We start from the raw sequence: 112759 nt of genomic DNA on the forward strand, positions 1-112759 counted from the left end.
TGGTGCGGCGGGACCACGAGCTTGCGGACATCGCCGACGCGCATGCCGACGACGCCCTTGTCCCAGCCCTCGATGACGTGCCCTTCGCCGAGCGGGAACACCAGCGGCTCGCCGCGATCCCGCGACGAATCGAACTTGCTCCCGTCGGCCAGCGTGCCGACGTAGTGGACGTGCACGGTGTCGCCCGGCTTCGCCTCGGCGCCGTCGCCCGCGGTGACTTCCTCGATCTGCAGCTCGGCCATGCGGTACCTCCTCTGGTGCAGTCGGCACATCCGATCACACCTCGGCAGGGGCGGCGCGCCCACGGCACGGGTCGGCATCGGCGACAACGGTGCCGGCGGGTTCCAGCTCGGCGTGGCACTGGTCGTCTCGGTGCTGGGTGTGGAGCGCGAGCACGCGCAGCGGCTCGTCGAGAAGGCCGATTCGGTGTGCCCGTATTCCAATGCGGTGCGCGGCAACGTCGACATCCGGCTCGAGGTCGCCTGACGGTCCGGTTCGTCCGCTTCGGGTGTGGCAGCAGGGGAACCTTCCTGTCACCGGTGAGAGGAAAGTTCCCCTGCTGCCACCCCGCGGACGTCAGGCATGACAGGAAGGTTCCCCTGCTGTCACACCCGGTGGTTGCATGGCTATGCGCGGTGAGCAATAGTCATGTCCGGAGTCGGTGAGGGGGAGGACGCCCGTGGCGGTCGTCGAGTTCGCGCAGTGGCAGGCGTCGGCGTCGCCGACCGCGCGCCGGTTGCGCGAGGGTGCTGGGCTGCTGTCCGCGATGCTGCCCAGCGGCACGCCGGTCGCGGTGCCGGTGATGGAAGCCACCGGGGTCACCGGCGAGGGGGTGCACCACGTCGACGTGCTGGCCGCGAACCTCGCCGCCGCGCGGGTGGCGGTCGCCCAGGCGGGCGGCGGTCCGCTGATCACCGTCGGTGGCGACTGCGGCGTGGACCTCGCGCCGGTGGAGGCGGCGCACCGCCGCTACGGCGCGGGCTTGGCGGTGGTGTGGTTCGACGCGCACGCCGATCTGAACACGCCGCGGTCCTCGCCGTCGGGGGCGTTCAACGGCATGGTGCTGCGCACGCTGCTGGGCGAGGGCCCGTCCGGGTTGCTGCCGGAGAACCCGCTGGCCCCGTCGCAGGTCGTGCTGGCCGGGACCCGGGACCTCGACCGGGGCGAGATCGACTGCATCGACGCGCGCGGGATCGCGGTGGTGCCGCCGGAGCAGGTGGCGCGCCCGGACGCGGTGGGCGACGCGGTGCGGGCGGGGACCACGGCGGTGCACCTGCACGTGGACCTCGACGTGCTGGATCCGGACATCGTCGGCTCGGTGGGCACGCCGGTGCCCGGCGGGTTGACGGCCGACGAGCTGCTGTCGTCCGTCGCGGCGCTGGCCGCCCGGTTCGCGGTCGCCGGGCTGACGATCGCCGAGTACCAGCCGACGGATTCGCGCGACCAGGACCTGCTGACCGGGCTGGTGCCGAAGCTGGTGTGCTCGGCCGGGCTGGCGTAGCGGCGGGTCAGGACAGCGCGACGTAGACCAGGCCGCAGAGCGCGACCAGGCAGGCCAGCGCGGTCAGCGCCGCGGGCAGCCTGCCGTCGGGCAGCGGCTGGTCGGCGCGCACGCTGCGGTCGACGCGGAGGTGCCTGCGCCAGGCGAAGCCGGCCACGCCGACGGCCAGCGGCAGGGTCGCTGCCGCGCAGAGGGCGGCGGCGAGGGCGCTGACGTGCACGATGAACCGCAGGAACACCAGCATCCCGACGGTGAAGGCCAGCGCGGTGCGCAGCCAGGCGAGCGTGGTGCGCTCCACCTGGAGCCCGGGGTCCCAGGGTCCGAGCACGTCAGAACCCGGTGACCAGCAGCAGCACGCAGGCGGCCAGCCCGATGACGCCGAGCCCGTAGCCCAGCACCGGGGCGAGCCGGGGCGCGGGCAGCGGGCCGCCCCGGCGCAGCGCGCGTTCGGTGTTCATCCAGCGGGTGAACGCGGTGGCGGCGCACAGCACCCCGCCGAGCAGCAGCAGCACGGCCAGGGCGGTGCGCAGCGGTTCGGGCGCGGGGCTGACCGCGTTGAGCGCTTCGACGCCGACCCCGGCGGCCATGAGCGCGAGCGCGGTGCGGATCCACGCCAGGAAGGTGCGCTCGTTGGCCAGGGTGAAGCGGGCGTCGGGTTCCTCGCCGGACTCGTAGAGCCGCCGTGGCCAGCGGGAACCGGATGGTGCGTCGGACATGCCCCCACGCTAGCCGTACCGGTGCCGGGCCTCGGCCCGGCACCGGAACCGGTCAGAAGGCGAAGACCTCGCCGGTGCTCGACGTCGCGACGCAGTCGTTGGAGAAGGTCTGCTCGAACGAGACCGGCTTGCCGCGCCAGGTGCCCTGGGCGGTGACCGTCACCGGCTGGTAGATCAGCGGGCACATCTGTGCGGGGCGGGACTCGGCCAGCGCGGTGAGGTCGCCCCGCACCCCGGCCAGGTCGGTGCAGGCCGCCTCGGCGTTGGGGTGGGTGCCGCCCGCCGGGTCGCAGGTGAGCAGGGCGGTCCGGGATGCCGCGCCGGGCTCCGCGGTGCTGCCGACCGCCTCGCCGTGCACGGCGAGGCGCAGCGCGCTGATCGGTTCGGGGGACGCCGCCGCCGGTGCGGCGACGGCGCCGGCGAGCGCCGCCGTGGCGAGCAGCGTGCGGCCGATCAGCCGTGGTGCAGGCATGTCGTGGTTCCTCCAGGTCGATGTGAGCGGATTCGCCTCTCCCTATCGCCCCGGCCGCCCACCTCGTCGCAGGAATGTCGCGAGAACACCATTTCGTGTGACGCCCGATCCGGTTTTGGTTACCGGGCGTGCGTGAAATCGGCGGGCCTTCGCTCGAAAGAACCGCTCTCCGGCGAGCGGGCATCGAGTACCTTCCCGGGAGCCGGATGTGATCATCGGCACGGGAGGGAGGACCGATGGCGACGACGCCGTTGGCCCCGGACCGCACCGCCGTGCGGAAGGCGGCGTTCGCCAGCGCCGTCGGCAACACGATCGAGCTCTACGACTTCCTGATCTACGGCACCGCCGCCGCGGTGGTGTTCAACCACCTGTTCTTCCCCGCCGGCGATCCGTGGGTCGGTGCGCTGCTGGCCTTCGCCACCTTCGGCGCCGGGTTCTTCGCCCGCCCGCTCGGGGCCGCGGTCATCGGCCACTTCGGCGACCTCGTCGGCCGCAAGCGGATGCTGGTGATCACGCTCAGCGTCACCGGGGCGTGCACCGCGGCGATCGGCGTGCTGCCGACCTACCAGGAGGTCGGGGTGTGGGCACCGCTGATGCTGGTGGCGTTGCGCCTGGTGCAGGGCTTCTTCCTCGGCGGTGAGCAGGGCGGTGCGGTGCTGATGGCCGTGGAGCACGCGCCGCCGCACCGGCACGGCTGGTACGGCGGGTGGACGTTCCTCGGGTCACCGGCCGGGATGTTCCTGGCCACCGGCGTGTTCGCGGCGGCGGGCGCGGTCTCCGGCGACCAGTTCCTGGTGTGGGGCTGGCGGATCCCGTTCCTGCTCAGCCTGGTCCTCGTCGGGGTCGGTCTCTACGTGCGGCTGCGGCTGGCCGAGAGCCCGGAGTTCGCCCGCATCCGGGAACGCGGCGAGCGCGCCCGCACCCCGGTGGCCGAGGTGTTCACCGGGGCCTGGCGGCAGGTCCTGCTCGCCGCCGGGGTCAACCTCGGCTTCAACACGTTCATCTTCATCCTCACCACGTTCCTGCTGACCTACGGCACCGAGGCGCTCGGCGCCCCGCGCGACCTGATGTTGCTGGCCAGCCTGTGCGGGTCGGCCGCGCAGATCGCCGGGATCCTGCTGTTCGCGCACCTGTCGGACCGGCTCGGCCGGACCCGGGTGATGCTCGGCGGCGGGATCTTCCTCGCGCTCTACGCGCTGCCGATGTTCCTCCTGCTCGACACCGCCGAACCGGCGCTGATCGTGCTGGCGATGTGCCTGGGCTACGCTGGATCGGCCGCGGTGTTCGGCCCGATGGCGGCGTTCTGCGCGGAGCTGTTCCCGACCCGGGTCCGCTACACCGGGGTGTCGCTGGGGTACCAGAGCGGGTCGGTGCTCGGCGGTGGGCTCTCGCCGTTCGTGGCGACGGCGCTGCTCGGCGTCGCGGGCGGGGCGTCCTGGCCGATCGCCGCCTACCTCGTCGGCGGGGCGCTGGTCACCGTGGTGTGCCTGGTCATCACGGGCGATCCGCGGCGCTGGGCCCGGGAGTGACCGGCCACCGACCCGGTGCGGTCAGACGTGGTCCCGGATGACCCCGTTCACGGCCTGCTGGAAACCGTTGACCAGCACCTGGATGGTCAGCGGCCGGAGCTGGTCGGTGACCTCGCGGACCCGCTCGCGCTCCTGCTCGGGACGGCCGGCCTCGACGTAGGGGCGCAGCACGTTGGCGACGAACAGCTCGCGCAGCTCGGTGGCGATCTGGGTGGTGTGGGAGTCGACGATCTCCTTGGCGCGCACCAGCATGTCCAGCGGCAGCCCGAGGTCCAGGATCTGCAGGCCGAAGCCGAGCATCGCCGGGTTGGGCAGCCGCAGCCGCTCGTCGTCGGGGAGGCGGGCCAGCACGCCGAGTTCCACGAGCTGGTCGATCCGGTCGTCGTCGAGGTGCCTGCCGCAGCGGCGGTCGAGCTCGTGGCGGTCGAGGTCCTCGCTGTGCTCGTCGGTCCACGGCGCGATCAGCGCGCGGTGCAGCGCCAGCTCGTCGGGACCGGCGTCGGCGGGGATGCGCTCCAGGTGCCGCTCGATCGCCGACAGCGTGAACCCCAGCGCCTGCAGGTCCCGGACGAGGTCGAGCCGGGCCAGGTGATCGGCGCCGTAGACGCCGAGCCTGCCGCGCAGCCGGGGCGGGGGCAGCAGCCCGCGCGAGGCGTAGAACCGCACCGTGCGCACGGTGATCCCGGCGCGCTGGGCCAGTTCGTCGATGGTCAGCTCGGCGTCGGCGGTACGGAGCATGGCCGCCACGCTACTCCTTGACCGCTGTGACACCAACGGTGTAACACTGATCGCGTCGCATCGGTGCGGACCGGAGGTGGGCGATGGGCGGCGGACCGCTGGCCGGGATCAAGGTCGTGGAGCTGGCCGGGATCGGTCCCGCCCCGTTCTGCGCGATGCTGCTCGCCGACCTGGGCGCCGACGTCGTCCGCGTCGACCGGCCCGGCGCGGGCAGCGACCGCCACGACCTGCTCAACCGGGGCAAGCGCTCGGTGGTCGTGGACCTCAAGCAGGAGCGCGGTGCCGCCGCCGTGCGGGCCCTCGCCGCCCGCGCCGACGTCCTGCTCGAAGGGCTGCGGCCCGGGGTGGCCGAACGCCTCGGCGTCGGCCCGCGGGACTGCACCCGGGACAACCCGGCGCTGGTCTACGGGCGGATGACCGGGTGGGGGCAGGACGGCCCGCTGGCCAGCACCGCCGGGCACGACGTGGACTACATCGCGCTGACCGGGATGCTGCACGCGATCGGCCGCGAAGGCGGGCCGCCGCAGGTCCCGGCGAACCTGCTCGGCGACTTCGGCGGCGGCGCGCTGTACCTGGCCGTCGGGGTGCTCGCCGCGCTGCTGGAAGCCCGCGGCAGCGGTCGCGGGCAGGTCGTCGACGCCGCGATCGTCGACGGCGCCGCGCACCTCGGGTCGATGCTGTTCGGCTTCCTGGCCGCGGGCGGCTGGAGCACCCGGCGCGGCACCAACCTGCTCGACACCGGGGCGCCCCACTACGACGTCTACGAGACCGCCGACGGCGAGCACGTCGCGGTCGGCGCGCTGGAACCGCAGTTCTACGCCGCGCTGCTCGACGGGCTCGGGCTCACCGGCGAGGTGCCCGACCGCGACGACCCGGCGAACTGGCCCGCGCTGCGCGAGCGGTTCGCCGCCGAGTTCAGGCGGCGCACCCGGGACGAATGGGCCCAGGTCTTCGCGGGCACCGACGCGTGCGTCGCGCCGGTGCTGTCCATGACCGAAGCCGCCGACCACCCGCACGTGGCGGCCCGCGGCACCCTCACCGAGCGCGACGGGGTCCGCCAGCCCGCCGCCGCACCCCGGTTCAGCCGGACCCCGAACGCGCCACCGGGCCCGGTCGCCGCGCCCGGCGCCCACGCCGCCGAGGTGGCGCGGGACTGGGACGTGCCCGCCGACCTGCTCGATCCGACCCCGGGAGCGTGACCGCATGCGCAGGGAGATCTTCGAACCCGAGCACGACGCCTTCCGCGAGGCGGTGCGGACCTTCATCGGCAAGGAACTCGCCCCGCACGTCGAGCAGTGGGAGCGCGACGGCGTGGTCAGCCGGGAGGCGTGGCGGGCCGCGGGCGCGCAAGGGCTGCTCGGCTTCGCCGTCGAGGAGCGCTACGGCGGGGGCGGCATCGACGACTTCCGGTTCAACACCGTCTTCGACGAGGAGCTCGCCCACGCCGGGATCTCCGGCTTCGGCTCCCCGCTGCACAACGACATCGTGGCGCCCTACCTGACGTCGCTGGCCACCGAGGAGCAGAAGCAGCGCTGGCTGCCCGGGTTCTGCTCCGGCGAGCTGATCACGGCCATCGCGATGACCGAACCCGGCGCGGGCAGCGACCTCCAGGGCATCCGCACCAGCGCGGTCCGCGACGGCGACGACTTCGTGCTCAACGGGCAGAAGACCTTCATCACCAACGGCATCCTCGCCGACCTGGTGATCGTGGTGGCCCGCACCGACCCGGACGCCGGGCACGAGGGGATCAGCCTGCTGGTCGTCGAACGCGGCATGCCCGGCTTCGAACGCGGCCGCAACCTCGACAAGATCGGGATGAAGGCGCAGGACACCGCCGAGCTGTTCTTCACCGACGTGCGCGTCCCGGCCGCCAACCTGCTCGGCGAGCAGGGCCAGGGCTTCATCCACCTGATGCGCAACCTCCCGCAGGAACGGCTGTCCATCGCCGTCGCCGCGGCCGCCGCCGCGGCCACCGTGCTGGAGCTGACCACCGAGCACTGCCGCACCCGCACCGCGTTCGGCCGCCCCATCGGCAAGTTCCAGAACACCCGCTTCGCGCTCGCCGAGATGGCCACCGAGGTGCAGGTGGCCCGCGAGTTCACCGACCGCTGCATCCGCGAGCACGTGCGCGGCGAGCTCGGCGTGGAGCACGCCGCGATGGCCAAGTGGTGGGTCAGCGAGATGAACCAGCGCGTCGTGGACCGCTGCCTGCAACTGCACGGCGGCTACGGCTACATGTCCGAGTACCCGATCGCCAAGGCGTTCCTGGACGCCCGGGTGCAGACCATCTACGGCGGCACCACCGAGATCATGAAGGAGATCATCGGCCGCACCATGGGCTTGTAGCCGCCGCGAGCTGCTCGTCAGCGCCGCGCACCGCCGGTACGCTGCCAGGCACGCCCCGGAGGGGAGACGGCTTTGGACTGGATCGTCGCACCGGACCGCGACGGGCGGGGCCTGCCCGACGTCGTGCCCTCGCTGCTGGGCGCGCTGGGCGTCGACGGGTGCACCGACACCATCGGGTTCCCGGAATGCCGCAGCGCGGCCGTGCTGCTGGTCGACGGGATGGGCTGGGAACTGCTGCGGGAGCACGCCGCCGACGCGCCGTACCTGGCCTCGCTGCTCGGCGCCCCGCCGCTGACCGCCGGATTCCCGACCACCACCGCCACCAGCATCACCTCGCTGGGCACCGGGCGCTGCGCCGGGGAGCACGGCGTCGTCGGCTACACCTTCGCCGAACCCGGCGGCGGCCTGCTGCACCCGCTGAGCTGGTCCACCCACGGCACCGCCGAGGACGCCGCCGGACACCGCCGCAGCCTGCTGCGCCGCTGGCCACCGGAACGCGCCCAACCCGAGCCGACCGCGATGGACCGGGCCGCCGCGGCCGGGATCGACGTCCGCATCGCCGTGCCCGCCGACTTCCACGACACCGGCCTGACCCGGGCCGCCCTGCGCGGCGCCCGGTTCCGCGGCACCCACGCGCTCGGCGACCTGGCCGCCGAGCTGCTCACCGCCCTCCACGCGGACGGGCCCGCGCTCTGCTACGGCTACCACGGCCACCTCGACATGCTCGGCCACCAGCACGGCCCCGGCTCGCTGCCGTGGCGGCTGCAACTCGCACAGGTCGACCGGCTCGTCGCCGCAGTCGCCGAGCGGCTGCCCGCCTCAACCGTGCTGGCCGTGGTCGCCGATCACGGGATGGTCGGCATCGACCGCGAGCAGGTGCTCGACGCCGACCGCGAACCCGCGCTGCGCGAGGGAGTCCGGCTGCTCGGCGGCGAGGTCCGGGCCCGCCACGTCTACGCCGAACCCGGCGCGCGCGAGGACGTCCTCGCCGCCTGGCGCGAGACCATCGGCGACCGGGGCGCGGTGCTCACCGGCGATCAGTCCATCGACGAGGGCTGGTTCGGCCCGGTGGTCACCGACGACGTCCGGCCGCGCATCGGCGACGTGCTCGCGGTGATGCGCGAGTCCGGCGTGATCCGGTCCGCCGTCGAACCCGGTGAGTCCTCGCTGCGCGGGCAGCACGGCTCGCTGACCGCCGCCGAACAGCTCGTGCCGGTGCTCATCGCCGGAGGCCGCGGATGACCGACGCGGGCGTCTTCGGACCGGACACCGTCACCTGGCAGCTGCACGCCGACCCGGCCATGTGGGTCGCCGGGATCGCCAGCCTGCACCTGCAGGCGCTGCACCCGCGCGCGGTCGCCGGGGTGGTGCAGAACTCCCGCTTCCAGGCCGACCCGCTCGGCAGGCTGCTGCGCACCAGCGGTTTCGTCGGCGTCAGCACCTACGGCACCCGCGAGGAGGTCGAGCGGGCCGCGGCGCGGGTGCGCCGCGTGCACCGGGTGCTCACCGCCGTCGACCGGCGCGACGGCAGCACCATCCGGCTCGACGAACCCGACCTGCTGCGCTGGGTGCACTGCGCCGAGGTCGCCATGTTCGCCGCCGTCGTCCGGCGCGCCGGATTCCCGCTCACCGACCGGCTCTGCGACCGCTACTTCGACGAGCAGCGCCGCAGCGCCGCACTCGTCGGGCTCGACCCGGCAGACGTGCCCGGATCCCGCCGGGAGATGGCCGCCTACTTCGCCGAGGTGCGACCGCAGCTGCGGCGCACCGCGGACGCCGACCTCGTGCGCCGCTTCCTGCACCACCCGTTCACCGGGGCCCGCGCGTGGCCGGTGAACCTCGGCTACCGCCCCGTCGGGCACCTGGCGTACTCGGCGCTGCCCGGCTGGGCCCGGCGGCTGCACGGTGAGCGCGCCTACCCGGGGGCGGCCACCACCGCCGGTCTGGTCGCGCTCCGCTCGGCCGGGCTCGCCATCCCCGCCGAGCTCCGGCGCCGCAAGCCGCACGGCCAGCTCCACCGGGCCGTGCGCCGGCTCGGTCCTCACGCCGTGCCCTCCGCCCGTCGGTTGTCCCGGCTGGGCGGATGACAGGAAGGTTCCCCTGCTGTCATGGGTGAGAGGAAGGTTCCCCTGTTGTCACCGGTGAGAGGAAGGTTCCCCTGCTGTCATGGGTGAGAGGAAGGTTCCCCTGCTGTCACCGGTGAGAGGAAGATTCCCCTGCTGTCATCCTCACTGCCGGAGCAGCAGGGAAGAGCCGTCGGTGAAGTCGACCCGCGCGAACGGGGCGCCGCTGAACGTGCGCCCGAGCAGTTCGTCGCGCACGCCGCGCACCACCGACGGCGGCGCTTCCCACCAGGTCACCAGCGATGTCTCCAGCCCGCGCACCGGGGCCGGTGGCGGCAGCCGGTCCGGCGGCACGTCGGTGTACCGGGCCGGGATGACGACGGCGATCCGCTGCGCGGTGGCCACCAGCCAGGCGTAGCCGTTCCCGGCGGTGAGCAGGTCCGCGACCCGCGCGGCGGCGTCTTCGGCGCGGCTCGCCGTGGCCCAGCCGCGCACGCCGTGGTCGTGCACCCACTCGTCGCCCAGGTAGCCGTGCTCGGTGACCAGTTCGGACGGGCGGAGGTAGCTGTCGGAGACCTCCTGGGTGCAGCGCGGCACCGGACCCGGCGGCTCGTGCGGGACGGAGGTCCGCCCGGCCACGGTGGACACCAGGAAGCCGGGCCGCCGTTCGAAGATCCGCTCGAAGGTCTCGCCCGGCCGCAGCCAGGTGTGCTCGGCGACCTGCGCCAGGTCGGCGGGGCGGGCTACCACCGGGCCTCCTCTCCGCGCACGAGGCGCAGGACCCGGTCCGGGTCGGCGCCACCGGGCACGTCCAGTTCGAGCGCGGAGCCGTCGTCGAAACCGATCCGCAGGTACTTCCCGCGGCGGTTCTCGGCGTCGTAGCCGAGCCCGCGGAACGTCCGGTCCACCACGTCGAACCCGGAGATCCGGTCGGTGGCCACGCAACCCCGCTCGACGACCTCCGGGGTCCGAGTCCGCCCCTGGTGGTCGAAGTACCGCCCGCGCGTGTTGTGCGTGGAGCCCAGGGTCCCGGCGAAGTCCTCGGCGAGGTTGTACACCGCGCCCGCGTACGTGCGCACGGCGTCGAAAGCACCGGCGCCGGCGGGGTTCTCGGCAACCTCCAGCACGGCGAGCCGACCCGGTGTCGCGACCACGATGCCCGGATCGCGTCCGGTGATGCCGGTGCCGTCCGTCCCGGTCAGCCGCACCGCGAGCGAATCGACGACGCGGGCCGTGACGATGGCGGACGGTACGGCGCGCTGGTCGGCGTTCTCCTCGGCGTTGAACGAGGACCACGCGCTGAGCCGAGCGGGCATGGCTCCCACCTGGAACGCGGCGCGGGTGAGCAGGTTGCGCTGCTTCTTCCCGTGCTCGGTCAGGCCGCGCACCTCGAACAGCGGTACCCGGAACGGGTCCAGGAACGACCACAGGATCGGCTCGCCCGGTTCGCACCACCACGACCGGGCGCTGAGCACGAGGTGTTCCAGGGACGGGATCATTGCCGGATCAGCAGCGAGGAGCCGTCGGCGAACTCGAGTCGGGCGAACGGAGACCCGGTGAGGGTGCGCCCGTGCCGTTCATCCCTGATGCCGCGCAACACCCCGATCGGCGCTTCCCACCAGGTCGTGAGGTTCGCTTCGGGTATGCGGAGCTTCTCCTTCATCGGTGGCTCCGGCTGGGTCTCGGGACGGGTGTACTCCGGCGCGATGGCGACCGCGATGCGCTGATCGGTGAGCACCAACCAGGCATAGCCGTTGCCCGCTGTGATCATGTCCGCGACAGCCACGGCGGTCTGATCGGGTTGAGCGGCGCTGATCCAGCCGCGGAGCCCGAGGTCGTGCACCCATTCATCACCGAGATGATCGCCGCCCACCACGACGTCCGACGGGTGCCCGAAGGACTCCTTCCTCGGGTGCGGCAGTGCGGGCACCGACGGCGCGGGGGTATGGGGCAGCGCGGTGCGCCCCGCGATGGTCGAAGCGAAGACCCCTTCGTAGTGCGGGAAGACCCGCTGGCAGGTCTCGCCCGGACGCAGCCAGCCCTGAGCGGCGAACGGGGGCTGGCGCAGGCTCGACGGCCCTGCGCTCGGGCTTCCGGAACCGTCGCGCACCATGCGCAGCACCCGCTCGGAATCCGGATTGTCCGCGAGGTGGAGGTCCAGGCAGGAGTCGTCGACGAAGGTGATCCGCAGGTACGTGCCCGCGCGGTTCTCCTCCTCGTAGCCGAGCCGGCGGAACTTGCGCCGAACTACGTCGTAGCCCGCGATCTGGTCGTGCCCGACCCTGGTCTTCTCCACGACCTCGAAGGTCTGGGTCGTGCCGCCGTGGTCGACGGTCCGGCCTCGGAAGTTCGCCGTGCTGTTCATCGTCCCCGCGAAGTCCTCGCCGAGGCGGTACAGCGGCCCGGTGTATTTGGCGACGGCATCCCCGATCTGGTCGAGGACGTCCCGCTTCGCCGGATTTTCGGCTTCGAGCAGCGCGATCCCGTCCCGGGTCGCGATCAGCACGCCGGGGTCGTGTCCCGGTGACCGGTCGCCGTGCTCCGGACACAGCCGCATCGCGAGGCTGTCGGCGCTGCGCGCGGTGATGACGGCGGACGGGCGCATTCGGAAGTCGGCCTGCTCCGCCCACGAGAACGCGGCGCTGATGCGCACCGGCAGGGCTGCGGCCTGGAAGGCGGCACGGGTGAAGAGGCTGCGCTGGTGCGTTCCGTGTTCGCTCAGCCCGCGCACCTCGAACAGCGGCACCCGGTACGGGTCGGTGTAGGCCCACAGGAAGGGCTCATCGCTGCGGTACCGCCACGACCGAGCGCTGAGTACCAGGTAGTCCACGTCGATGTGCATGTGCGAGACCTGATTCGGGGAGCGGGGGCGGGACTTCATCGTATGGCACGACACTAGCGGGTGACTGCCGCGGATCAGGATAGAAACTGTTCTGTTCGCGGGCGCGCTCTTACCGGTCCCGCTCGTCGGATGGGGCGTCCATACCTGTCCATGGGTATGTCGGGTTCGTCTACTGCCGGATCAGTAGCGAGGATCCGTCGCTGAAGTCGAGCTGGGCGAATGGAGATCCGGTGAGGGTCCGCCCGTGCCGTTCATCCCTGATGCCGCGCAACACCCCGACCGGTGCTTCCCACAGGGTGTCGAGGTTCGGTTCGGGATGGCGGATGCCGCGCTCGCGCAAGGGTTTCGGCACGGGACCGGGCGTGGTGTAGTCGGGTGCGATGACGACCGCGATGCGCCGGTTGGTGACGACGAGCCAGCCGTAGCCGTTGGTTGCCGTGATGTTGTCGGTGACCGCGACGGCGCACTGGTCGGACGTCGTGGCATCGAGCCAGCCGCGCAGACTGTGATCGTGGACCCATTCATCGCCGCGATACCGTCCTGCGACGACGAGATCTGACGGATGACCGAAGTCTTCGTCCCGGGGAGCGCAGGACGGCACCGGTGTCAGCGGCTGGTGCGGCAGCACGGTGCGACCGGCAATGGTGGCCCCGAACAGTCCTGGGCGATAAGGGAAGATCCGTTGGAAGTGCTCCCCGGGAGCGAGCCAGCTGTGTTCGGTGACCAGCGGATGTCCGAATCCCGGTGGTCCGGGGCAGGGGCTTCCCGAGCCGTCGCGCGTCATCTGCAGCGCTCGATCCGCGTCGGGGTTGCCCGCCAAGTGCAGGTCCAGGTGGGAATGATCGGTGAAGGTGATGCGCAGGTAGGTTCCTTCGCGATCGTGCTTCTCATGCCCGAGCCAGCGGAACTCGCGCCGAACTACGTCGTAGCCAGCGATCTGTTCGATCGGAATGCTTGCTTTCTCCGCGACCGCGGGTGTGCGGGTCTGCCCGCCGTGGTCGAAATCCCGGCCCTTGTAGTTGACCGTCGAATGCATCGTGCTGGCGAAGTCATTGGCAAGGCGGTAGACGGGTCCGGTGTACTTCTTGATCTGGTCCAGCCAGCCGGAGTCCGCATCGGGGTTCTCGGCGACTTCCAGCAAGGCCAGCCGTTTCGGCGTGGCGACCAGCACGCCGGGGTCTTCCCCGGGCGGGCGGTCCTGGTCCGTGGCGCACAGGCCGACGGCGATGCTGTCGGCACTGCGTGCCGTCACCACCGCCGTCGGCCTGTTGCGCTGGTCGGCTGGTTCGTCGCCCCAGGTGAGCGCGGCATTGATCCGGAGCGGTAGCGCACCGGCCTTGAACGCTGCGCGGGTGAAGAGGCTGCGCTTGTGCCTGCCGTGCTCGTCGAGGCCGTCGACCTCGAACAACGGAGTGTGGAACGGGTCGCTCGAAGCCCATGCGATGGGTTCCTGCTCGCCGCACCACCCAGAGCGCGCGCTCAGGATCAAGTGCTGGGTGCCGTAACTCAAGAGAATGCCCTCGACTGCCTCGCTGGGCTTACCTGGGCGTGCGCTCGGTCGCTAGTGTGGCGCCCAACATCACGAGAATCCCTTTTCCTGCGTAGCGCGCCGTTCCTCCGGTGTGATCTCGCCGTTGATCCGCTGGTCGGCTTCGTTGTACATCGCCTTGGGGATCTGCTTGACGGCCTGTCCTTCGGCGGTCTCGACCACTCCGGCGAGGCCGGCCTTCCACAACTTGTCAGAGCCGCCGAGCACCTCGCCGAACACCTTTCCGCCGATGTTCGCGGCCAATGCCTCCTCGCCGGTCTTGCCCATCCCGCGGCTGCTCATGAACACGTTGCTTGTCTTCGACGTGAAGGTGTTGTTGCCGAGATCCTTGTGACCGGACAGGCGGCTGGTGAGAACCTGGGCCATCTTGCCGCGTTGGCGGATCTGGTTCAGGATCTCTTCGAGCTTCTTCAGCAGCTTGTAGAGCTTGGCCTGGACCTTGGCGACCTGGGTGGCGATGCGGCCGCCGGTGATGCCGACCGAGGCGGTGGTGGTGGCGCCCGCGGCGCCGACGGAGGCGCCCGCGGTGATCCAGGACGCGGCGAGCGCGGCGAGCCACTGGATGATCAGGCTGATGATCAGCTCGGTGATGATGTTGATGAACAGCTCGACGAACATGTCGAAGAGGTCCGCGGCGTTGTCGAGGGCGTCCTTGAGCCCGCGCACGTCCTCGGCCAGCGCCTTGGAGCCGTCACCGAACTCCGTCATCTGCTTGCGGAAGGCGTCGCCGTCGGCGCCGACCCAGCTGGACGCGGTGGCCTCGGCGCGCTGCTTCTCCTGGTCGCCGACCTCGTCGAGCCACTGCGCGACCTGCTCCCAGCCCTTGCCGGTGGCGCGCATCTGCTCGGGGTCGCCGACGGCCTGCTCGGCGATCTCGATCAGCGGGCTCAGCACGATGGAGACCAGGAAGCCCAGGCCGTTGTCGAGGAACGCCTGACCCGGGTTCTGCATCAGTTCGAGCTGCTGCTGGCGGGCCGAGATGACCGCGGATGTCCACTCGGGTGCCGCCGAGCCGTCGGCGAGGTTGCCCGCGTTGGTGTTGAGCGCCGCGTCGCGCACCCCGTAGACGGCATTGGCGCCGCTGGAGCCGCGGGTCAAGATCTGCTCGGCATCGTTCTTGGTGGTCGGCCGGTCCGCGTTGAGGTCCGCGAAGGTGCCGGGTCCGCTCGGGGTCGTCATCCGCCCAGCTCCTGTCCGATCTGGTTCAGCGACTCGCTGATCCGCTGCTCGTTGTCCGCGTAGTCCTTGACGGTGTCGTCCAGGGCCTGCTTGGTGCCGGTCAGGAATTCCTTGGCCTTGCCCGACATCTCCTGGCAGCTCTGGAGCGTCTCGAAGTACTTGTCGCTGAACCCGATGGCGTTGCCGATGGGGCCGAAGCACTGGTCGTCCGTGCGCGCCTGTTCGAGGAGCTGTTCGAGCTGCCCGAACTTGTCCGCCAGGCTCTCGCTGCCCGCGCCGTGCGCGGTCAGCGTCTCCGGGTTCATCTGCAGGTTGCCGCCCACATCGGCCTCCGATCAGCGCGGGAACGAACGGGTCTCATCTTCTCCCGACGCAGCTCCCGGCGCGGCGGTTCCGAGCAATTCGCGGGCTCGGTCGTCGTTGTGTCGTGCGGCACACTGAGGTGGTCGACGCGGGAACCTTGTCGACCTCTTGTATCTATGTTGTCGACGACCTAGTGTTCCCGTGAGCCGGAACAGTGCTTCCGAAGAACGGAAACCGGAGGCTGACGATGCAGACGCTCGATCCCCTCCGCCCCCTCGACCTCGTGGTGCGGCGGTTCCGCGACGTCCTCCCACCCGAGGCCGTGATCACCGACCCGCAGCGGCTGCGCACCTACGAGTGCGACGGGCTGGCCAGCTACCGGGTGGTGCCCGCCGCGGTCGTGCTGCCCGAGACCGCCGAGCAGGTCCGCGGCATCGTCGCGACCTGCGCCGAGCACCAGGTGCCGTTCGTCGCGCGCGGTTCCGGCACCGGCCTGTCCGGCGGCGCCCTCCCGCACGCCGAGGGGGTGCTGGTGGTGACCTCCCGGATGCGCGCCATCCGGGAGATCGACCTGGCCAACGAACGCGCCGTGGTCGAACCCGGCGTGATCAACCTCGACGTCACCGGGGCCGTCGCCGCCGACGGCTACTACTTCGCGCCCGACCCCTCCAGCCAGCAGGTGTGCTCGGTCGGCGGCAACGTCGCGGAGAACTCCGGGGGCGCGCACTGCCTCAAGTACGGGTTCACCACCAACCACGTCCTCGGCCTCGAGGTGGTCACCCCCGACGGCGAGCTGGTGCGGCTCGGCGGCGACGCCCGCGACGCCCCCGGCTACGACTTGCTCGGCGCGTTCATCGGCAGCGAGGGCACCCTCGGCATCGTCACCGGCATCACCGTGCGGCTGATGCGCTCGCCGGAGTCGGTGCGGACGCTGCTCGCCGGGTTCGACTCCACCGACGGGGCCGGGGCCGCGGTCTCGGCGATCATCTCCGCCGGGGTCACCCCCGCCGCCGTCGAGATGATGGACGCGCTGGCCATCGAGGCCGCCGAGCAGGCCGTGGCCTGCGGCTACCCCGAAGGCGCGGGCGCGGTGCTGGTCGTCGAGCTCGACGGTCCGGCCGACGAGGTGGAGCACACCTTCGCCGAGGTCGAGCGGCACTGCCGGGAGCACGGCGCCTTCGAAGTCCGGGTCGCCGCCGACGACGCCGAGCGCGCGATGATCTGGAAGGGGCGCAAATCCGCCTTCGCCGCCGTCGGCCGGATCAGCCCCGACTACATCGTGCAGGACGGGGTGATCCCGCGGACCGCGCTGTCCGAGGTCCTGGGGCGGATCGCCCGGCTCTCCGCCGAATCCGGGGTGCGTGTGGCCAACGTCTTCCACGCCGGGGACGGCAACCTGCACCCGCTGGTGCTCTTCGACGGTGCCGAACCGGGTGCCGCCGAACGCGCCGAAGAGGTCTCCGGCGCCATCCTCGACCTGTGCATCGAGCACGGCGGCTCGATCACCGGCGAGCACGGCGTCGGCGCCGACAAGGTCAAGTACATGGGGCGGATGTTCACCCCCGACGACCTCGACACCATGCAGCGGGTGCGCTGCGCCTTCGACCCGGCCGGGATCTGCAACCCCGGCAAGGTCTTCCCGACCCCCAGGCTGTGCGGCGAGGTCCCCGGACCGCGCCGCGGCGTGCACCCCCTCACCGAAGCCGGATTGGCGGACCAGTTCTGATGAGCACCACACGGGACGCCCTGGTCGCCGCGCTCGGCACCGACCGGGTGCGCGACGCGGGCCCGGACGACGAGGTGGCCGGGGCGCGGCCGCGGTGGGTCGCCTCGGTGGACTCCACCGCGAGCACCGCGCAGGCGATGACCGTCGCCGCCGAGCACGGTTTGCGGGTGGTCGCGCGCGGCTCCGGCAGCGCGCTCGACCGCGGCGGACCACCGACCGGCCTCGACCTGCTGCTGGACCTGTCCGCGGCCACCGGCGTCGTCGAGCACGCCGCCGGCGACCTCGTGGTCCGCGTCGCCGCGGGCACCCCGCTGGCCGAGGTGCAGCGCGTGGTCGGCGCCGCCGGACAGCAGCTCGCCCTCGACGCCCCCGCGCCGACCAGCACCATCGGCGGCATCATCGCCACCGGCGCCGCCGGCCCGGGCGCGCACCTCTACGGCGGCGTCCGCGACCTGCTCATCGGCATCACCGCCGTGCGCGCCGACGGCACCCCGACCACCTCCGGCGGCAAGGTCGTCAAGAACGTCGCGGGCTACGACCTCGGCAAGCTCTACACCGGGTCGTTCGGCACCCTCGGGGTGATCACCGAAGCCGTGTTCCGGCTGCACCCGCTGGCCGCCGAGCACCGCTGGATCCGCGCCCGCACCACCGACCCGGGCGGCGCCACCGCGCTGCTGCGGCGCTCCCAGGCCGTGCCCACCGCCATCGAACTCGACCGGCCCGACCCGCACGGCCCCACCGAGGTCTGCGCGCACCTCGAAGGCGGCTCCGGCGCCACCGACGCCCGGGCCCGCGCGCTGGCCGCCGAACTCGGCCCCGACGCCGAAGTGCTCGACCGCGCCCCCGACTGGTGGGGCGCGCCGCTCACCGGCACCGCCCTGCGGCTCGGCGCCGCACCCGCCCGGCTGGGCGCCCTGCTCGACGACCTCGCCGCGCTCGCCCCGGAGGCCGCCGTGCGCGGCTCCGCCGGACGCGGCGTGCTGCACGCCGGACTGCCCGGCACCACCGACCTCGCCGCGCGGGTCGGCGCGCTCCGGGACCGCTGCGACTACGTCGTCGTCGAACGCGGCCCGCACGCCGACGTCGACCCGTGGGGCCCGATCGCACCCGGCGCGCTCGCCCTGATGCGCCGCACCAAGGACCAGTTCGACCCGGAGCACCGGCTGGCCCCCGGCCGGTTCGTCGGAGGGATCTGACATGACCGACGCCTTCCACGCCGCCAGCAAGGGCGAGCTCATCGACGACTGCGTGCACTGCGGGTTCTGCCTGCCGTCCTGCCCCACCTACGAGCTGTGGGGCGAGGAGATGGACTCGCCGCGCGGGCGGATCCACCTCATGAAGCAAGGGCTCGAAGGCGAACCGCTGACCGACAACGTCGTCGAGCACTACGACGCCTGCCTCGGCTGCATGGCCTGCGTGACCGCCTGCCCCTCCGGCGTCCAGTACGGCGCGCTGATCACCGACACCCGCGCCGAGGTCGAACGCCACCACCGGCGGTCGCGCTGGGAACGGGTGCTGCGCGGCGGCATCTTCGCGCTGTTCCCGCACCCGAAGCGGCTGCGCGCGCTGCGCGGTCCGCTCGCCCTCTACCAGCGGCTCGGGATCGGCCGGCTGCTGCACCGCTCCGGCCTGCTGCGGCGGCTGCCCGCCCAGTTGCAGGTGATGGAATCGCTGGCACCGCCGGTCGGCCGCACCCCCCGCCTCGGCCACCGGGTGCCCGCGCGCGGGCCGAAGCGCGCGGTCGTCGGCATGATCACCGGCTGCGTGCAGAGCGCGTTCTTCCCCGACGTCAACGCCGCCACCGCGCGCGTCCTCGCCGCCGAGGGCTGCGACGTCGTCATCCCGCCCGCCCAGGGCTGCTGCGGTGCGCTCAGCGAGCACTCCGGCCGGGAGGAGGAGGCGATCCGGTTCGCCCGCGCCCTGCTCGACACCTTCGACCGCGCCGACGTCGACCACGTCGTGATCAACTCCGCCGGCTGCGGCTCCACCCTCAAGGAGTACCCGCGGCTGCTGCGCGACGATCCCGCCTACCGGGAGAAGGCCGAGCGGTTCTCCGCCAAGGTGCGCGACATCGCCGAGCTGCTCGTCGAACTCGGCCCCGTCGCGCAGCGCCACCCGCTGCCCGTCGAGATCGCCTACCACGACGCCTGCCACCTCGCCCACGGCCAAGGCATCCGGTCCCAGCCGCGGGAGCTGCTGCGCGGCATCCCCGGGCTCGAACTCCGCGAGATCAACCGCGCCGAGCTGTGCTGCGGCTCGGCCGGGGTCTACAACCTGCTGCAACCCGGGCCCGCCCGCGAACTCGGCGACCGCAAGGCCGACAACGTGCTGCGCACCGGCGCCCAGCTGCTCGTCACGGCCAACCCCGGGTGCTCGATGCAGATCCGCACCGCTCTGGAGCGGCGGGAGGAGCAGCTCGCCATGGCCCACACCGTCGAGGTCCTCGACGCCTCCCTCCGCGGCCTTGGCGTGTCTGGGTTGCTCGGGCGGGGATGACAGCAGGGGAACTTTCCTCCCACCGGTGACAGCAGGGGAACCTTCCTGTCACCAGGGCGCGGGGGCGCGGGTGCCGGCGCGGGGTGGTGGCAGCAGGGGAACTTTCCTCCCACCCGTGACAGGAAGGTTCCCCTGCTGCCACCCGACACACCCACCAGGCCATTGACTGTGACAGCGTTGGTGTCACATCCTCGGTGCACACCTGCCGCAACGAGGAGGCACGCCAGCCATGTCCGAGGCGTTCGTCTACGACGCGATCCGCACCCCGCGCGGGCGCGGCAAGAAAACCGGGTCCTTGCACGGGACCAAACCGATCAGCCTGGTCGTCGGCCTCATCGACGAGCTCCGGCGCCGCCATCCCGAACTCGACCCGGAGCTGATCGACGACGTGGTGCTCGGCGTGGTCTCCCCGGTGGGCGACCAGGGCGGCGACATCGCCAAGACCGCGGCGCTGGCCGCCGGGCTCCCGGAGACGGTCAGCGGCGTGCAGCTCAACCGGTTCTGCGCTTCGGGCCTGGAGGCGGTGAACACCGCCGCGCAGAAGGTCCGCTCCGGCTGGGAGGACGCGGTGCTGGCCGGGGGCGTGGAGTCCATGTCGCGGGTGCAGATCGGGTCCGACGGCGGGGCGTGGGCGATGGATCCGGAGACGAACCTGGCGACCTCCTTCGTGCCGCAGGGCATCGGTGCCGACCTGATCGCGACGCTGGAGGGCTTCGACCGCGGCACCGTCGACGCCTACGCCGCCGAGTCCCAGTCCCGGGCGGACAAGGCGTGGGCCGATGAGCGCTTCGCCCGGTCGGTCGTCCCGGTGCGCGACCGCACCGGGCGCACCGTGCTGGACCGCGACGAGCACATCCGCGCGGGCACCAGCGCCGAGTCCCTCGGCGGGTTGAAGCCGTCGTTCGCGGAGATGGGCGAGGCGGGCGGCTTCGACGCGGTGGCGCTGCAGAAGTACCACTGGGTCGAGCGGATCGACCACGTGCACACGGCGGGCAACTCCTCCGGCATCGTCGACGGCGCCGCGCTCGCCCTGATCGGCAGCGCCGAGCTGGAGACGCGCACCGGGCTGCGCCCGCGGGCGCGGATCGTCTCCGCCGCGCTCAGCGGCGCCGACCCGACGATCATGCTCACCGGCCCGGGACCCGCGGTGCGCAAGGCGCTGGACAAGGCGAGCATGACGATCGGCCAGATCGACCTGGTCGAGATCAACGAGGCGTTCGCGGCGGTCCCGCTGAAGTTCATGAAGGACTTCGACGTCCCGCACGACCGGGTCAACGTCAACGGCGGCGCGATCGCGATGGGGCACCCGCTGGGCGCCACCGGGGCGATGATCCTCGGCACCCTCATCGACGAATTGGACCGGCGGAACCAGCGCTACGGCCTGGCGACCTTGTGCATCGGCGGCGGCATGGGCATCGCGACCGTCGTCGAACGGATCGGCTGAAGGACGGGACGGACATGAGCGAGCAGAACACCATCCGCTGGGACTCCGACGCCGACGGCATCGTCGTGCTGACCCTGGACGACCCGCAGCAGCAGGCCAACACGATGAACGAGCGCTACCTGCGCTCGATGGACGCGGTGCTGGAGCGGCTGCGCGCCGAGCGGGAGCGGGTCACCGGCGTCGTCCTCACCTCGGCCAAGAAGACCTTCTTCGCCGGTGGTGACCTCCGCGAGCTGGTCCGGGCCCGCCCGGAGGGCGCCGAGCAGGTCGCCGGCAGCGTCGGTACCGCCAAGCGCCAGCTCCGCGAGCTGGAGACCCTCGGCGTCCCGGTGGTCGCCGCGCTCGGCGGCACGGCGCTGGGCGGCGGGCTGGAGATCGCGCTGGCCTGCCACCACCGCATCGCCGCCGACCTGCCGGGCACCCGCTTCGGCTTCCCCGAGGTCTCCCTCGGCCTGCTGCCCGGCGGTGGCGGGGTCGTGCGCAGCGTCCGGCTGCTCGGCATCGCCGAGGCGCTGCTGAACCTGCTGCTGCAGGGCCAGCAGGTGCGCCCGGGCAAGGCGCGCGAGCTGGGCATCGTCGATGCCCTGGTGGACGGTCCGGAGGAGCTGCTGCCCGCCGCGAAGGAGTGGATCAAGGCCAATCCGGACGCGGCCCAGCCGTGGGACCGCCCGAAGCACCGCATCCCCGGCGGCACTCCCGCCGACCCGAAGTTCGCGGCGAACCTCCCGGCGTTCCCGGCCAACCTCCGCAAGCAGCTCAAGGGCGCTCCGCTGCCCGCTCCCCAGCACATCCTGTGCGCGGCGGTCGAAGGGGCCCAGGTGGACTTCGACACCGCGCTGGAGATCGAGGGCCGCTACTTCCTGGACCTGGTGTGCGGGCAGACGTCGAAGAACATGAGCAAGGCGTTCTTCTTCGACCTGCAGCACGTCAACTCCGGTGGCAGCAGGCCCGACGGCGAGCCGGAGAACCCGGCGCGCAAGGTCGCGGTGCTCGGCGGCGGGATGATGGGCGCGGGCATCGCCTACGTGTGCGCCAAGGCGGGCATGGAGGTCGTGCTCAAGGACGTCTCGCTCGCCGCGGCCGAGCAGGGCAAGGCGTACTCGGCGGGCCTGCAGGACAAGGCCATCGCCAAGGGCAGGTCCACCGAGGACAAGCGGGACGCGCTGCTGGCCCGGATCACCCCGACCGACCAGGTGGAGCCGGTGCGCGGGTGCGACCTGGTGATCGAGGCGGTGCCCGAGGACCCGGCGGTCAAGCACCGGGTCTACGCGGAGGTGCAGGACCTGCTCGCCGACGGTGCGCTGATCGCCTCCAACACCTCGACGCTGCCGATCACCGAACTCGCCGAGGGCGTCGCCCGACCGGCGGAGTTCATCGGACTGCACTTCTTCTCCCCGGTGGACAAGATGCCGCTGGTCGAGATCATCCGCGGCGAGCGGACCGGCGACCGGGCGCTGGCCACGGCGTTCGACGTGGTGCGCCAGATCGGCAAGACGCCGATCGTGGTCAACGACAGCCGGGGCTTCTTCACCAGCCGGGTGATCGGCACCTTCCTCAACGAAGGGGTGGCGATGCTCGCCGAGGGCGTCCACCCGGCCTCGATCGAGCAGGCCTCGGCCCAGGCGGGCTACCCGGCGCCGGTGCTGCAGCTGTTCGACGAGCTGACCCTGACCCTGCCGCGCAAGATCCGCGACGAGACCCGGCGCGCGGTGGAGGCCGCGGGCGGCACCTTCGCCCCGCACCCCGCCGACGCCGTGCTGGACCGGATGGTCGAGGAGTTCGGCCGCGCGGGGCGCTCCAGCGGTGCCGGTTTCTACGAGTACGGCGAGGACGGCGGGCGCACCCGGTTGTGGCCCGACTTGGCGGAGCACTTCAGCACCGGCGATCCGTCCGCTGTGGACATCACCGAGCTGGCCGAGCGGATGCTGTTCGTCGAGGCGCTGGAAACGGTGAAGTGCTTCGACGAAGGCGTGCTGACCTCGGTGCCGGACGCCAACGTGGGCTCGATCCTCGGGATCGGTTTCCCGCCGTGGACCGGGGGAGTCGTGCAGTACGTCAACGGCTATCCCGGCGGGCTCGCGGGATTCGTGGCGCGCGCCAGGGAACTCGCCGCCCGGCACGGCGAGCGCTTCGAGCCGCCTGCCTCGCTGGTGGCGACCGCGGCGGCGGGCGGGACGCTCGACGCCGGTGAACCCGACGCCGAGATCGTCGCGGCCACCGCCGCACCGGCGCGGGACGCGGCGACCACCGCGGCCTGACGAGCGGAGGCGCCGGAACCCCCTGGGCTCCGGCGCCTCCGCCTGCCGACCAGCTCAGTCGACGTGCGCGTGGTCCACGATCGGCGAGTTGTTGCAGTCGGGGACCTGCGCGGAAGCGACCGGCACGATGACGCCGATGAGGGCGGCGATGTTGTTGCCGCAGGCGTTGATCGGCACCGCGTTGATGTTGTTGTCGTTCACGGCGTTGATGCCGTCGTTGCCGATGCTGTCGGCGAAAGCGGGGGACGCAACCGCCAGCAGGCTGGCCGCACCCGCGGCGACGCCGGCAATCCGTGCAGTGGTACGCACTGTGTTCTCCTTCGTGGAAGCGATCTTGCGCGCCAGAGTCTGGCCGACGCGCGTTGATCGCGTCGAATTCTTCCGGGCGTTTTCCGGGGATTTCCCACGATGGTGTGAAGTGTCCGTTGTGGACTCCATCGCCCCCGTCGGGACCATCCGGCGTCCACGGTCCGGAGCTCGTCGAGCGCGGTGCGACCGCGCCTCCGGACGTCTCCGCCGGGCGTGTCCTTCGCGCTTCCATCGGGAGCTGCCGGGGAGGCCTTGAGGAGGTTCCCGCCGAAGTCGCCCGGAGGGGTGACGGCCGCCGATTTCTCGCCGAACTTCAGGCGCCGGTGCCGAGGCTCGGCAGCAGCAGCGACATGAGGTGCTCGGTGGCCTGCCGCGCGGTGACCTCGGGGCGCCGCTCGCGCCACAGGGCCAGCCGCTCGCAGGCGCCGATGATCGACTCGGCGTAGGCCTCCAGCCGCACCTCGTCGAGGTCCGGGCGGGCGCCGCGCAGCAGTTCCGCGGTGAACCCGATCTGCTGCAGCCGGATGGACTCCAGCTCCGAGCTCACCGAGGAGACCGGCACGGCGGCCTCGTTGCGCAGCAGCGCCCACGCCTGGGCGTGGTCGTCGCTGAACCGGAAGAAGGCGAGCAGGCAGTCGTGCAGCAGGCCTTCCGGGCCGTTCGCGCCCGCCGCCGCGGTCGTGGTCGTGTCGAACAGTTCCTGCTTGGCGCGGTGCAGGCACGCCATCAGCAGGCCGTCCTTGGAGCCGAAGTACTCGTAGAGCATCGGTTTGGACAGCCCGACGCGGTGGGCGATGTCGTCCATCGAGGCGGCTTGGTAGCCCTCGTCGGCGAAGACCTGCTCGGCCACCGCGAGGATCTGCCGCTCGCGCTCGGCGCGGGACCGGCGCTTGCGGGGCGGGGCGGTGGGGGCGGGGCGAGCGGTCACGACAACACCCTACCGCAGGTAACTTACTCGTAGTAGGCTACTGCGCGGTAGTGCTGATCGCGCCCCCGGCGGAGGAGGTCCGAATGGTGCAGGAGCAGGCTCGGGAGCAGCGGGGCGAACGCGCCTCGGTGGTCATCGTGGGCACCGGGTTCTCCGGGCTGGGGATGGCGATCCGGCTCAAGCAGGCCGGGATCCACGACTTCCTGGTGCTGGAGAAGTCCGGCGGCCTCGGCGGGACCTGGCGGGACAACACCTACCCGGGGTGCGCCTGCGACGTCCCCTCGCTGATGTACTCCTTCTCCTTCGAGCAGAACCCGGCCTGGTCGCGGCTGTTCGCCGAGCAGCACGAGATCTCCGACTACCTGCGGCACTGCGCCGACAAGTACCGGATCCACGAGCACATCCGCTACGGCACCGAATTCACCGGCGCCGAGTTCGACGAGGACAGCGCCACCTGGCGGATCAGCACCGCCGACGGCACCGAGTACGTGGCCCGCGCCCTGGTCTCCGGCCTCGGCGCGCTGCACATCCCGAGCTACCCCGAGATCACCGGGCTCGACTCGTTCCAGGGCGAGGTCTTCCACTCCGCGCAGTGGAACCACGACTACGACCTCACCGGCAAGCGGGTCGCCGTGATCGGCACCGGGGCCAGCGCCATCCAGTTCGTGCCGCGGATCGCCGAGCAGGTCGAGCGGCTGCACCTGTTCCAGCGCACGCCCCCGTGGATCCAGCCCAAGCCCGACCGCGCCGTGCCCGAGCGGGTCCGCCGGTGGTTCCGCCGCGTCCCCGGCCTGCAGCGGTTGGCCCGCGCCGGGGTCTACTGGCTGCTCGAAGCGCGGTTCCTCGCGGTGTTCAGCCAGCGGCTGCGCCCGTGGTCCGAGCGGCTGTCCAAGCAGTACCTGCGCTCGGTGGTCAAGGACCCGGAGCTGCGCGCGGCCCTCACCCCCGACTACGCCATCGGGTGCAAGCGCATCCTGCTGTCCAGCGACTACTACCCGGCGCTGAACCGGGACAACGTCGACCTCATCACCAGCGGCGTCCACGAGGTCCGGGAACGTTCGGTGGTCACCGGTGACGGCGCGGAGCACCCGGTCGACGCGATCGTCTTCGGCACCGGCTTCCACGTCACCGACGCCTTCGACCACCTCGACATCGTCGGGCGCGAGGGGCGCAAGCTGCAGGACGCCTGGCGCGACGGGATGGAGGCCTACCTCGGCATCACCGTGTCCGGCTTCCCCAACCTGTTCTTCCTGCTCGGGCCCAACACCGGGCTCGGCCACAACTCCGTGGTGTTCATGATCGAATCGCAGATCAACTACGTGCTGAGCTGCCTGCGCCCGATCTGCCGCGACGCCATCGACCACCTCGACGTCCGCCAGCAGGTGCAGGACGACTTCAACCGCGAGATCCAGGGCAAGCTCACCGGGGAGGTGTGGAGCCAGGGCGGTTGCCGGAGCTGGTACCTCGACGAGAACGGGATCAACCGCACCGTCTGGCCCGGCGGCACCTGGCGGTACTGGCTGCGCACCCGCAAGGCCGACCCCGCCGACTACGAGATCGTCGCCCGCGGACGCCGTTGAGCCGTCGCACGGGCGTTCGATAGGGTGGCGCGGTCACTGTCGAGCAATCCGGCGCGACGCCGCCGGTCTCCCTGAGCAGGTGCCGATGTCCAAGGCCCGCGCCCTGTCCTCCGAGGAACTGGGCGACCTCCGCGAGCAGCTGGCCTCCGGTGCGACGCCCGTGGTGTGGTTCACCGCCTCGGCCGTGGGCGTGCCCGAAGGCCGTTCCGGAAAGGTGATCGCCCTCGGTGAACCGGCCGAGGGCGATTTCATCCAGGTCCGGCCCGCCGGCTCCAAGGACGTGCTGTCCTTCTCCGCCGCCGAGGTCACCCTGGTCAAGCCCGCCCGCAAACCCGCCAAACCGCGCGGCCAGACGCCCGCGGCCACCCCGGTCGACGAGCCGCGCTACGAACCCGCGCCGCCACCGGAACCGGTCGAGGCCGCCCCGCCCGCCGCCGAGCAGCCCCGCCCGGCGGCCCGCCGCAGCAAACCCCGCCCGCCCGCCGGCGCGTCCGTGGTGCTCACCGCCGATCAGGAAGGGCAGTGGAGCGTCGAGGTCACCACCGGCAAGAAGCGGGTCGTGCGGCCGACCTCCGTGCCCGCCTCCGCCGTCGCGCAAGCCGCCAAGGCGCTGCACGACGACGTCTCCGCCGCCGTCGAGCCGATGATCGAAGCCGCCCGCGAGCAGCAGCGCGCCCGCGTCGAGCAGCTCCGCGAAGAGCTCGACGCCGCACAGGCGGCCTTGGCCGAGCTCACGGAGTGACAGCAGGGGAACCTTCCTGTCACGGATGGCAGCAGGGGAACCTTCCTCTCACCGATGACAGGAAGGTTCCCCTGCTCGCACCTCACTCGATGTCGGTCGCGGTGCGCAGGACCTGGTCGCCGCGCTGGGTGGGCGGGATCTGGTCGTAGCGGGCCGGGTCGAGGTGGTTCACCTGGCCGCTGGCGACGGACGACAGGATGCCGTCGAGCCCGATGTAGACGGCGCGGGTCAGCATCTCCCGGTGCTGCTCACCGAGGGTCTGGGTCTGGCCGCGCACCTCGAACAGCACCGCGCCGCTGCCGTTGAGCTGGAACGAGCCGAGCCCGGTCCCGGGCAGGTTCACGTCCTGCGGGTACAGCGTGATGTTGCCGAAGTCGGGGTTGCGGTTGGCGGCCGACTGCAGCGCGTTGTACGCGGCGACGTTGAGCTGCTTGGAGTACTCGGGCCGGTAGGTGTCGGCGAACTCGGCGAACGCCGCGCCCTGGGGCGTCGAGGGGTCGGCCACGAACTTGCCGGACAGGCTCAGGGTGACGAACCGGTCGGTGCCGGGCACGGTGTAGCAGGCGCCCTGGTGGTGCAGGTCGACGTAGGTGTCGACGGTGCCGAACTCCGCGCGCAGCGCGCGGTACACGTCGCGCACGGTGCGGGTCTCGGGGCTCAGGTACCAGCCGGGCCGGTCGCTGGCACCGGGGAAGTCGGCGCGCTGCGGCCGGTAGTCGAGGTCGGGGTGGTAGTCGCGGTTGATGTCGAAACCGGGCCGCTGCGAGTAGTCGTCGCCCTGCCGGGAGCCGGTGTAGTAGTTCCAGGGCTCCGGGGCGCCCCGGAGCTGCGGGAATTCCTGCTGGACCTGCTCCCAGGTCAGGTCGTTGCCGCGTCGGTCCAGCTCCCCGGCATCGGGGTTGATCTTCGGCATCGCGACGACGGTGAGCTCCGAGCGGATCTGCCGCGCCTTGGCGCTCTCGGAGGTGCCGAGGAATTCGAGGACGTCCATCGCGGCGTCCGGGCCGGTCTTCTCGTTGCCGTGGATCTCGGCGGTGATCAGCACCACCTTGGGTCCGGTGCCCACGCGCGCGGACATGATCTCGCGCCCGCGGTGGGACCGGCCGACCTCGCGGACCGACACCCGGCCGTCGCTGATCCGCTCGATCCGGTCGAGCTCGACGAGCATCTCGTCGTGGCTGGTGAATTCGGTGACCGAGTTCTCCCGCGGTTCCTCGCTGCACGGCGGGGGTGCGGCGGGAGCCGGTGAGCTGGTGGCCGCGGCGGGGGTGACCGCGCAGCCGAGGACGGCGGTTGCCAGGGCCCAGGCTTGCCAGCGTCGCATCTGCAACTCCTCGTTGTCCGATTCGTGCGCCCCAGCCAAACCGATCTTCCGGAGCCCCACAATCGGCCAGCGGGTGAACCTTGGTCAGGCTGTATGAAGGACGGGTGGGTTCCGAAACTGCTCCGCCGCTGTGGCGCCACCGGTCTTTCCTGCTGCTGCTGATCGCGACGTTCGGCGGCTTCGCCGGTTACGTGCTGCTGCTGCCGGTGGTGCCGCTGTGGGCGGTCCTCGGGGGCGCGGGCGAGATCGCGGCCGGGGCGATGAACGCGGTGTTCATGCTGGTCACCGTGCTGGTGCAGCTCGGGATGCCGTGGCTGCTGTCGCGGATCGACCACCGCGTCGCGCTCGGCCTCGGCACCGCGCTGATCGGTGCCCCGACCCCGCTGTACGCGCTGTCCGGCGAGCTGTGGCTGCTGCTGGGCGTGTCCGGGCTGCGCGGCATCGGTTTCGGCCTGCTCACCGTGGCGGGCAGCGCGATGGTCGCGGAGCTGTTCCCGCCGCAGCGGCGCGGTCGGGCGGCCGGTGCCTACGGGCTCGCCGTCGGGCTGCCGAACTTCGTGCTGCTGCCGGTCGGGGTGTGGTTCGCCCAGACGATCGGGTTCGCGCCGCTGTTCTGGATCGCCGGGGTGGCGCCGCTGCTGGCCACCGCCGCCGTGCTCGGCATCGCCCCGGTGCGGGCCCGCCGGACGTCGGGGCGCCGCGCGTTCCCGGTGGTGCTGCTGCCGTCGTGGCTGGTGATGACCGCCTCGTCGATCGCAGCGGGCGGTCTGCTGGCGTTCCTGCCGCTGGCGGTCGGCGCGGTGTCCCCGCTGGCGCTCATGGCCTTCGGCGGCTGCTCGCTGCTCGGCCGGTTCGCCGCGGGGCAGTGGGCGGACCGGCGAGGTGCGGCCGCCGCGCTGACCCCGGCGCTGTGCTGCACCGGAGCCGGGGCGCTGCTGCTGAGCGTCGCGTCGTGGGGACCGGAGGCGCTGGCGGTGCTGGGGGCCGCCGCCTTCGGGCTGGGCTTCGGCGCGGTGCAGAACTCCACGCTGGTGATGATGTTCGAGCGGGCCGCGTCCGGACCGGCCAGCACCGCGTGGAACATCGCCTTCGACGCGGGCAACGGGCTGGGCTCGGTCGGGTTCGGCCTGGTCATCACCTGGTCCGGCTATCCGGGGGCGTTCGCCGCGGCCGCCGTCCTGGTGCTGCTGTGCACGCCGTTGGCGCTGGGGTCCGCGCGCCGACCGGTACCGGACGGATCGGACGCACCCGAGCGGACCCGGGAGGGCACCACCTAGACTCGGGAACGTGAAACGCAGTCTGCTGACCCCGCGCTGGCTGCTCCTGCACGCGCTGTTCGTCGTGGCCTTCATCGCGACGTGCTTCCTCGCGGTGTGGCAGTGGGAGCGCGCGCACGACGCGGGCGGCAGCTTCCAGAACCTCGGCTACGCGCTGCAGTGGCCGCTGTTCGGGGTGTTCACCCTCTTCCTGTGGGTCCGCATGGCGCGGATGACGCTGCACGACGAGGCCGAGGCCGCCGCGGGGCAGGCCGAGGACACCGCCGGGCAGGAACCGGCCGAGGAGCCGGAAAGGGCGGCCCGGGCCGGGCGCCCGCGGCCGCTGGTGCCGCCGCAGGCCCCGCCGGTCGATCCCGACGAGGATCCGGAGCTCGCCGCCTACAACCGCTACCTCGCCGAGCTCAACGAGGCCGAAGGCCGTTAGTGGAAGGTGATCCCGCCGGAGACGTCGCGGGCGTTGATCACCTTCTCGGCGTTGCCGTTGAGCACGTTGACCACCGAGCTGTCCCCGGCCGTGATCGTGTCGCCCTCGCGGATCACCCGCACGAGCTCGGCGCCCTCGGTGTTGAGCTGCTCGGCGAACTCCGCGTCGGCTCCGGCCGCGCGGTCCAGCCGCTCGGCCAACGCGGTGATCTGCGGCTGTTCCGCCTCGGGCTCCTCGGCGGCCTCCAGCGCGGCCAGCATCTCGGGGTCGTCGTCGGACTTGCGCCGCACCAGGGTCCGCACCTTCTTCAACGCGGCGGCTCCCGCCGTGCCGAGAGCGGTCGCGACCTGGCCGGCGAGTGCGGCGGCCAGCGCATCGAAGAACGGGTCGGTCATCTCTCCTCCGCAGTGATCGGTGGCCACCAAGTGTAGTGATCCCGCTGCCCGCGGTCGGCGTTCTCGGCCCGGTTGGGCCGATCGGCTCACGATCGCCGGGGACGGGCGGTGTGATATCAACGAAGTGGACAGCGATGCGCCCCCGCAGGCGTGATCGGTCGGCGGACGGGGTGGTCGCCGCGAGCCGCGGGGTTGAGGTCGGATCACGTGAATCGTTGACGATTGGGGCAGGCGTGCGCAGCGGCGTGCTGTTGAAGATGTTCGGGCTGTGCGTCTTGGCCGGCGTGCTCGTGGCGTGCTTGATGCTGCCCGCGGCGACCGGGGCCGGCGCGATGGTCAACCAGACCACCGATGCCATGTCCAGGATGTCCAGCTCCCTGGCCAAGCGGGAGATGCCGCAGGTCTCCACGGTGACCGACCGGGCGGGCGAACCGATCGCCTACTTCTTCGACCACTACCGCGTCGAGACCCCGCCGGGGCAGATCTCCGAGACCATGAAGGCGGCGATCACCGCCGTCGAGGACAAGCGGTTCTGGGACCACGGCGGGGTCGACTGGCACGGCACCATGCGCGCGCTGGCCACCAACATCACCACGGGTGAGACCGCCCAGGGCGCGTCCACGCTCACCCAGCAGTACGTGAAGAACTACCTCGTCCACGTGGCGAACCGGAACGACCCGGTCGAAGCGGAGAAGGCGCAGGAGACGACCATCGCGCGCAAGCTGCGCGAGGCCAAGATCGCCGTCGAGCTCGAACGGACCATGACCAAGGAGGAGATCCTCACCGGATACCTCAACGTGGTGCCGTTCGGCAACCAGACCTTCGGCGTCGGCGCCGCCGCCCAGACCTACTTCGGCACCACGCCGGACAAGCTCACCGTCGCCCAGTCGGCGCTGCTCGCCGCCATCGTCAACGCCCCCGGCTCGCTGAACCCCAACAGCAACCCCGAGGACGCGATCCAGCGGCGCAACCTGGTGATCGACCTGATGACCGATCCCACCAACGCCCTCAACATCACCGAGGAGGCCGCCGAAGCCGCCAAGCAGGAGCCGCTCGGCGTGCTCACCCCGCTCGGCCGGCCGCCGAACGGCTGCGTCGGACTCGGCGACGGCATGACCGACGGCTTCTTCTGCCGCTACGTCTCCGACTACCTGGAGCGCGTCGGCATCGACGAGGAAGAACTGCGCACCGGCGGCTACACCATCCGCACCACCCTCGACCGCAAGGCCTCGGACGCCGCCAAGCAGGCCGCCCAGCAGCAGGTGCCGACCCAGACCGACGGCATCGCCAACGTGATGGCCGCCGTCGAGCCGGGTCAGGACAAGCACAAGGTGCGCGCCCTGGTCGCCAACCGGGACTTCGGCAACGACGCCTCGAAGGGCCAACGCGCCTACGACATCGTCAGCGGCGTGCAGAAGTTCGGCGCGGGCTCGGTGTTCAAGACCTTCACCGCGGCCGCCGCGATCGAACAGGGGATGAGCATCCACGACATCGTCCAGGTGCCTCCCACCTACACCTCGCAGGTGTACAAGAACGGCGGCGCGCCCTACACCGTCGGCAACGCCGAAGGCTCCCAACCCGGGCCCCGGACGCTCCAGGAAGCCCTCGCCACCTCGCCCAACACCGCCTTCGTCGCACTGCAGGAACGCGTCGGCCTGGACAACGTGGTGAACATGGCCAGCAAGCTCGGGCTGCGGCAGACGCTCAACGGGGTCGACCGCAGAGGGGATCCGATCGACCAGGACGATCCGGAATCCGTCTCGCTCGGCGACTACGTCAAGAACAACCAGATCGGCGCCTTCACCCTCGGCTACTCGCCGGTGAGCGTGCTCGAACTGTCCAACGTCGCGGCCACCATCATGAGCCAGGGCATGTACTGCCCGCCCACGCCGCTGGAGGAGATCCGGGACCGCCACGGCAACCCCGTCGACGTCAACGAGGCGCCCTGCGAGCAGGTCGTCGCCCCGCACGTCGCCAACGCGCTGGCCGTCGGCCTCAGCCGCGACCACGAGCCCGGTGGCACCGCCCACGCCGCGGCCGCCGCCGCCGGCTGGAACCGCCCCATGCTGGGCAAGACCGGGACCACCCAGGCCCACCAGTCCGCGGCGTTCCTCGCCGCCACGCCGCAGCTCGCGGGCGCGGTGCTCACCTACGCCGACGGCAACCGGCCGGAGGGCATCTGCGACGGCGGTGGCGAGGCACCGCCGTACCTGTGCGGGTCCAACGGCAACATCTACGGCGGCAAGGTGCCCGCGCGCACCTGGTTCGACGCGATGAAGGTGATCCACGAGGGATGGCCGACCGTCCCGCTGCCCCCGGCGTGAGCCTCCTGCGGGCGGGGTGACAGCAGGGGAACTTTCCTCTCACCGAACGGGCCGGTGCTCCGCGGAGCACCGGCCCGTTCTCGTGTCCGCCCGCGCTGTGGGTGGCAGCAGGGGAACCTTCCTGTCACCGGTGGCAGCAGGGGAACTTTCCTGTCACGACTGGCCGGTGAGCGGCAGGGCTGGGTGTACCGGCGGTAGAGCGCGGCAGCAGGGGAACCTTTCTGTCACGGGTGACAGCAGGGGAACCTTCCTCTCACCCGCGACAGGCATCCCGCCTAACGTCGACTGCGCCGACGCACCCCCTGCGAAATGCCCGATTCATCCGTGTCCAGCCGGACCGGGAGCTTGTTGACCATCGTCAGCACGAGGATGAGCAGGCCCAGCACGATCCACCCGCTCCAGCCGAGCAACCCCTCGGAGATCCCGGTGATCGGGTGGCCCGCGGCGCCGAAGACGATCGGCAGGGCCGCCGAGGCGTTGACGAATCCGTGCGCGATGGCCGCGGGCCACACGCTCTCGGAAGCCAACCGGAGCCAGCCGAGCAGCACCCCGAGCAACGTGCAGTAGCCGACCATCATCAGCACCGCCGCCACGACCGGCGCGGTCGGGTAGTTGTACCCGAGCACGAGCAGCGGCGCGTGCCACAGCCCCCACAGCACCCCGGTGGTCACGAACATGCCCGGCTGGCCGAGCGGCAACAAAGCGCGCGACAGGTATCCGCGCCAGCCCCACTCCGCGCCAAACGCGGGGATGACGTTGAGCCACCCGAACAGGAACAGCTTGCCGATCTCGGCCATCGCCAACGAGGCCGGGGACGTGGTCTCGGCTTCACCGACGACCACCTGCTGCTGCTGGGCGAGGCCGGAGAAGCCGGTCCAGTCGGCCTGGTACACGCCGAGCAGGCTGCCGACCAGCAGCGCCAGCACCATCGCCACCGGAGCGCCCAGCCACGCCAGCAAGCCGTAGCGCCACCACCGCCGGACCCCACCGTCGTTGGTCACACCCCCGTACCGCAGCGGTCGAGGGCGGGGACTGATCCACTTGTCCACCACGTAGGCGGCGACCGCGGGCATGAACATCATGAGCACCAGCACCACCGGTGACCACACCCACGTGAGGCCCTGACCGGTCAACCACAACGGCAAGGTCAGCAGCCAGGCGGGGGCGTAGGCGATGGCGACGAAGCTCACGACGCCGCGGACGTCGACCCTGTCCTGATCTGTGCGCACGGCGGCATTTTGCCAACCGATGCTGAGCGTGCGCTGAGCGTCACCGTGAAAGCATGAGGCCATGTCGACAAGCCTGTTGCCCTCCACGCAGCGCGCCTTGCTCCGCCGGTTGGCCGTGGAGCAGAGCGAGAACCGGATCCCGTCGCTGATCGCCGGTTTGGTCCGCGACGGCGAGACGCTTTGGGTGGACAGCCGCGGTGCGGTCGGCGGGATGCGACCCACCACCGACACCCAGTACCGGATCGGCTCGATCACCAAGAGCTTCGTGGGGGCGCTGGTGATGCGGCTGCGCGACGAGGGCCGCCTCGACCTCGCGGACCGGCTCGACGAGCACGTTCCCGGCACCGCGGTCGGCAACCGCAGCATCGGGGAGCTCCTGGCGCATTCCAGTGGCCTGAGCGCGGAGCCCGCGGGCCCGTGGTGGGAGCGCGCGCCGGGACGCCCGGCTGAGGAGTTCCTCGCCCGGATCGACCAGGACGCGGTCCGGCCCGCCCCCCGGCACACGTTCCACTACTCCAACACGGGCTTCGGCGTCCTCGGCGAGCTCGTCGCCCGGCATCGCGGTCGCCCCTGGTACGAGGTGCTGCAGACCGAGGTCCTCGACCCGCTGGACCTCAACCGGACCACCACCGGACCGGTCGCTCCGCACGCCGACGGCTACGCCGTGCACCCGTGGGCCGACGTGGTGCTGCCCGAACCCGCCGAGGACGCGGTCGCGATGGCACCCGCCGGCCAGCTCTGGTCGACCTTCGACGACCTCGTGCGCTGGACGAAGTTCGTCGGCGGAGACACGGGGGAGGTGCTGCACCCCGACACCGTCGCCGAGATGCGCGCCCCGGGCGCTGTCGACGACGGCGCGGTGTGGCGGGCCGGTTACGGGCTGGGTTTCCAGCTCGTGCGGCACGGCGGGCGGCGGCTGGCCGGGCACACCGGGTCGATGCCCGGGTTCCTCGCGACGGTGTGGTCCGACCCGGCGGAGCAGTCCGGCGTGATCTTCATGGCCAACACCACCGCGGGCGTCGGGCCCTTGGCCACCGACCTGCTCGACCTGCTCGAGGAGCACGAGCCGCGGATCCCGGCGGAGTGGGCGCCGAGCCCGGACGTCGATCTCGCGCTGCTCGACCTCACCGGCCAGTGGTATTGGGGTCCGAGCGCCTACGTGCTGCGGGTGCAGCCCGATGGCCTGCTCGACCTCCGGCCCATGCAGGGGCGCGGGCGCGCGTCGCGGTTCCGCGCCAACCCGGATGGCACCTGGACCGGGCTGGACGGCTACTACTCCGGTGAGACGTTGCGCGTCGGGCGCGATGCCGCGGGCGTCGCCACGCACCTGGACCTCAACACGTTCATCTTCACCCGCACGCCCTACGACCCCCAGGCGCCCGTCCCGGGCGGCGTGAGCCCCTGGCGCCCGGCATCGTGAGGTGCGAGCAGGGGAACCTTCCTGTCACCTGTGACAGGAAGGTTCCCCTGCTGCCACCCGCCACCGAACCCCGGAGGAGGCCGGAGGCATGGTCGACGACCTGCGCGTGAACCACCGCTGGACGGTCCCCGGCAACGAACTCTCCGAACGCTTCTCGCGTTCGTCGGGGCCGGGCGGCCAAGGTGTCAACACCACCGACTCCCGCGTCGAACTGTCCTTCGACCTCGCCCGCACCGAGTCGCTCCCGGAATCGCTCCGGCAACGCGCCCTGCAGCGGCTCCACCACCGGCTCATCGACGGCGTCCTCACCCTCGCCGCCTCGCAACAACGGGCCCAGCTCGCGAACCGCCAGGAGGCACGGGACCGCATGGCGGCGCTGCTCCGCGACGCCGTCGCGGCCCCACCGCCGAAGCGACGGCGCACCAAACCCACCAGGGGATCCCAGCAGCGCCGACTCGACGCGAAGAAGCGGCGCTCCGAGATCAAACGCCGCCGCCGCGACCCGGGTGACGGCTGAGCACGCGAAATCCCGCAGCGGGATTAGCCTCGGAAGAGGTGTCGAACAGGAAGGACCACGGCATGCGGACGGCGTGGGTGTTGCCCGGTGGATCGACGTTCGGCGCGATCCAGGCAGGCCTCGTGGGGGCGTTGTTCGAAGCGGGGATCGAACCGGACGTGCTGGTCGGAACGTCGGTCGGGTCGCTCAACGCGGCGTGGTTGGCGGGTGACCCGTCCCACGACGGTGCCGCGTCGCTGCGCTCGGTCTGGCTGTCGATGCGGCGCAACCACGTCTTCCCGATCCAGCCGTCCCGGATCCTGGCGGGCAAGCTCGGCCTGTCCAACCACGTGATGAGCAACCACGGCCTGGCGAAGTGGCTGCACGGGAAGCTGCCGTTCCGGCGGCTCGACGAAGCCCGGGTCCCGCTGACCGTCGCCACCACCGACCTGGACACCGGGGACCCGGTGTACTTCGACAGCGGCCCGGCCCTGCCGCCGCTGGTCGCGTCCTGCTCGATCCCGGGCATGTTCCCACCGGTGCGCATCGGGCAGCGCTGGCTCGTCGACGGCGGTCCCGCGGCGTTCATGCCGGTCAGCCGCGCCGTGGAGCAGGGGGCCGAGCGGGTGTTCGTGCTGCCGTGCGGAGGCACCGAACCGTTCGAGGCGCCGAAGCCGCGGCGGGGCATCGGCGCCATCGCCACCTGGCCGACACCGGCGACTCCGCCGCGCTCGGTCGGCGGGGTCAACGGGGCGGCGCTCGGTGCCGCGATGGCGGCCACCGCACGGCTCGACCTGCAGCTCAACGCCCAGCGCTGCGAGCTCTACGTCCTCCCGGCGCCCTCGGTGATCGGCCTCTCGCCTTACACCTTCGAGCACGCCGCCGCGCTGATCGACGCCTCGTCCGAGATTGCCCGGGCGTGGTTGCCGGGGGCTCGCCCAGTGCCGACCGGGCCCGTTGACATCGGTGGCCGCCCCGACCCGAGCGGCGAATTCGGGGTGGAGGCCGCCGCGCGCTGAGCGCTCACCCACGCCCCGGGGCGGCCACCTCTTCGACGGCGAGCCGCTCCGGCGGGGTGTCCGCCGGGCGCCAGAGGCTCACAGCGACGTTGACGGCGATGTTCACCACGAGGCCGAGCAGCCCCGCGTTGATCCCGTACCACGGATCGTTGCCGGTCAGCACCAGCGCCGCGACGACAACCACACCGCTGGCCAGCCCGGCTGCTGCCGCCGAGGTCGACATCCGCTTCCACAGCAGGCTCAGCAGCACGACCGGGAGCAACTGGGCCAAGCCCTGGTAGGACAGCACCGAGAGCTGCACCAGCGTGCTCGGCGAGATGAAGGTGAACAGCAGCGCCACCAAGCCCACCAAGAAGGTCACGAGCTGCGACAACCGCTTCTGCCGAGGAGCGGTGCGCGGGTGCGCCCCCAGGATCGACCGTCCCCACATCGTGCCGATGACCAGCATGAACACCGCCATCGGCACGATCGACGAAAGCGCTCCCGCCACGCCGACCAGACCGACCAGCCAGGCGGGCATGGAGTCGACCACCAGCTCGAACATCGCGAGGTTCGAATTCGTCAGGCCCGGCACCACGAAGATCGCCGCGAGTCCGAGCAGGATCGGGACGAACAGCAACACCTGGTAGAACGGCATGATCAAGGCGTTGCGGCGCAGCACACCCGGGCTCCGGGCACCGAGATAGCCCGCCACCGTCGTCGGGAAGATCGTGTAGACCACCCCGTTGAGCAGCCCGGTGGTGGCAAACCACATCAGACCCAGCGACTCGTCGCCCTGGCCGGGCAGCACGAGCCATTCGGGGCGCTCGGTGACGAGCCGGTCCAGCATCGGCCCCAGACCGCCGAAGTAGTGCACCGGGACGTAGACGAAGACGATCAGCAGCGTGATGATGACCAAGCTGTCCTTCAGGATCGAGACCCACGCGCTGCCGCGCAGGCCCGACAGGATGATGAAGGCCTCCGTCACCACGAACGCGATGAGGTAGCCCACGCCCAGGCTGATCGTGCCGTAGCTGATCGTGGAGACCACGACGCCCATCCCGGTGATCTGCAACTGGATGTACGGCAGCAGGAACACCGTGGTCAGCACGGCCACCACCGCGCCGAGCAGCGGGGAATCGAAGCGGTGCGAAGTGATGTCGGTGATGTTGTGCAGGTGGTTGCGGTGGGCGTAGTGCCACAGGATCGGCCCGACCAGGTAGCCGACCGCGAACCCGATCGCGAGGTAGGCGATCAGGTAGAACACCGGCATCCCGTAGTCGTACGACCAGCCGGCGGCGCCGAGGTAGCTGAAGCTCGTGTACGTCTCCCCGGCCATCAGCACGAAGATCAGCACGATGCCCAAGCTCCGGCCGCCGACCGACCACTCGGCGAGGTTCGCCCGGTCCCGGCCGCGCAGCGACAGCAGTCCCAGCGCCACCGCGGCGAGCAGGAAGACGGCGAGGATGCCGACCGAGATCGCTGCGTCGGTGTTCATTCCGCGTCACCCTTCGCGCGTTCGCGGTCGGCGATCCACAGGGGATCCTTGCGCGCGGCCAGCCAGATGAACCCGGGCGTGAGCAGCGTCGCGAGCAGCGTCCAGAACATGAAGAACGGCAGCCCGAGGATGACCGGCTCGATGCGGTTGTACAGCGGCAGCGCCACGACGTAGAGCACCACCGGGCCCAGCAGCCACCACAACGACCTGCGATTTCGGAACACGTCACCCCTCCCGCTCCGGGCTGGCAGCAGGGGAACCTTCCTCTCACCGCTGACAGGAAGGTTCCCCTGCTGCCAAACGCCTCAGTCTCCTGCACCCCCGCCGATCGCTCAGACCCGGTCGCCCTTCGACCACACCAGGCGGCCACCGACCCACGTCTGCCGGACCTCGATGTCGGCCAGCCGGTGACCATCGACGGCCAGCGGATCGTCGTCGAGCACGACGAAATCGGCGAGGCAACCCGGCGAGAGCCGTCCCTTGACGTCGGCTTCGCCGGAAGCCTGCGCCGATCCGGTGGTGTAGAGCCCGAGAGCTTCGACCGCCGTGATCCGCTGCGCGGCACCGAGGACCTGCCCGGTCGTCCGGCCCGAGGTCGACTCCCTCGTCACGGTGCTCCTGAGCGCGGTCAGCGGCTCGAACGGTCCGCACGGGTAGTCGCTGGACCCAGCCACCGCGATGCCGGCGTCGAGCAAGCTGCGGTGCGCGAACATGCGGCCCAGTCGCTGCTCGCCGTAGTAGTCGAGCAGCTTGTCCCCGTGGAAGGCGACGTAGCTGCCGAAGGGCACCGCGATGGCGCCCAACGCCCGCATCCGGCGGAGGATCTCGTCGTCGATCATGCTGCAGTGCTCGATCCGGTGCGCCGTGCGGTGCTCCGGATGTGCTTCGCGCGCCTTCTCCAGCGCGTCCAGCACGAGCTTGATCGCGCGATCGCCGTTGGCGTGGATCGCCAGGCGACTGCCTGCCGCGTGCACCGCGCGCGCCAGGTCGTCGAGCTCCGCGCTGGTCAGCGTCTGGATCCCGTGGTCCTGCGTTCCTTCGAACGGTTCCTCGACGAGGCAGGTCCCGCCGGCGACGGCACCGTCCGCGAACGCCTTGATGCCACCGATGCGCAGCCAGTGATCGCCGTACCCGGTGCGCAGCCCGATCGCGTGGAAGGCATCCACGTGCGGATAGGTCAGCAGCGCGTTGACCCGCACCGTCAGCTCACCGCGGTCGCGGGCCGACTGCAGCAGTGCGAGCTCCGAAGGCCCGACCATGGCATCGCCGACGCTGGTGATGCCGACGGCGTTGAGCGTGCGCATGACGGCGCCGAGGTGCTCACGCCCCGTGCCGATGTCCAGAGGGGGTACGACCGGTTCCGCGCGGGACAGCGACGGGTATGCCATGTCGAACAACGCCTGCTCATGCACCACACCGGTCAAGCGGCCCGCGGCATCGCGCGTGAGTTCGCCACCAGGTGGGGACTCACTGCTGTCGGACAGTCCTGCGGCCGCCAAGCCGGCCGAATTGAGCACACCCCAGTGCGCACCGATGTTGATGACCAGGATCGGTGCGGTGCCGCTCACCTCGTCGAGGTCCGCTCGGCTCAACGGAACCCCGCCGGTGGACCTGCCGTGGTCGTAACGGGTGCCGATGACCCAGCCCCCAGCGTCGACCTCGGCGGCACGCTCGCGCAGCGCCGACAAGAGCTCAGCCCGGGAGCGCGCACCGGAGAGGTCCGCACCGCGCCGGTTCGCCGCGGTCATCGTCGGGTGCTGGTGGGCGTCGTTGAACCCCGGCACGATCGTCGCGGCACCGAAATCGACCAGCTCCGCTTCCGGGAACCGTTCGCGCGCGTCCGCGAGTTCGCCGGCCGCGACGACGCGATCGCCGACGATCGTCAAGGCGGGTTCGGCCGCTGCCAGGCGCACACCGCCTCGTTCCATCGTCACGATCGTGCTCGCGGTGACCAGGATCGGTCGTGGTGCGCTCGTCACAGCACCTCCCAGCGTTGGCCGTTCTGGGCATCGTGCCTCGCTGACGCAGCGAAGACCAGACCTCCGGCTCAGCCGGCCCGCGCTCGGTCGCCCGTGGAGCCGGGTCCGTAGGCCACCACGTCCGGGCGTGCTCGTGCGGCTGCGGAACCGTGCGCTCGGCGAATCTCCTCGAGCACCGCTTCCGGTTCCGCGCGAAGTCGTCTCGGCAGCACCTGCACCGCCGACACCCCGTGCGTGCTGTACCGGTTGTTGCGCCGCAACGTCATCGCGTAGTCGCTCTTGGAGAAGTGGAATTGCACTGAATCGATCTCCACGGCCAAACCCACATCGTCGAACCACGCGTCCGGGCAGGCGATGAACTCACCGGTACCGCTGAACAGGCGGATGTTCCATTGCGGTTCGGGAAGGCCGGAACGCTGCAGCAGTTCGTGCGCACGGAATTCCGGTAGCGACCGGATGTCCGCGGTGATGGAGCGCAGCACCTTGCGAGGCATTCGAGTCCCGCGGCGGCACCCGCGCTCCATCTCCTCGGTGAGCCGATCCGGGTGGCAGCTCCGGGTGTGTTGGACCGCTTCCACGATGAGTTCCTCGGTCACCGCCCGCGGCTGCCAGGTCCGTGCCGCGTCCATCACGGCGCGTGTCAACGGGGCGACCGGGATCGTTTCGACGATCACTGGATCGGGGAGCCGTTTGGTGCGTTCGAACCGGAATCCCGGGTAGTTCTGCAACTTCTTGCCGTGCGGGACCAGCACGTGCACGTCGGCGTCATCCGGCGGCATCTTCAAGCCGTGGAGCTTCGCCGCGCGAAATCCCGTGATCAGGGCCCGGGGCCCGGCACGCAGCAGTGCTGCCTGTATCAGGTCGTCGGCCGTCGGTGGTCCTGACTCGACGAGCACGATCCCGGGCAGTAAGCGCGTCCAGGGCCCACCCGGCTGTGCCCGGCGGTACGACGTGCTTTGCGAGACCCCGAGCTGCTCGAGTTCGGTGACGCGGAAGACCCGGCGACTGGCGACGGCGGCGATCAACGCCGTGCGGTGCGTATCCATGCCAAAAATCTGGCACGCGATGCTCCGGGAGGGCGTTCCAACATTCGTCGGCGAGTCCGACAGCGTGTCGGTCCTTCGCGTGGACAGACGGTGCGAGCAGGGGAATCTCGCTCCCACCGGTGGGAGGAAAGTTCCCATGCTGACGCGACATTCCACCGAGACGTGTTCTCGCCGGTGAAGTGACAGCAGGGCCACTTTCCTCTCACCGCTGACAGGAAGGTTCCCCTGCTGCCACTACGCCGTACGCCGGACCCACCACTGCATGGCGTACTCGACCAGCTTGATCAGCGTTTCCTTCGTCGAATCCCGGTCGCGGGCATCGCACGTCACGATCGGTACGTCCGGGGAGATGGCGACGGCCTCCCGGATCTCCTCCACGCGGTGCAGCAGGGTGTTGTCGAAACAATTCACCCCGACGATGTACGGCAGTTTGCGGTCCTCGAAGAAGTCGATGGCCGAGAAGCAGTCCGCGAGCCTGCGGGTGTCGACGAGCACCACGGCACCGATCGCCCCGCGCACGAGGTCGTCCCACATGAACCAGAAGCGCTGCTGGCCGGGGGTGCCGAAGAGGTAGAGGATCAGGTCGGAGTCCAAGGACAGCCGACCGAAGTCCATCGCAACGGTGGTGGTGTTCTTGTACGGCGTGGCGTTGAGGTCGTCGATGCCGTGGCTGGCCTCGGTCATCACGGCTTCCGTGGTCAGCGGCACGATCTCCGAAACCGAACCGACGAACGTGGTCTTGCCGACGCCGAACCCACCCGCGACGACGATCTTCGCCGACGCCGTGGTCGCGGGAACGGCGGGCAGGTCCGTCCGGGATCGCGTGTCAGGTGTCATATCCGTGCACCTTCAGTGGTCGAGTCGAAGTGGTGGCAACGTTGCGGTTCACAGGCGGCGGAGGCCGCTGAGCACCCGCTCCATCAGCAGCAGGTGGGAGGTGGAGTCGGATTCGCTGACGGTGTCGTGCACCGTGATCAAGCCGAGTTCCGCCAGATCGCCGACCAGCACCCGCGCCACGCCCAGCGGTACGCCGAGCATCGCCGACACCTCCGCGAGGGATTTCGGGTGCGTGCACAGCTCAGCGATCGCATGGTGCTCGGTCCGCTGCAGTCGGGACTGCTGGCCGAGTTCGCTGGTGGAGACCAGGGTCTCCAGCTCCAGGCGCTGGTTGGACCGGGTGCGGCCACCGGTCCAGGCGTAGGGCCTGATCGAGTTGGACTTGATCTCCTCTTGCCCGCTGTCGGTACGGGGAGACGGCTCGTCCTCCGGCCACGAGGCCTCCGGTTCGGAGGGCTGCTGGCTGGTTTCCTCGTCAGGAGGGGAACCATCCTTGCGCTTGCGTCGGCGTCGACGGCCGCTGTCGAGCGTGAAGCGATTGAAGACCTCCGCCACGGCGTCGGCTTCGGACGATTCGCGGGCGTCCTGGTGCCCTGCTGGGTCCGGACCTGTGCTCATGACGTCCTCACACCGACTGGCTGGTCATCACTCGATTCGATCCCCGGAGCTGGGAGCGCAGTTCGGGGGTCAAAATCTGGCCCACGCGCTCGACGAGCAGGGCCATCTCGTAGGCGATCAGTCCCATGTCGCACTGCGGCGCGGCCAGCACGGTCAGGCAGGAACCGTCGCTGATGGCCATTTGCAGCATCAGACCGCGCTCCATCTCCACGACCGTCTCGACCACGGTGCCCGCTTCGAAGCATCGCGCGGCTCCCTGGGTCAGGCTGAGCAGCCCGGACGCGACCGCCGCCAACTGATCGGCCCGGTCGGTCGGGAGCTTCGCCGAAGCCGTCAGCAGCAGCCCGTCCGCCGATACCACGACGGCGTGGGCGACACCCGGCACGCGTTCGGTGAAATCCGTGACCAGCCAGCCGAACTGGCCGGGTTGGGATTGGTGTGAGTTCATACGGGCACGTTCTCCTCACTGGTTCGGTTGCTCGCCATTCGGCCGCAGGCTGTGCTTTCCTTCCCGAGCACCGCGCTGGAAACTGTTCAACCGCCCGCGCAGCAGGTCGGCATCGCGCCGCGAGTGGTCGGGAGCATCGGTGCTGCTGCTCGCGGCGGACCGGGACTGCGGGGTGCGCCGGGGGAGGCCGGATTCGGTGTGCTCGGTGAGCGGATGGTCGGCCTCCGGCTGGTCGCCGCCCCCCTCGTTCGAGGTGTGTTCGCCGCCCTGACGATGGCGGCCCCGGCGCAGTCCTTCTTGGAAGCTGGCGAACCGGTCGCGGGCCACGGCGGGATCCCTCGGCTGCTGCGGCGGTGGCTCCGGGCGTGCGTTGTGGACGCTGCCCGCCACCAGATGCGCCTGCGGAATGCGGACCGGGAGGCCCGCAGGGGTGTAGTCCGCCGGCTCGGCGTTGGCCACCTGCTCCGCTCGGCGCTGCTCCAGGTCCGCGGTGAAGTGCCAGCTCTCGCCTTTGGGAGGTGGCGAGGAGGGGAACCTTCCTGTCACATCTGAGAGGAAAGTTCCCTTGCTGTCACAGCCGTCCCCACCCGAAGGCCACCGAGGCTGAGGTGGCTGGTTCGGGAGGCTGCGGAACCACGCCGACGACAGCGCGTCGATGACGACCGTGTCGTCGTCGTGTTCCGGGCGTTGCAGCGGGATCGAAGCGGGCGCGTCGCCTGCGGGCGCGTCGGGTTCCGGTCGGAAGAGGTGGAAGCCGTTGCGCATTCCGGGCTCGGCATCGCGCTCGGCTGCGGCCCAGTCGAACTCGTGCACCAGCGTGGGCTCGGCGGGGTCGGGTGCGCCGGGCAGCGCGGGCAGTCCGTTGGTCATCGCGGCCAGCGGTGGCAGGGAGACGAGCAGGTCGGCGGGCAGCTGGACGGTGGCGTGGACGCCGGTGTCGTCGGCGCCCGCCTGCAGGTGCACGCCGATGCGGTGGCGCGTCGCGAGCCTGCCGACCACGAACAGCCCCATCCGCCGCGAGGTGGACGGGTCGATCTCGCCGTCGCTGGCCAGCCGCTGGTTGGCGGCGGTCAGTTCCGCGATGCTCATCCCGATGCCCTGGTCGACGATCTCGATGACGATCGCGCCGTCGTCGAGCTCGAAGCCGGAGACGACCACCTGGGTGGTCGGGGCGGAGTACTGCGCCGCGTTGTCGATCAGCTCGGCCAGCAAGCGCACCACGTCGCTGGCCGCGTAGCCGACCACGCCGACGGCGGGCACCCGGTGGACGACCACCCGCGGGTATTCCTCGATCTCGGACACGGCGGCGCGGATGAGGTCGGCGGGCGAGGTGGGGTGGACGAAGCGGCGAGCCGGATCGGTCCCGGACAGGACCATGAGGTTCTCGTTGTTGCGGCGCATCCGGGTGGCGAGGTGGTCGAGCTGGAACAGCGTCTCGAGCTGGTCCGGGTCCTCTTCGTCGCGCTCGAGCTGCTCGAACAGCCGCAGCTGGCGTTCCAGCAGGCTCTGGCTGCGCCGCGAGACGTTGACGAACGAGTCGCTGTAGGCGCGGCGCAGTTCGGCCTGCTCGGAAGCGAGGTTGACGGCCTGCGTCTGCACCGCGTCGAACGCCTGCGCGACGTCGCCGATCTCGTCGGTGGTCTCCACCGGCACCCGGCGGATCATCGTGGGGCGGCGGCGTCCGGCGCGGATGTCGGTCACCGCGCGGGGGAGCTGGTGGGTGGCCGCGTCCAGGGCGCTGCGCCGCAGCAGGTCCAGCGACGCGACGAGCTGCCGCGTCACCAGGATCACGACGGCACTGGCGATGAGCAGCGCGGACAGCAGGATGACCGAGTCAACGCCGGCCAGGTCGCTGGCGGCGTCCTGCAAGGTGAAGGCGGTGTGCAGGATCCGCTGGTCCACCGCCGCCTGCAAGGCGCCGATCGCGGCGAGCGCCGTCCGCGATTGCTCCTTCCACCCGGACGGGGAGAACAGCGGTGAGGACGTCCCGGACGATTCCTCGCCGCGCTCGGCCATCGCGAGCTGGACCGCGGATTCGCGGGCGGGCACGTCCGGCTCGGCGTAGAGCCGGTCGTAGCGGTTGCGCAGGTCGGCGCTGGCCGAGGCGCGGAACTCCTTGACCGCCGCGGTCCGGCGGGCCTCGCTGGCGGACAGCTTCGCGAGCGTGTCGCTGCTGAAGTGCCGGTTGTTGAGCCCGGTGAGCACCAGCGCCTGCTGGAGCTGGATCTCCTCGCTGATCTTGGCCAGCTCGTGCGCGGTGGTGGCCCTGGCGACCAGTTCGGCGGAGGAGATCTGGCTGATCAGCGTCCGGTCGAGCGCCATCAGCCCGCCGATGACGTCGGTGTAGGAGCTGGTGACCACGTCGGGGTCGACCTCGGTGCCGAGCACGTCGCGGCGCAGGCCGGCGAGCTCGTCCAGCAGTCGTTCGGCGTCGTTCCGGGCGAACCGCACCGCCTCGCTGTCGGGGACCGCGTCGAGCGCGCTGCGGGCGGTGCGGACCGCCCGTTCGGAAGCGCGGTGGTACCCGTCGGGCTCGTCGGTCAGGAAGCGCGGCGCGGTCAGGTATTCGGCGGCCTGGCTGCGTTCCCGCTGGAGTTCCACGATGCTCGTGCGCACCGCCCCGGCGGCGGCCACGATGTGCTCGATCTCGCGGTACTCGTCGGCCCGCAGGATCTGGTCGCGGATCTGGACCACGCCCAGCGCCAAGGCGAAGACCACCGGCACGAGGACCACCGCGGTCAACTTGACCGGCAGTTTCCAGTTGCGCCACTTGGTGATCCGTTCGCGCCACGTCGGTGCGGCGTGTTCCTGGGCGTCTTCCCGGATCGCGCTCGCAGGGGAGTTGTCGAGTCCGCTGCTCACGACGCAGTCCTTTCCCGCGCGGCTGGATTTTCGGCGGCAGCGCGTTCGTGTTGTGGGCAGTACGGGCCCGTCCGTGGTGCGCGGCGGCTCTCACCCGAGGGTCGCAGCGCGGTGCACGGGTGAGGGTTGCGTTCGGTTCCCGGGAACGGGCTGGTCTTCCCGTGATCCGCGGTCGTGCCGGATGCCAATTCTTGGCCGGTTGTCGGTTGCCGAACTTTACCCGATTGCCCGAATGCTCCTCGCTCTTCGCTCGCAATGCGCTGACCAGCGATGATGGGTGTCCGGTGGGTGGTCGGCGCGGAAGGTGTCGCGGTCGTGGAACCGAGCTGCGCACGGCGCGTGGTCGAAGTGCGAGGAAACGGGTTCCCGAATATCACCCGATGGTTGAAGCGGCGATGTCGTGATTTCGTTCCGAGGTGGAGCCCGCTTTGGCTTCTGCGCCGAACAGGCCTCCGGGTGGTGGTGGAAAAAGCGCACGCGGACCGAGGTCCAGCGGGTCGTGATGAATTCTTTTCAGCTTGGTGCGGCGGTTGTCTGGCGACCGGCGATGCTGACGAAGCGTGACCGCCCAATTCATCAATGTGTGTGCAGCGTCGTCGCAGGTCTCGGGAAAACGAGCATTGCTGGCTAGAATTCCGCCCTGGTCGCGGTTCGGTTCCTCCGCCCGGATGTACGTCGAGTCGGCGGTCGTGCGTCCGGGGGACGGTCGGTGCTCGGAAATGCCGTCGCGAAAGGACAGAGGAAAGGACGCATGCCCCAGCCCACCCGCACCTCGCCCCGCCAGCCCGCCGACCCACCGGCGACGTTCGGCGAGATCGGCCGGGCGCCGGCCCGGGACCCCGGTGCCCCGCCCGACTTCGCCGCGATCGCCGCGAGCCCCGAGTTCCAGGACCTGCGCAGGCGGCAGCGTCGGTTCATCTTCCCGATGACCTCGCTGTTCCTGCTCTGGTACATCGGCTTCGTCGTGCTGGCGGCGTACCTGCCGGAGCTCATGGCCGTTCGCGTGGTCGGCGTCATCAACGTCGGCCTGCTCCTCGGCCTCGCCCAGTTCCTCAGCACGCTGCTGATCACCGCGCTCTACGTGCGCTTCGCGACCCGCGTGATCGACCCGCGGGTGCGCGAGATCCACCTCGAGGCCACCGGGGAGGAACCGCGGTGATCGACGCCAATCCGGTGCTCAACGCCGGGATCTTCGGCCTCTTCGTGCTGATCACGCTGTACATCGTCTACCGGGTCAGCAGCCGAGGCACCGCCAGCGACTACTTCGCCGCCGGTGGTCGGTTCACCGGTGCGCAGAACGGCATCGCGCTCTCCGGCGACTTCCTGTCCGCCGCCTCGTTCCTCGGCATCGCCGGGGCGATCGCGGTGCACGGCTACGACGGCTTCCTGTACTCCATCGGCTTCCTGGTGGCCTGGCTGGTCAACCTGCTGCTCATCGCCGAGCCGCTGCGCAACACCGGCCGCTTCACGATGGGCGACGTGCTCAGCTTCCGGATGCGCCAGCGCCCGGTGCGGGCCGCCGCGGCGGTGTCCACGATGATCATCTCGGTCGTCTACATGGTCGCGCAGATGGCCGGCGCGGGCGGGCTCGTCGCCTTGCTGCTCAACGTGCACAGCGCTCAGGGCCAGGCGGTCGTGATCGTCGTGGTGGGCGTGGTGATGGTCGCCTACGTGCTCATCGGCGGGATGAAGGGCACCACCTGGGTGCAGATCATCAAGACCAGCCTGCTGCTGCTGTGCGTCGTGCTGATCACCCTGTTCCTGCTCGGCAAGTTCGGGTTCAACATCAGCTCGCTGTTCCAGCAGGCGGCCGCGAACAACCCGCTCGGCGAGCGGATCCTCGAACCCGGCGCGCAGTACGGGCAGACCCCGCTGAGCCGGATCGACTTCCTCTCCCTGTCGCTGGCCCTGGTGCTCGGCGTCGCGGGGTTGCCGCACGTGCTGATGCGCTTCTACACCGTGCCCAACGCCCGGCAGGCGCGGCGCTCGGTGGTCTGGGCGACCAGCGGGATGGCGCTGTTCTACCTGTGCACGCTGGTGATCGGCTACGGCGCCGGTGCGCTGGTCGGCAGCGAAGCCGTTCTCGGTGCGCCGGGCGGGGAGAACTCCGCCGCGCCGCTGCTGGCCTACCGGATCGGCGGGACCGTGCTGCTCGGAATCGTCGCCGCGGTGGCGTTCGCGACGATCCTCGCCGTGGTCGCGGGGCTGACGCTGACCGCCTCGGCCTCCTTTGCCCACGACGTCTACGCCAACGTGATCAAGCGGGGCAACGCCGAACAAGACGCCGAAGTCCGCGTCGCCCGGTGGACGGCGCTGGTCATCGGCGCGGGCTCCATCCTCGGCGGCATCCTCGTCAACGGGCAGAACATCGCCTTCCTCGTCGGCCTGGCGTTCGCCTTCGCCGCCTCGGCGAACTTCTCCACGCTGCTGTTCAGCCTGTTCTGGCGGCGGTTCAACACCACCGGCACGCTGTGGGGCATCTACGGCGGATTGGCGTCCTGCCTGGTGCTCGTCGCGTTCTCGCCGGTGGTGTCCGGCGCGCCCGACGCGGTCCTGCCCGACGTGGACTTCGCCTGGTTCCCGTTGAGCAATCCCGGCATCGTGTCGATCCCGGTCTCGCTGCTGTGCGGCTACGTCGGCACGTTCGTCGGCGAGGGCGTCAGCAGGCGGCGCAGTGCTGAGATGGAGGTGCGCGCCCTCACCGGCATCGGCGCTTCGTGAGTGGCAGCAGGGGAACTTTCCTCCCATGCGTGACAGGAAGGTTCCCCTGCTGCCACCGGCGACAGGAAGGCTCCCCTGCTGTCACCAGCGACAGAAAGGTTCCCCTGCTGTCACTCGAACAACGACCAGAGTCCGGTGAGCAAGGCGCGTATCTCGCTGGTGCGGGGAGCCGGGGGCAGGCCATGGGTGGTGACGGGCTCCTCCACCGGTTGCTGGAGCACCAGCGTTGCCGGGCCTGGCGGGAGCACGGTGATGTCACCGCAGGGAGGCCCGGCCGGGATCATCCGGTGCGCGGCCGCACGGGGGCTGGGGTGTCCTTTCTGGTCACCTCCGGATCCGCTCGGCGGCTGTGGCCGGCCGTCGGAGTCGGTCGTCGAGCGGGAACCGACAAGTTCGTGGGGTCCCGATCGGCACAGGTGGACCTCCGCCCGTGGTTCCCCGGTTGCGTGGGCCACTTGCGGTGAAAGCGAGCAGGCGAGCGACAGGAGGCCTGCGGCAGCAGCGCGTCGACGCCGGTTCACGTCGGGTCTCCTCGATGGCGGGCGAGTCGGCGAGAGGTGCGTGGACCATTCCGCCGAGCGGGACTGTGTTGATCATGTCAACGGAGTGGTCTTGAAGTCCACTGCTCCGTGTTCAGGACCGACGGCCTTCCTGCCGCGATCGTCGCAGGTCATGGCGGGTACGCCGATCGTCGGCGGAGGTGTTATGGGTAGCCGACGGTGGGGATAACCGGTCCTTAACCGGTCACCGGCCGATGGCCTACCGCCGCGACCGGTGGGCTTCCGCGCGATGCGGTCCTGTGGGGTTCGCCGCGACCGTAGGCTGGCGTTCCCAACCGTCCGATCCGAGGAGTGATGTGGGTTCGGCGAGTCAGAGCCCGTGGGAGCCGGTCCGGAAGATCCGCGCCTACGAGCAGGTGATGGCACAGATCGAGCAACGCATGCTGGACGGCCTGCTGGCGCCCGGCGATCGGTTGCCCAGTGAGCGCGAACTCTCGCAGCTCCTGGGGGTGAGCCGACCGTCGTTGCGCGAAGCACTGCGCGTGCTCGAAGCGCTCGGGATCGTCGAGGTGCGCGTCGGGCGGGGATCGGATGGCGGCACCGTCTTCGTCGGAACCCCGGGGTCCGGATTCGCGAACCTGCTGCGGATGCAGCTCGCGCTCGGGCATTTCGGCGACGGCGATGTCCTGCGCACCCGTTCGATGCTCGAAGAGTGGGCGATCGTGGAAGCCTCTGCCCACGCGGGGGAGCAGGACTTCCGCGAGCTCGAAGCCTTGCTCGGCGAGATGGATGCGCCGGAGCTGACCGCGCGCGGCTTCAACCGCCTCGACACCGAGTTCCACGTCCGCCTCACCGAAGCGACCGGCAATGCGCTGGCGTCGTACTTGATGAGCTCGTTGCGCATGGCCATTCAGCGCAACATGATCGAGGCGTACGAGAAGCTGCCGGACTGGCGCCGGACGGCCAGGTCGGTGCAGGAGGAGCACCGGGCGATCCTGCACGCCGTCCGCACTGGTGACACGCAGCGCGGTGTGGAGCTCGTGCGTCATCACATCATCGACTTCTACGCCGTTGGGCGGCCGTGAACCCGGTGGGAGGAAGGTTCCCCTGCTGTCACTCCACTCCGTTCGCGCGCACCGTTGGTGAGCGTTCCGCGGCTGTGCGGTTCGCCGGGGTGGCGGTCAGTGCCAACGTCATGAAGGTGCTGTTCGGGCTCGGCGCGTAGTCGGCGAACGGAGGGCATGCGGTGAACCCCGCGCTGGTGTACAAGGTCCGTGCCGGCGCGAAAGCGGACATGGATCCCGTTTCCAAGCTGACCCTGGCCAGCCCGCGTTCGCGAGCGATTCCGAGTAGGTGGGTGACCATGGCCCGTCCGACCCCCCTGCCCGCGTGCTGCTCGCGCGGTGTGCATCGACTTGATCTCCGCGTGGTGGTCATCGAGCTCCTTCAACGCACCGACGGCGAGGAGTTGGCCGCCGGTGCGGTAGCTCCAGAACGTGACCGCGGGATCCAGCAGGCCGTGGAGGTCCAGTGCGTGGACGTCCTCGGGTGGACTGTGCGTGCGGGTGAACTCCCAGTGGTGTTCCAGCAGCGCGCGCACGTCGGCCGCGCGAGGGTCGTCCAGCGCGATCACGGTCTCGGGCACGCCTGGAGGTTACGAAGCCCGCGTTTCGTGCGGATCACCGATTCGAGAAGCCGGGATGCACGTTCCTGTGGTGTCGGACACGCTGCGTAGGCGAGTGTCGGTCGGCGCCAGAAAACGAGAACGCCCCTGCTGGCATCATGCCTGATCAGGGGCGTTCACATGTCTTCGCTGGGCGCCCTCGGCAGGACTCGAACCTGCGACACCTGCCTCCGGAGGGCAGTGCTCTATCCGCTGAGCTACGAGGGCCCGTCGTTTTCGACGTTGACTAGCTTAGCGCACGCCTGCGGCCAGTTGTGCCGGGGGTGGGCCCTGTTGTTCGCGTGCTGCTCATCGGCGGTTTTCGTTCCTGAGGTGGCAGCAGGGGAACCTTCCTGTCACGGATGAGAGGAAGGTTCCCCTGCTCGCGTCACCCAGGTTGCACTCATGCGCACTTGACTATATATCTTGGGGTGTCGACGAGAGGAAGTGATCATGGGGCACGGACACGGGCACGGCTCGGCTGCTGATGCGGCCAGCGCGTCGGGGCGGTACGTCACACGACTGGCATGGTCGTTCGGAATACTGCTCGTCTTCTTCGTGCTCGAAGCCGTGGTCGGCTTCATGACCTCTTCGTTGGCGCTGCTCTCCGACGCCGGTCACATGCTGACCGATGTGCTCGGGGTCGGCATGGCGTTGGCGGCCATCACCGCCGCCCGCAGTTCCGTCGGGGACAAGCGGACCTTCGGCCTGTACCGGATGGAAGTGCTGGCCGCGCTGGCCAACGCCGTGCTGCTGTTCGGCGTCGCCGGCTACATCCTCTACGAGGCGATCGGTCGCTTCCGGGAACCTCCGGAGGTGGCTGGCCTGCCGATCATGTTGACGGCTGCGGTCGGCTTGCTCGCCAACCTCGTGGTGTTCGCGCTGCTGCGCAGCGGCTCCAAGGAGAGCCTCAACGTGCGCGGGGCCTACCTGGAGGTGCTAGCCGACACCATCGGGTCCGTCGGGGTGCTGATCGGCGGCTTCGTGACCTGGGCATTCGGCTGGTACCTGGCCGACCCGATCATCGGTGTGGCGGTCGGGCTGTTCGTGCTGCCCCGGACCTGGCGGCTGGCGCGGCAGGCGCTGCGGATCCTGGTCCAGCAGGCCCCCGAAGGCATCGACGTGACGGAGCTCCGCGCGGAGCTCGCGGCACTGCCTTCGGTCGCTGAGGTGCATGACGTGCACGTGTGGACCCTCACGTCCGGCATGGAGGTGGCTTCCGCGCACCTGACCATCCGGACCGGCGCAGACCACGGCGGCGTGCTGACGGCAGCGCAACGGTTGCTTTCGGAGCGGTACGAGATCGAACACGCCACCTTGCAGGTCGAACCGGCCGAGTGCGCTCGCCGTTGCCAGGAGCTGACGTGGTGACAGCAGGGGAACCTTCCTCCCACCTGTGACAGGAAGGTTCCCCTGCTGCCACCCGCCGCAAGCAGGCGAAAGGGCCGGCGCTCGGGTGGAGCACCGGCCCTTTCGGGTGGGTAGGGGCGGGTCAGCCCGTGGCGAGGGGTGTGGCGTCGCGGTCGCCGAGCATGCGGCGCATGAGGTCGCTCTCGGTGGCCTGCGAGCCGAGCATGTTGGTCGCCAGGTTGCGCACGGCGGGCAGCGCGGCGTGCTGCGCGCCGTGGCGGGCCATCGGGGCGCCGCCCTCGTGGTGGCGCAGCATGAGCTGGAGGAAGTAGACGTCGAACTCGGGGCCGCGCAGCCCTTGCAGCCGGGAGAGCTCCTCGCTGCTGGCCATGCCGGGCATCAGGCCGCCGCTCGGCGTCGAGGGGGCCTGGCCCCGGTGGTGCTGGTGGCCGTCGCTGCCGCTCATCCAGGTCATCGGTGGGCCGACGGCTTGGGCGGGCTGGTGCCACAGGCTCAGCCACCCCTGCATCCGGCCGATCTGGTCGCGCTGGTTGGTCTCGATGTCGAACGCGAGCTGCCGGACGGCGACGTCGTGGCCGAACTCGCGGGCCAGCGTGGCCATGGTGACCGCCTGCTGGTGGTGGACGGTCATGTCCTGGGCGAAGCCGATGTCGACCGCGGTCGGCCGGGGCTCGGCGCGGTCCGCCTCGGGGACCTTGATCAGGAGCCCGAGGGTGGCGCCGAGCAGCAGCAGGGCCACCGCCGCGGCGACCGCGACGAAGATCCGCGCGGACAGCGGTCGCCGGGGCGGTTGCTCAGCGGCCACGGCTCACTGCCCCATGTCGCCGGCGGGGGCGGTGCCGCTGGTGGCGTTCATCGGCACCGCGCCGGGACCCGGCGGGGCGGGGTTGAAGGCGGGCGGGTCGTTGGTGTTGAACGCGCCCGGGTAGGCCTGGCAGGAGCCGCCGATCTCGGGGTAGACGCCGTGCCCGTTGAGCCGCAGCGCGGTGATGAACTGGTCGATCCGCTCGTCGTCGGCGTTGTCGACCTTGAGCTGGTGCCCCCAGGACTGCACGGAGATGGGGCTGTCCATCCCGGGGAAGGGCGACATCATGGTGTAGGGCTTGCCGTCGACCCGGGCTTCGAGCTTGGCCAAGGCGTCGGGGCCGACCCGCGCCGGGTCGTAGGTGATCCACACGGCGCCGTGCTCCAGCGAGTGGACCATGTTCTCGGTGCGCACCGGCTCCGGGTAGACGACACCGGTGCAGTCGGCCCAGATGCCGTCGTGCGGTCCGCCGAACGGCGGCGACTGGTCGTAGGCGACGCGCTGGTCGGGGCGCACGTGGATCTGGCCCTGGTAGTCGACGATGGTGACGCCGGGGATGTCCTTGGACGGGTCCGGGTTCTCCGGGCTCGGCTTGAACGGCGCGCTGGCCTTCTCGGCCTCCGCCTGGGCCTGGCGGACGTCCGCGTTGTCCTGCCACCGGGTGAACACGAACCCGAAGATCACGGCCGCGAACACGACCACCACGGTGATCCCCGAGACCAGCACCCAGGGGAAGGAGCGCTGTGCGACCACCGGGCCGCGGTTACTGCTCTTCTTTGCCATGCTCGTCGGACCTCGTCTCGCCAGCCGTGTCGGGAGCTGATCACCAGTCTAGAGACCGGCGCCACCCCCGGTTCCCGCCTGTGTACACCACGGTCCGCCGAAACGCGATCAGCCGTTCACCCGGCGTGTTGGACCGGCTCCGCCGCACCGCAACCCGGCCGCTGAACAGCGCGGACGCATCCTTAAACTCCGAGAGGTGACTCCTGCCGCGCTCGCTGAACTCGTCCGCACCACCGCCGTCGACGTCCTGGCCGCCCGAGGGCTGGACACCTCCGTGCTGCCGGAGGCGGTGACCGTGGAGCGACCCCGCAATCCCGAGCACGGCGACTACGCGACGAACGTGGCGATGCAGGTCGCGAAGAAGGCGGGGGTGCCGCCGCGCGAGCTGGCGGGCTGGCTGGCCGAGGCGCTGACCGACAACGCGTCGATCGCCGAGGTGGACGTCGCCGGTCCGGGCTTCCTCAACCTGCGGCTGGCCGCCGACGCGCAGGGCCAGATCGTGCGCGACGTGCTCGGCGGCGCCGACGCCTACGGGCAGGCCGACCTCTACCGGGGCCTGAAGGTCAACCTGGAGTTCGTCTCGGCGAACCCGACCGGCCCGATGCACCTCGGCGGCACCCGCTGGGCGGCCGTCGGCGACGCCCTCGGCCGGGTGCTCGCCGCGCAGGGCGCCGAGGTGACCCGGGAGTACTACTTCAACGACGCGGGCGCGCAGATCGACCGGTTCGTGCGCTCGTTGCTGGCCGCCGCGCGGGGCGAGCCCGCGCCGGAGGACGGCTACGGCGGGTCCTACGTGGCCGACATCGCCGCCGCCGTGCTCGACGCGGAACCGGGCGCCCTGGAGCTGCCCGAGGGCGAGCGGCACGAGGCGTTCCGCCGGATCGGCGTCGGGCTGATGTTCGACGAGATCAAGCGGAGCATGCACGACTTCGGCACCGACTTCGACGTCTACTTCCACGAGGACTCGCTGCACACCTCCGGCGCGGTCACCGAGTCCGTGGAGCAGCTCAAGACCTCCGGGCACGTCTACTTCGCCGACGGGGCCTGGTGGCTGCGCTCCACCGAGTTCGGCGACGACAAGGACCGGGTGCTGATCAAGAGCGACGGCGCGCCCGCCTACATCGCCGGGGACGTGGCCTACCTGCGGGACAAGCGGCACCGCGGCTTCGACCTGTGCGTCTACATGCTCGGGGCCGACCACCACGGCTACATCGCCCGGCTCAAGGCCGCCGCCGCGGCCTTCGGCGACGACCCGTCGGTGGTGGAGGTGCTGATCGGCCAGCTCGTGAACCTGGTCAAGGACGGCAAACCCGTCCGGATGAGCAAGCGGGCCGGCACCGTGGTGACGATGGAGGACCTCGTCGAGGCCGTCGGGGTGGACGCCGCCCGCTACTCGCTGATCCGCTCGTCGGTGGACTCCGCGCTGGACGTCGACCTGGACCTGATCAGCAAGCGCAGCAACGACAACCCGGTGTTCTACGTGCAGTACGCGCACGCCCGGCTGTCGTCGTTGCAGCGCAACGCGGCCTCGCTGGGCATCGACCGGGGGCCGGTGGCCGAGGCCGACCTCGCGCTGCTCACCCACGACCGCGAGGGCGACCTGATCCGTACCCTGGGCGAGTACCCCCGGGTCGTGCGGTCCGCCGCGGAGCTGCGGGAACCACACCGCATCGCCCGCTACCTGGAGGACGTCGCCAGCGCGTACCACAAGTTCTACGACGCGTGCCGGGTGCTGCAGCCCGGCGACGACCAGGCGACCGCGCTGACCACCGCCCGCCTCCACCTCTGCGAGGCGGCCCGGCAGGTCCTGGCCAACGGGCTCGGACTGCTCGGCGTCAGCGCACCGGAACAGATGTAACGAGCTATCAACCGGCCTGCCCGCAGGCCGTCCGAAGGAGCGTCCGCCATGCGCGCCCATCCCGCCGGGCCCCGGCACGCCGATGTCGTGCCGCCCGGCAACACCGCTGGCCCCGTTCCGGCCACCACGCAGGACCTCGACGAGCTGCACCCCCTGGTGTGGCCGCGCGGCTGCGCCCGGAGCGAGGACGGCGCCGTCCGCTTCGCCGGGGCCGACGTCCGCGAGCTGGCCGAGGAGTACGGCACCCCGCTGTTCCTGTTCGACGAGGACGACTTCCGGTCCCGCTGCCGGGACTACGCCACGGCGTTCGGCGACCCCGCCTCGGTGCACTACGCGGCGAAGGCGTTCCTGTGCACCGAACTGGCCCGCTGGGTCGGCGAGGAGGGCCTGAGCCTGGACGTGTGCAGCGGCGGCGAGCTCGCGATCGCCTTGCGCGCCGACTTCCCCGCCGAGCGGATCACCTTCCACGGCAACAACAAGTCGACCGAGGAGCTGGCCGCGGCGGTGGACGCCGGGGTCGGGTCGGTGGTGCTCGACTCGTTCCACGAGATCGCCCGGCTGGAGCACCTGGCCGCCGAGCGCGGGGTGCGCCAGCGGGTGCTGGTCCGCGTCACGGTCGGTGTCGAAGCGCACACCCACGAGTTCATCGCCACCGCGCACGAGGACCAGAAGTTCGGCTTCTCGCTGGCGTCGGGGCAGGCCGCCGAGGCCGCGCACTGGGCGATCAAGTCGGAGTCGCTGGAGCTGGTCGGGCTGCACAGCCACATCGGGTCGCAGATCTTCGACGTGGACGGCTTCGAGCTGGCCGCGCACCGGGTGGTGCGGCTGCTGGCCGACCTGCGCGCCGAGCACGGGGCCGACGCGGTGGCGTCGGTGACCACCGTGGACCTCGGGGGCGGGCTCGGGATCGCCTACACCGCCGCCGACGACCCGCTGCCGCCCGCGGAGCTGGCGTCCCGGCTGCGCGAGATCGTCGGCAAGGAGTGCGCCGACGCCGGGTTCGAGCCGCCGCAGATCGCCGTCGAGCCGGGCCGGGCCATCGTCGGGCCGGGCATGATCACCGTCTACGAGGTGGGCACCACCAAGGACGTCGACCTCGACGGGGGAGCGGTGCGCCGCTACGTCAGCGTCGACGGCGGCATGAGCGACAACATCCGCACCTCGCTGTACGGGGCCGGCTACGACTCCCGGCTGGTCTCCCGGAGCGCCGAGGCGGGCCCGGCGCTGTCCCGCATCGTGGGCAAGCACTGTGAGTCCGGTGACGTAGTGGTGCGCGACTGCTGGTTGCCGGAGGACATTGCTCCGGGGGACCTGCTCGCCGTCGCGGCGACCGGTGCGTACTGCTACTCGATGGCCAGCAACTACAACCGGTTGCCCAAGCCGCCGGTGGTCGCGGTCCGCGAGGGCCGCGCGCGGCTGCTGCTGCGCAGGGAGACCCAGGACGACCTGCTCCGGCTGGAGGTGTGAGTGAACGTCAACCGTGAACCCATCAGGGTCGCGCTGCTGGGCTGCGGCACCGTCGGCACCGAGGTGCTGCGCCTGCTGCAGGACCAGCCCGAGGAGTTCGCGGCCCGGACCGGTGCGCCGATGCAGGTGACCGGGGTCGCGGTGCGCCGGCCCGACAAGCACCCGGAGGTGCCGCCGGGCCTGCTCACCGCCGACGCCTCCGCGCTGGTCGACGGCGACGTCGACGTGGTGGTGGAGCTCATCGGCGGCATCGAACCGGCCCGGTCGCTGCTGCTGCGGGCGCTGCGCTCGGGCAAGTCGGTGGTCACCGCGAACAAGGCGCTGCTGGCCGAGCACGGTTCGGAGCTGTACGCGGCGGCCGACGAAGCCGGTGTCGACATCTACTTCGAGGCCGCGGTGGCCGGGGCCATCCCGCTGCTGCGCCCGCTGCGGGAGTCGCTGGCCGGGGACCGGATCCACCGGGTCATGGGCATCGTCAACGGCACCACGAACTACATCCTCTCGGAGATGGACGCCACCGGCGCCGGGTACGCCGAGACGCTGGACGAGGCCGGTCGCCTGGGTTACGCCGAGGCCGACCCGACCGCGGACGTGGACGGCTTCGACGCCGCCTCCAAGGCCGCGATCCTGGCCTCGCTGGCCTTCCACACCCGGGTCACCGCCAGCGACGTGCACCGCGAGGGCATCTCCGGGGTCACCCCCGGCGACCTGGCCGCGGCCCGGCAGCTCGACCGCACCGTGAAGCTGCTGTCGATCTGCGAGCGGGTGGTCGACGAGGACGGCGGCGAGTCGGTCTCGGCCCGGGTGCACCCGGCGATGATCCCCAGCACGCACCCGCTGGCCCGGGTCGGCGACGCCTACAACGCGGTGTTCGTCGAAGCCGAGGCGGCCGGCGAGCTGATGTTCTACGGGCGCGGCGCCGGTGGCGCGCCGACGGCCAGCGCGGTGCTCGGCGACCTCGTCGCGGTGGCCCGCAACCGGGTCGTCGGCGGGCGCGGGCCGCGCGAGTCGGCGCACGCGAAGCTGCCCGTGCAGCCGATGGGCAAGACCCCCACCCGCTACCACGTGAGCCTCGACGTGGCGGACAAACCCGGGGTGCTCTCGCAGGTCGCCTCGACGTTCACCGACCACGAGGTGAGCATCTCGGTGGTGCGGCAGCAGGGGCGCGGGGCGGACGCGAGCCTGGTGGTGGTCACCCACACCGCCGCCGACGAGGCATTGAGGTCCACAGTGGAAAGCGTCGCGCGACTGCCGGTGGTGCGCGACGTGGTCAGCGTGATGCGCGTGGAAGGTGAACCGTCGTGACGTCGAACATCCAGGATGCCCAGGTGCGCTCCGGGGCCGGCTGGCCGGGCCTGATCGAGGCGTACCGGGGCCGCGTCGCGGTGCCCGACGGCGCCCGGGTGGTGACGCTGCGGGAGGGCGGCACCCCGCTGGTCCCCGCCCACCACCTCTCCGAGCTGACCGGCTGCGAGGTGCACCTCAAGGTCGAGGGCGCCAACCCCACCGGTTCGTTCAAGGACCGCGGCATGACGGTGGCCATCACGCACGCGCTGGCGGCCGGCAGCAAGGCCGTCATCTGCGCCTCCACCGGCAACACCTCCGCCTCGGCCGCCGCCTACGCCGCGCGCGCCGGGCTGACCTCCGCGGTGCTGGTGCCGCAGGGCAAGATCGCGCTGGGCAAGCTCGCCCAGGCGGTCGTGCACGGCGCGAAGATCCTGCAGGTGCAGGGCAACTTCGACGACTGCCTCGAACTGGCCCGCAAGACCTCCGCCGAGCACCCGGTGACCCTGGTCAACTCGGTGAACCCGGTGCGCCTGGAGGGCCAGAAGACCGCGGCCTTCGAGATCGTCGACACCCTCGGCCGCGCCCCCGACGTGCACTGCCTGCCGGTGGGCAACGCGGGCAACATCACGGCCTACTGGAAGGGCTACTCCGAGTACGCCGAGGACGGGATCATCAGCGGCACCCCGCGGATGTTCGGCTTCCAGGCCGCCGGCGCGGCGCCGCTGGTGCACGGTCGGCCGGTCACCGAGCCGGAGACCCTGGCCACCGCCATCCGGGTCGGCAGCCCCGCCTCCTGGGACGGCGCGTCGAAGGCCAAGGACGCCTCCGGCGGGCTGTTCGCCGCGGTCACCGACGACGACATCCTGCACGCCTACCGCACGCTGGCGTCCCGCGAAGGCGTGTTCGTCGAGCCCGCCTCGGCCTCCAGCGTCGCCGGCCTGCTGGCCAGCGCCGCCGACGGCACCCTGCCCCCCGGTTCGGTCGTGGTCTGCACGGTGACCGGGCACGGCCTGAAGGACCCGGACACGGCGCTGTCGGGCATGGTCGAGGTGGAGCCGCTGCCGGTGGACCCGGAGGCGGTGGCCACCGCGCTGGAGCTGCGGTGAGGGCCTCGGCCGACGCGCGGTTGCCGGTCGGCTCGGTGCGGGTCGAGGTGCCCGCGTCCAGCGCCAACCTCGGCTCCGGGTTCGACGCCCTGGCCGTGGCGCTGTCGCTGCACGACACCGTCGAGGCCGAGATCGTCGACGGGCCGCCCGGCTCCGCCCGGGTGACCGTCGAGGGGCAGGGCGCCGGACGGGTGGCCACCGACGAGCGGCACCTGGTGGTGCGCGCGGTGCACCGGGCGCTGGCCGACCTCGGCCACCCGGCCCCGGCGCTGAGCCTGTTCTGCCGCAACGCCGTTCCGCACTCGCGGGGGCTCGGGTCCTCGGCCGCCGCGCTGGTCGCGGGATTCGCCGCCGGGTACGCGCTGGCCGGGCTGGACCCGACGGCGCAGCCGACCGCCGCCCGGGTGCTGCAGGGCGCTGCGGCGTGGGAGGGCCACGCCGACAACGCGGCGGCCAGCCTGTACGGCGGTGCCGTGGTGGCCTGGCAGCAGGACGGCCGGTTCGACGCGGTGCGGATGCCCGTGCATCCGGACGTGCACCCGGTCGCGCTGGTCCCGGACTCGGAATCGGCCACCCACACCACCCGCGGCCTTCTGCCCGAGCAGGTGCCGCACGCCGACGCCGCGTTCGCCGCGGGCCGCACCGCGCTGGCGGTGCACGCCCTGACCCGCGACCCGTCGCGGCTGCTGGCCGCTACCGAGGACCGGCTGCACCAGGCGTACCGGGAGTCGGCCTGGCCGGACACGTACGCGCTGGTCCAGCGGTTGCGCGCGGCCGGGGTGCCCGCCGCGGTCTCCGGCGCGGGCCCGACCGCGCTGGCGCTGACCTCCGGCGGCGCGCTGCCCGGGGAGGTCCCGGTGGCGGGTTTCCGGGTGCTGCCGCTGCCGGTGGACGACGCCGGCGTGCGCGTGGTGGCCTGAGCACCTCCCGCCGGGAGGCCCCGGCGGGAGGACCGGCCACCCCGGAGTGGTACAAAGGAGGTGTCGGGGCCGTGAGGTGCGGCTCCGACGGCACGACCAGCGGAAGCGCGCCGCGCTCCCGGGGGGTTGTTGCACCTGGCTCACAGGGCGTCTACCCTCAAGGTCAATCAGTCACCGCGCGCAGGGCGCCGGTGCTCCATCCGGAACATCGTTTCCGGAGCGCATCTTCTCGCTGTGAAAGGGCTTCACCCGACCACGGGTGAAGATCAAGTTGGCGGGGTTCCGATCGCGGTGACCGAGGCAGGGGTTGTCAACTCAATCGAGTTCGCTTCACGCCCATCGACGGGGTTCATCGTTGCCGAAGTAGGGGCGGGGGCCTTAGATTCCACGCTGTGGCCCCCGTGGTGACCACGACACCGCATGGTCGGGAGCCGTCCCGGTCGGATCCCGCGGATCTGCCCGCAGGGCAGCTGCGGCAACCGGGTCGTTCCCCGAACTCGATCGAATCGACAGATCCTGAAACGAGGCGGCAGCAGGGCGTGCATCGGCGGGTGTGGATCGGAGTGGATGCGTCGCACGTGGCTCACCATTCGAGCGTTCCGACGTACCGGACTGGTACCACGACATGGCATCGGAAGGATCACGCGAGCCGAGTACCTCCCACTGCTCGAGCTGCTGGTTCCCGGAGCCATCGCCGATGTCGGTCGTGCCGTGTGCGCGGGTGAGAACCGACCGGCACAGAGCTGGTAGCACACACCGGCCGCCCGCACTCCAAGAGCGGGCGGGCAATCCGCTGGGGCGCGTAGGAGGCGCGGCTCCGGTCAGGAAGGACATTCGTGAGCAACACCGAACTGTTGAGCAGCGAGGCCGCCAACGGCAGCTCTCCGGCTGGCCAGCAGGAATCCGAGGCCAACGGCACCCCGCGTCGCCGCGGTGGGCTCTCCGGCATGGTTCTTGCCGAGCTGCGCCAACTCGCGGGGGAACTGGGGATCGAGACAGGGGGCCTGCGCAAGGGCGACCTGATCGCCGCCATCAAGGAGAAGCAGGGCGCCGGGAGCGCGCCGCGTTCGCGTTCGCCGAAGAAGTCCGGCGGGGACGCCCCGGCGGAGAAGGCCAAGGCGCACCAGCCCGCGCTCGACGACTCGTCCGACAGCGACAACGCGCCGCGCGAGAACGAGTCCGGCAGCAACGGCAGCAGCGCGCCGAGCCGGAACCGCTCCCGCAGGCAGCAGCAGCCCGCCGACGGCACCGCCGGGGACGACGAGAACCGCCGCAACGGCGGCGGGGGCGGCGGCAACCGCCGGCGCCGGTCCTCCGGTCGCCCGTCCGGGCAGGCCGACTCCGGCTCGGACGACAACCAGGGCCAGCGCTCCGACCGCGGTGACCGCCAGTCCGGTGGCCGTCAGGACGGCAACCAGCAGCGGGACAACCAGCAGCGCGGCGGCGGCAACCGGGACGACGACGCCGACGACGACGGCGGGCGCCGCCGCGGACGGCGGTTCCGCGACCGCCGTCGCAACCGCGGCCGCGGGGAAGGCGGCGCCGAGCCCGAGGTCCGCGAGGACGACGTGCTGCTGCCGGTGGCCGGCATCCTCGACGTGCTGGAGAACTACGCCTTCGTGCGCACCTCCGGCTACCTCGCCGGGCCGAACGACGTCTACGTCTCGCTGTCCCTGGTCCGCAAGTACGGGCTGCGCCGCGGCGACGCGATCAAGGGCGTCATCCGGCAGCCCCGCGAAGGCGAGCAGCAGCGGCAGAAGTTCAACCCGCTGGTGCGGGTGGACTCCATCAACGGCCTGGAGCCGGACGCCGCCAAGGGCCGTTCCGAGTTCCACAAGCTGACCCCGCTCTACCCGAACGAGCGGCTGCGCCTGGAGACCGAGCCGAGCAACCTGACCGGCCGGATCATCGACCTGGTGATGCCCGTCGGCAAGGGGCAGCGCGCGCTGATCGTCTCGCCGCCCAAGGCGGGCAAGACCATGGTGCTGCAGGCGATCGCCAACGCCATCAGCACCAACAACCCCGAGTGCCACCTGATGGTCGTCCTCGCCGACGAGCGTCCGGAAGAGGTCACCGACATGCAGCGCTCGGTGAAGGGCGAGGTCATCGCCTCGACCTTCGACCGGCCGCCGTCGGACCACACGACCGTCGCCGAGCTGTCCATCGAACGGGCCAAGCGGCTCGTGGAGATGGGGCACGACGTGGTCGTGCTGCTGGACTCGATCACCCGGCTGGGCCGCGCCTACAACCTCGCGGCCCCGGCGTCCGGGCGCATCCTGTCCGGTGGTGTGGACTCGACCGCGCTGTACCCGCCGAAGCGGTTCCTCGGTGCCGCCCGCAACATCGAGAACGGCGGCTCGCTGACCATCTTCGCCACGGCGCTGGTGGAGACCGGTTCCACCATGGACACGGTCATCTTCGAGGAGTTCAAGGGCACCGGCAACGCCGAGCTCAAGCTCGACCGCAAGCTCGCCGACAAGCGGCTGTTCCCGGCGGTCGACGTCGACTCCTCCAGCACCCGCAAGGACGAGATCCTGCTCTCGCCCGACGAGCTGGCGGTGACCCACAAGCTGCGCCGGGTGCTCGCCGCGCTCGACGCGCAGCAGGCGCTGGAACTCCTGCAGGACCAGTTGCGCAAGGCGCGCACCAACATCGAGTTCCTGATGCAGGTCGCCAAGAACACCCCGGGCAAGGACGACGACTGACGTCCACCCGCCCGGACGCAGGGGCCCGCACCGCTCTCGGTGCGGGCCCCTCCGCTTTGGGGGCGGGTGACAGCAGGGGAACTTTCCTCCCATGGGTGACAGGAAGGTTCCCCTGCTGTCATGGGTGGGAGGAAGGTTCCCCTGCTGTCATCGGTGGGAGGAAAGTTCCCCTGCTGCCATCACCGGCAGGGAGCGTTCCCGGTGCTGGCGAGCAGGCGGCACAGCAGCACCAGGGCGACCGCGCCGAAGCCGAGCGCCGCGGCGGAGGGAAGGTGGAGCCCGTCCACCGCCACCGCGCAGACGACCAGCGCCAGCGGGTAGGTGAAGCGCAGCGCGTAGCGCTGCCACCGTCCTCGCCAGTCGACGTGGCCGTCGGCGAGCAGCATCAGCCCGGCGGCGGCGCCGAACAGCAGCGGGGCGGACAGCACGGTCTCGTGCCCGATCACGGGGTGCCCCAGCAGCACGTCCAGCGCCGCGGCGATGCCGGCGGCGCTGGTGAGGAAGAGCACGGGCAGCAGCGCCCACGACCGGATCGTGAGCCGCCCCATGACCGAGCACAGCAGCACGCGCCGAGGATGCTCGATCCTGTTCCGGGGGCGCATCCGGGAAGCGGTCCGCAGCGGTGGAAGGCGGGTATTCTGCGCCGAGCGGCTCGGCGGCTGCTGCGTTCAGGGGGTACCGGAATACCGCGGCTCCACCCTGCGTTGCAGGTCAACAGCCGTCGTCTGGCAGAATCACAGGTTGGTTCCGGCTCCGGTTCACCTCGCGGTGAGGGCCGTGAGGACCCGGCGGCCACGAGGAGAGGACAACCCTTGAAGAGCGAGATCCACCCGCAGTACGTGGAGACCCAGGTGAACTGCGGTTGCGGGAACAGCTTCACCACCCGCAGCACCCGCAAGTCGGGCCAGATCACCGTCGAGGTCTGCTCCAACTGCCACCCGTTCTACACGGGCAAGCAGAAGATCCTGGACACCGGCGGCCGCGTCGCCCGCTTCGAGGCGCGCTACGGCAAGCGGCAGAAGTCGGCCAAGTAGCCAGCTCGACGGCGCTCGTCCCACCCGAGGTGGGGCGGGCGCCGTCGTTGCGTTCAGCCGCCGTCCGCACAGAAGGGTCGTCAGTGGAGACATCGAAGCTCGAAACCTTGCTCACCGAGTACGCGGAGCTGGAGCAGCGTCTCGCCGACCCGGCCGTGCACGCCGACCAGGGCACGGCTCGCAAGCTCGGCCGCCGCTACGCGGAGCTGGCGCCGATCGTGCGGACCGCCCGCGAACTCGACGTGAGCCGTTCGGACCTCACCACCGCCCGGGAACTGGCCGCTGAGGACTCGGCGTTCGCGGAGGAGGCCGACCGCCTCGCCGCGGCGATCCCGGAACTGGAGACCAAGCTCACCGAACTGCTCCTGCCGCGCGACCCGCACGACGGTTCCGACGTGCTCCTGGAGGTCAAGTCCGGGGAAGGCGGGGAGGAGTCCGCGTTGTTCGCCGGCGACCTCCTCCGGATGTACCTGAGGTTCGCCGAGCGGCAGGGATGGCGCGCGGACGTCCTCGACGCCACCGAATCCGACCTCGGCGGCTACAAGGACGCCACGGTGGCGATCAAGGGCAAGTCGGGGGAGACGACCCCGGACGGCGTCTGGTCGAAGATGAAGTACGAGGGCGGGGTGCACCGGGTGCAGCGGGTGCCGGTCACCGAATCGCAGGGCCGGGTGCACACGTCCGCGGCGGGTGTCCTGGTCTACCCCGAGCCGGAGGACGTCGAGGTGGAAGTCGACGAGAAGGACCTCCGGATCGACGTCTACCGGTCGTCGGGTCCCGGCGGGCAGAGCGTGAACACCACCGACTCGGCGGTGCGCATCACCCACCTGCCGACCGGCATCGTGGTGTCCTGCCAGAACGAGAAGTCGCAGCTCCAGAACAAGCAGCGGGCCATCCAGGTGCTCACCGCGCGGTTGCAGGCCCTCGCCGAGGAGGAGGCCGAACGGGAGGCCGCGGAGACCCGCCGCAGCCAGGTCCGCACCGTCGACCGCTCCGAGCGGGTGCGCACCTACAACTTCCCGGAGAACCGGATCTCCGACCACCGCGTCAACTACAAGGCCTACAACCTCGACCACGTCCTCGACGGCGACCTCGACGCGGTGCTGGGCGCCCTCGTCGCCGCCGACCGCGCCCAGCGGCTGTCGGCTACCGCCTGAGCCCCCGCTCTAAGCTTGCGCACGTGACCCGTCAACCACTGCGCCTGGCCATCCTCGAGGCGGAACGCGCGCTCGCTGCCGCCGGGGTGGACAGCCCGCGCACCGACGCGGAGCTGCTCGCGGCGCACCTGCTCGGCGTCGAACGCACCAAGCTCATGATGGTGCCGCTGGTGGACCCGCCGATGGTCGACGCGCTGCGGGACCTGGTGCATCGCCGCGCCGCCCGGGTGCCGCTGCAGCACCTCACCGGCCAGGCGGCGCTGGCCGGGGTCTCCCTCGAAGTGGGCCCCGGGGTCTTCATCCCGCGGCCGGAGACCGAACTGCTGCTCGCCTGGGGGCTCGGTCTGCTCGACAGCGTGGCGCGGCCCACCGTCGTCGACCTGTGCACCGGTTCGGGGGCGCTCGGCCTGGCGGCCGCGCACAGCAGACCGGACGCCACCGTGCACGTCGTCGAGAAGGACCCGGCGGCGCTGGCGTGGGCACGGCGCAACGCCCAGCGCTGTTCGGAAGCCGGGGACACCGCCGTCACCCTGCACGCCGGTGATGTCGCCGACCCGGCGCTGCTCGCCGACCTCGAGGGCCGCGTCGACCTCGTGCTCTGCAACCCGCCGTACGTCCCGGAGGGGTCTCCGGTGCCGCCGGAGGTGCGTCATCACGACCCGCACGCCGCCGTCTTCGGCGGCCGCGACGGGCTCGACGTGGTGCGGCACGTCGTGACCTGCGCCGCCCGGCTGCTGCGCCCCGGGGGCGGCGTCGCGATCGAGCACGACGACACCCACGGCGGCTCGGTGCCCGCGCTGCTCACGGCCCGCCGGGTGCTCACCGACGTGCAGGAGCATCCCGACCTCGCCGGGCGCCCCCGCTTCGCCACGGCCCGCCGAGCGGCTCCGCCGATGTGAGCAGGGGAACCTTCCTGTCATGGGTGGCAGCAGGGGAACCTTCCTGTCACCGGTGCGAGGAAGGTTCCCCTGCTGCCACGTTCAGGACCGGGCGTTGACGAACTCGCGCAGCGCCGCGTTGAACTCGTTCGGCCGCTCCCGGTTGGGCCAATGCCCGGCGCCACCGATGACCCGCAGCGACGCGTCCGGGATGGCGCCGGCGGTGTCCTGCCCCGCGGCGGCGGGCACCAGCGCGTCCGAATCGCCCTGGATGACCATCGTCGGGCACCGCACCTGGTCGAGCAGGGGCAGGTGGTTGATCCGCATCGAACGGCTGCCGATGGTGTCGTGATGCCAGTCCGCGAAGATCGACCCGCGGTCGCGGGCTTCGGTCCGCACCTCGTCGATGATCTGTGCCAGGTCTCTGACCTGCGACGGGTCGCTGAACATCACCGACTTCAAGACCCGTCGCACGAGTCCTTGACTCATCCCCAGCAGCTTGGCCGCCAGCGGCCCGGCGAAACGCGAGCGCAGCGCGAGGTAGGCGAGCAGGTGCCGGTTGAGCCGGTGCTGCACACCCATCGGGTCGACCAGGACGAGCCCGCGCACCCGCTGCGGGTTGCGCAGGGTGAAACCGGTGGCGACGCTCGCACCCATCGACAGCCCGACCAGCGCCGCGTCCGGGACCTGCCACGCGTCCAGCAGCCAGCGCAGGACCTCTTCGAAGGTGCGCTGGTTCGCGCGCCCGTGCCACGGGATGCTGCCGCCCTGCCCGGGGAGGTCAGGTGCGTACACCTGGTGGTCGACCGCGAGCACCGGAATGGCGTGGCGCCAGCTCAGCAGCGCGTTGTCCGGGCCGCCGCCGTGGAGGAGGACGATCGCGGGCCCGGATAGTCCCGCGCGGTAATACCGGATCTTCCCGGCGGGGAAGTCGATGTGGTCGACCTCGACACCCTCGGGTGGGGCGGTCATCGTCGTCTCCTCGTGCTCTCTCGAGTGGTCGATGTGCGCGGTGCGGCACGTCACGGGTACCCGGGGGGCAGACGTCCGAGGCGGCCCGGGCGTTGCGGTCGGCGATGGTGACGTGCGCAACCTGTCCCGGAAGTGAACAACGCGCTTCGAATCGTGCCCGAGCCGGGCCCCGCATCGGGCGAACTCCTCGGCGGCCGCTACCCGCACCACCCGAACGAGGTGTATCCGCGCGTGCCAGTATCGAGGCGTGAGCACTGTCTACGACTGCAGTCGTCCCGAAAGCCGCGCGTCCGGCCTGTCCGCCGCGGCGAACACGGTCCGCGCGGGTGGGCTCGTGGTGCTGCCCACCGACACGGTCTACGGCATCGGTGCGGACGCCTTCGACTCCAACGCCGTGGCCGCACTGCTGGCGGCCAAGGGCCGTGGACGGGACATGCCGGTGCCGGTACTGGTCGGCTCCTGGTCCACGCTGGAAGGCCTGGTGATGTCCGTGCCGCGGTCGGCGCGGGCGCTGATCGAGGCGTTCTGGCCGGGTGGGCTGTCCATCGTGCTGCCGCAGGCGCCGTCGCTGTCCTGGGACCTCGGCAACACCCGCGGAACGGTGAACCTGCGGATGCCGCTGCACCCGGTCGCGCTGGAGCTGCTGCGGGAGGTCGGGCCGATGGCCGTCTCCAGCGCCAACCGCAGCGGTCTGCCCGCGGCCGCCACCGCGGGCGAGGCCGAGGAGCAGCTCGGTGATTCGGTCTCGATCTACCTCGACGCGGGACCCTCCGGGGAACCGGTCGCGTCCACGATCGTCGATCTCACCCAGGGGCAGCCGCGCGTGCTGCGCGAGGGTGCCGTGCCGCTCGCCGAGCTGTCCGAAGTGCTCGGCGTGGAGGTCGAGCCCGCATCCTGAGCCGGGTGCGTGACAGCAGGGGAACCTTCCTCCCACCGGTGACAGGAAGGTTCCCCTCCTGCCACCCAACCCAGCACGGGACGGTTCGTCGGGATCGGGCGCGGGCGGTGACAGGAAAGTTCCCCTGTTGCCACCTGTGACAGGAAGGTTCCCCTGCTGCCACCCACCCCGGGGCGTGCACGGCGAACCAACCGGGGGACCAGCTGTGGGGTGACAGGAAGGTTCCCCTGCTCGCAGCCCGCTCACCGGGAGCGTCGGCGAGGACGGCGGACCGGTGGCGACCGCCCATCGGCGGGCCGATAGCGTTACTCCCCGGATGCGCCGAGTGGACAGCGGTGAGGAGCGCCGAGTGTGAACATTCCGTTCTGGGGGCCGGACAGCGATCTGCCGCTCGCCGCAGAACGACGAGGGTGAGCCACCGGCATGGACAATTTCCCTGGTTGGGTCTCCGTCGGTCTCCCCGCGCGGGAGTACCTGCTGGTCCTGCTCACCGCCGCGGCGGTCACGTTCCTGCTGACCGGGTTGGTCCGGTTGGTGGCGATCCGGTTGGGCGCGGTGGCGTACCCGCGGCAGCGCGATGTGCACGTCAAGCCGATCCCCCGGATGGGCGGCGTGGCGATGTATGGCGGGGTGCTGGCGGCCATGTTCCTGGCGAGCAACCTGCCCGCGTTGTCGCGCGGGTTCGACTACTCGCGGGACGCGGTGGCGGTGGTGCTCGCCGGTGCGCTGATCGTGCTGGTCGGCGCCTTGGACGACCGGTTCGAGCTGGATTCGCTGACCAAGCTCGCGGGGCAGGTGACGGCGGCGGGCATCCTGGTGCTGTTCGGCGTGCAGTGGTTCATGCTGTGGGTGCCGTGGGGCGGGACCGAGGACCAGCTCGGCCAGTACCTCGCGCTGGGCACGAACCAGGGCCAGCTGCTGACCGTGCTGCTCATCGTGGCGATGGTCAACGCGATGAACTTCGTGGACGGGCTGGACGGGTTGGCGTCCGGGATCGGCTTGGTCGCGGCGAGCGCCACCTGCGTGTTCTGCCTGGGCCTGCTGGACCGGCAGGACGGTGACGTCAACGCCTACCCGCCGGCGCTGATCGCGGCGACCATCGCGGGTGCGTGCCTGGGCTTCCTGCCGCACAACTTCCAGCCCGCGAAGATCTTCATGGGCGATTCGGGTTCGATGCTGATCGGCTTGATGCTGGCCACCGCGAGCACGACCGCGTCGGGGAAGATGGACTACCTGGCGCAGAACCCGACCGACACGATCGCCCTGCTGTCCCCGCTGCTGGTGGTGGCCGCGGTGCTGTTCGTGCCGCTGCTGGACCTGATCATGGCGGTGGTGCGCCGCACCCGCGCGGGCAAGAGCCCGTTCCACGCGGACAAGATGCACCTGCACCACCGGCTGCTGGAGATCGGCCACTCGCAGCGCCGCGCGGTGCTGCTGATCTACCTGTGGGCAGCGGTGATCGCCTTCGGCGCGGTGTCGTTGACGCTGTTCAACGCGGTGCTGGTCGCGTGGGTCGTCGGACTGGGTGTCGTCGTGGCCGCTATCATCTCGGTGATTCCCCGGATGCGGACCCGAGCCGATCGAGAGAGCAGATGAGCGACGACACGGACAGGCCTGCCCGCGAGCCGTCGGAGGACGCCGACGCGCCGCGGGTGAACCCGCACGCGCAGACGGTCCGCACGCTGTCGGACGCGATGCTGCGCACGGCCGCGCTGCCGGTCGGCGGCACCGTCCTGATCGCCGCCGCGATCGGCTTCGCCGTGGCCGGAGTGCCGGGGATCGCCGCGGCGGTGACCGCGGGGGTGGTGACCACCGGGGCATCGCTGTTCACGATGGGTCTGATGCGGGTGACCGCGCCGATGGCCCCGTCGATGGCGATGGGCGCGGTGCTCGGCGGGTTCCTCGTCAAGATGTTCGTGCTGTTGCTCACCATGTCGGTGCTGAGCGGGGTGGATGCGGTGCACTCCGGGACGCTGGCCGTCACGTTCGGCGTGATGGTGCTCGTCTGGGCGGCGGCCCAGTTGATCGCGTTCCGCCGGACCCGGACCCCGACCGTCATCCCCGACTCCTGACCTCGGTGTCCTCCGTGCTCCGCGCCCCGGAACCCGTGCGGGACGGCGGATTACCCGCTGGTACCTTGTCCCGGGAGGACGACCACCTCACCGCGTGGGCGGACTTGCGAGGCTCCCCGTGTCCGTGACCAGATCCCCGGAGAGGCCCCTCCGCAACCCGATCAGGTATCAGGTACGTTAAGTGCAAATCGTGACGATTCCCCCGATCGAGCGACCTCGGTCGGGAGAACCGGAAGGAGCCCAGTTGGGCACGCTGGTGATGGCCGAGGGCGGGCAGTTCGTACCGCCAGGTGCCGATAGTTTTGTCCTCCCGCCGATCGTAGGCGGAATCACCAAGCCGATGGTGCTGGTCGCGATTTCGGCCGTGCTGATCGCCGCGTACTTCGTGGTCTCCACCCGCAACCTCAAGGTGGTGCCCACCAAGAACCAGTTCGCGGCGGAGTTCCTCTACGGCTTCAGCCGGGACTCGATCGCCCGCGACCAGATCGGCGCCAAGGACTTCCGCCCGTTCGTCCCGCTGATCTTCGCCCTGTTCACCTTCGTGCTGGTGAACAACATCTTCGGCATCGTGCCGTTCCTCCAGTTCCCCACGATGTCCAAGATCGGTTTCCCGGTCGCGCTGATGCTCGTGGTCTACGTGGTGTTCCACGGAGCGGGATTCAGGCGGCACGGGTTCCTCGGCTACTTCAAGCACGTCATGTTCCCGCCGGGCGTGCCGAAGGGCATCTACGTCATCCTGGCGCCCATCGAGTTCCTGCAGAAGTTCGTCGCTCAGCCGCTGGCGCTGGCGATCCGAGTCTTCGCAGCGATGTTCGCCGGCCACCTCATGCTGCTCGTGTTCATCCTCGGCGGTGAATACCTGCTCCTCGAGGCGAGCGCGGGGTTCAAGCCCGTCTCGATCGTCGCCTTCGCCTTCGCCATTGCCTTGACCTTCGTCGAGGCCTTGATCCAGGTGCTCCAGGCATACATCTTCGCGCTGCTGACCGCCAACTTCATCGGTGCGGCGCTGTCCGAGGGCCACTGAGAGAAGACCAAGACCTCCGATCCGCAAGTTCTGCGGACCGAGTTGAAAGGTAGTGAAAGTGAGCAACATCGTTCTTGCGCAGGCCGCCGAAGCCGTGAACCTCAACCCGGGTCTGGCCGCGATCGGGTACGGCCTGAGCGCCATCGGTGCCGCCATCGGTGTCGGCATGATCTGGGCCGCCGTCATCAACGGCACCGCCCGGCAGCCGGAGGCCGAGGGTCAGCTCCGCGGCATCGCCTACATCTCCTTCGTGCTGGTCGAGGTGCTGGCGCTGCTCGGCCTGGTCCTGTACTTCATCGCCTCCACTGCCTGAGTCAGACTCCACGCTTAGGGAGACGTTGTGGTGAAGACGCAGATTCTGGCGGCGGCAGGTGAGCACAACCCGATCCTGCCGGCGACGTCGGAGATCATTGTCGGCCTGATCGCCTTCCTCCTGCTGCTGTTCGTGCTCTGGAAGTACGCCGTCCCTCGCTTCGAGAAGGTGTACGCCGAGCGCAGCGAGCGGATCGAGGGGGGCATCGCCAAGGCCGAGGCGGCCCAGGCCGAGGCGCAGCGGACGCTGGAGCAGTACAAGTCCCAGCTCGCCGAAGCCCGTGCCGAAGCCGCCCGGATCCGCGACGACGCACGCGCCGAAGGCCAGCAGATCCTCGAGGAGATGCGCACCCAGGCCCAGGCGGAGTCGGAGCGGATCGTCAACCAGGGCCAGTCCCAGCTCGCGGCGCAGCGCGCCCAGATCGTGGCGGAGCTGCGCGCCGACCTCGGTCGGCACGCGGTCGAGCTGGCCGGTCGCGTGGTCGGGGAATCCCTGGAGGACGAGGCCCGCCGGCGCGGGACCGTCGACCGGTTCCTCGACGAGCTGGAGACCGCTTCGGCCCCGGCTTCGGGATCGGCCCAAGCCTGATCAAGTGAAAGGCGCTGAGAGTTGAGCACCCTCGTGAACGCCGCGAGCCGTGAGGCGCTGGCAGCCACCGAGCTGCAGTTGCTGCAGGCCACCGACGGGGCCCAGGCCGCGGAGATCACCGGGCTCGCCGACGAGCTGTTCGGCGTCGCCGCTCTGCTGGGCCGTGAGTCCACGCTGCGGCGGGCGCTGGCCGATGCCTCCACCGACCCGCGGTCCAGGGAAGACCTGGCCCGCGGGCTGTTGGCGGACAAGCTCGGCGCCCGGGCGCTGCCGGTGGTCGTCGAAGCCGTCCGGTCCCGCTGGTCGGGGCCCGGCGACCTGGTCTCCGGGCTGGAGCGGATGGCCCGCACCGCGCTGCTGGTGCAGGCCGAGCGCGCCGACCGCCTCGACGACGTCGAGGACGAGCTGTTCCGGCTCGGCCGGATCATCGGCGGTCAGGTCGACCTGGAACGGCTGCTGTCGGACCCCGCGGGCGCCGTGGAGGGCAAGAAGGCCGTCGTGGACCAGCTCCTCGACGGCAAGGTCGAGCCGGTCACCCTGAGCCTGGTGGAGCAGCTCGTCACCCGCCCGCGCGGTCGTCGGGTCAGCGAAGGCCTGGAGGAGCTGGCCGCCCTGTCGGCCAAGCGCCGGGAACGTTCGGTCGCGCACATCCGCTCGGCCGTGCCGCTCACCGACGAGCAGCAGGACCGGCTGTCGCGGACCCTGCAGCGGATCTACGCGCGTCCGATCGCCCTGCACCTCGAGATCGATCCCGAGGTGGTCGGTGGACTCCTGATCCGGGTCGGTGACGAGGTCATCGACGGCAGCGTCGCGGGACGCCTGCAGTCCCTCCGGCGCGAGCTCGCCGACTGACGGCCCCTGGCTGGGCGGCGGCAACACGAACCCCCTTCCACGAACGAACCGAGAGCAGGACTGAGACATGGCGGAGCTGACGATCTCGTCGGACGAGATCCGCAGTGCGATCGAGAAGTACGTCTCCAGCTACTCCCCGGAGGTCAGCCGCGAGGAGGTCGGGGTCGTCACCGATACCGGTGACGGCATCGCCCATGTCGAGGGTCTGCCTTCGGTGATGACCGAGGAGCTGCTGGAGTTCCCGGGCGGCATCTACGGCGTCGCGATGAACCTGGAGTCCCAGGAGATCGGTGCCGTCGTCCTCGGCGAGACCGAGAAGATCGAGGAGGGCCAGGAGGTCAAGCGGACCGGCAAGGTGATGTCGGTCCCGGTCGGCGACGGCTTCCTCGGTCGTGTGGTCAACCCGCTGGGCGAGCCGATCGACGGTCTCGGCGAGGTCAGCGCCGAGGCCGAGCGCCCGCTGGAGCTGCAGGCCGCGACGGTCGTGCAGCGCCAGGGCGTGAGCGAGCCGATGCAGACCGGCATCAAGGCCATCGACTCGATGACCCCCATCGGTCGCGGCCAGCGCCAGCTGATCATCGGTGACCGCAAGACCGGCAAGACCACGGTCGCGGTCGACACGATCCTGAACCAGAAGGGCAACTGGGAGAGCGGCGACCCGGAGAAGCAGGTCCGCTGCATCTACGTCGCGATCGGCCAGAAGGGCTCCACGATCGCCGGCGTGAAGCGGTCGCTGGAAGACGCCGGTGCGATGGACTACACCACCATCGTCGCCGCCCCCGCGTCGGACTCGCCCGGTCTGAAGTGGCTGGCCCCCTACGCCGGCTCGGCCCTGGGCCAGCACTGGATGTACCAGGGCAAGCACGTCCTCATCGTCTTCGACGACCTCACCAAGCAGGCCGAGGCCTACCGCGCGATCTCGCTGCTGCTGCGGCGTCCGCCGGGCCGCGAGGCCTACCCGGGCGACGTGTTCTACCTGCACTCGCGCCTGCTGGAGCGCTGCGCGAAGCTCTCGGACGAGATGGGCGCCGGGTCGATGACGGGTCTGCCGATCATCGAGACCAAGGCCAACGACGTGTCGGCCTACATCCCGACCAACGTCATCTCCATCACCGACGGGCAGTGCTTCCTGCAGTCGGACCTGTTCAACGCGGGTCAGCGCCCCGCCATCGACGTCGGCATCTCGGTGTCCCGAGTCGGCGGTTCGGCGCAGATCAAGGCGATGAAGTCGGTCACCGGCTCGCTGCGGCTGGACCTCGCGCAGTACCGCGAGCTGGAGGCCTTCTCCGCGTTCGCCTCGGACCTCGACGCCGCCTCCAAGGCGCAGCTCGACCGCGGTGCCCGCCTGATGCAGGTCCTCAAGCAGGGCCAGGGGCAGCCGCTGCCGGTCGAGGAGGAGGTCGTGTCGCTCTACATCGCGACCAAGGGCCACCTCGACTCGGTGCCGGTGGGCGACGTGCCGCGCTTCGAGCAGGAGTTCCTGGCGCACATGCGGCGCACCCACGAGACCGCGCTCAAGGACATCGTCGAGACGGGCAAGCTGTCCGAGGACGGCGCGAACACCCTGGTCTCCGCGGTCGAGGAGTTCAAGAAGCAGTTCACCGCCTCCGGCGCCTCCGCTCCTCTGAACGAGCCGGACGCCGAGGCGATGGAATCCGACGCGGTGGAGCAGGAGACCGTCAAGGTCAACCGCCCCGCCCCGAAGAAGTGACCGGGTAGACCATGGCTCAACTTCGGGAACTCCGGAATCGCATCCGGTCGATCTCGTCGACCCGGAAGATCACCAAGGCGCAGGAGCTCATCGCGACCTCGCGCATCACGAAGGCGACGGCCAGGGTCGAGGCGGCGCGTCCGTACGCGGACGAGATCACCAACGTGCTCACCGCCCTGGCCGACCAGAGCACGCTGGACCACCCGCTGCTGACCGAGCGCTCCAACCCCAAGCGGGCCGGGGTGCTGGTGGTCACCAGCGACCGCGGGTTCTGCGGCGGCTACAACGCCAACGTGATCCGCGCGGCCGAAGAGCTGCAGTCGATGCTGCGCGAGCAGGGCAAGACCCCGGTGCTGTACGTGATCGGCCGCAAGGGCGAGTCGTACTACCGCTTCCGGGAGCGGCCGATCGAGGCGAGCTGGTCCGGATTCAGCGACTCGCCCGGCTACGGCGACGCCGCCGACGTCGGGGAGCACCTGGTCAAGGCGTTCCTGGCGGGCGCCGACGACTACCTCGACGACGGTGGCCCGGACGGTACGCTGGGGGTGGACGAGCTGCACATGGTCCACACCGAGTTCGTCTCGATGCTCACGCAGGCCCCGGTGGTCCGGCGGATCGCCCCGATGGAGGTCGAGTACGACTCGGGGACGACGCTCAAGTCGGGGTACGACTTCGAACCCGATGTCGAGACCCTGTTCGCCGCGCTGCTGCCCAAGTACATCAAGACCCGGTTGTTCGCGGGCCTGCTGGACGCGGCGGCCTCCGAGCACGCCGCGCGCCGGACGGCGATGAAGTCGGCCACCGACAACGCCGACGAGCTGGTGCGCACGCTCAGCCGCGAGGCCAACCAGGCACGCCAGGCCCAGATCACCCAGGAAATCAGCGAGATCGTCGGTGGAGTCGAGGCGCTCTCGTCAGCAGGAAGTGAGTGACATGACCGCTACTGCCACCAGCACCGCGACGGGCACGGGGCGCGTCGTTCGCGTCCTCGGCCCGGTCGTGGACGTCGAGTTCCCGCGCGACCAGGTGCCGGACCTCAACAACGCCCTCACCGTGGACATCACCGCTGAGGACATGGCCAAGACCCTCACCCTGGAGGTCGCCCAGCACCTGGGTGACGCCGTGGTGCGGACCATTTCGATGCAGCCGACCCAGGGCCTGGTGCGCGGCGTGGCCGTCGCCGACACCGGCACCGGCATCTCCGTCCCGGTCGGCGACATCGTCAAGGGCCACGTGTTCAACGCGCTGGGCCACTGCCTCGACGAGCCGGGCTACGGCTCGGACGCCGAGAAGTGGGAGATCCACCGCAAGGCCCCGAGCTTCGACAAGCTCGAGGGCAAGACCGAGATGCTGGAGACCGGCATCAAGGTCATCGACCTGCTCACCCCGTACGTCCAGGGCGGCAAGATCGGCCTGTTCGGCGGTGCGGGTGTCGGCAAGACGGTGCTCATCCAGGAGATGATCCGCCGCGTCGCCAAGAACTTCGGCGGCACCTCGGTGTTCGCCGGCGTCGGCGAGCGCACCCGCGAGGGCAACGACCTCTGGGTCGAGATGGCGGAGTCCGGCGTGCTCGCCGACACCGCCCTGGTGTTCGGCCAGATGGACGAGCCGCCGGGGACCCGCATGCGGGTCGCGCTGTCCGCGCTGACCATGGCGGAGTACTTCCGCGACGTCCAGAACCAGGACGTGCTGCTGTTCATCGACAACATCTTCCGGTTCACCCAGGCGGGCCAGGAGGTGTCCACCCTGCTGGGCCGGATGCCCTCCGCCGTGGGTTACCAGCCGACGCTGGCCGACGAGATGGGTGAGCTGCAGGAGCGGATCACCTCGACCCGGGGCCGCTCGATCACCTCGATGCAGGCGATCTACGTCCCCGCGGACGACTACACCGACCCGGCGCCCGCCACGACGTTCGCCCACCTGGACGCCACCACCGAGCTCGCCCGGTCCATCTCGCAGAAGGGCATCTACCCGGCGGTGGACCCGCTGACCTCCAGCTCCACCATCCTCGACCCGGCGATCGTCGGCGACGAGCACTACCGGGTGGCCCAGGAGGTCAAGCGGATCCTGCAGAAGTACAAGGAGCTGCAGGACATCATCGCCATCCTCGGCATGGACGAGCTGTCCGAAGAGGACAAGGTGACGGTGCAGCGGGCGCGTCGCATCGAGCGCTACCTGTCGCAGAACTTCTTCGTGGCCAAGCAGTTCACCGGCCAGGAGGGCTCCTTCGTCTCGCTGAAGGAGACCATCGAGGCCTTCGACAAGCTCTGCCGCGGCGACTTCGACCACTACCCGGAGCAGGCGTTCCTGTCCATCGGTGGTCTGGAGGACCTGGAGCAGGCCTACAAGAAGCTCACCGAGAGCTGAGCTCACCGGTCCCCGCCGCGCTTCGGTGCGGCGGGGACCGCGCATCGGGGTCGGGGCCGCAGGGGCCCCGACCTTCGTGCACCGGGCCGACGCCGTCCGCGGCCGGGCCCGGCCAGTCACGATCGCCCGGCAGGCATTGGCTAGACTGCGGGCAGACACCCGACAAAGGAGACGCGCGTGGCCAACATGTCCGTCCAACTGGTCGCCGTCGAGCGCCGCCTGTGGTCCGGGGAGGCGACTTCGGTGGTCGCGCAGACCACCGAAGGCGAGATCGGCATCCTGTCCGGGCACGAACCCGTCCTGGGTCAGCTCGTCGAGGGCGGCGTCGTCCGGATCACCACGCCCGAGAAGGAGACCGTCACCGCGGCGGTCCACGGCGGATTCCTGTCGGTCACCGGCGACGGCGTGAGCGTGCTCGCCGAGGAGGCCGAGCTCTCCACCGAGATCGACATCAGCCAGGCCAAGGCCGACGTCGAGAGCGAGGACGAGCAGGAACGGGCACGAGCGCGGACGCGGTTGCGGGCAGCGGGCCAGTCGGCCTGACGGGGCACCCCGATGGGCTCCCTGGTCGTGTGGTCCGCGGTGATCGGGCTGGCGCTGCTGTTCGGCGCGGCGCTGGTCGTCACCACGCTGGCGTGGCGACGCCTGCGCGAACTGCGCGTCGGGGGGATCGACGTCGCCCTCCGCGACACCAGGGACGACCGGGGCCGGGGCTGGCACCTCGGCGTCGCGCACTACCGTGGCGAGGAGTTCGCCTGGTACCGCGTGCTGAGCCTGCGATCGGGCCCCAACTGGGTGGTCAACCGGCGCGAGGTCGAGATCGTCCAGCGCCGCGAGCCCTCCGTGGCCGAGAGCTACGCGATGCCGCCCGGCGCGACCGTCCTCGACCTCACCGGGCGGTCCTCCGAGCTGGAGCTCGCGATGGGCGCGGACGCCCTCACCGGGTTCCTGTCCTGGCTCGAGTCCGCCCCGCCCGGGCGATCCGTGCCCTGGGCGTCCTGATACCGGCCGCACACCACGAGCGGGGTCTGCCGACCCCGCTTTTTTCTTGCCCGGATGGCAGCAGGGTCGCTTTTCTGTCACTGGTGACAGCAGGGCCGCTTTCCTGTCACCGATGGCCACGAGGATGCTCTTGTGCCACTGGCGGAGCAGCGGAACCTTCCTGCCACTCATGACAGCAGGGGAACTTTCCTCTCACCCGTGACAGGAAGGTTCCCCTGCTCGCATCCGCCGTCAGCCGGGCAGCAGTGGGTGGGCGTGGGTGACGACGGCGAGCGAACCGGAGACGGCGACTCCGGCGATGAGGGCCACGGCGGACAAGCACAGGCCCGTGATGGCCAGCCCTCGCGAGCTGTCCGGTCGGGTGCGCAGGCCACCGAGGGCGATGACGCCGAAGATGCTGCCGACCACGCCGAGGACCACGGCCAGCACCGAGGTGACGATGAGGAAGCAGCAGAACAGCCCGATGACCCCGAGCACGACCGCCGTGACGGCAGCCCCGTTGGAAGGCCGCTGCTCGGATTCGGGTGCGCCGTCCGGGCGAGGTTCGTCCGGGTAGGCCGACATGGTCCCCTCCTCGACGTCGGGGTGCCGCTGACTGTCGCACGCTGAGCTGCGGTGCGCAGCCCGGACGCTTCCTGGTGGATCGGGCGGGGAAGAGCCACCGGTACACTCCGCGAGGTGTTCATCACGCCCGTCGACTACGACCACGAGGACGCCCAGCACCTGATCGACGAGGTGCAGCAGGAGTACGTCACCCGCTACGGCACTCGCGATGTCACGGTGGTCGACGCCGACGACTTCCGCCCGCCGAACGGGCTCTTCCTCCTCGGGTACCTCGAAGGTCGACCGGTCGCCTCCGGATGCTGGCGCACGGCGGACCCGTCCGATCCCGCGCTGCAGGACGGCGACGTCGAGATCAAGCGGATGTACGTCGTACCCGAGGCGCGCGGTCGCGGGGCGGCGCGCGCGATGCTGGCCGAGATCGAACGCACCGCCGCGCTGGCCGGCGGCAAGCGATGCGTGCTGGAGACCGGGACCCAGCAGCCGGAAGCCATCTCGCTGTACCGGTCGTGCGGGTACGAGCGCATCGACGGGTTCGGCCCGTACCACGACGATCCGCTCAGCCGGTGCTTCGCCAAGGAGATCTAGCGGGGCCCGCCCGCACGCGGGCCCCGGACCCGGGTCAGGCGTTGCCGCCCGGCTTCCACAGCACGTCGCCGTCCGGGTTGGCGACCCTCGCCAGGATGAACAGCAGGTCGGACAGCCGGTTGAGGTACTTCGCGGGCAGTTCAGCCGTGTGCTCGTCGTCCGCGGCGAGCAGCGCCCAGGCCGAGCGCTCGGCGCGGCGGGCGACGCAGCGGGCCTGGTGCAGCAGTGCGCCAGCCGGGGTGCCCCCGGGGAGGATGAACGAGTCGAGCTTGCCGAGCCGCTCGTTGAACCGGTCGCACCAGCCTTCGAGGCGGTCGACGTAGCCCTGGTCGATCCGCAGCGGCGGGTACTTCGGTGCCTCCGCGAGCGGGGTGGACAGGTCCGCGCCCACGTCGAACAGGTCGTTCTGCACCGCCCGCAGGACCTCGACCACCTCCTGCTCCAGCTCGGCGGTGGCCAGGGCGACACCGATCACCGAGTTCGTCTCGTCCACGTCGGCGTAGGCGATCAGGCGTGGGTCGGTCTTGTGCACCGTGGAGTTGTCGGACAGGCGGGTCGTGCCGCCATCACCGGCCCGCGTGTAGATCTTCGTCAGGTGGACTGCCATGCCCGACACCTTATGCGGCCCGGCGCACCCGGGTGCGGTGTGAGCAGGGGAACCTTCCTGTCACAGGTGGGAGGAAAGTTCCCTGCTCGCAGCCCTCGCGACGTGGTGCCGGTCGCGCTCGGCGACGGTGGTCCGCCGCCTCCCGTTCCGAGTCAGCGCGGCTGTGCGCAGGTGTTTCGTCCTGCACTGCTCGGGCGGGTCGGTCCGCGGCGTGGTGGGTGGCAGCAGGGGAACCTTCCTGTCACAGGTGGGAGGAAAGTTCCCCTGCTGCCACTTCGGCCCGGGACGGCGCCGGTGGTGCGGGCGGGCCCGGCCCGACGGAGACGGAGCTCAGCCCGTACGCTCGGTGCTCGTGAGTGAGCACTTCCGGGTACACGGTGGCGCGCGACTGGTCGGTGAAGTCGACGTGGTCGGCGCGAAGAACAGCGTGCTGAAGCTGATGGCGGCGGCACTGCTGGCCGAGGGCACGACGACGATCACCAACTGCCCGGAGATCCTGGACGTCCCGCTGATGGCCGAGGTGCTCCGCAGCCTCGGCTGCGAGGTGTCCATCGACGGGACCACGGTGTTCATCACGACCCCGGCCGAGATCAGCCACGAAGCCATTTCGCCGTCGATGGGCAAGCTGCGGGCGTCGGTGTGCGTGCTCGGTCCGCTGGTGGCCCGCTGCCGCCGTGCGGTGGTGACCCTGCCGGGTGGCGACGCGATCGGCTCGCGCCCGCTGGACATGCACCAGAACGGCCTCCGGCAGCTCGGTGCGACCAGTCACATCGAGCACGGTGCGGTGGTCGCGAGCGCGGAGAACCTCAAGGGCGCGCAGATCTGGCTGGACTTCCCGAGCGTGGGCGCGACCGAGAACATCTTGATGGCCGCCGTGCTCGCCGAAGGCACCACGATGATCGACAACGCCGCGCGGGAGCCCGAGATCGTCGACCTGTGCGTGATGCTGCAGCAGATGGGTGCCCAGATCGAGGGCGCGGGCACCTCGACGCTCACGGTGCACGGCGTGCCTGCGCTCAACGCGGTCGAACACCGGGTCATCGGCGACCGCATCGTGGGCGCGACCTGGGCGTTCGCCGCTGCGGCGACGCGGGGGGACCTCTCGGTGCGCGGCGTGGACCCGAGCCACGTGAACCTGGTCCTGGAGAAGCTGCGCAGCGCCGGTGCCGAGGTGGCCGTCGACGACAACGGTTTCCGGGTCGACATGGGGCGTCGGCCGACCGCGGTGGATTACGTGACGCTGCCCTACCCGGGTTTCCCGACGGACCTGCAGCCGATGGCGTTGGCCCTGTCGGCGGTGGCCGACGGCACTTCCATGATCACCGAGAACCTCTTCGAGTCGCGCTTCCGCTTCATCGAGGAACTGGTCCGGATGGGAGCCGACGCTCGCACGGACGGCCACCACGCCGTGGTGCGCGGGCTCGACCGGCTCTCCAGCGCCCCGGTGTGGGCCACCGACATCCGCGCGGGGGTCGGGTTGGTGCTGGCCGGGCTGTGCGCCGACGGCGTCACCGAGGTCTGGGACGTCTTCCACATCGACCGCGGCTATCCGAACTTCGTCGAGAACATGCGCGACCTCGGTGCCGAGATCGAACGCGTCGTCGACTGACCTCAGGGCTGCTGCTCGTGCAGCCGGAGCAGCAGGTACGCGGCGATCGATTGCGCGTCGGTGACCGCGCCGGTGCGGATCATCCGCTCGAACTCGTCCCGGTCGAACCAGGCCGCCCGCATGTCCTGCTCCTCGGCTTCGCGCTCGTGCTCACCCGCGGTGAGCCCGGTCGCCAGGAAGGCGCGTCCGCGCTGGCTGGTGAGTCCGGGCGCCACGTCGAGGGTGCCGAGATCGGTGAAGCGCTCAGCGCGCAACCCGGTCTCCTCGCGCAGCTCGCGCGCGGCGAGTTCGGCCACGGGCACGTCGGCGCGGTCCGGTGCCGTTCCCTGCGGGAACTCCCAGCGGCGCAGCCCGAGCGGGTACCGGAACTGCTCGACCAGGTGGAGCCGCCCGGCCTCGAACGGGATGACGAGGGCGTAGTCCGGCTTGTCCACCACGCCGTAGACGCCCGGTGACCCGTCGGCGCGCCGGACCTGGTCTTCGCGCACGGTCATCCAGGGGTTCTCGTACACCTCGCGGGTGCTCGTCTGCTCCATGCGGCCATCGTGCCGGACGCATGAGCCGCCGCACGGGTGGGAGGAAGGTTCCCCTGTTGCCATGGGTGACAGGAAGGTTCCCCTGCTGTCGCGGGTGACAGGAAGGTTCCCCTGCTGTCATGGGTGACAGGAAGGTTCCCCTGCTGCCATGGATGACAGGAAGGTTCCCCTGCTGCCATCCCCGGCAGGCGCTCGCCGGGGGGATGGTGCGGGCCCGGAGATCGGCGTCCGTACCCTGTGCCGGGTGCGACTCGTCATTGCCCGCTGCCAGGTCGACTACATTGGGCGGCTCACCGCGCACCTGCCGATGGCGCAGCGCCTGCTGCTGGTGAAGTCCGACGGCTCGGTGTCGGTGCACTCGGACGACCGGGCTTACAAGCCGCTGAACTGGATGAGCCCGCCGTGCTGGCTGATCGAGGACCCGGGCGTGTGGACGGTGCAGAACAAGGCCGGCGAGAAGCTGGTGATCAGCCTGGACGAGGTGCTGCACGATTCCCGGCACGAGCTCGGCGCGGAGCCCGGCCTGGTCAAGGACGGAGTGGAGGCGCACCTGCAGGAGCTGCTGGCCGAGCACGTGACGACGCTCGGCGACGGCTGGTCGCTGGTGCGGCGGGAGTACCCGACGGCGATCGGCCCGGTGGACCTGATGTGCCGGGATTCCTCGGGCGCGAGCGTGGCGGTGGAGATCAAGCGGCGCGGCGAGATCGACGGGGTCGAGCAGTTGACCCGCTACCTGGAGCTGCTCAACCGCGATCCGCTGCTGGCCCCGGTGACGGGCATCTTCGCCGCGCAGCAGATCAAGCCGCAGGCCCGGACGCTGGCCGAGGACCGCGGCATCCGTTGCGTGGTCCTGGACTACGAGAAGCTGCGCGGGATCGAGCCCGACGAGTACCGGCTGTTCTGAGCCCGCGGATCCGAGTCCCCCGCGGGCGTCGAGGCGGGAGCCTCCTCAGGTCACCAGCCGCCGCCCGGGGCGTCGGGTGCGCAGTCGCCGGGCGAGGGCCTCGGCGGCGCGGTGCAGGAATCGGTCGGGTTGGGAGCCGCCTCTGGGCGGCGGTTCGTTGAGCCCGTGGCTGATGGCGAGATCGATTCGTGCATTCACGGCTCGGCCCCCAGTCGTCGCGCGTGTACGCCTGATCATGTTACCGGCGGGTTTTCCCACGTCGACGCCTTGAGCGCGCATACCACTCGCATGGACCCGCGCACTGCTCCGACCGCGCGCGCCGGGAGGGTCGTCGAGCTCGCCGGGTGACGGCGCTCCGGCGCCACCCGGCGAAGCGGGCCAACCCGACCTACTGTCCGATCCAACGAATTGATATCGGCTCGAGGTGGGCGGTTCTTCTGTGCGGTACTGTCCGTCTGCTGTCGCAAGAGTGGTGATTCACGTTTGACTTTGTTGGTTCTGGAGGTGGGGTAGCAGTGGATGTGCTAGCCCAGGAGCAGTTGAGGCTCGACGCGGGTGTCGTCGACTACGTGCTGCTGGCGATCTACTTCGCGTTCGTCCTCGGGATCGGCTTCCTGGCCCGCCGTTCGGTCTCCACCAGCCTGGACTTCTTCCTCTCCGGCCGTTCGCTGCCGGCGTGGGTGACAGGTCTGGCGTTCATCGCGGCGAACCTCGGGGCCATCGAGATCATCGGCATGTCGGCCAATGGCGCCGAGTACGGCATGCCGACCATGCACTACTTCTGGATCGGCGCGGTCCCGGCGATGCTGTTCCTCGGCGTCGTGATGATGCCGTTCTACTACGGCTCGAAGGTCCGCAGCGTTCCGGAATTCATGCTGCGCCGCTTCGGCAAGCCCGCCCACCTGGTCAACGGCATCAGCTTCGCGCTCGCCCAGGTCCTCATCGCGGGCGTGAACCTCTACTTGCTCGGCAGCATCGTCAACGTGCTCCTGGGCTGGGAGCTGTGGCTGTCGGTGCTGGTCGCGGCGCTGATCGTGCTGTCCTACATCACGCTCGGCGGGCTGTCTGCGGCGATCTACAACGAGGTGCTGCAGTTCTTCGTGATCGTGGCGGCGCTGCTGCCGCTGACCCTGGTCGGGTTGCACGAGGTCGGCGGGATCTCCGGCCTGGTCGACAGGGTCTCGGCCAGCCCCGGCGGGGCGGAGCAGCTCAGCGCCTGGCCGGGCACCGAGCTGACCGGGTTCACCAACAACATCCTCAGCGTGGTCGGGATCGTCTTCGGTCTGGGCTTCGTGCTGTCCTTCGGCTACTGGACCACCAACTTCGTCGAGGTCCAGCGCGCGATGGCGTCCAAGAGCATGTCGGCCGCCCAGCGCACCCCGATCATCGGCGCCTTCCCGAAGCTCCTGATCCCGTTCATCGTGATCATCCCGGGCATGATCGCCGCCGTCGTGGTGCAGGACCTCGCGGTGTTCAAGCAGACCGGCGAGGGTGCCGTCGACTACAACGACGCGCTGCTGCTGCTGATGCGCGACCTGCTGCCCAACGGCATCCTGGGCGTCGCGCTGGCCGGTCTGCTCGCTTCGTTCATGGCGGGCATGGCGGCCAACCTGAGCTCGTTCAACACGGTGTTCACCTACGACATCTGGCAGTCCTACGTGGTCAAGGACCGGCCGGACGACTACTACCTGAAGATGGGCCGCTGGGTGACCGTCGGCGCCACCTTCGGCGCGGTGGGCACCGCGTTCATCGCGGCGGGCTACGAGAACCTGATGGACTACCTCCAGCAGTTGTTCTCGTTCTTCAACGCGCCGTTGTTCGCCACGTTCATCCTCGGCATGTTCTGGAAGCGGATGACGCCCACGGCGGGCTGGGTGGGCCTGGTGCTCGGCACCGTGTCCGCGGTCGCGGTGTTCGCGCTGGCCGAGACCGGCGTGCTGAACCTGCCCGGTCAAGGCGCCAGCTTCGTCGGTGCCGGGGTGGCCTTCGTGGTGGACATCGTGGTCAGCGTGGTCGTCAGCTTCGCGACCCGGCCCAAGCCGGTGACCGAGCTGACCGGTCTGGTGTACTCGTTGACGCCGAAGGCGTCCCGCACCGCGTCGACCACCGGCGAGGACGCCGGCTGGTACCGCAAGCCGGGACTGCTGGCCGGGATCGCACTGCTGATCACCATCCTGCTCAACATCATCTTCGGATGACGCCAGGAGGCATCCCATGACCGCTGAAACCCGCCGTTCGGGACACCGCGCGGGCGCCTTCGACGTCCGCTCGGTCATCGCCCTGCTGTTCGCCATCTACGGGGTGGTCCTGACCATCGTCGGCCTGGTGCAGTCGCCCGCGGCGACCGAGAAGGCCGCGGGCATCAACATCAACCTGTGGTCCGGCATCGGCATGATCGTGTTCGCGCTGATCTTCGTGGTGTGGACGAAGTTGCGGCCGATCGTCGTGCCCGACGAACCGGAGGAGTCCGACCCGGCGCAGCACTGATCGGAGCTCTCGACCGGCGCCCCCGCTGAAACCGGCGGGGGCGCCGTCGTGCGTTCGCACCGCGGGCGCTGAACGGCGGGGAACGCGACGGGGTTCCGGAGGTTGCGCGGTTCCGTAAGCTTCGCGATGACAACGAACGATGTAAAGGTGGGAGGCCGGCCATGACCCAGACCGCCCGACGCGACGTCGACCCGTCCACCGGGGAGGCCGCGCCCCCCGCCTTCGAATCCCTCGATCCGCGCACCGGTGAGGTCGTCGGCCGCCACCCGATCCACGACGAGGCCGACGTCGCGGCGGTCGTGCGCGAGGCCCGCCAGGCGCAGACCGCGTGGGCCGAGCTCGGGTTCGCCGCCCGCAAGCAGCACCTCGACGCCTGGCGCCGGATGCTCGCCCGGCGCCTCGACGAGATCGCCGGGCTGGTGTGCGCCGAGACCGGCAAACCGCTCGACGACGCCAAGCTCGAACTCGTCCTCGTCATCGACCACCTGCACTGGGCCGCGGCCAACGCCGAGAAGGTGCTCAAGCGGCGCAAGGTCCCCGCCGGGTTCCTGATGGCCAACCAGGCCGCCACCGTCGAATACCTGCCGCTCGGCGTCGTCGGAGTCATCGGGCCGTGGAACTACCCGGTGTTCACCCCGATGGGTTCCCTCGCGTACGCCTTGGCCGCGGGCAACGCCGTGGTGTTCAAGCCCAGCGAGCTCACCCCCGGTGTCGGCGCCTGGCTGGCCCGCAGCTTCGCCGAAGCGGTGCCCGACCACCCGGTGCTGCACGTCGTCACCGGGTACGGCGAGACCGGCGCCGCGCTGTGCACCTCCGGCGTCGACAAGGTCGCCTTCACCGGGTCCACCGCCACCGGCAAGCGGGTGATGGCCTCCTGCGCCCAGAGCCTCACCCCGGTGCTCGTCGAGTGCGGGGGCAAGGACGCGCTCATCGTCGACGTCGACGCCGACCTCCCCGCCGCGGCCGAGGCCGCCGTGTGGGGCGCCATGTCCAACGCCGGGCAGACCTGCATCGGCGTCGAACGCGTCTACGTCGTCGACGCCGTCGCCGACCGGTTCCTCGAGCTCGTCACCGAGCGGGCCCGCAAGCTCCGGCCCGGCGGCGAACCCAACGCCCACCTCGGGCCCATCACGATGGCCTCGCAGGTCGACGTGATCCGCGGGCACATCGACGACGCGCTGCGCGGCGGTGGGCGGGCCGTGGTCGGCGGTGAGCACTCCGTGCGTCCGCCGTTCGTGGAACCCGTCGTGCTCACCGACGTCGCCGCCGACTCCGAAGCCATCACCGAGGAGACCTTCGGCCCGACGATCGTCGTGCAGCGGGTCCGCGACGCCGACGAAGGCGTGGCGCAGGCCAACAGCTCCCGCTACGGGCTCGGCGGCACGGTGTTCTCCCGGTCGCGCGGGCTCGAGCTGGCGCGCAGGCTGCGCTCCGGGATGGTCTCGGTCAACTCGGTGATCTCCTTCGCGGCCGTGCCCGCGCTGCCCTTCGGCGGGGTCGGCGACTCCGGGTTCGGACGCATCCACGGCGCGGACGGGCTGCGCGAGTTCACCCGCTCCCAGGCCGTCACCCGCACCCGGTTCGCGATGCCGCTGAACCCGATGAGCTTCGGCCGGTCCAAGGGCACCGTGCGGCGGCTCGTGCGCCTGGTCCGGTTGATGCGGGGGCGTTGAGGGGCAGGTGGCAGCAGGGGAACCTTCCTGTCACGGATGGCAGCAGGGGAACCTTCCTGTCATCTCCGGTAGGTGGGAGCCCGGTCCGGCGTCGGTGGCAGCAGGGGAACTTTCCTCTCACCGGTGACAGGAAGGTTCCCCTGCTGCCACCCCGTGCGGATGCGAGGAGGGCAACCTTGCGTGCACAGTTGATCGAGGGAACCCTCGGCGTCCGAACCGGCGGACGCCCCGATCCGCTCAGCCCCGGCAAGGAGGCCCTCGGGTGAAGAAGATCATCAACGACCCGGCCGACGTGGTCGTCGAATCGCTGCGCGGTATGGCCGCCGCCCATCCCGATCTGATCGCGGTGTCCTTCGACCCGGCGACCATCGTGCGCGCCGACGCGCCGGTCACCGGTCGGGTGGCGGTGATCTCCGGGGGAGGTTCGGGGCACGAACCGCTGCACGGCGGCTTCGTGGGCTCCGGGATGCTGGCCGCCGCCGTCCCGGGTGCGGTGTTCACCTCGCCCACGCCGGACGCGGTGCAGGCCGCGATCGGTGCCGCGCACGGCGGTGCCGGCGTGCTGCTGGTGGTGAAGAACTACACCGGCGACGTGCTCAACTTCGAGACGGCGGCCGAGCTCGCCGGGGTCGACGGCCTCGACGTGCGCACCGTGGTCATCGACGACGACGTCGCGGTGAAGGATTCCACGCACACCGCCGGACGTCGCGGGGTCGGCGGCACCGTGCTGCTGGAGAAGATCGTCGGCGCGGCCGCGGAGCGCGGATCCGATCTGGACACCTGCGAGCGGTTGGCCCGGCGGGTCGTCGACCAGGTCCGCTCGATGGGGTTGGCGCTGACCGCCCCGACCGTCCCGCACGTCGGGGAACCGAGCTTCGCGCTCCCGGCCGACGAGATGGAGCTCGGCATCGGCATCCACGCCGAACCGGGACGGGCGCGGGTTCCCGTGGCCTCGGCGGACGAGGCGGTGCGGGCCCTGCTCGACCCGATCCTGGAGGACCTGCCGTTCGCCGAGGGCGACGACGTCCTGCTGTTCACCAACTCGATGGGCGCCACGCCGCTGATGGAGCTCTACCTGGCGCACGGCATCGCCGAGCGGCTGCTCGCCGAACGTGGGATCCGGGTCCGCAGGCGCCTGGTCGGCCCCTACACGACGAGCCTGGAGATGCAGGGCATGAGCCTGACGCTGCTCAAGCTCGACGACGAACTCACCGAGCTGTGGGACGAGCCGGTCCGCACCGCGGCGCTGTGCTGGTGACCGGAGGAACGGGTGGATTGATGGGTTGTACGGCACAGAACGTGATCGAGGCGCTGCGCGCCGGGGCGGAATCGATCGCCGAGCACCGCGACGAGCTGGTCGCTCTGGACCGCGAGATCGGCGACGCCGACCACGGGGAGAACATGGACCGCGGATTCCGCGCGGTGGTCTCCGCCGTGACCTCGACCCCGCCGGAAACACCCGGCGCGGTGCTCAAGTCGGCGGCGACGGTGCTGATCTCCACCGTCGGCGGTGCGTCGGGCCCGCTCTACGGCACGGCCCTGCTGCGGGCCGCGTCGGCGGTGGGTGACGCCGCCGAGCTCGACGGTGCGGGAGTGGCGAAGGCGCTGGAGGCGGCCTCGGGCGGTGTGGTGGCCCGGGGCAAGGCCGTCGCCGGGGACAAGACCATGCTCGACGCGCTGTCCCCGGCAGTGGAGGCGGCCAAGGCGGCCGCCGATTCCGGTGCCGCCCCGCGAGAGGTGCTCACCGCAGCCGCGGAGGCCGCGGCGGAGGGCGCGCGGGGGACCGGCGAACTCGTGGCGCGCAAGGGCCGGGCGTCGTACCTGGGCGAGCGCAGCGCCGGGCACGTCGATCCGGGAGCCCGGTCGACGGCGCTGCTGCTGGCCGCATTCGCGGGGGCGGTCGCGTGAGCGTCGGACTGGTGATCGTCTCGCACAGCGCCGCCCTCGCCGAAGGGGTGGTGGAACTGGCCGCCCAGATGGCGCCGGACGTGGTGGTGGTCGCGGCCGGTGGGCTGCCCGACGGCGGTATCGGCACCGACTACGAGCGGGTGTCCGCAGCGGTGTCCGACGCCGACAGCGGGGACGGCAGCGTCCTGCTCTACGACCTCGGCAGCGCGCAGATGACCGCGGAACTGGTCGTCGAGATGCTCGGTGACCCGAACTCGGCCGTCGTCGCGGACGCGGCCCTGGTCGAAGGCGCCGTCGCGGCGGCCGTCGCGGCGCAGGGCGGTGCCGATCTGCGGGCCGTGGCCCGCGCCGCCGAAGCCGATCCGCGGCAGAGCCCCCGCGCCGAGGACGGCGACGAACTCGGCGGACCCGCCGAGGAGGTCAGGGAAGAGCTGGAGCTGACCAACGACGTCGGCCTGCACGCCCGACCGGCCGCGCTGCTCGCCCGGTCGCTGACCGGGCTGCAGGCCGAGGTGCTGATCTCGCTCGGCGAGCAAGAAGCCGATGCCGCCAGCGTGCTCGGGCTGATGGGCCTCGGCGCCCGCAAGGGCGACCGGATCGTGGTGCGCGCCACCGGGCCGGACGCCACCCAGGCGGTCGCCCGCATCCGCGAGCTGGCCGAACGCCACTTCGACGAGTAACGACCTCTCGGGAACCCCCGGTCTCCGTTGACCGGGGGTTCCGTCGTGCGCGCGGGGATGGCAGCAGGGGAACCTTCCTGTCACCGGTGGCAGCAGGGGAACTTTCCTCCCACGTCGCGGTGCCGCGCGAGTGGTGACAGCAGGGGAACTTTCCTCCCACATGTGACAGGAAGGTTCCCCTGCTGCCCCGCCGGAGCGGATCCGGCCCCGGCGGCGGGGTTAGGCTGGGTCGGTGCCGAAGCGGGTCCGCCTCCTCCGCCTGCCGCTCGTCCTGGTGTGGCTGCTCGCCGTCGTGGGCTGCACGCCGCCCGGCGAGAAGGCGGTCGCCGAACCCGCCGGGGCCGCGGAGATGCTCGGCGATCTGCGCACGGTGGATCCGTGCACGCTGACCGACCCCGCCGCTCTCGCCCACGTCGGCGCTGCCCGGCCGGCGGCGACGGTGTCCCTGGACTACTGCCTGCTGCACGTGGAGCTCCCGGACGGCTCGCTGGCACAGCTCAGCGTCGGGGAACTGGAGCGGGTGCCGCCGGGGCCGCCGAGCGGGCCGGTGCGGCAGCTCGGGACGCTGCGCGTCCGCCACGACGCCCCGATCCCGGGCCACTGCGCGCGCCCGCTGCTGTTCGGCGACGGGATCGCGATGAACGTCAGCGCCGATCTGCTCAGCGGTGACCCGGGAGCCGGGCTCTGCGGGGTGGCGCAGGCCGGGGCCGAGATCGCCGCCGAGGTGGTGCAGCGCGGCGAAGTGGGGCACCACCGGTTCCCCGCCGACTCGTTGGCGCTGATCGATCCGTGCGCGGTGCTGGACACCGCGGTGGTGGCCCAGATGCCGGGCCTGGCCGACGCCGAGCCCGTCTCCGCCCCGGCTCGGCACCAGTGCCGCTGGGGCGAACTCGCGGCCGACGCACCGCGGATCCAGTACTCGCACACGGCCGGCGCACCGCCGACCGTGCTGCACGGCGCGGCCGTGGAGGAGATGATCGCAGGCCGGCGCACCGTGCTCAGCGTCGTCGGGGGCGACCCGAGCGTCCCGCTGTGCTCGGCGGAGACGGCGCACCGCCCCTTCGGTGATCCCGCTTCCGGCCAGGTCGAGGTGGCCATGCTGGTCGTCGCCGTACCGGGGGAGACGGGGATCGACGCCTGCGAGTACGCGCGCGGCCTGGCCGCCGCCACCTGGCCGCGACTGCCCGCGGCCTGACCGCCGCGCCACCGCACCGCGACTCGCGAGCTACCGTGGTCGGGTGCCACGACGCAACCGCCCCCGGCGTCCGAGGGGAGCCGACACCACCACCCGGTCGATGGGTACCGGGTTCGGCTGGTCGCGCGTCGAGCAGGCCGCGGACGGCGAGTGGATGGTGCGCACCGTGCCCGCGGCGCAGGCCACCAAGCACTACCGCTGCCCGGGCTGCGACCACGAGATCCGGCCCGGCATCGCGCACGTGGTCGCCTGGCCGGGGGCTGAAGAGGGCGGGGTCGGCGATCGCAGGCACTGGCACAACGGGTGCTGGAACGCGCGCAGCCGTCGCGGGCCCACCCGGCGCTGGTCCTGAGGCCGCGGCGACCGGAATCATCCGTTCGTGGCAGTATCTGAGGCGATGAGCACCGAGATCCGCGCCAACACCGTGCTCCCGGCCCACCGGGAACCGATCACCCTGCACACCGCGGACGACCTGGAGCTGATCGGCGAGCTGTCGGTGCCGCAGGACCGGCCGCCCCGGGCGACGCTGGTCTGCCTGCACCCGCTGCCCACCCACGGCGGCATGATGGACTCGCACCTGTACCGCAAGGCCGCGTTCCGGCTGCCCGCGCTGGCCGACCTCGCGGTGCTCCGGTTCAACACGCGCGGGACCGCCAGCGAGGCCGGACGCAGCCAGGGCACCTTCGACCACGGCAACGCCGAGCGCCACGACGTCGTCGCCGCCCTCGAATACGCCGAGTTCCACGACCTGCCCCACGTGTGGCTCGTCGGCTGGTCGTTCGGCACCGACCTGACCCTGGTGCACGGCCTCGATCCGCTGGTCGAAGGCGCGGTCCTGCTGTCCCCGCCGCTGCGGTGGAGCACCGAGGAGCACCTCCGGGCGTGGGGAGAGTCCGGCAAGCCCGTGCATGCGCTGATCCCCGAGCACGACGACTACCTGCAGCCCGACGAGGCGCGGCAGCGGTTCGCGCCGATCCAGCAGGCACGGGTCGTCGGCTTCCCGGACACCAAGCACCTGTGGGTCGGCAAGGCGGAAGCGGCGCTCGACGCGATCGTGCAGGCGGTGGTTCCCGAGGTGCCGACGCCGCTGCCGCGCACCTGGGACGGGCCGTCGGAGACCCGCCAGGTCACCATCATCGACTCCTGACCGCCTCGGACTCCGGCGCGCTGGTGGCAGCAGGGGAACTTTCCTATCACCGGTGACAGGAAAGTTCCCCTGCTGCCACCGGCACGCAGCCGCCACGTCCGGCAGGATGGGGGCGTGCATTGACAGGAAAGTTCCCCTGCTGCCACCGGCACGCAGCCGCCACGTCCGGCAGGATGGGGGCGTGCATTACGTCGAATCCGGCGCTGGGACGCCGCTGGTGCTGCTGCACGCCTTCCCGGTGGACGGGCGGATGTGGGACGAGGTGCGTCCGCGGCTCGACTCCCAGGTCCGGGTGATCGCACCGGACGTGGGCGGGCTCGGCGCGTCCGCGGCCGAGGTCGACGAGCCGGGGATCGATGTCGCCGCCGCCGGGGTGCTGGGGCTGCTGGACCGGCTGGAACTCGACCGGGTGGTGCTGGGTGGCTGCTCGATGGGCGGCTACGTGGCGATGGCGCTGCTGCGCGCCGCGCCGGAGCGGGTGGCGGGGCTGCTGCTGGCCGACACGAAGGCGGTGGCCGACGACGCGGACCAGCGGGCGAACCGGTTGTCGGTGGCCGAGCGCGCCGAGCGGGAGGGCACCGCGGGCTGGCTGGCGGAGAGCAGCGCGGCGAACCTGGTCGGACGCGCTTCGCACGACCAGCGCCCGGAGGTCGTGGCGCGGGTGCGGGGTCTGATCGAGGACCAGCCCGCGGCGGGGGTCGCCTGGTCGCAGCGGGCGATGGCGGCCCGGCCGGACAGCACGGCGGTGCTGCGCTCCTTCACCGGTCCGGCGCTGGTCGTCGTGGGTGCTGAAGACGTCCTGACCCCGCCCGCGGCCGCGCAGGTGCTCGCCGACGCGGTCCCCGGCGGTGAGCTGGTGGTGCTCCCGGAGGCGGGCCACCTGCCTCCGGTGGAGACGCCGGAGGCCTTCGCCGCGGTGGTGCGCACCTGGCTGGAGCGCACCGGCCTCGGCTGAGGCTCAGCTCTTCTCGACGCGGGTGGCGCTGTGGCTGCGCTGCGGCTGCTCCTCGGGCACCGGTAGCTGGATGCGCCGGGTGGGCTCCTCCGGGTTGTAGCCGGGCATCTTGTCCCGGCGGATCTTCTCGGTGGGCCCGTCGGTGGCGGTCTTCCCGGACTTGTCCGCGGTCTCGGCGGGGGCGGCCTGGTCGGGCCGGTCGGCGGCGACGGCCCCTTCGGCGTCCTTGCGGGCCTGCTCGCGGGCCTCGGCCGCGGTCTCGCGGAGCTTGGCCTCCTCGGTGTCCTCCTGGGCGAGCCGCTCCAGCAGGGGCGTGGTCTGGCCGAGCAGCCCGGCCGCGTCGCGGAGCTTGGCGGCGACGGTGTCGCGCAGCTCGGTGAGCGAGTGCACGTGCTCGTCGGCCTTGGCCAGCCGCCGCTGGCACTCCTCGGTGGTGGCGCCGAGGCGGCGTTCGGCGTCCGCGCGGGCCTCGTTGACCAGGCGCTTGCTCTCCCGCCGGCCGTCGTCGATGACCCGGGTGGCCTCCTCGGTGGCCTCCCGGACCATGGTGGTGGCCTTCTCGGTGGCCGCGGCGATCCGTTCCTCGGCCTCGCGGGTGCTGTCCGCCTCCCGCTTCTCGGCCGCGGCGATGCTGTCCTTCTCGCGCTTCTCGGCGGCCTCGGTGGACTCGCGGGTGAGGGTGTCGACCTTGGTCTTGGTCTCCTGGGTGAGGCGGTTGGCCTCCTCGGTGGCCTCGCGGACCCGGCGGTGCGCCTCGGTGGTGCCCTCCCGCAGTCGCCGGTTGGCCTCCTCGGTGGCCTCGCGGACGCGCCGCTCGGCTTCGTTCTTGCTGGTGGTCTCCTGCTCGGCGAGCAACCGCATGGACTCGGTGCGCCGGGCCGCCATGGCGATCTCGAAGTCCTCCTCGACCTGGGTGCGCCGGGCCTCGGACTCCTGGTCGGAGCGCTTGCGGTTCTCCTCGGCCTCGCGGGTGATCCGCTCCGCCTCGGCCTTCGCGCCCTCGATGAGGGTGCGGTGCTCGGTCTCCATCTCGCTGCGCCTGCTGTCGAGCTCGGCGATGAGCTGCTCGTAGCGGGTGCGCAGGGAGCCTGCCTCGGCTTCGGAACGCCGCCGGACCTCGCCGGCGTCGGCTTCCGCGCGGGAGCGGATGTCGTTGGCCTCGTCCTGGGCGAGGCGCAGCATCCGCTGCAACCGCTCGCTGAGGCCCTCCAGCGTTGTCGGCGGCTTGGCGAGGCGTTCCACCTGCCCGCGCAGGTTCTCGACCTCGGAGCGGGCCGCCTCCAACTGCTTGGAGAGGTCACTGGCCTGCGACACGGCGGCATCGCGGTCCGAGGTGAGGATCCGGATGTCGGCGTCGAGGCGCTCCAGGTGTTCGTCCACCTGTGCGCGGTCGTACCCGTTCTTCCGAGCGAGGTCGAAGCCGGAGCCCAGTGGCAGCAGATCGCGGTCGTCGGCAAGGCCCATGCTCCCCAAGCTACCTGCAAGACGACGTCCGCGTGCAGCGCGCACCCCGTCTTCCGGGGCTTTTTCTGTGGTGGTCGTCGCCCGCACGAGGGGACCAAAGGCCCGGTCGCGGCGTCTTGACCGGTCGGCCGACCAAGCGAACCCTGGAACTTGTCCGACACCCTCGTGGAGGTGATCGACGTGGCTGAGTCGAACGGTTCGACCGCGAAGCCGTGGGTCCGCTGGCAGGACTGGCTCGGGGTGGTGCTGGGCGCGTACCTCGTCCTGTCGACCCTGTGGACCACCACCAACGGCGGTGCGCTGTCGGCGATGATCGTGCTCGGTGCGCTGCTGGTGATCGCCAGCGCTTGGTCGCTGGCCATGCCGAGCTCGATGACCAGCGAGTACGTCCACATGGCGTTGGGCGTGCTGATGTTCATCGCACCGTGGGTCCTGGGTTACGCGGACCTGACCGGTGCGGCGTGGACCTCCTGGATCGTCGGCGCGCTCACGGTGCTCGCGGGGGCCGCCGCCTTGCCCGAAGCCGGCTCGATGCACCGGCGGGGCATGGCGGGCCAGCACTGATGACAGCCGCCCGGGCGGCTCCGCGCCGTCCCGGGCTCCGCACGACCGCGCGGCCGAAAGGTCGCGCGGTCCCTTCCCCGAGGAGGGGAGGGGCGATGTCGCACGATGCGCGGGAGCGCATCCTCACCGCGGCGGGCGAGCTGTTCGCCGAACGCGGTTTCGATGCGACGCCGACGTCCCGGATCGCCGAACGGGCCGGAGTCCCGAAGGGCTTGATCCACTACTACTTCCGGCGCAAGCAGGACCTGCTGACCGCGCTCGTCGAGGGGCTGCCGGAGCCGGCGGTGCCCGACGTGGCGGTGCGCGGTGATCTGGCGGGCAGCCTGCGACGCCTGGTGCGCGAGTTCGACGCGCGCCCGGTGGCCCGGGTGCTGTGGCGGGAAGCCGACACCCACGCCGCCGTGCGCGACGCGTTGCAAGGCCGGTTCCGCCTCCTGGTGGAGCAGATCCGCGCCGTGATCGCCACCGCGCTGCCCGTCCGAGGAGGTGATGCCGACGTCGACGCGGCGGCGTTGCTGCTGGCCCGGGCGCTGCACCAGCGCGCGGGGAACACCTGCGGCGGAGGCTGCGGGCTGGACCGGGAGATCGGGTTCATCGCCCGCGCCCTGCGGCGGACCCGCCCGGCGTGACCCACGTGCATCCTTGTGAAAGTCCTTCCACCGCTGAACAATCTCCCTGTCGGCGGCGGGGAGGGGTTGTGGTGGGCCTTGGTGATGTGCGCTTGTCCCGGCGGCAGGGGATGGTCGCGACGGTCGCGGGAGCAGCGGGGGCGGGGTTGGTGAGCCCGGCCGGGCGCGCCGCCGACCGCGAGGACGGGCGGTACCGGGTGCCGGGGCTGAGCGCACCGGTGGAACTGGTGGAGGACCGCTACGGCGTGCCGCACCTCTACGCCGCCACCGAGGACGACGTGTTCCTCGCCCAGGGGTTCAACGCCGCCCGCGAGCGGCTGTTCCAGATCGACCTGTGGCGGCGGCGCGGTCTCGGGCTGCTCTCCGAGGTGCTCGGCCCGGACTACGTCGAGCAGGACCGCGCCACCCGGCTGTTCCTGTACCGGGGCGACATGGCGGCGGAGTGGTCCCGCTACGCGCCGGACGCCGAGCGCATCGCGACCCGCTTCACCGCCGGGATCAACGCCTACCTCGACTGGTTGGAGGCGCACCCCGAGGCGCTGCCGGAGGAGTTCGGGCTGCTCGGCTACCGCCCGGCGCGCTGGGAACCGGCCGACGTGGTGCGCATCCGCAGCCACGGGCTCACCCGGAACCTGGCCAGCGAGGTGCAGCGAGCGCGGGTGGCCTGCGGCGCCGACGTCGACACCGACCTGGTCCGGCAGGGGCTGCAACCCGCGCACCGGACGGTGGTGCCCGACGGGCTCGACCCGTGCGCGCTGCCGGACGCGGTGCTCGACGTGTTCGCGCTGGCCGTCCAGGAAGTCGAGTTCACCGGCGGCGAGGTGCGCCCGAAGCCGCTGCCCGACATGCACACCGAGGGCAGCAACAACTGGGCGGTCAGCGGCGCGCGCACCGCCACCGGACGCCCGGTGCTCGCCAACGACCCGCACCGGTCCTACGCCGCGCCCTCGCTGCGCTACCTGGCGCACCTGTCCGCGCCGGGGCTCGACGTGATCGGCGCGGGCGAGCCGGCGCTGCCCGGCATCTCCATCGGGCACAACGGCACCATCGCGTTCGGGCTCACCATCTTCCCGGTCGACCAGGAGGACCTCTACGTCTACGAGCTCGACCCGGCCGACCACTCCCGGTACCGCTACCGCGACGGCTGGGAGCCGATGGTGGTGCTGCGCGAGCAGGTCCCGGTGCGCGACGGGGGCACCGAGGTCGTCGAGCTGCCCTTCACCAGGCACGGCCCGGTGATCCACGTCGACGCCGAGCGGCACCGCGCCTACGCGGTGCGCACCGCCTGGCTGGAACCCGGGATGTCGCCGTACTTCGGCAGCATCGCCTACATGCGGGCCCGCAGCTTCGAGGAGTTCACCGCCGCGATGCGCAACTGGGGCGCGCCCACCGAGAACCAGGTGTACGCCGACACCGCGGGCAACATCGGGTGGGTCCCCGGCGGGCTGGCGCCCAACCGGGTCGGCTACGACGGGCTGCTGCCGGTGCCCGGCGACGGCCGCTACGAGTGGGACGGTTTCCGCTCCGGCGACGACCTGCCCCGGTCGCTGAACCCGCCCGAGGGGTTCGTCGCCACCGCGAACCAGTTCAACCTCCCGCCCAGCCACCAGGACCTCGGGCTCGGCTACGAGTGGACCAACCCGTTCCGCCACCAGCGGATCGTCGAGGTGCTGTCCCGCCAACCGAGGCACTCGGTGGCCGACTCGCAGAAGTTGCAGCTCGACCAGCTCTGCCTGCCCGCGCGCCGGATCATCCCGCTGCTGCCGGACCCGGACGGGCGGGATGCCGGGCTGGCGCGGGCGGTGCGGCTGCTCCGCGGCTGGGACTGCGTGGAATCGGCGGACTCGGCAGCGGCAGCGCTGTTCGAGGTCTGGCTCGGCAAGCACCTCGGCCCGGACTTCGTGGTGGCGGCCGCGCCGACCGTGGCCCAGCACATCGGCTCCCCGGACACCCTGGTCCTGCTCGAGGAGCTTGAGCACCCCGGGCGGTGGCTGCGCGACCCCGCGGCCCGCGACGCGCTGCTGCTGGACAGCCTCGCCTCGGCGGTGGCCGAGGTGCGCGAGAAGCTCGGTCCGGGCCAAGGGCGGTGGGCGTGGGGATCGCTGCTGCACACGCTGTTCGAGCACCCCGCCGCCGATGCGTTCGACGACGCGCAGGACCGCCGCTTCACCGTCGGACCGATGCCGCGCGGCGGCTCGCCCGACACGGTCAACCAGTCCGGCTACCAGCTCACCGACTTCCGGCAGCTCAACGGCCCGTCGTTCCGGATGGTGCTCGACGTCGGCGGCTGGGACAGTTCCGTCGCGATCAACGCGCCCGGGCAGTCCGGGGATCCGGCCAGCCCGCACTATCGGGACCTGGCCGAGCCGTGGCGCGCCGGGGAGTACTTCCCGCTGGCCTACAGCAGGGCGGCGGTGGAGCGGATCGCCGAGCGCCGGTTCGTCCTGCTGCCCGGGTGACGGCTGCGGCTTGGTGGCAGCAGGGGAACTTTCCTGTCACGGGTGGGAGGAAGGTTCCCCTGCTGTCACAGGTGAGAGAAAAGTGGCCCTGCTGTCACCGGTGGGAGGAAAGTGGCCCTGCTGTCACCGGTGGGAGAAAAGTGGCTCTGCTGTCACCGGCCGTGGTCGGCGGAGCCGGAGCGCCGGGGACCCGACCAGTCCGGCGCGAGCCGGGGAAGTAGCGGCCGAGCAGGTGCGCCGCGAGGGCGTCGCGGCGCACCGGGTCGACATCAGGCCGGTTCCACGAGTTCGACGAGCACGCCACCGGCGTCCTTGGGGTGCACGAAGTTGATCGCGCTGCCCGCGGTGCCCCGGCGCGGTTCGTCGTAGAGCAGCCGCAGTCCCTGCGCCCGCAGGGCGTCCATCGCCGCCCGCACGTCGGTCACCCGGTAGGCGAGCTGCTGCAAGCCGGGCCCGTTGCGGTCCAGGAACTTCGCGATCGCCGAGTCCGCGCTGACCGGGGCGATCAACTGCACCTGGGCGCCGCCCGCTGCGGCACCGGGCGCCCGCAGCATCGCCTCCCGGACCCCTTGGTCCTCGTTGACCTCCGTGTGGGCGACCTCCAACCCGAAGGTGTCGCGGTGGAAGGCGATCGCCTCATCGAGGTCGGCGACGGCGATGCCGACGTGGTCGATCGCGGTGACGAGGCCGTTCAAACCTGCGCGCATGGGAGGAGCCTAACCCGCGCCCGCACCCCGTGACGATCGTCGAACGAGCCCGGGGAAGGCGGGAAAAGCCCGAAGATCCACTGGCCCGGACGGCGGAGCCGGGCAACTCTTGCCCCGATCAGGATGTCGCCGGACCACGCGGGAGGAGCGGTCATGGTCGGAGGTCGGGACTTCCGGAGGCGGCGGGCGGTGCTGGCGGGCGGCCTCGCGGCCCTGCTGCTGGCGCCCGCGACGGGGTGGGCCGCGGGCGGGGACGGGGTGCGCTCCGGCGGGGGCGGCGACAACCCGACCGCCGAGCGGCTCACCCGCGAGCGGGCGTGGGTGCAGGCGGGCCCGCTGCGGTTCGGCGCCGAGCCGCTCGCCGCCGTCGAATCCGCCGCCACCGCCGCCGCGGCCGACGCGACCTGTTCGATCAGCGCCACCACCGCCACGCACCTGGTGCTCGCGCCGACCTGGCCCGAGGTCGCGCCCTCCGGGGCGGCGCCCTCGCCCATGACGCTGTCCCGCTACGACGACCAGCCCGCCCTCGCCGACCCGGAGCAGCGTTCGCCCGGGTTGTTCTTCAACCCCGGTGTCGGCATGTGGCAGCTCGACTCGGCCGGGCTCGGCGCCGACGTCACCGCGGCCACCGCCATCGACGCGGGCAGTGCCGCGCGGGAGGTCGCACCGGGCATCGTCGCCGCCTACTGCACCGCCCGGTCCGCCGGGCGCGGAGCGGCCGAGGCCCGCGCCGCCGCCTGGCGCCCCTGGCACGCCTGCGACGACGGCGCGTGCGAGGACGTCTTCGCCCGGCTGGGATCCGAGGGCGTCACCACCGACCGGGCGACGTCCCGGCACGGCGGGGCGGAGCCGCGTCGCTGCACCTACCAGGGCACCGCCTACGACTGCCTCTACGTCGATCCGGCCGCCGCCGAGGGCGAGGGCGCCTGGACCTCCCCGGGCTACGGCCCGGCCCCGGTGGCCGCCCCCTTCTACGCGTTCCGCCACGCCGAGGGCGGCGTGGCGTACGAGGTGCGCTACTGGTTGAGCGCCGACTCCGGGGCCGCCACCGACGTCTCCGCGTCCCGCCGCCTCGGGGTCAACGCGCGCACCGCGCTGACCTGGGCCGCTGAGAGCGATCTGTGCGACACCACCGCGGGGCGCGGCCGCTGCTGAGCGCTCGCCCCGCCGGGCGGTCGGTGGTCAGCGGTCGCCGCTTCCGGCCGGACGCCGGGCCGTGTTGGGCGTCACAGAGGCCCGCGGGGTGTGCCGGGTATGGTCCCGGAGGCCCGCACGGGCCCAGAATGGTGAGTGGCAACGCAGCTCGACACCCGGGAGGAAGCAGTGGGTACATCGGTGATCGTGGCGGGAGCGCGGACCCCGATGGGCCGCTTGCTCGGCTCGCTCAAGGACTTCTCGGGTGCCCAGCTCGGCGGGTTCGCCATCCGGGCGGCGCTGGAACGCGCCGGGGTCGCTCCGGAGCAGGTGCAGTACACGATCATGGGCCAGGTGCTGACCGCCGGTGCGGGGCAGATCCCGGCCCGCCAGGCCGCCGTGGCGGCGGGCATCCCGATGGGCGTGCCGGCGCTGAGCATCAACAAGGTGTGCCTGTCCGGGCTCGACGCCATCGCGCTGGCCGACCAGCTCATCCGCGCCGGTGAGTTCGACGTGGTCGTCGCCGGTGGCCAGGAATCCATGACCCAGGCCCCGCACCTGCTCACGGGCTCCCGCGAGGGCTTCAAGTACGGCGACGCGCAGCTGCTCGACCACATGGCCCACGACGGGCTGTTCTGCGCCTTCGACCAGGTCGCGATGGGCCTGTCCACCGAGAAGCACAACGCGCGCTACGAGCTGACCCGCGAGGAGCAGGACGCCTTCGCCGCCCGGTCGCACCAGCGGGCCGCGGCCGCCGCCGAGCGCGGGGTGTTCGCCGACGAGATCACCCCGGTCGAGGTGCCCCGGCGCAAGGGCGATCCGGTCGTCGTCGACACCGACGAGGGGGTGCGCGCCGACACCACCGCCGAATCCCTCGGCAAGCTGCGGCCCGCCTTCGCCGCCGACGGGACCATCACCGCCGGTTCGGCCTCGCAGATCTCCGACGGTGCTGCCGCCGTCGTCGTGATGAGCAAGGCCAAGGCCGAGGAGCTCGGGCTCGACTGGCTCGCCGAGATCGGTGCCCACGGCGTCGTCGCCGGCCCCGACGCGAGCCTGCACGAGCAGCCGTCCAACGCGATCAAGACCGCTTGCGCCAAGGCGGGAATCGACGCCGCCGCGCTCGATCTGGTCGAGATCAACGAAGCTTTCGCCGCCGTCGGTCTGGTCTCCGCCCGCGAGCTCGGTCTCGGCGAGGACGTCGTCAACGTCAACGGCGGTGCCATCGCGCTCGGCCACCCCATCGGCATGTCGGGTGCCCGGCTGGCCCTGCACCTCGCGCTGGAGCTCAAGCGGCGCGGCGGCGGGACCGGGGCCGCGGCGCTGTGCGGCGGTGGTGGGCAGGGCGATGCGCTGCTCATCGAGGTCCCGCGCGGCTGACCGGAGCCGAACGTGATCGGACCGTTCCGGTCTCGCTACCCTGGGAGACATGAAGTGGCTTCCAGGTGGCTGGCAACGAGCTGATCGTCCGGACCCGGAACGCACGACGGTGCGGCGCGGTGCGGTGGGTGACCAGGGGACCGCGCGCTACACCTCCGATCACGCCGCGCAACCGACGCGCGCCCCCGCCGGGCCGAGCCAGCCGGTGCCCACGGTGCTCAGCGCCGACGCCCAGGACGTCGACGTCAGCGCGAGCAGCTTCCGGCTCATGCTCATCGGCGGCGGCCTCAGCGGTCTCGTCGCCGTCCTGTGCGCCGCGGTGATCGCAGCCGGTCGCGCGGGTGTCGGGGTGTGGATCGCGCAGCTCGTGTCCGGCATCCTGTTCATCGGGTTCCTGCTCAGCGCCCGCGGGATGCTCAACAGCCGGGGATTCCTGTTCGACCGCAACGGTTTCTACGCCCGCACCAAGGGTGAGGTGTTCGGCGTCGCCTGGGACGAGATCTCCGCCATCGGCATCGGCACCCTGCCCTGGATCCAGCACGGCCGCCCCGTGCACCCGGAACGCAGGCAGGCGCTGGAGTTCTACCCCGCCGACCCCGGATTCGCCGCCCGGCACCCGGAGTGGGAGCGCTGGCGGGTGCAGGAGCGGCCGTCGATGCCCGGGCTGCCCGGTGAGCGCTACCGCTTCCACCTGCCGCCCTTCAGCCGCCTGTCGCGGAGCCTCGAAGGCGCCGTGCAGACCGTCGCGCCCCGCAAGTGGGTCGGGCAGTACCGCCGGGAGTCGCCCGCGCCGGAGTGACCGGGGTGGGAGGAAAGTGGCCCTGTTGTCACGGGTGACAGGAAGGTTCCCCTCCTGTCACGTGTGGGAGAAAAGTGGCCCTGTTGTCACCGGTGACAGGAAAGTTCCCCTGCTGCCATGGGTAAGAGGAAGGTTCCCCTCCTGTCACGTGTGGGAGAAAAGTGGCCCTGCTGTCACCAGTGACAGGGAAGTTCCCCTGCTGCCACGGCCGCGCGGTCACCGCCCGAGGCTGGCAAGCGGGTCGGCATCGGTGAGCAACGGGTCGTCGGCGGCGAAGGTGCGCGCCACGCCGCGCCCCGTCACCGCCGTCTCGAAGCGCACGGTGACCCGCCCGTGCCCGGCGCCCTGCACCCAGCCATGCCCGTGCTCGGGGTGCGCCACGTCGTCCCCGGCCCGCCAGGGACGAGGCTGCGGGGCGTCGGATTCCGGCTCGGCGGCGGGCGGTGCGGCCGCCTCGCTGGTGCGTTCCGCCGGGTGTTGGAACAGCGGTTCCTGCTCGGAGGTGGCCAGTCCCGAGTAGGACACGCCGACGAGCCGGACAGGCGTTCCCGGCGGCACCGCGATCCCCACCAGGCGGCGGGCGGCGGCACCGAGCACGGCGCGGTCGCTGGTCGCCGAAGGCAGGGTTTCCGCCCGGCTGATCGTCGTGAAGTCGGAGTCGCGGACCTTGACCGTCACGGTTCGCGCCGCGCGCCCCGAGGAAGCCAGCCGGCGGTGGGCGTTGGCGGCCATCCCGTCCACCTCGACCGCGAGCCGGATCGGATCGGTGACGTCCACGTCGAAGGTGGTTTCGGCGCTGACCTGCTTGGCCTCGGCTCGTTCGGCGACGGCGTGGTCGTCGAGCCCGTGCGCCAACCGGTGCAGTTCGGCGCCGTGGGCCTGCCCCAGCAACGCGGTGACGTCGTTGAGGTGCAGCGCGGCGAACTCCCCGATGGTGCTGACGCCGATGCGGTGCAGCTTGCCTTCGGTGACCGGACCGACGCCCCACATCGAGCGCACCGGCAACCCGGACAGCAGCGGGAGCTGCTCCTCGGGCGGGACCACCAGCATTCCGTCGGGTTTGGCGAGCCCGGAGGCGATCTTGGCCAATTGCTTGCCCGCCCCGGCGCCGATCGAAGCGTTCACCCCGACTTCGCGGTGGACCCGACCGCGCAACGCGGCGGCGAAGCGCTCGACCTCCTCGGTCTCGGCGCCGCCGAGGTCGGGAGGCTCCAGGAACGCCTCGTCGATCGAGACCTGCTCCATCACCGAGGAGGACTCCCGCACGATGGCCAGCACGTCGGCGCTCACCGCCTGGTACACGCGGAACCTGGGCGGCAGCACGATCGCGGGTGGGCAGCGACGCCTCGCCTCGGCCATCGGCATCGCCGAGCGGGCGCCGTACTCGCGCGCCTCGTAGCTGGCCCCGGCGACGGTGCCGCGCGGTCCGAGGCCGCCGACGAGCACCGGTCGGCCCCGCGTCGTGGGACGGGTGAGCTGCTCCACGGACGCGAAGAACGCGTCCATGTCCATGTGCAGCACCCACCTCCGCATGCCCTCCATTCAACGGGATGGCCCCGACAGCACGTTCGCACCAGTCGCGACCGCCCACGATGGGGTTACGGTGGGGTCATGGCTTCCTACGGCGAGCTGGTTCCCGGGCGCAAGCTCCGGCACGACGGTGACCAGGGCGGTATCTCGCGGGGCCACGACCCGGGGGGACCGCTCGACCTCGACAGCGGTGTGGTGTTCCTCGCGCCGCCGAAGCGCGACCAGCCGGACGACGACACCCCCGACGAGCCGCGCGACGACTCCTGAGCGCTGACGCCCGCGCCCCGACGCATCAACGCGGCCTCGCGCCGCTCTCCCGCACCGCCGCTGCGCTCTCGTGCGGCCTCGTGACGTGGCAGCAGGGGAACCTTCCTGTCACCGATGGCAGCAGGGGTGCCTTCCTGTCACTCATGGCAGCAGGGACGCCTTTCTGTCACCGATGGCAGCAGGGACGCCTTCCTGTCACCAATGGCAGCAGGGGAACTTTCCTGTCACCTCTGGCAACAGAGGCGCCTTCCTGTCACCAGTGACAGCAGGGGAACTTTCCTCCCACCAGTGACAGCAGGGGAACTTTCCTCCCACCCGTGACAGGAAGGTTCCCCTGCTGCCACCTCAGCACCGGGAGCGGTAGAAGAACTCCGACTGCTCGTCCATGGTGTCGCGGGTGAGGGCGATCATCGGGGTCTTGGTCTCCCGCTCGACGGGTTCGCCCTTGATCGCGGCGATCGCGCGCCGCACGCCTTCGCGCCCGATCCGGGCCGGGTCCTGCGCGATGAGCGCCTGCACCCGGCCGTTGCGCAGGTCCTCCACCTGCTTGGGGCTCGCGTCGAAACCGACGAGCGGCACGTCGCCGGAGCGGCCTGCGTTGGCCAGGGCGGTGGCGGCGCCTTCCCCGGTGTTGAGGTTGGAGCCGAACACCCCGACGAGGTCCGGGTGGGCGCCGAGGGTCGCCGAGACGACCTGCGCGGCGGTGGCGGGTTCGTTGTCGGTGTACTGGCTGGGCAGCAGCGTCAGGTGCGGGTGGTGTTCGCGGATCTCGTCCTCGAAGCCGGCGACGCGCGCGTCGGTGGTGGAGGTGCCCGCCTTGGTGTTGAGCGCGAGCACCGAGCCGGGTCGTCCGGCGGTGAGCTCGGCGAGGGTGCGTGCGGCGAGCCTGCCGCCGGCGTAGTTGTCGGAGGACAGCGAGCTGACGGCGATCGAGCGGTCCGCCAGCGCGGTGTCGACCTCGACGACCTGGATCCCGTTGTTCTTGGCTTGGCGCAGCGGCGCGGCGAGCGCCTGGTCGTCGGTGGGGGCGATGATGACCGCGCCGGGACGGGTGCTGATCGCGCTGCCGAGGATCTGGGACTGCTCGGCCTGCTCGAAGCGTTCGGGCGCTTGCGCGTTGAGCTCGTAGCCCTGCGCGGCGGCCTCCGCCTCGGCCGCGCATTCCATCGAGACGTAGAACGGCTCGCCGCGCATCCCGGTGATGAGCACGAGCCGCTCGTTGCCGGGGTCGGTCGCCGCGCCGCCGGTGTCGCCGATCTGCCCGCTGCCGCAGCCGGTCAGCAGCAGCGCGCCGGTGAGCAGCGCCGCGATCTGGTGGGTCCTCATCGCATCCTCCACACGTCGTCGTGCCGTCTACCGCCCTGCGCGGGCCCGCCGTCGCCGCTGGTCCCACCACACCGCCGCGACGAGCACCGCGCCGACCGCGATGGGCTGCCAGAACGGCTGCACCCCGACCATGACGAACCCGGTGTCGAGCACCGCGGGGATGAACACCCCGATGACGCTGCCGAGGACGCTGCCGATGCCGCCGAACAGGCTCGTGCCGCCGAGCACCACCGCGGCGATGGCGTTGAGGTTGTCGTTGCTGTGCCCGCTGATCGTGGTGGTGCCGAAGTAGGCCAACGACAGGAATCCGGCCAGCCCGGCGAGCAGCCCGCTCAGCGCGTAGACCTGCACCAGGTGGCGGGTGACCCGGATGCCCGCGCGCCGCGCCGCTTCGGCGTTGGACCCGATGGCGTAGGTGTGGCGGCCGAACCGGGTGGTGCGCAGCAGCCACGCCGCCAGCAGGGTCACGGCAGCCACCACCAGCACCAGGTTGGGGACCACGGCGAACGAGGTGCCGGTGCCGAAGGTCAGCCGCAGCGCGCTGGGCACGGTGCGCACGTCCACGCCGTTGGTGAGCAGTTGCGCGGCGCCGAGCGCCGCCCCGAACGAGCCGAGCGTGACGATCAGCGCGGGCACCCGCGCCACCGCCACGAGCAGCCCGTTGAGCACGCCCCACAGGGCGCCGCCGGCCAGCGCGACGAGGAGGCCGACACCGATCGCGCCCCAACCGAGGTCGGTCGCGTCGCCCCCGCCGAGGGCTTCCATCGTCTTGGCGGACACGACACCGGAGAACACCAGCACCGATCCCACCGACAGGTCGATCCCGGAGGTGATGATCACGAAGGTCATGCCCACCGCGAGCAGCAGCAGCGGCCCCGCCTGCACCAGCAGCGTCTGCGCGTTGTAGAGGGTCGGGAACGCGGCCGGTCGCAGCAGGCTGAACAGCGCGCACAGCCCGATCAGGACCAGTCCGGTCCACAGCGTGGGAGAGGCGGTCGGCCTGCGGCGCATCAGTCCTCCTGGGACAGGGCGCCGGTCATGGCGCCGACGAGTTCCTCCAGCGACGTCTCGGCGGCCCGGAAGCGGGCCACCCGCCTGCCCAGCCGCAGCACCTCGACGCGGTCGGCTACCGACCGGACCTCGGGCATGTTGTGGCTGATCAGCACCACCGCGATGCCCGAATCCCGGACCCGCCGGACCACGTCGAGGACCCGTTCGCGCTGCACCACGCCGAGCGCGGCGGTGGGTTCGTCGAGGAACACCAGCCGGTCGGCCCAGGCCACCGACCGGGCCACCGCGACGCTCTGCCGCTGCCCGCCGGACAGCGACCCGGTCGGCACCGCGAGATCGGGCAGCTCGACGCCGAACGCGGCGAACCGCTCGGCGGCCTGGGCGCGCATCGCGGTGTGGTCGAGCATCCCGAGCCGGCCCAGCACCCCGCGGCGGCGCAGTTCCCGGCCGAGGAACAGGTTCGCCGCCGGATCGAGGTCCGGGGCCACCGCGAGGTCCTGGTAGGCGGTTTCGATGCCGTGGGCGCGGGCGGCGGTGGGGGAGTCGAGGACGACCGGCCGCCCGTCCACCAGCACCTGCCCGGAGTCGGGACGCTCCACCCCGGACAGGCACTGGACCAACGTGGACTTGCCCGCCCCGTTGTCGCCGATGAGCGCGACGACCTCACCGGGGTGGGCGGTGAACGCCGCACCGCGCAGCGCCTCGACGCCGCCGTAGCGCTTCACCAGGTCGCGGGCTTCGAGCAGCGGTGCGGTCATCTCGCCTCCGTCGGGTCAGCCGATGCGGGGTGGTCTGCAGCGCACGGCGGTCAGGTCGCCTTCGACGGTGGCCGCGCCCGCGCCGTGCGGGACGACGAGCGTGCCGCCGGGGCGCAGCGGCACCGCGCCGTGCTCGGTGCGCAGCGTTCCGGTGCCGTCGAGGACCACCAGCACGCTGAACGACGGATCCAGCTCGATGCCGCCGTTCCGCGATTCCGCGCGCAGCCGCTCGGCGTGGAAGAACTCGTCGGCCTGCTCGGACAGCAGCGGCACCCGGGCTGCCGGGTCGTCACCGGTGCGCTTGATCAGCGAGGTCAGCAGGTCGTCGCCGAAGCCGCGGTGGTTGAGCGTGCGCAGCGCGGTTTCCCGGTCGAGCCCGAGGAACGCCTGCTCCGCGTCGGCGAGGAAGCCGCTCCACTCCAGCGTGACGGAGAAGTCGGTCGGCTGCTGGAGCTCGACGAGGAACACCCCGGGGCCGATCGCGTGCGGGGTGCCCGCCGGGACGTGCACGGTGTCCCCGGCGCGCACCGGGATCTCGTTGAGCGAGCCCAGCAGCGCGGAGGAATCCTGGGTCGCCACCCACCGCTGCACCGCGGCCGGGTCGGCGTCCTGGCGGAAACCGCAGTACACCACGGGATTCGCGCCGGAGGTGCCGATCACGATCCACGCCTCGGTCTTGCCGAACCGGGAGCCGAGGTGCTGCTGGGCGAAGCGGTCCGACGGGTGGCAGTGCACCGGCAGGCGCTGGCCCGCGTCGAGGAGCTTGACCAGCAGTGCGGTGCTGTCGCCGAACGCGGCGACGTGCTCCTCGCCCAGCCAGCCCCGCGGATCGGCCTGCACGGCATCGCGCAGCAGGCGCCCGTCGGGCAGCCGGGACAGCCCCGCTTCGGCTTGGCCGAACCGGGTCGTCGTGGACGCGACCCAGTCCTCCGGGCCGTAGTCCCGCTCGGGCGCGCCGCGCAGCGCGGCGATCGACGCGCCACCCCGGTAGAACTGCTGCGGCTGGTTCGCGGGCAGCTCGATCGGCGCGCCGGTCGCGGGGGTGTGGGCAGTCACGGGGAAACCTCTCCGGATCGTCGGGGCAGCAGCCGGGTCGGGATGACGAGGTGCCGCGCCGGTGCGGTGTCCCCGTCGAGCCGGCTGAACAGCAGCTCGGCGGCCGTGCGGCCGAGTTCGCGGGTGTCGTGGGTGATCACGGTGACCGGCGGGTCCACCAGGTCGGCCAGTTCGAAATCGTCGAAGCCGACGAGCGCGGGACGCCGCTGCGCGCCCGCGAGCACGCGCAGCAGGTGCACCGTGATCCGGTTGTTCCCGGTGATCACGGCGGTCGCCGGGCGCAGCGGGCCGGTGAGCGCGGCGCGGACCGACTCGGCGGTGTGCGGGCCCATCGCGGTCAGCACCGGATCGGCCGCGATCCCCGCCCGGTGCAGCCCGCTGCGGTAGCCCCGCAGCCGCTCGGCGGCGGTGTGGATCGCGGGATCGTCACCGAGGAAGCCGATCCGCCGGTGCCCTCGCCCGACCAGGTGGTGCACCGCCTGCTCGGTGCCGCCCGCGTCGTCGAGCAGCACCGTGTCGGCGTCCAGGTCCCCGGCGGGGCGGTCGACGAACACCACCGGCGTGCCCGCGTCGATCTCCGCGCGCAGGTAGCCGTGCTCGCGACCGGCCGGGACGACCAGCAGCCCGTCGACCCGGCGGGCGCAGAACTCCCGGACCAGCTCGCGTTCGCCCGCGGGGTCCTCGTCGGAGGAACCGGTGAGCACCCGCCGTCCGCGAGCCCGGGCGACCTCCTCCACCGCGCGGGTCAGCAGCGAGTAGAAGGGGTTGCCGACGTCCTCGACGACCAGCCCGACCATCCCGGTGCCGACCCCGCGCCGCAGGTCGCGGGCGCCGAGGTTGCGGGAGAAGCCGAGCCGGGCGATCGCCTCGGACACCCGCTCGGCCGTCGCGGGCTGCACCCCGGCCTCCGCGTTGACCACGCGGGAGACCGTCTTCACGCTCACCCCGGCGAGCCGCGCCACGTCGCTCATCGTGGCGCGCTTGCCGGACGGCCGGTGCGACAACGTTGTCATGGTGAGCGGCATTGCACCGCATCCCGTGGATCACTGTCAACGGCCTGAGTGGAGGAGGGCGCCGGAGGTGGAGGAGGTGCCGCCGGACGGCGCAGCCCGGCGGCGTCCGGCGGGCGGTGTGCCCGGACCGGTCGCGGCGTGATGCCGGACACGCGCCACACTACGGGGTGAGCAGTGCGAGGGGAGTGGGTGCGACGTGCCGCGGACGTACGGTGGCTGGTTCCGGCTGGTGGCGATCGCCGAGGCGATCTCGTGGGCCGGGCTGCTGATCGCGATGGTGCTCAAGTACGGCTTCGACATGCCGTTCGCCGTCACCGTGATGGGTTCGGTGCACGGTGCCCTGTTCACCGCCTACGTGCTCGCCTGCCTGATCGTCTTCAGCCCGCTGCGTTGGAGCTTCGGGGTGCTGGTGCTCGCCGGGGTCGCGTCGGTGCCACCGCTGGCGACGATCTGGTTCGAGCGCTGGGCCGCCAAGCGCGGCCTGCTCACCGTGGTCGACTCCGACGAGCCGACGTTCTGGGGCAAGGTCCGCCAGATCAACTGAACGGCCGCCTTCGGCGTTGGCCTCGCAGGCGTGACAGGAAGGTTCCCCTGCTGTCACCGGTGGGAGGAAAGCGGCCCTGTTGTCACCGGTGGGAGAAAGGCGGCCCTGCTGTCACCGGTGGGAGAAAGGCGACCCTGCTGTCATGGGTGACAGAAAGGCGACCCTGCTGTCATCCCCACGCGGTCGCCGGTGGGTCAGAAGTCGCCCGCGGCGTGGCGGACCTTGCCGAGCAGGTCGGTGAGCTGCTGGGTCTGCCGCTCGGTGATGCCGTTGAGCCCGAAGTCGATGGCGGTGACCGAGTCCGTCGCCTTGTTCATGAGGTCGCGGCCGTCGTCGGTGATCTCGACCAGGGTGGTGCGCCGGTCGGTGGGGTGCGGCGTGCGGCGGACCAAGCCGTCCTGTTCCAGGCGGTCGACGATGTTGGTGACGCTGGTCGGGTGGAGCTGGAGGCGGTCGCCCATCACCCGCATCGGCAGCGAGCCGCGCCGGGAGAAGGTCAGCAGCACCAGCGCTTCGTACCGGGCGAAGGTCAGGTTGTGCGGGCGCAGCGCGCTGTCGACGGCGGACTGGAGGATCTGCTGCACGCGCATGATGCTGGTGACGGCGGCCATCGTGGTGGCCGGACCCACCCGCTCGGTCCAGGTCTCGGCGGCGCGGGCGATGGGGTCGAAGGGAAGCGGACTGCGGGGGGTCATGGTGTCCGACGCTAGCAGCGGGTACCCATCCGATGGATGACTGCGGTCGTTCAGGATGTGATACGCGCCGCACCGGACTCGTGGGCCGGTGCGCGGACCAAGAGGAGGACACCAGTGCTGGTGGCGTTCAGCGTGGCACCGACCGGTGCCGGGGATGACGACAGCGTGAGCGAAGCGGTCGCGGCCGCGGTGAAGGTGGTGCGCGAGTCCGGGCTGCCGCACGAGACGACGGCGATGTTCACCACCGTCGAGGGCGAGTGGGACGAGGTGATGGACGTGGTCAAGCGGGCCACGGAGGCGGTTTCGTCGACGGCGCGCCGCACCAGCTTGGTGCTCAAGGCCGACATCCGCCCCGGCCACACCGGCCAGTTGGCCGAGAAGGTGCGCCGGGTCGAGGAGCACCTGGGCGACGACCGGTCGTGAAGGTCGAGCAGGGGTGGCACCGCGCCGGTGCCACCCCTGCTCGGGAGCGAGGTCGCTCAGTCGACCTTCGGGTGATCCACGATGGCCGAGTTGTTGCAGTCGCTGGCCTGCGGCGACGCGATCGGGATGATGACGCCGATCGCGGCGGCGATGTTGTTGTCGCAGAGCTGGATCGGGATGGCGTTGACGTTGTTGTCGTCCAGCAGGTTGATGCCGTCGTTGCCGGCGGTGTCGGCCAACGCGGTCCCGCCGAAGGTCATGGCGCCGAGGGCGGCGACGCCGGCGACGCCGGCGACACGGGCTGCACTACGCATTTCGTACCTCTCGTCGAACTACGGTCCGGGAGCTCGCACCGTGCGGTGGTCTCCCCGAGAGCCGGGCAGGGACGTCGAGTCCCTGACGAGCTCCGTCCCTACTTCGGCGGGCAGCCCCGCCGAGCCTGAGAGGTACTCGCCTATCGTCACCCTTCCGGGGTGCCGTCTTCATCATTTCGACTTGATCTTCACCGTTGTCGGTGTGTCGCGCTGCTCCTTTCCGGTGCGCGTCGGTCCGGAACGCCGCTCGGAACCAATCCCCGCCCAGCCGCCACCCGGTCCGCGCGACGTGTCAGGATGGGGGTGTGACGAGGCCGGATCCACGCCAGAACGCAGCAATGTCCGCCGCGATGGCGGGCGCGGTCGACCTGTCGGGTCTGAAGAACCGCGCGGAGGCCGCCGGCAAGGCGGCGCCCGGGGGAACCGCACCCGCCGACGGTTCCACGGCGAGCGCGAGTCCCGCGGTCATCGACGTCACCGAGGCCGACTTCCAGTCCGAGGTCGTCGACCGGTCGATGCAGGTGCCGGTCGTGATCGACCTGTGGGCGACCTGGTGCGGCCCGTGCAAGCAGCTCTCCCCGGTGCTGGAGAAGCTCGCGGCCGAGGCCGGCGGCACCTGGGTGCTGGCCAAGATCGACGTCGACGCGAACCCGCGGATCGCCCAGCTCTTCCAGGTGCAGTCGGTGCCGATGGTGATCGCCGTGGCGGGCGGTCAGCCGGTGGACGCCTTCGCCGGGGTGCAGCCGGAGCCGCAGCTCCGGCAGTGGATCGACTCGCTGCTCGACGCGCTGCGGGACAAGCTGCCCGGCATCCGGGCCGCGGAGCAGGGCGGCGAGCAGGAGGCGCCCGCCGAGGAGCCCGAGGACCCGCGCTTCACGGCCGCCGAGGACGCCTTGGAGCGCGGTGACTTCGCCGCCGCCGAGGCCGCATACCAGGAGATCCTGGCCGCCGAGCCGGACAACGAACTGGCCAAGGCCGCGCTGGCCCAGGTCCGCTTCACCGCGCGCGCCGAGCAGGTCGACCCGGCCGCGGTGCAGCGCGCCGACGCGGCTCCCGACGATGTCGAGGCCCAGCTCGCCGCCTCCGACGCGGAGCTCGCCACCGGCGAGGTGGCGGCGGCGTTCGCCCGCCTGGTGCGCACCGTCGAGCGCACCGCGGGCGAGGACCGCGACCGGGTGCGGCGGCACCTGATCGACATGTTCGAGCTGTTCCCGGGTGGTGACGACCGGGTGCTGGCCGCGCGCCGGGCCTTGGCCAGCGCGCTGTTCTGAGCGCGCTGCCGCGTCCGGCCGCCGCTGCGGCGCCGTCCGCGCGATGCGGTCCAGCTCGTCCACCGTTCCTCCGTGGTCGGCGGCACCTGTCCGGGCGCCGCCGACCATGATCGGCGCGGCGGTGCCGCGCCACCAAGGGGGTGACCGGCGGATTCACCCGCCGGAGGACACCAGGTTCACCGGGTCCGGGTCGAGCAGTCGCGCGCGCAGCGCCGCGAGGTCGCCCGGGGTGAGGCCGCCCGCGCGCAACAGCTCGGCCGCGTCGAACCCGGCCAGCGCGGCGCGCAGCGACGCCTCGACGCTGGTGCCCCGGCCCGCGAGGAACTCCGCGAGCGGCGCCGAGTCGTCCGGCATCCCGAACCGGGCGGTGACGGCGGCCCGCGTCCGCTCGGTCTCCCGGTAGTCGGCGACGATGTCCGCCGCGCCCACCCCGGCGAAGGCCAGCAGCACCAGCACGACCAGCCCGGTGCGGTCCCGGCCGCCTGCGCAGTGCACCAGCACGCCGCCCGGTCGGGCGCGCGCCAGGACGCCGACCGCCTCGGCGATCGCCTCCGGGTGTTCCCGCAGGTAGGCGGGGTAGTACAGCGGGGTGCCGGACACCGGACCGCTCCAGCGCTG

At 71.4% G+C, this 112759-nt stretch carries 111 protein-coding genes, 1 tRNA gene and 1 pseudogene (2 of these 113 only partly in view); 68 read left to right on the forward strand and 45 right to left on the reverse strand.

Features of this window, described 5'->3' with window-relative positions; genetic code table 11:
* A protein-coding gene (locus ABD976_RS25475; protein ID WP_345367530.1) for an FKBP-type peptidyl-prolyl cis-trans isomerase crosses the window boundary here: on the reverse strand, positions 1–242 show its 5' portion. The gene continues 85 nt to the left of window position 1, outside the view; only the first 242 of its 327 coding nucleotides appear in the window; the start codon lies at positions 240–242; its stop codon lies beyond the left edge, outside the window.
* Positions 243–354: 112 nt separating this feature from the next.
* On the opposite strand from ABD976_RS25475, the gene ABD976_RS25480 reads away from it, so the two are divergent.
* Both ABD976_RS25480 and ABD976_RS25485 read left to right on the forward strand, forming a co-directional pair.
* On the forward strand, positions 355–486 hold the full coding sequence (locus ABD976_RS25480; protein ID WP_345367532.1) for an OsmC family protein: 132 nt from the start codon (positions 355–357) through the stop codon (positions 484–486).
* A 193-nt stretch (positions 487–679) separates the two neighbouring features.
* Positions 680–1501: an arginase family protein gene (locus tag ABD976_RS25485; RefSeq protein WP_345367534.1), complete on the forward strand. Its 822-nt coding sequence runs from the start codon at positions 680–682 to the stop codon at positions 1499–1501.
* Between the two features lie 7 nt (positions 1502–1508).
* Here the strand turns inward: ABD976_RS25485 and ABD976_RS25490 are convergent, their stop codons facing one another.
* From ABD976_RS25490 to ABD976_RS25500, 3 genes are read right to left on the reverse strand one after another with little or no spacing between them, the layout of a single operon-like run.
* Positions 1509–1829 (reverse strand): YidH family protein, encoded by a 321-nt coding sequence (locus ABD976_RS25490; protein ID WP_345367536.1) that lies wholly within the window; start codon positions 1827–1829, stop codon positions 1509–1511.
* A gap of 1 nt (position 1830) precedes the next feature.
* On the reverse strand, positions 1831–2217 hold the full coding sequence (locus ABD976_RS25495; protein ID WP_345367538.1) for a YidH family protein: 387 nt from the start codon (positions 2215–2217) through the stop codon (positions 1831–1833).
* Positions 2218–2269: 52 nt separating this feature from the next.
* Positions 2270–2689, reverse strand: coding sequence for a subtilase-type protease inhibitor (locus ABD976_RS25500; protein WP_345367540.1), 420 nt, complete (start codon positions 2687–2689; stop codon positions 2270–2272).
* A 236-nt stretch (positions 2690–2925) separates the two neighbouring features.
* Between ABD976_RS25500 and ABD976_RS25505 the strand changes: the two genes are divergently transcribed.
* Entirely contained in the window at positions 2926–4218 is a 1293-nt protein-coding gene (locus ABD976_RS25505) for an MFS transporter (RefSeq protein ID WP_345367542.1), read from the forward strand.
* A 21-nt stretch (positions 4219–4239) separates the two neighbouring features.
* Here ABD976_RS25505 and ABD976_RS25510 read toward each other — a convergent pair whose 3' ends face one another.
* Positions 4240–4956: a MerR family transcriptional regulator gene (locus ABD976_RS25510; RefSeq protein ID WP_345367544.1), complete on the reverse strand. Its 717-nt coding sequence runs from the start codon at positions 4954–4956 to the stop codon at positions 4240–4242.
* An 83-nt stretch (positions 4957–5039) separates the two neighbouring features.
* On the opposite strand from ABD976_RS25510, the gene ABD976_RS25515 reads away from it, so the two are divergent.
* From ABD976_RS25515 to ABD976_RS25530, 4 genes are all read left to right on the forward strand, one after another.
* Complete coding sequence (locus tag ABD976_RS25515) at positions 5040–6155, forward strand: CaiB/BaiF CoA transferase family protein (protein WP_345367546.1); 1116 nt, start codon at positions 5040–5042, stop codon at positions 6153–6155.
* Between the two features lie 4 nt (positions 6156–6159).
* Positions 6160–7302, forward strand: a complete 1143-nt coding sequence (locus tag ABD976_RS25520) for an acyl-CoA dehydrogenase family protein (RefSeq protein WP_345367548.1) — start codon at positions 6160–6162, stop codon at positions 7300–7302.
* A 72-nt stretch (positions 7303–7374) separates the two neighbouring features.
* Positions 7375–8544, forward strand: coding sequence for an alkaline phosphatase family protein (locus ABD976_RS25525; protein ID WP_345367550.1), 1170 nt, complete (start codon positions 7375–7377; stop codon positions 8542–8544).
* Positions 8541–9389, forward strand: coding sequence for an oxygenase MpaB family protein (locus ABD976_RS25530; protein ID WP_345367552.1), 849 nt, complete (start codon positions 8541–8543; stop codon positions 9387–9389). Before ABD976_RS25525 ends, ABD976_RS25530 begins: the two co-directional genes overlap by 4 nt.
* A gap of 141 nt (positions 9390–9530) precedes the next feature.
* On the opposite strand, the gene ABD976_RS25535 is transcribed toward ABD976_RS25530, so the two are convergent.
* From ABD976_RS25535 to ABD976_RS25560, 6 genes are all read right to left on the reverse strand, one after another.
* A complete protein-coding gene (locus ABD976_RS25535; RefSeq protein ID WP_345367554.1) occupies positions 9531–10115 on the reverse strand; it encodes a hypothetical protein in 585 nt (194 codons plus the stop codon).
* Entirely contained in the window at positions 10109–10864 is a 756-nt protein-coding gene (locus ABD976_RS25540; protein WP_345367556.1) for a hypothetical protein, read from the reverse strand. Before ABD976_RS25540 ends, ABD976_RS25535 begins: the two co-directional genes overlap by 7 nt.
* Positions 10861–12207: a hypothetical protein gene (locus ABD976_RS25545; RefSeq protein ID WP_345367558.1), complete on the reverse strand. Its 1347-nt coding sequence runs from the start codon at positions 12205–12207 to the stop codon at positions 10861–10863. Before ABD976_RS25545 ends, ABD976_RS25540 begins: the two co-directional genes overlap by 4 nt.
* A 169-nt stretch (positions 12208–12376) precedes the next feature.
* Entirely contained in the window at positions 12377–13615 is a 1239-nt protein-coding gene (locus ABD976_RS25550) for a hypothetical protein (RefSeq protein ID WP_345367560.1), read from the reverse strand.
* A 171-nt stretch (positions 13616–13786) separates the two neighbouring features.
* Positions 13787–14935 carry a WXG100 family type VII secretion target gene (locus ABD976_RS25555; protein ID WP_345367562.1) on the reverse strand — a complete coding sequence of 383 codons (1149 nt, stop codon included), beginning with the start codon at positions 14933–14935 and terminating at the stop codon, positions 13787–13789.
* On the reverse strand, positions 14932–15258 hold the full coding sequence (locus ABD976_RS25560; RefSeq protein WP_345367564.1) for a hypothetical protein: 327 nt from the start codon (positions 15256–15258) through the stop codon (positions 14932–14934). Before ABD976_RS25560 ends, ABD976_RS25555 begins: the two co-directional genes overlap by 4 nt.
* A 227-nt stretch (positions 15259–15485) precedes the next feature.
* Between ABD976_RS25560 and ABD976_RS25565 the strand changes: the two genes are divergently transcribed.
* From ABD976_RS25565 to ABD976_RS25585, 5 genes are all read left to right on the forward strand, one after another.
* Positions 15486–16964, forward strand: a complete 1479-nt coding sequence (locus ABD976_RS25565) for an FAD-linked oxidase C-terminal domain-containing protein (protein ID WP_345367566.1) — start codon at positions 15486–15488, stop codon at positions 16962–16964.
* Positions 16964–18160 carry an FAD-binding oxidoreductase gene (locus ABD976_RS25570; protein ID WP_345367568.1) on the forward strand — a complete coding sequence of 399 codons (1197 nt, stop codon included), beginning with the start codon at positions 16964–16966 and terminating at the stop codon, positions 18158–18160. Before ABD976_RS25565 ends, ABD976_RS25570 begins: the two co-directional genes overlap by 1 nt.
* A gap of 1 nt (position 18161) precedes the next feature.
* Entirely contained in the window at positions 18162–19460 is a 1299-nt protein-coding gene (locus tag ABD976_RS25575; protein ID WP_345367570.1) for a (Fe-S)-binding protein, read from the forward strand.
* A 229-nt stretch (positions 19461–19689) separates the two neighbouring features.
* The gene (locus ABD976_RS25580) at positions 19690–20904 is read left to right on the forward strand and encodes an acetyl-CoA C-acetyltransferase (RefSeq protein WP_345367571.1); all 1215 of its coding nucleotides are present in this window, start codon (positions 19690–19692) and stop codon (positions 20902–20904) included.
* 14 nt (positions 20905–20918) lie between these two features.
* Positions 20919–23162 carry a 3-hydroxyacyl-CoA dehydrogenase NAD-binding domain-containing protein gene (locus ABD976_RS25585; RefSeq protein ID WP_345367573.1) on the forward strand — a complete coding sequence of 748 codons (2244 nt, stop codon included), beginning with the start codon at positions 20919–20921 and terminating at the stop codon, positions 23160–23162.
* A 54-nt stretch (positions 23163–23216) separates the two neighbouring features.
* On the opposite strand, the gene ABD976_RS25590 is transcribed toward ABD976_RS25585, so the two are convergent.
* Both ABD976_RS25590 and ABD976_RS25595 read right to left on the reverse strand, forming a co-directional pair.
* Positions 23217–23471 carry a hypothetical protein gene (locus ABD976_RS25590; RefSeq protein WP_345367575.1) on the reverse strand — a complete coding sequence of 85 codons (255 nt, stop codon included), beginning with the start codon at positions 23469–23471 and terminating at the stop codon, positions 23217–23219.
* 313 nt (positions 23472–23784) lie between these two features.
* On the reverse strand, positions 23785–24399 hold the full coding sequence (locus tag ABD976_RS25595; RefSeq protein WP_345367577.1) for a TetR/AcrR family transcriptional regulator: 615 nt from the start codon (positions 24397–24399) through the stop codon (positions 23785–23787).
* An 83-nt stretch (positions 24400–24482) separates the two neighbouring features.
* Here ABD976_RS25595 and ABD976_RS25600 point away from each other — a divergent pair, with 83 nt between their 5' ends.
* Positions 24483–25979 (forward strand): flavin-containing monooxygenase, encoded by a 1497-nt coding sequence (locus ABD976_RS25600; protein ID WP_345367579.1) that lies wholly within the window; start codon positions 24483–24485, stop codon positions 25977–25979.
* A gap of 85 nt (positions 25980–26064) precedes the next feature.
* Positions 26065–26721: a DUF6319 family protein gene (locus ABD976_RS25605; protein ID WP_345367581.1), complete on the forward strand. Its 657-nt coding sequence runs from the start codon at positions 26065–26067 to the stop codon at positions 26719–26721.
* 82 nt (positions 26722–26803) lie between these two features.
* Here ABD976_RS25605 and ABD976_RS25610 read toward each other — a convergent pair whose 3' ends face one another.
* The gene (locus ABD976_RS25610; RefSeq protein WP_345367583.1) at positions 26804–28045 is read right to left on the reverse strand and encodes a M14 family zinc carboxypeptidase; all 1242 of its coding nucleotides are present in this window, start codon (positions 28043–28045) and stop codon (positions 26804–26806) included.
* A gap of 104 nt (positions 28046–28149) precedes the next feature.
* Between ABD976_RS25610 and ABD976_RS25615 the strand changes: the two genes are divergently transcribed.
* Both ABD976_RS25615 and ABD976_RS25620 read left to right on the forward strand, forming a co-directional pair.
* Positions 28150–29322, forward strand: a complete 1173-nt coding sequence (locus ABD976_RS25615) for an MFS transporter (RefSeq protein WP_345367585.1) — start codon at positions 28150–28152, stop codon at positions 29320–29322.
* 10 nt (positions 29323–29332) lie between these two features.
* Positions 29333–29746: a hypothetical protein gene (locus ABD976_RS25620; RefSeq protein WP_345367586.1), complete on the forward strand. Its 414-nt coding sequence runs from the start codon at positions 29333–29335 to the stop codon at positions 29744–29746.
* Here the strand turns inward: ABD976_RS25620 and ABD976_RS25625 are convergent.
* Positions 29743–30141 (reverse strand): hypothetical protein, encoded by a 399-nt coding sequence (locus ABD976_RS25625; protein WP_345367588.1) that lies wholly within the window; start codon positions 30139–30141, stop codon positions 29743–29745. The genes ABD976_RS25620 and ABD976_RS25625 overlap by 4 nt on opposite strands.
* Before the next feature lie 233 nt (positions 30142–30374).
* On the opposite strand from ABD976_RS25625, the gene ABD976_RS25630 reads away from it, so the two are divergent.
* Positions 30375–32465: a transglycosylase domain-containing protein gene (locus ABD976_RS25630; protein ID WP_369774694.1), complete on the forward strand. Its 2091-nt coding sequence runs from the start codon at positions 30375–30377 to the stop codon at positions 32463–32465.
* A gap of 275 nt (positions 32466–32740) precedes the next feature.
* Here the strand turns inward: ABD976_RS25630 and ABD976_RS25635 are convergent, their stop codons facing one another.
* Entirely contained in the window at positions 32741–33694 is a 954-nt protein-coding gene (locus tag ABD976_RS25635; protein ID WP_345367590.1) for a CPBP family intramembrane glutamic endopeptidase, read from the reverse strand.
* 61 nt (positions 33695–33755) lie between these two features.
* On the opposite strand from ABD976_RS25635, the gene ABD976_RS25640 reads away from it, so the two are divergent.
* The 3 genes from ABD976_RS25640 to ABD976_RS25650 all read left to right on the forward strand — a co-directional run bounded on the left by ABD976_RS25640 (position 33756) and on the right by ABD976_RS25650 (position 36629).
* Complete coding sequence (locus ABD976_RS25640) at positions 33756–35114, forward strand: serine hydrolase domain-containing protein (RefSeq protein ID WP_345367592.1); 1359 nt, start codon at positions 33756–33758, stop codon at positions 35112–35114.
* An 88-nt stretch (positions 35115–35202) separates the two neighbouring features.
* Positions 35203–35631, forward strand: a complete 429-nt coding sequence (arfB, locus tag ABD976_RS25645) for an alternative ribosome rescue aminoacyl-tRNA hydrolase ArfB (RefSeq protein ID WP_345367594.1) — start codon at positions 35203–35205, stop codon at positions 35629–35631.
* A 38-nt stretch (positions 35632–35669) separates the two neighbouring features.
* Positions 35670–36629: a patatin-like phospholipase family protein gene (locus tag ABD976_RS25650; RefSeq protein ID WP_345367596.1), complete on the forward strand. Its 960-nt coding sequence runs from the start codon at positions 35670–35672 to the stop codon at positions 36627–36629.
* Between the two features lie 4 nt (positions 36630–36633).
* On the opposite strand, the gene ABD976_RS25655 is transcribed toward ABD976_RS25650, so the two are convergent.
* From ABD976_RS25655 to ABD976_RS25690, 8 genes are all read right to left on the reverse strand, one after another.
* Entirely contained in the window at positions 36634–38106 is a 1473-nt protein-coding gene (locus tag ABD976_RS25655) for a sodium:solute symporter family protein (protein WP_345367598.1), read from the reverse strand.
* Positions 38103–38330: a DUF3311 domain-containing protein gene (locus tag ABD976_RS25660; RefSeq protein ID WP_345367600.1), complete on the reverse strand. Its 228-nt coding sequence runs from the start codon at positions 38328–38330 to the stop codon at positions 38103–38105. Before ABD976_RS25660 ends, ABD976_RS25655 begins: the two co-directional genes overlap by 4 nt.
* Before the next feature lie 108 nt (positions 38331–38438).
* Entirely contained in the window at positions 38439–40034 is a 1596-nt protein-coding gene (locus ABD976_RS25665) for an amidohydrolase (RefSeq protein ID WP_345367602.1), read from the reverse strand.
* Between the two features lie 119 nt (positions 40035–40153).
* Positions 40154–41131 (reverse strand): hypothetical protein, encoded by a 978-nt coding sequence (locus tag ABD976_RS25670; protein WP_345367604.1) that lies wholly within the window; start codon positions 41129–41131, stop codon positions 40154–40156.
* Positions 41132–41365: 234 nt separating this feature from the next.
* Positions 41366–41968 (reverse strand): GTP-binding protein, encoded by a 603-nt coding sequence (locus ABD976_RS25675; RefSeq protein ID WP_345367606.1) that lies wholly within the window; start codon positions 41966–41968, stop codon positions 41366–41368.
* 48 nt (positions 41969–42016) lie between these two features.
* The gene (locus tag ABD976_RS25680) at positions 42017–42586 is read right to left on the reverse strand and encodes a DUF742 domain-containing protein (RefSeq protein ID WP_345367608.1); all 570 of its coding nucleotides are present in this window, start codon (positions 42584–42586) and stop codon (positions 42017–42019) included.
* A 7-nt stretch (positions 42587–42593) separates the two neighbouring features.
* A complete protein-coding gene (locus ABD976_RS25685) occupies positions 42594–43034 on the reverse strand; it encodes a roadblock/LC7 domain-containing protein (protein WP_345367610.1) in 441 nt (146 codons plus the stop codon).
* Positions 43035–43049: 15 nt separating this feature from the next.
* Entirely contained in the window at positions 43050–45896 is a 2847-nt protein-coding gene (locus ABD976_RS25690) for a sensor histidine kinase (protein WP_345367612.1), read from the reverse strand.
* A 751-nt stretch (positions 45897–46647) separates the two neighbouring features.
* On the opposite strand from ABD976_RS25690, the gene ABD976_RS25695 reads away from it, so the two are divergent.
* The 3 genes from ABD976_RS25695 to ABD976_RS25705 all read left to right on the forward strand — a co-directional run bounded on the left by ABD976_RS25695 (position 46648) and on the right by ABD976_RS25705 (position 50202).
* The gene (locus ABD976_RS25695) at positions 46648–47055 is read left to right on the forward strand and encodes a DUF485 domain-containing protein (RefSeq protein WP_345367614.1); all 408 of its coding nucleotides are present in this window, start codon (positions 46648–46650) and stop codon (positions 47053–47055) included.
* A complete protein-coding gene (locus ABD976_RS25700; RefSeq protein ID WP_345367616.1) occupies positions 47052–48617 on the forward strand; it encodes a solute symporter family protein in 1566 nt (521 codons plus the stop codon). Before ABD976_RS25695 ends, ABD976_RS25700 begins: the two co-directional genes overlap by 4 nt.
* Positions 48618–49536: 919 nt before the next feature.
* Positions 49537–50202 carry a FadR/GntR family transcriptional regulator gene (locus ABD976_RS25705; RefSeq protein WP_345367618.1) on the forward strand — a complete coding sequence of 222 codons (666 nt, stop codon included), beginning with the start codon at positions 49537–49539 and terminating at the stop codon, positions 50200–50202.
* A gap of 28 nt (positions 50203–50230) precedes the next feature.
* Here ABD976_RS25705 and ABD976_RS25710 read toward each other — a convergent pair whose 3' ends face one another.
* From ABD976_RS25710 to ABD976_RS25720, 3 genes and pseudogenes are all read right to left on the reverse strand, one after another.
* Positions 50231–50554, reverse strand: coding sequence for a GNAT family N-acetyltransferase (locus ABD976_RS25710; RefSeq protein WP_345367824.1), 324 nt, complete (start codon positions 50552–50554; stop codon positions 50231–50233).
* Between the two features lies 1 nt (position 50555).
* A pseudogene (locus ABD976_RS25715) lies at positions 50556–50762 on the reverse strand (GNAT family N-acetyltransferase); the annotation flags it as partial.
* 173 nt (positions 50763–50935) lie between these two features.
* Positions 50936–51008 (reverse strand) — tRNA-Arg (locus ABD976_RS25720).
* A gap of 225 nt (positions 51009–51233) precedes the next feature.
* Here ABD976_RS25720 and ABD976_RS25725 point away from each other — a divergent pair.
* Positions 51234–52151, forward strand: a complete 918-nt coding sequence (locus ABD976_RS25725) for a cation diffusion facilitator family transporter (protein WP_345367620.1) — start codon at positions 51234–51236, stop codon at positions 52149–52151.
* Between the two features lie 121 nt (positions 52152–52272).
* On the opposite strand, the gene ABD976_RS25730 is transcribed toward ABD976_RS25725, so the two are convergent.
* A complete protein-coding gene (locus ABD976_RS25730) occupies positions 52273–52956 on the reverse strand; it encodes a DUF305 domain-containing protein (protein WP_345367622.1) in 684 nt (227 codons plus the stop codon).
* Between the two features lie 3 nt (positions 52957–52959).
* Positions 52960–53739, reverse strand: a complete 780-nt coding sequence (locus ABD976_RS25735) for a thioredoxin-like domain-containing protein (protein ID WP_345367624.1) — start codon at positions 53737–53739, stop codon at positions 52960–52962.
* 196 nt (positions 53740–53935) lie between these two features.
* Between ABD976_RS25735 and argS the strand changes: the two genes are divergently transcribed.
* The 6 genes from argS (at position 53936) to rho (ending at position 63082) form a co-directional block, all read left to right on the forward strand.
* On the forward strand, positions 53936–55597 hold the full coding sequence (gene argS / locus ABD976_RS25740) for an arginine--tRNA ligase (protein ID WP_345367626.1): 1662 nt from the start codon (positions 53936–53938) through the stop codon (positions 55595–55597).
* Positions 55598–55645: 48 nt separating this feature from the next.
* A complete protein-coding gene (gene lysA / locus ABD976_RS25745; RefSeq protein WP_345367628.1) occupies positions 55646–57064 on the forward strand; it encodes a diaminopimelate decarboxylase in 1419 nt (472 codons plus the stop codon).
* A complete protein-coding gene (locus tag ABD976_RS25750; protein WP_345367630.1) occupies positions 57065–58369 on the forward strand; it encodes a homoserine dehydrogenase in 1305 nt (434 codons plus the stop codon).
* Complete coding sequence (thrC, locus tag ABD976_RS25755) at positions 58366–59457, forward strand: threonine synthase (protein WP_345367632.1); 1092 nt, start codon at positions 58366–58368, stop codon at positions 59455–59457. Before ABD976_RS25750 ends, thrC begins: the two co-directional genes overlap by 4 nt.
* Positions 59454–60377, forward strand: coding sequence for a homoserine kinase (thrB, locus tag ABD976_RS25760; RefSeq protein ID WP_345367633.1), 924 nt, complete (start codon positions 59454–59456; stop codon positions 60375–60377). The genes thrC and thrB overlap by 4 nt, the downstream gene beginning before the upstream one ends.
* Positions 60378–61213: 836 nt before the next feature.
* Positions 61214–63082, forward strand: coding sequence for a transcription termination factor Rho (rho, locus tag ABD976_RS25765; RefSeq protein ID WP_345367635.1), 1869 nt, complete (start codon positions 61214–61216; stop codon positions 63080–63082).
* A gap of 179 nt (positions 63083–63261) precedes the next feature.
* On the opposite strand, the gene ABD976_RS25770 is transcribed toward rho, so the two are convergent.
* Positions 63262–63648, reverse strand: a complete 387-nt coding sequence (locus tag ABD976_RS25770) for a hypothetical protein (protein WP_345367637.1) — start codon at positions 63646–63648, stop codon at positions 63262–63264.
* A gap of 246 nt (positions 63649–63894) precedes the next feature.
* Here ABD976_RS25770 and rpmE point away from each other — a divergent pair, with 246 nt between their 5' ends.
* The 3 genes from rpmE to prmC all read left to right on the forward strand — a co-directional run bounded on the left by rpmE (position 63895) and on the right by prmC (position 66172).
* Complete coding sequence (rpmE, locus tag ABD976_RS25775) at positions 63895–64116, forward strand: 50S ribosomal protein L31 (protein ID WP_345367639.1); 222 nt, start codon at positions 63895–63897, stop codon at positions 64114–64116.
* 83 nt (positions 64117–64199) lie between these two features.
* Entirely contained in the window at positions 64200–65273 is a 1074-nt protein-coding gene (gene prfA, locus ABD976_RS25780; RefSeq protein WP_345367641.1) for a peptide chain release factor 1, read from the forward strand.
* 23 nt (positions 65274–65296) lie between these two features.
* Positions 65297–66172, forward strand: coding sequence for a peptide chain release factor N(5)-glutamine methyltransferase (gene prmC, locus ABD976_RS25785; RefSeq protein WP_345367643.1), 876 nt, complete (start codon positions 65297–65299; stop codon positions 66170–66172).
* A gap of 81 nt (positions 66173–66253) precedes the next feature.
* Here the strand turns inward: prmC and ABD976_RS25790 are convergent, their stop codons facing one another.
* On the reverse strand, positions 66254–67123 hold the full coding sequence (locus ABD976_RS25790) for an alpha/beta fold hydrolase (protein WP_345367645.1): 870 nt from the start codon (positions 67121–67123) through the stop codon (positions 66254–66256).
* Between the two features lie 247 nt (positions 67124–67370).
* Here ABD976_RS25790 and ABD976_RS25795 point away from each other — a divergent pair, with 247 nt between their 5' ends.
* The 12 genes from ABD976_RS25795 to ABD976_RS25850 all read left to right on the forward strand — a co-directional run bounded on the left by ABD976_RS25795 (position 67371) and on the right by ABD976_RS25850 (position 77950).
* A complete protein-coding gene (locus tag ABD976_RS25795; RefSeq protein WP_345367647.1) occupies positions 67371–68021 on the forward strand; it encodes an L-threonylcarbamoyladenylate synthase in 651 nt (216 codons plus the stop codon).
* Positions 68022–68444: 423 nt separating this feature from the next.
* Positions 68445–69617, forward strand: coding sequence for a glycosyltransferase family 4 protein (locus ABD976_RS25800; RefSeq protein ID WP_345367649.1), 1173 nt, complete (start codon positions 68445–68447; stop codon positions 69615–69617).
* Entirely contained in the window at positions 69614–70093 is a 480-nt protein-coding gene (locus tag ABD976_RS25805) for a Cg1360 family ATP-synthase-associated protein (protein ID WP_345367651.1), read from the forward strand. Before ABD976_RS25800 ends, ABD976_RS25805 begins: the two co-directional genes overlap by 4 nt.
* A gap of 244 nt (positions 70094–70337) precedes the next feature.
* Positions 70338–71117 (forward strand): F0F1 ATP synthase subunit A, encoded by a 780-nt coding sequence (gene atpB, locus ABD976_RS25810; RefSeq protein WP_345367653.1) that lies wholly within the window; start codon positions 70338–70340, stop codon positions 71115–71117.
* Positions 71118–71175: 58 nt separating this feature from the next.
* On the forward strand, positions 71176–71430 hold the full coding sequence (locus ABD976_RS25815) for an ATP synthase subunit c family protein (RefSeq protein ID WP_345367655.1): 255 nt from the start codon (positions 71176–71178) through the stop codon (positions 71428–71430).
* A 30-nt stretch (positions 71431–71460) separates the two neighbouring features.
* Positions 71461–72018, forward strand: coding sequence for a F0F1 ATP synthase subunit B (locus ABD976_RS25820; protein WP_369774691.1), 558 nt, complete (start codon positions 71461–71463; stop codon positions 72016–72018).
* Between the two features lie 21 nt (positions 72019–72039).
* Positions 72040–72870 (forward strand): F0F1 ATP synthase subunit delta, encoded by an 831-nt coding sequence (locus tag ABD976_RS25825; protein ID WP_345367657.1) that lies wholly within the window; start codon positions 72040–72042, stop codon positions 72868–72870.
* 67 nt (positions 72871–72937) lie between these two features.
* Positions 72938–74581 carry a F0F1 ATP synthase subunit alpha gene (gene atpA, locus ABD976_RS25830; RefSeq protein WP_345367659.1) on the forward strand — a complete coding sequence of 548 codons (1644 nt, stop codon included), beginning with the start codon at positions 72938–72940 and terminating at the stop codon, positions 74579–74581.
* Positions 74582–74592: 11 nt separating this feature from the next.
* A complete protein-coding gene (locus ABD976_RS25835) occupies positions 74593–75513 on the forward strand; it encodes a F0F1 ATP synthase subunit gamma (protein WP_345367661.1) in 921 nt (306 codons plus the stop codon).
* A 1-nt stretch (position 75514) separates the two neighbouring features.
* Positions 75515–76948: a F0F1 ATP synthase subunit beta gene (gene atpD, locus ABD976_RS25840; protein WP_345367663.1), complete on the forward strand. Its 1434-nt coding sequence runs from the start codon at positions 75515–75517 to the stop codon at positions 76946–76948.
* A gap of 177 nt (positions 76949–77125) precedes the next feature.
* Positions 77126–77491 carry a F0F1 ATP synthase subunit epsilon gene (locus tag ABD976_RS25845; RefSeq protein WP_345367665.1) on the forward strand — a complete coding sequence of 122 codons (366 nt, stop codon included), beginning with the start codon at positions 77126–77128 and terminating at the stop codon, positions 77489–77491.
* Between the two features lie 12 nt (positions 77492–77503).
* The gene (locus ABD976_RS25850; RefSeq protein WP_345367666.1) at positions 77504–77950 is read left to right on the forward strand and encodes a DUF2550 domain-containing protein; all 447 of its coding nucleotides are present in this window, start codon (positions 77504–77506) and stop codon (positions 77948–77950) included.
* 231 nt (positions 77951–78181) lie between these two features.
* Here the strand turns inward: ABD976_RS25850 and ABD976_RS25855 are convergent, their stop codons facing one another.
* On the reverse strand, positions 78182–78514 hold the full coding sequence (locus ABD976_RS25855) for a DUF4190 domain-containing protein (protein ID WP_345367667.1): 333 nt from the start codon (positions 78512–78514) through the stop codon (positions 78182–78184).
* A 114-nt stretch (positions 78515–78628) separates the two neighbouring features.
* Here ABD976_RS25855 and ABD976_RS25860 point away from each other — a divergent pair, with 114 nt between their 5' ends.
* Positions 78629–79099, forward strand: a complete 471-nt coding sequence (locus ABD976_RS25860; protein WP_345367668.1) for a GNAT family N-acetyltransferase — start codon at positions 78629–78631, stop codon at positions 79097–79099.
* A gap of 34 nt (positions 79100–79133) precedes the next feature.
* On the opposite strand, the gene ABD976_RS25865 is transcribed toward ABD976_RS25860, so the two are convergent.
* Positions 79134–79706 (reverse strand): cob(I)yrinic acid a,c-diamide adenosyltransferase, encoded by a 573-nt coding sequence (locus tag ABD976_RS25865; protein ID WP_345367670.1) that lies wholly within the window; start codon positions 79704–79706, stop codon positions 79134–79136.
* A gap of 352 nt (positions 79707–80058) precedes the next feature.
* On the opposite strand from ABD976_RS25865, the gene murA reads away from it, so the two are divergent.
* A complete protein-coding gene (murA, locus tag ABD976_RS25870; protein ID WP_345367672.1) occupies positions 80059–81315 on the forward strand; it encodes a UDP-N-acetylglucosamine 1-carboxyvinyltransferase in 1257 nt (418 codons plus the stop codon).
* 2 nt (positions 81316–81317) lie between these two features.
* Here the strand turns inward: murA and ABD976_RS25875 are convergent, their stop codons facing one another.
* A complete protein-coding gene (locus ABD976_RS25875; protein ID WP_345367674.1) occupies positions 81318–81851 on the reverse strand; it encodes an NUDIX domain-containing protein in 534 nt (177 codons plus the stop codon).
* A gap of 244 nt (positions 81852–82095) precedes the next feature.
* Between ABD976_RS25875 and nucS the strand changes: the two genes are divergently transcribed.
* The 11 genes from nucS (at position 82096) to ABD976_RS25930 (ending at position 92800) form a co-directional block, all read left to right on the forward strand.
* A complete protein-coding gene (nucS, locus tag ABD976_RS25880; protein WP_345367676.1) occupies positions 82096–82755 on the forward strand; it encodes an endonuclease NucS in 660 nt (219 codons plus the stop codon).
* A 515-nt stretch (positions 82756–83270) separates the two neighbouring features.
* Positions 83271–84953, forward strand: a complete 1683-nt coding sequence (locus ABD976_RS25885) for a sodium:solute symporter family protein (RefSeq protein ID WP_345367678.1) — start codon at positions 83271–83273, stop codon at positions 84951–84953.
* A gap of 16 nt (positions 84954–84969) precedes the next feature.
* On the forward strand, positions 84970–85242 hold the full coding sequence (locus tag ABD976_RS25890) for a hypothetical protein (protein WP_345367679.1): 273 nt from the start codon (positions 84970–84972) through the stop codon (positions 85240–85242).
* Positions 85243–85403: 161 nt separating this feature from the next.
* On the forward strand, positions 85404–86915 hold the full coding sequence (locus ABD976_RS25895; protein ID WP_345367680.1) for an aldehyde dehydrogenase family protein: 1512 nt from the start codon (positions 85404–85406) through the stop codon (positions 86913–86915).
* A gap of 262 nt (positions 86916–87177) precedes the next feature.
* A complete protein-coding gene (gene dhaK, locus ABD976_RS25900) occupies positions 87178–88173 on the forward strand; it encodes a dihydroxyacetone kinase subunit DhaK (protein WP_345367681.1) in 996 nt (331 codons plus the stop codon).
* A gap of 20 nt (positions 88174–88193) precedes the next feature.
* On the forward strand, positions 88194–88823 hold the full coding sequence (dhaL, locus tag ABD976_RS25905; protein ID WP_345367682.1) for a dihydroxyacetone kinase subunit DhaL: 630 nt from the start codon (positions 88194–88196) through the stop codon (positions 88821–88823).
* Complete coding sequence (gene dhaM / locus ABD976_RS25910; protein ID WP_345367683.1) at positions 88820–89503, forward strand: dihydroxyacetone kinase phosphoryl donor subunit DhaM; 684 nt, start codon at positions 88820–88822, stop codon at positions 89501–89503. Before dhaL ends, dhaM begins: the two co-directional genes overlap by 4 nt.
* Positions 89504–89735: 232 nt before the next feature.
* Positions 89736–90698, forward strand: coding sequence for a hypothetical protein (locus ABD976_RS25915; protein ID WP_345367684.1), 963 nt, complete (start codon positions 89736–89738; stop codon positions 90696–90698).
* A 43-nt stretch (positions 90699–90741) separates the two neighbouring features.
* On the forward strand, positions 90742–91050 hold the full coding sequence (locus ABD976_RS25920) for a hypothetical protein (protein ID WP_369774692.1): 309 nt from the start codon (positions 90742–90744) through the stop codon (positions 91048–91050).
* Between the two features lie 45 nt (positions 91051–91095).
* Positions 91096–91845, forward strand: coding sequence for an alpha/beta hydrolase (locus ABD976_RS25925; protein ID WP_345367685.1), 750 nt, complete (start codon positions 91096–91098; stop codon positions 91843–91845).
* Positions 91846–92026: 181 nt separating this feature from the next.
* Positions 92027–92800 (forward strand): alpha/beta fold hydrolase, encoded by a 774-nt coding sequence (locus tag ABD976_RS25930; protein WP_345367686.1) that lies wholly within the window; start codon positions 92027–92029, stop codon positions 92798–92800.
* Positions 92801–92803: 3 nt separating this feature from the next.
* On the opposite strand, the gene ABD976_RS25935 is transcribed toward ABD976_RS25930, so the two are convergent.
* Complete coding sequence (locus ABD976_RS25935; protein ID WP_345367687.1) at positions 92804–94264, reverse strand: M protein; 1461 nt, start codon at positions 94262–94264, stop codon at positions 92804–92806.
* Between the two features lie 180 nt (positions 94265–94444).
* On the opposite strand from ABD976_RS25935, the gene ABD976_RS25940 reads away from it, so the two are divergent.
* The 3 genes from ABD976_RS25940 to ABD976_RS25950 all read left to right on the forward strand — a co-directional run bounded on the left by ABD976_RS25940 (position 94445) and on the right by ABD976_RS25950 (position 97916).
* Positions 94445–94828, forward strand: a complete 384-nt coding sequence (locus ABD976_RS25940) for an SPW repeat protein (protein ID WP_345367688.1) — start codon at positions 94445–94447, stop codon at positions 94826–94828.
* Positions 94829–94923: 95 nt separating this feature from the next.
* Positions 94924–95457 (forward strand): TetR/AcrR family transcriptional regulator, encoded by a 534-nt coding sequence (locus ABD976_RS25945; protein ID WP_345367689.1) that lies wholly within the window; start codon positions 94924–94926, stop codon positions 95455–95457.
* A gap of 71 nt (positions 95458–95528) precedes the next feature.
* The gene (locus ABD976_RS25950) at positions 95529–97916 is read left to right on the forward strand and encodes a penicillin acylase family protein (RefSeq protein ID WP_345367690.1); all 2388 of its coding nucleotides are present in this window, start codon (positions 95529–95531) and stop codon (positions 97914–97916) included.
* Between the two features lie 269 nt (positions 97917–98185).
* Here ABD976_RS25950 and mce read toward each other — a convergent pair whose 3' ends face one another.
* Positions 98186–98623, reverse strand: coding sequence for a methylmalonyl-CoA epimerase (mce, locus tag ABD976_RS25955; protein ID WP_345367691.1), 438 nt, complete (start codon positions 98621–98623; stop codon positions 98186–98188).
* Between the two features lie 153 nt (positions 98624–98776).
* Between mce and ABD976_RS25960 the strand changes: the two genes are divergently transcribed.
* The 3 genes from ABD976_RS25960 to ABD976_RS25970 all read left to right on the forward strand — a co-directional run bounded on the left by ABD976_RS25960 (position 98777) and on the right by ABD976_RS25970 (position 101933).
* On the forward strand, positions 98777–99778 hold the full coding sequence (locus ABD976_RS25960; protein ID WP_345367692.1) for a hypothetical protein: 1002 nt from the start codon (positions 98777–98779) through the stop codon (positions 99776–99778).
* Positions 99779–99946: 168 nt separating this feature from the next.
* A complete protein-coding gene (locus ABD976_RS25965; protein WP_345367693.1) occupies positions 99947–101134 on the forward strand; it encodes an acetyl-CoA C-acetyltransferase in 1188 nt (395 codons plus the stop codon).
* A 49-nt stretch (positions 101135–101183) separates the two neighbouring features.
* Positions 101184–101933 (forward strand): hypothetical protein, encoded by a 750-nt coding sequence (locus ABD976_RS25970; RefSeq protein ID WP_345367694.1) that lies wholly within the window; start codon positions 101184–101186, stop codon positions 101931–101933.
* A 216-nt stretch (positions 101934–102149) separates the two neighbouring features.
* On the opposite strand, the gene ABD976_RS25975 is transcribed toward ABD976_RS25970, so the two are convergent.
* Positions 102150–103466: a DNA polymerase IV gene (locus ABD976_RS25975; protein WP_345367695.1), complete on the reverse strand. Its 1317-nt coding sequence runs from the start codon at positions 103464–103466 to the stop codon at positions 102150–102152.
* Positions 103467–103544: 78 nt separating this feature from the next.
* Between ABD976_RS25975 and ABD976_RS25980 the strand changes: the two genes are divergently transcribed.
* On the forward strand, positions 103545–103730 hold the full coding sequence (locus tag ABD976_RS25980) for a hypothetical protein (RefSeq protein ID WP_345367696.1): 186 nt from the start codon (positions 103545–103547) through the stop codon (positions 103728–103730).
* A 345-nt stretch (positions 103731–104075) separates the two neighbouring features.
* Here the strand turns inward: ABD976_RS25980 and ABD976_RS25985 are convergent, their stop codons facing one another.
* The 5 genes from ABD976_RS25985 to ABD976_RS26005 are packed head-to-tail and all read right to left on the reverse strand — an operon-like array spanning position 104076 to position 108852.
* Entirely contained in the window at positions 104076–105056 is a 981-nt protein-coding gene (locus tag ABD976_RS25985; RefSeq protein WP_345367697.1) for an ABC transporter substrate-binding protein, read from the reverse strand.
* A gap of 27 nt (positions 105057–105083) precedes the next feature.
* On the reverse strand, positions 105084–106067 hold the full coding sequence (locus ABD976_RS25990) for an ABC transporter permease (protein ID WP_345367698.1): 984 nt from the start codon (positions 106065–106067) through the stop codon (positions 105084–105086).
* Complete coding sequence (locus ABD976_RS25995; RefSeq protein ID WP_345367699.1) at positions 106067–106825, reverse strand: ATP-binding cassette domain-containing protein; 759 nt, start codon at positions 106823–106825, stop codon at positions 106067–106069. The genes ABD976_RS25990 and ABD976_RS25995 overlap by 1 nt, the downstream gene beginning before the upstream one ends.
* A gap of 15 nt (positions 106826–106840) precedes the next feature.
* Positions 106841–107881, reverse strand: coding sequence for a class I mannose-6-phosphate isomerase (locus ABD976_RS26000; protein ID WP_345367700.1), 1041 nt, complete (start codon positions 107879–107881; stop codon positions 106841–106843).
* Positions 107878–108852 carry a LacI family DNA-binding transcriptional regulator gene (locus tag ABD976_RS26005; RefSeq protein ID WP_345367827.1) on the reverse strand — a complete coding sequence of 325 codons (975 nt, stop codon included), beginning with the start codon at positions 108850–108852 and terminating at the stop codon, positions 107878–107880. The genes ABD976_RS26000 and ABD976_RS26005 overlap by 4 nt, the downstream gene beginning before the upstream one ends.
* A 238-nt stretch (positions 108853–109090) precedes the next feature.
* Between ABD976_RS26005 and ABD976_RS26010 the strand changes: the two genes are divergently transcribed.
* Entirely contained in the window at positions 109091–109438 is a 348-nt protein-coding gene (locus ABD976_RS26010; RefSeq protein ID WP_345367701.1) for a DUF3817 domain-containing protein, read from the forward strand.
* Positions 109439–109632: 194 nt separating this feature from the next.
* Here the strand turns inward: ABD976_RS26010 and ABD976_RS26015 are convergent, their stop codons facing one another.
* Positions 109633–110133 carry a MarR family winged helix-turn-helix transcriptional regulator gene (locus ABD976_RS26015; RefSeq protein ID WP_345367702.1) on the reverse strand — a complete coding sequence of 167 codons (501 nt, stop codon included), beginning with the start codon at positions 110131–110133 and terminating at the stop codon, positions 109633–109635.
* Positions 110134–110247: 114 nt separating this feature from the next.
* On the opposite strand from ABD976_RS26015, the gene ABD976_RS26020 reads away from it, so the two are divergent.
* Positions 110248–110556, forward strand: a complete 309-nt coding sequence (locus ABD976_RS26020) for an MTH1187 family thiamine-binding protein (RefSeq protein WP_345367703.1) — start codon at positions 110248–110250, stop codon at positions 110554–110556.
* A gap of 56 nt (positions 110557–110612) precedes the next feature.
* Here the strand turns inward: ABD976_RS26020 and ABD976_RS26025 are convergent, their stop codons facing one another.
* Entirely contained in the window at positions 110613–110870 is a 258-nt protein-coding gene (locus tag ABD976_RS26025) for a hypothetical protein (protein WP_345367704.1), read from the reverse strand.
* A 338-nt stretch (positions 110871–111208) separates the two neighbouring features.
* Between ABD976_RS26025 and ABD976_RS26030 the strand changes: the two genes are divergently transcribed.
* Complete coding sequence (locus ABD976_RS26030) at positions 111209–112141, forward strand: tetratricopeptide repeat protein (protein ID WP_345367705.1); 933 nt, start codon at positions 111209–111211, stop codon at positions 112139–112141.
* A gap of 153 nt (positions 112142–112294) precedes the next feature.
* On the opposite strand, the gene ABD976_RS26035 is transcribed toward ABD976_RS26030, so the two are convergent.
* On the reverse strand, positions 112295–112759 hold the 3' portion of the coding sequence (locus ABD976_RS26035) for a tyrosine-protein phosphatase (protein WP_345367706.1). The gene runs 273 nt beyond the window's last position; 465 of the gene's 738 nt are visible here — the last part of the coding sequence; the start codon falls outside the window, past its right edge; it ends in the stop codon at positions 112295–112297.

This window comes from Saccharopolyspora cebuensis (assembly GCF_039542665.1).
In the GTDB taxonomy this organism is placed as follows: domain Bacteria; phylum Actinomycetota; class Actinomycetes; order Mycobacteriales; family Pseudonocardiaceae; genus Saccharopolyspora; species Saccharopolyspora cebuensis.

Bases quoted from the DNA above. Each gene is read 5' to 3' on its own strand.
- ABD976_RS25505 (WP_345367542.1), top strand. From the start codon at position 2,926: ATGGCGACGACGCCGTTGGCCCCGGACCGCACCGCCGTGCGGAAGGCG.
- ABD976_RS25735 (WP_345367624.1), bottom strand. From the start codon at position 53,739: ATGGCAAAGAAGAGCAGTAACCGCGGCCCGGTGGTCGCACAGCGCTCC.
- ABD976_RS25865 (WP_345367670.1), bottom strand. From the start codon at position 79,706: ATGGCAGTCCACCTGACGAAGATCTACACGCGGGCCGGTGATGGCGGC.
- ABD976_RS25655 (WP_345367598.1), bottom strand. From the start codon at position 38,106: ATGAACACCGACGCAGCGATCTCGGTCGGCATCCTCGCCGTCTTCCTG.
- ABD976_RS25980 (WP_345367696.1), top strand. From the start codon at position 103,545: ATGGCTTCCTACGGCGAGCTGGTTCCCGGGCGCAAGCTCCGGCACGAC.
- ABD976_RS25555 (WP_345367562.1), bottom strand. From the start codon at position 14,935: ATGACGACCCCGAGCGGACCCGGCACCTTCGCGGACCTCAACGCGGAC.
- ABD976_RS25875 (WP_345367674.1), bottom strand. From the start codon at position 81,851: ATGGAGCAGACGAGCACCCGCGAGGTGTACGAGAACCCCTGGATGACC.
- ABD976_RS25895 (WP_345367680.1), top strand. From the start codon at position 85,404: ATGACCCAGACCGCCCGACGCGACGTCGACCCGTCCACCGGGGAGGCC.
- ABD976_RS25850 (WP_345367666.1), top strand. From the start codon at position 77,504: ATGGGCTCCCTGGTCGTGTGGTCCGCGGTGATCGGGCTGGCGCTGCTG.
- ABD976_RS25990 (WP_345367698.1), bottom strand. From the start codon at position 106,067: ATGCGCCGCAGGCCGACCGCCTCTCCCACGCTGTGGACCGGACTGGTC.
- ABD976_RS25605 (WP_345367581.1), top strand. From the start codon at position 26,065: ATGTCCAAGGCCCGCGCCCTGTCCTCCGAGGAACTGGGCGACCTCCGC.
- ABD976_RS26025 (WP_345367704.1), bottom strand. From the start codon at position 110,870: ATGCGTAGTGCAGCCCGTGTCGCCGGCGTCGCCGGCGTCGCCGCCCTC.
- ABD976_RS25790 (WP_345367645.1), bottom strand. From the start codon at position 67,123: ATGACCGCCCCACCCGAGGGTGTCGAGGTCGACCACATCGACTTCCCC.
- lysA (WP_345367628.1), top strand. From the start codon at position 55,646: ATGCGCGCCCATCCCGCCGGGCCCCGGCACGCCGATGTCGTGCCGCCC.
- ABD976_RS25695 (WP_345367614.1), top strand. From the start codon at position 46,648: ATGCCCCAGCCCACCCGCACCTCGCCCCGCCAGCCCGCCGACCCACCG.
- ABD976_RS25805 (WP_345367651.1), top strand. From the start codon at position 69,614: ATGAGCGACGACACGGACAGGCCTGCCCGCGAGCCGTCGGAGGACGCC.
- ABD976_RS25665 (WP_345367602.1), bottom strand. From the start codon at position 40,034: ATGGAACGAGGCGGTGTGCGCCTGGCAGCGGCCGAACCCGCCTTGACG.
- ABD976_RS25680 (WP_345367608.1), bottom strand. From the start codon at position 42,586: ATGAGCACAGGTCCGGACCCAGCAGGGCACCAGGACGCCCGCGAATCG.
- dhaL (WP_345367682.1), top strand. From the start codon at position 88,194: ATGGGTTGTACGGCACAGAACGTGATCGAGGCGCTGCGCGCCGGGGCG.
- ABD976_RS25675 (WP_345367606.1), bottom strand. From the start codon at position 41,968: ATGACACCTGACACGCGATCCCGGACGGACCTGCCCGCCGTTCCCGCG.
- ABD976_RS25670 (WP_345367604.1), bottom strand. From the start codon at position 41,131: ATGGATACGCACCGCACGGCGTTGATCGCCGCCGTCGCCAGTCGCCGG.
- ABD976_RS25540 (WP_345367556.1), bottom strand. From the start codon at position 10,864: ATGATCCCGTCCCTGGAACACCTCGTGCTCAGCGCCCGGTCGTGGTGG.
- ABD976_RS25725 (WP_345367620.1), top strand. From the start codon at position 51,234: ATGGGGCACGGACACGGGCACGGCTCGGCTGCTGATGCGGCCAGCGCG.
- ABD976_RS25510 (WP_345367544.1), bottom strand. From the start codon at position 4,956: ATGCTCCGTACCGCCGACGCCGAGCTGACCATCGACGAACTGGCCCAG.
- ABD976_RS25530 (WP_345367552.1), top strand. From the start codon at position 8,541: ATGACCGACGCGGGCGTCTTCGGACCGGACACCGTCACCTGGCAGCTG.
- ABD976_RS26005 (WP_345367827.1), bottom strand. From the start codon at position 108,852: ATGAGCGACGTGGCGCGGCTCGCCGGGGTGAGCGTGAAGACGGTCTCC.
- ABD976_RS25495 (WP_345367538.1), bottom strand. From the start codon at position 2,217: ATGTCCGACGCACCATCCGGTTCCCGCTGGCCACGGCGGCTCTACGAG.
- ABD976_RS25935 (WP_345367687.1), bottom strand. From the start codon at position 94,264: ATGGGCCTTGCCGACGACCGCGATCTGCTGCCACTGGGCTCCGGCTTC.
- ABD976_RS25835 (WP_345367661.1), top strand. From the start codon at position 74,593: ATGGCTCAACTTCGGGAACTCCGGAATCGCATCCGGTCGATCTCGTCG.
- ABD976_RS25960 (WP_345367692.1), top strand. From the start codon at position 98,777: ATGGTCGGAGGTCGGGACTTCCGGAGGCGGCGGGCGGTGCTGGCGGGC.
- ABD976_RS25520 (WP_345367548.1), top strand. From the start codon at position 6,160: ATGCGCAGGGAGATCTTCGAACCCGAGCACGACGCCTTCCGCGAGGCG.
- ABD976_RS25975 (WP_345367695.1), bottom strand. From the start codon at position 103,466: ATGCGGAGGTGGGTGCTGCACATGGACATGGACGCGTTCTTCGCGTCC.
- ABD976_RS25600 (WP_345367579.1), top strand. From the start codon at position 24,483: ATGGTGCAGGAGCAGGCTCGGGAGCAGCGGGGCGAACGCGCCTCGGTG.
- ABD976_RS25685 (WP_345367610.1), bottom strand. From the start codon at position 43,034: ATGAACTCACACCAATCCCAACCCGGCCAGTTCGGCTGGCTGGTCACG.
- arfB (WP_345367594.1), top strand. From the start codon at position 35,203: ATGGTCGACGACCTGCGCGTGAACCACCGCTGGACGGTCCCCGGCAAC.
- ABD976_RS25890 (WP_345367679.1), top strand. From the start codon at position 84,970: ATGACCGCTGAAACCCGCCGTTCGGGACACCGCGCGGGCGCCTTCGAC.
- ABD976_RS25545 (WP_345367558.1), bottom strand. From the start codon at position 12,207: ATGCACATCGACGTGGACTACCTGGTACTCAGCGCTCGGTCGTGGCGG.
- ABD976_RS25995 (WP_345367699.1), bottom strand. From the start codon at position 106,825: ATGACCGCACCGCTGCTCGAAGCCCGCGACCTGGTGAAGCGCTACGGC.
- mce (WP_345367691.1), bottom strand. From the start codon at position 98,623: ATGCGCGCAGGTTTGAACGGCCTCGTCACCGCGATCGACCACGTCGGC.
- ABD976_RS25610 (WP_345367583.1), bottom strand. From the start codon at position 28,045: ATGCGACGCTGGCAAGCCTGGGCCCTGGCAACCGCCGTCCTCGGCTGC.
- ABD976_RS25800 (WP_345367649.1), top strand. From the start codon at position 68,445: ATGGACAATTTCCCTGGTTGGGTCTCCGTCGGTCTCCCCGCGCGGGAG.
- ABD976_RS26030 (WP_345367705.1), top strand. From the start codon at position 111,209: ATGTCCGCCGCGATGGCGGGCGCGGTCGACCTGTCGGGTCTGAAGAAC.
- ABD976_RS25575 (WP_345367570.1), top strand. From the start codon at position 18,162: ATGACCGACGCCTTCCACGCCGCCAGCAAGGGCGAGCTCATCGACGAC.
- ABD976_RS25925 (WP_345367685.1), top strand. From the start codon at position 91,096: ATGAGCACCGAGATCCGCGCCAACACCGTGCTCCCGGCCCACCGGGAA.
- ABD976_RS25710 (WP_345367824.1), bottom strand. From the start codon at position 50,554: ATGACCACCACGCGGAGATCAAGTCGATGCACACCGCGCGAGCAGCAC.
- ABD976_RS25705 (WP_345367618.1), top strand. From the start codon at position 49,537: ATGGCACAGATCGAGCAACGCATGCTGGACGGCCTGCTGGCGCCCGGC.
- ABD976_RS25500 (WP_345367540.1), bottom strand. From the start codon at position 2,689: ATGCCTGCACCACGGCTGATCGGCCGCACGCTGCTCGCCACGGCGGCG.
- ABD976_RS25515 (WP_345367546.1), top strand. From the start codon at position 5,040: ATGGGCGGCGGACCGCTGGCCGGGATCAAGGTCGTGGAGCTGGCCGGG.
- ABD976_RS25565 (WP_345367566.1), top strand. From the start codon at position 15,486: ATGCAGACGCTCGATCCCCTCCGCCCCCTCGACCTCGTGGTGCGGCGG.
- ABD976_RS25970 (WP_345367694.1), top strand. From the start codon at position 101,184: ATGAAGTGGCTTCCAGGTGGCTGGCAACGAGCTGATCGTCCGGACCCG.
- ABD976_RS25580 (WP_345367571.1), top strand. From the start codon at position 19,690: ATGTCCGAGGCGTTCGTCTACGACGCGATCCGCACCCCGCGCGGGCGC.
- ABD976_RS25985 (WP_345367697.1), bottom strand. From the start codon at position 105,056: ATGAGGACCCACCAGATCGCGGCGCTGCTCACCGGCGCGCTGCTGCTG.
- ABD976_RS26015 (WP_345367702.1), bottom strand. From the start codon at position 110,133: ATGACCCCCCGCAGTCCGCTTCCCTTCGACCCCATCGCCCGCGCCGCC.
- ABD976_RS25625 (WP_345367588.1), bottom strand. From the start codon at position 30,141: ATGACCGACCCGTTCTTCGATGCGCTGGCCGCCGCACTCGCCGGCCAG.
- atpA (WP_345367659.1), top strand. From the start codon at position 72,938: ATGGCGGAGCTGACGATCTCGTCGGACGAGATCCGCAGTGCGATCGAG.
- ABD976_RS25570 (WP_345367568.1), top strand. From the start codon at position 16,964: ATGAGCACCACACGGGACGCCCTGGTCGCCGCGCTCGGCACCGACCGG.
- ABD976_RS25640 (WP_345367592.1), top strand. From the start codon at position 33,756: ATGTCGACAAGCCTGTTGCCCTCCACGCAGCGCGCCTTGCTCCGCCGG.
- atpD (WP_345367663.1), top strand. From the start codon at position 75,515: ATGACCGCTACTGCCACCAGCACCGCGACGGGCACGGGGCGCGTCGTT.
- ABD976_RS25585 (WP_345367573.1), top strand. From the start codon at position 20,919: ATGAGCGAGCAGAACACCATCCGCTGGGACTCCGACGCCGACGGCATC.
- ABD976_RS25855 (WP_345367667.1), bottom strand. From the start codon at position 78,514: ATGTCGGCCTACCCGGACGAACCTCGCCCGGACGGCGCACCCGAATCC.
- ABD976_RS25945 (WP_345367689.1), top strand. From the start codon at position 94,924: ATGTCGCACGATGCGCGGGAGCGCATCCTCACCGCGGCGGGCGAGCTG.